Source organism: Nevskia soli DSM 19509 (genome assembly GCF_000711955.1).
Classification (GTDB): Bacteria; Pseudomonadota; Gammaproteobacteria; order Nevskiales; family Nevskiaceae; genus Nevskia; species Nevskia soli.
Window position 1 is genome coordinate 181,938 of sequence record NZ_KL543999.1, and the last position, 107,728, is coordinate 289,665.

Below are 107,728 nucleotides of genomic sequence, written 5' to 3' on the forward strand. Positions count from 1 at the left end.
GGGCGTCCGATTTCGCTCCCGGCGAAATCGTCGAGTCCAATCGCGCCTACCAAAGATCTTCCGGGAGTCCTTCGTGGACTCTCACCAACGACCCTACGGGTCGTGGTTGTGCGGCCCATCCATGGGCCGCACCCCTTCGCTGCGCTACGGGGCCGCCCTGCGGGCGTCCGAGCACTTCTATTGCCATTTCAGGCGAATTCGTAAGCTTTCAATGCGTCTGTCGATCGGCTGAATCCGGCATTTGACGCCAGTTTCCAGGCATTTCTCCTGCGGATTCGTCAAGGCGTTCACTGCCTGACGTTACCTTTCTTTACGGCTTTACATTTATTTACATTTCTCCAAAAGCTCAATGTTTCCAACATTTGTTAAGCGGTTCTTAACGCAGGCCGGACCCCTGCCTTAAATCTTTCACCGATGCGTCATTTTCGGCTCCTAGATTCCGGCCACCGCAGCGCATGGGAAGTTGCGGCTGCTTATTTCATCCAGTAATCGCAGGGGAAATTCATGTTCAAACGTATCGCTTTGAGTCTGGCGATGGCCGTGCTGGTCGGCGCCGCCGGTTGTTCCGGAGACGATGGTGCCACGGGTGCCACCGGCCCTGCGGGTCCGGCCGGTCCGCAGGGTCCCGGCGCACCGGGTCCTGGTGCCTATGATCCGGCGCCGGGCATCACGACCGCCACGCCGATCAAGCATCTGGTGGTGATCTACGGCGAAAACATCTCGTTCGACCACTATTTCGGCACCTACCCGTACAACGTCGATCCGGCTAACCCGACCGATCCTTCCAAGTGGAAGCCGTTCCGCGCCGACGCTGTAGTGCCCGCGGCCGGTTCGGTCAACAACTACATCGCCCACCCGGCGCTGCTGACCGCGAATCCGAATGCCGCCAACACCGCCGGCAACGGCAGCAACGCGATCAACCCGTTCCTGCTCTCGGTGGCCCCGGTCACCGGCGGCAAGCCGCATGGCCGCGCGGTCACCGCCAGCCAGGACCACAGCTATAACGGCGAGCAGATCATGTATGACGCCGGCAAGCTCGACCTGTTCCCCTCGCGCGGCCATGCCGATGACAGCACGTCGGCCGATCCGACCGTGAACAAGGGCCTGATCATGGGCTACTACGACGGCACCGCCGTCACGGCGCTGTGGAACTACGCCCAGCAGTACGCGATGAGCGACAACTCCTACGGACAGTTCGGACCGTCCACCGTCGGCGTGATCAACCTGATCTCCGGCCAGACCAACGGCGTGCAGGCGATCAACTTCGCCGGTGCCGCGCTGAGCGGCGCCGACATCGTCGACGGCAACAACGGCTACTACTCCGTGATCGAGGATCCGTCTCCGCTGGATGACGTCTGCTCCACGCAGACCGATATCAACGGCGGCGTGGTTCGCCTGACCGGCCAGAACATCGGCGACCTGCTGGATGCGAAGAATGTCACCTACGGCGGCTTCGCCGGTGGGTTCGACCTGACCCGCGTCAACGCCGACGGCAACAGCGGCTGCTCGCGTGATACGCAGAACTCACTGCACCCGAACAAGGGCGTGTTCGACTTCGTGCCGCATCACGCCTTCTTCAACTACTGGGCGACCACGGCCAACGACACGCATCGCCGTCCGAGCTGCCTGACCCAGACGACGCCGGATTATTCCTGCATCGGCAAGGCCAGCGACACCGCGGTCCACAACTACGACATCGAGGATTTCTTCAACTCGGTCAACGCCGGTTCGTATCCGGCGGTGAGCTTCCTCAAGTCGATCAAGGTCGAGGACGGCCACGGCGGCAACTCCGATCCGCTCAACGAACAGGCCTTCGTGGTGCGCGTGGTCAACTTCCTGCAGCAGCGCAGCGACTGGAAGGACACCGCCGTGGTCGTGCTGTATGACGATTCCGACGGCTGGTACGACCACCAGGCCGGCCCGTTGCTGGCCGCCTCGCATACCGCCCAGGATTTCCTGAACGGCGCCGGCGCCTGCACCAGCGAGCCGTCGACCCTGTTCCCGAACCCGGCCACGCCCGTCACGACGCCGAACGGCATCAATGACAAGCCGGCCGACGGCCGTTGCGGCCCCGGTCCGCGCCAGCCGCTGCAGGTGATCTCGCCGTGGGCGAAGAAGGGCTTCGTCGACCACAGCGTGACCAACCAGGCCGCGGTGATCCGCTTCGTCGAGGACAACTGGCTCGGAGGTCAGCGCATCGGCCACGGTTCCTGGGATTCGATCTCGCTGGACGGCAAGCCGGTCACGGACAAGACCGAGAACTCGATCTACAACCTGTTCGATTTCTCGGGTGCGACGCCGGGCAATGCCACGCCGTTCCTGCTGAACTGCAACGGCACGCCGGCCACCACGGCCCCGGCCAATTCCGCTGCCGGCAAGAACGACGCCTGCGCGGCCTGGTTCGACAAGACCTGAGACGAGTTTGCTTCGGCACCGGTCGCCGCTCCGCGGCGGCCGGTGTTGCCGCACTCCGCAAGCGGCGGGCACGGGGTTTCCCGTGTCCGCCTTTGCTGTTTAACGACCCGATGATCCCCGAATTCAAATGTCCCTGAATCGCCGCAGATTTCTTCAGCAGGGTGGCGGTCTGGCCGCCGCCCTGATCGCCGGCCAGACCGCCGGCACCGACCTGCTTCCAGGCGCCGCGCTGTGCCGCGCACCGCGCCTGCGCAAGACCAAATTCGTTGCGCCGGCCGGCCCGCAGCGGCAGCAGCTCAGTGCGCTGACGCTGGCCCGTTTTGTCGATGCCCTGCCGCTCCCTGAAATCGCGCGCCCGGAAGGCAAGCGCGCCGATCCCGCGGATGCGCATCGCCAGTTGCCGTATTACCGCATGTCGATGCGCGAGATCGAGCAGACCGTGCATCGCGACGTCAAGCCGACCCGCTTCTGGAGCTATGGCAACACCGTGCCCGGCCCGGTACTGGAGACGCGCAGCGGCGAGGGTGTCTGGGTGGACTGGGGCAATGCCCTGCCGACCCGGCATTTCCTGCCGATCGACCACAATCTGCATGGTGCCGAGGCGGGCAAGCCCGAAGTGCGCACCGTGGTGCATGTGCATGGCGCCAAGGCGCCGCCGGCCAGCGATGGTTACCCGGATGCCTGGTACACGCCGGGGCATTCCCGGCTTTATTGCTATCCCAACCAGCAGGACGCGGCCCTGTTGTGGTACCACGATCACACCATGGGCATCGAACGGCTGAATGTCTATGCCGGCCTGTTCGGCTCTTTTATTGTCCGTGACGCAGCGGAGGAAGCGTTGGGGCTGCCGAAAGGCGAGTATGAAATTCCGCTGACCCTGTTCGACCGCGGTTTCGATCGCGAAGGGCAGCTTTATTACCCGGACACTGGTGATCCAGAGGCTCCGTGGGTCTCGGAGGCGATCGGGGATGCCATTCTCGCCAACGGCAAGATCTACCCTTACCTGGACGTGCAGCCGCGCGCCTATCGTTTCCGTCTGCTCAACGCCTCGAACGGCCGCAGCTTCGATCTGAGCCTGGCCAACGGGCAGGGCTTCCAGCAGATCGGCAGCGATCAGGGCCTGTTGCAGGAGCCTGCGCCCCTGAGCAACCTGTTCCTCGCGCCGGCCGAACGCGCCGACCTGGTGGTCGATTTTTCGCAATACGCCGGGCAGAACGTCGTGCTCAAGGATCATCGCCTCAACGACGTCATGCAGTTCCGCGTTGCCGCCGGCAAGGCCATGCCGCTGGCATTGCCCGCCCGGCTGCGCACCATCGAGCGTATCCCCGAAGCGAGCGCGGTCAGGACGCGCACCATGACGCTGCGGGAGTACGCCGATCCGGTCAGCGGTGAGACCACGCTGCTGCTGCTCAACGGCAAGCACTGGCACGATCCGGTGACCGAGAAGCCCGAACTGAATACCGTGGAGATCTGGGAGCTGGTCAATCTCACCGAGGACACCCATCCGATCCATCTGCACCTGGTGCGCTTCCAGGTGCTCGACCGGCGTTCGTTCTCCGTCCAGGAATACCGCAGCAGCGGAAAGATGGTCTACCTGGGCCAGCCGATTCCGCCGAAAGCCGGGGAGACCGGCTGGAAGGACACGGTGCAGGCATTCCAGCGCTCGGTGACCCGCATCATCGTCCGCTTCGAAGGCTTTACCGGCCGCTACCTGTGGCACTGCCACATCATGGAACACGCCGGCAACGACATGATGCGGCCGCTCGAAGTGCTGCCGCCGCGCAAGGCCTGAACGGACGCTTCATCTCAAACGGCGGGATCGTGCATCGGATGGCCCCGCATTCCGCCCCGGCTCTTGACTGGAAGTTGTGTGTCTTAACATTTCTTAACAGTATGCGGACTTCTCCGATCACGAGCGTTTCATCTTGGCTTCTTAAGCTCCCCTGGCTGTCGCACGCTGGTTCCAGGCTTTCAGAAAACTTTCATTTGCCTGAATAAAGGCAATCAGGAGCTGAGTAAATGTTCAAACGTACAGGACTGAGCGTGGCGGTCGCCACTCTGGTCGGACTCGCCGCATGTTCGTCGAGCGATGGGGTGAACGATCCGGCGGCCAACCTGGCCACCACCACCCCGATCAAGCACCTGGTGGTGATCTTCCAGGAAAACGTTTCATTCGATCATTACTTCGCCACTTATCCGACTGCGACCAACCCGGATAAGGAACCCGCCTTCACCGCGCTGGCGAATACGCCGGCGGTCAACGGCCTCAGCGGCACGCTGTTGACGGGTAACCCGAACAAGACCAACACCGGCAATGGTACCGGCGCCGCCAATCCGTTCCGTATGGATCGGACGCAGGCCGCCACTTCGGATCAGAACCACGCCTACCCGGCGGAGCAGCTCGCCTTCAACAATCTGGCGATGGACCTGTTCCCCAAGAACACCGGCACCTGCGATGTCACCATTACCACCAGCGCCTGCGGCAGCGCCGGCGCCTTCGGCACTTCGGGTCAGGTCATGGGCTACTACGACGGCAATACCGTCACCGCCCTGTGGAACTACGCTCAGCACTATGCGATGAGCGACAACTCCTACAGCACCACCTTTGGTCCCTCCACGGTTGGCGCGGTCAACCTGATCTCGGGCCAGACCAACGGCGCCACCCCGGGTCCGGCCTTCCCGAAGGCGGCCGATGGCACCTATGACGAGTACACCGATTCCAACGGCAACACCGCCGCCACACTTGTGCCAGACGGCAACGGCGGCTATACCGATACCGACGATGACGACCCCACCGGCGATGTGTGCTCCGACACCACCTACAACTTCTCCCTGACCGGCAAGAACATCGGTGATCTGCTGAATACGGCCAAGGTCAGCTGGGGCTTCTTCGCTGGTGGCTTCGATTTGACGCTCACCAACAGCGGCACCAGCACCACGGGTTGCAAGCGCAGCACCAAGTCCACCGTGACCAACGTCACCAAGGTGGACTACATTCCCCATCACCAGCCGTTCCAGTACTACGCCTCCACGGCCAACCCGAAGCATACCCGTCCGACTTCGGCGGCGGTGGTGGGGAGCGCCAACGACGGCGGCGCCAACCATCAGTACGACAGCCACGACTTCCTCGATGCGCTGGCGGCGGGCAACTTCCCGGCGGTGAGCTACGTCAAGGCTCCGGGCTTCCAGGATGGCCATGCCGGCTACTCGGACCCGCTGGACGAGCAGACCTTCATCACGACCATCGTCAATGCCGTGCAGAAGTCGCCGGAATGGCCGAGCACCGCCATCGTCATCCTCTATGACGATTCCGACGGCTGGTACGACCACGCCTCCAGCATCGTCCGCGGTTCCAATATCGCGGTGGCGGGTTTCGACGTGCTGTCGCAGTGCACTTCGGTCAACACCGACGTGCTGCCGGGTGTGGATGGCAAAAAGCCGGCGCAGGGCCGTTGCGGTTACGGCATGCGCCAGCCGCTGCTGGTCATCTCGCCCTATGCCAAGGCCAACTTCGTCGACCACACGCTGACCGACCAGGCCTCGGTGCTACGTTTCATCGAGGACAACTGGCTCGGCGGGCAGCGCATCCTCGGCTCCTACGACGGCATTGCCGGTTCGCTGGAGAACATGTTCGACTTCAACGCCAAGCCGAACACCGCGACGTACCTGCTCGACACCACCACGGGTGAACCGCAGTAAGCAAGCGGCGGTGTAGCGCCTTGCGGTAGACATTCGGCAGCCGCCGGTGGCGGGACGTAAAGTCCCGCCACCGGCGCTGTCATTTTCAGCCTTGGCCTATTGAGGCCGGGCAGCAGAGGTTCAGTCCTGATGTCCAGTTGCCTGTCCCGGATTTGTTCACGTCCCGCGTTCGGCGGCCTGCTGGCGGCGCTGGTCTTCGCCCTTCCGGCCTGTGGACGGCAGGGCGGGGCGGCGACGCCCGCTGCCGCGCCTGCGCCAAAGCCGCTCAGTGTGATGGCGCAAGTCGGCAGGAAACTGTTTTTCGAACCTTCGTTGTCTGCCTCGGGCAAGCAGTCCTGCGCCAGTTGTCACGACCCGGCCCATGCTTTCGCGCCGGCCAACGCGCTCGCGGTGCAGTTCGGAGGGCCGGACCTGAGCCTGCAAGGGGAGCGTGCGGTACCCAAGCTGACCTACCTGATCGAGACACCCGGGTTCTCGGTCGGCCCCGATGACACGGGCGGGCTGGAGCTGCATCCCTCGGGTATCTCACCCCATGCCGGCCCGCAAGCCGGCACCCTTGCGGCGGCCGCAGCGCCGGGGCCCGCAAGGCTGGCGCGTGTCGCTCCCAGCGTGTCCAAGTCGAGTAGTGCAGCCGCGGCGGCTGTGGCAATGGTGCCGCAAGGCGGGCTGTTCTGGGACGGCCGGGTCGACACCCTGCAAGGCCAGGCACTGGCGCCGCTGCTCAATCCGCTGGAGATGGGCAACAAGTCGGCGGCGGAAATCGTGGCCAAGCTGCGCAAGCTGGATGTGGTCGAACAGCTCAAGCTCCTGGCGGGGCCAAATGTCGAAACCGACGACAAGTTGCTGTTGTCGGAGGCCCTATTCGCCATCGGCCGCTATGAAGGCGAGGAAAAAACCTTCGCGCCCTTCGACAGCAAGTACGATCAATACCTGATGGGTACGATCAGCCTGAGTCCGGCGGAACTGCGTGGTCTCAAGCTGTACGAGGATCCCAAGAAGGGCAATTGCGCTACCTGCCACCCGGACCAGCGGCGGCCCGACGGCGGTATGCCCCTGTTCACCGATTTCCAGTACGAGTCGCTGGGCGTGCCGCGCAATGCGGAGATCCGCGCCAACGCCGATCCGCATTTCCATGACCTGGGCATCTGCGGCCCGGACCGCAAGGATCTTTTCGCGAAGCAGCCGGGAAATTGCGGCCTGTTCAAGACGCCGTCGCTGCGCAATGTCGCCACGCGACAGGCTTTCTTCCATAACGGCGTGTACCACAAGCTGGAGGATGTGCTGCGCTTCTACGCCGAGCGCGATATCCACCCGGAGAAGTTCTATCCGCGCAAGGCCGATGGGACGGTGGATGTGTACAACGACCTGCCGCCGCAATACCGCGCCAATCTCGACACCCTCGATGCGCCGTTCGACCGCAAGCCCGGCGAGTCGCCAGCGCTGGACGAGGCCGAGCAGAAGGACATCATCGCTTTCCTGGGCACCCTGAGCGACGGGTACAAGCCTACGCAATGAGTCAGGTTTCGCCTTGATGGGGTTGAACCAGGGCGGGGTGTGGTGCGGCTTGTAGTTGAACGTTGTAGCCCTCCTCACGCACGGCGCTGACAAGCGGTTGTGCGCTGCGTGCAGCGGGACTCACATCCGCTTTTACAATTCTTTACGAATTGCGCAAACGTCAATTCCATCAAGGCTTGCGAGGTCATCGTGTGGGGCTCACCGGTGCCCTCCGTCCATCTTTAACCGGGCCGTCATCTTCGGCTCCTAACTTCGCCGACCGATACGGGCCGGTGGTTGGGGCCGTCTCATTTCCGCCCAAAATTCCTAGGGAACACACTAAATGTTCAATCGCAATGCGCTGAAACTAACGCCGATCGCCGTGGCCTGCTGCATGTTGCTCGCAGCATGCGGCAATGACGATAACGGTGGTTCTTCGAGTTCCTCGAGTTCGTCCAGCTCGTCGGGTTCTTCGAGTTCCTCAAGTTCCTCAAGTTCATCGAGTTCCTCGGGGTCGTCGGGCTCATCGAGTTCGTCGAGCTCGTCGGGTTCGGGGCCGACGGCTTCGACCTACACCGGCGTTGTGGTGTCCAGCGCCTTCGTCGCCGGCAGCAAGACCGGCAATCCGACCCTCAAGGCGGGCGTTTACACCGGCGCCACGGTTTGCGTGGACGCGAACGGCAACGGCAAGTGCGACGGCACGGAAACCACGGCGACGACCGACGGCTCCGGCAAGTTCACCCTGACCACGGCCGACACGGGCCAGATCATCGCCGACATCACCACTGCGGCCAAGAACACCGCGTCCGGCGCGACGGTTCCCAGCCACCTGGTCCTGCGCGCCTCCGCCGCGCAAGTTGCCGACCAGGGTGCGGACAAGATCGTCATCAGCCCGGCCTCGAGCGAAGTGCAGCGCCTGGTCGAGGCCAACGGCTCCTCCTACGCGGTCGAGAAAGCGAATCTTGCCTCCCGCCTGAGTGGTCCGGCTTTCGGCCAGGGCGTCACCTTCAGTGGCGTCGATGCGCTTGCCGACGTCAACACGCTGACCGGTGCCCAGCAGTATGCGATGCTGTATGAATACAACCAGTTGAGCAACCGTTATACCTACGCGACCACCAAGCTCGATCGCGGCGACAAGTACCCGGATGCGCTGGCCGTCGCCGGCGGCGATCCCCGGCTTGCCGGTGTTACGGGCATCACCTCGGGCGAGACGATTCCCGCCGATACGCGTACGACGATCACCTTCGCGCAGGCGCAGCAGGCCGCGTTCAATATCGAAGGCGTGCCGGCCTACGACAACATTTTCATCATCATGCTTGAGAACAAGTCCACCGACGCGATTCTCGGCAATACGACACGTGCGCCGAACATCAACAACCTCCTCGGCAAGTACAACCAGCTGACGACCTACTACTCGACCGGTAACCCGTCCGAGCCGAATTACACCGCGCTCGGCGGTGGCGACGACTGGGGCATCACCGACGACAACTGGTTCGGCTGCGGCGCCTTCGGCCCCAACGCGCCGACGGACGTCGCCTTCGTGGGAGGCACGGCCTCCGACGGTCAACCGCTGCCGGCGCAATCGGCGCTGCCGCCGCTGGACAAAGCTCACCTTGCCGGTTACAGCACCAATGCCGGCGACGCCTGCAGCTCGGCGCCGACCAGCGGCACCAACCACAACGAGCCGGGCGACAACCTGTTCACCCTGCTGTCGAAGAGCGGTCTGACCTGGCGCACCTATAACGAGTCGATGAACCCAGGCCAGGACGTGCGTGCGGACAGCATCGCCGATCCGGCGGTTGCCGACACGTACAACGAGACCAACACCGACGGCACGAATGTGACCGGCTCCCCCAACTTCGCGGTGGTGGGAGGCCTGTACAAGGTCAAGCACGGTCCGTCGATGGCCTATCAGGCAGCGCGCAACCTGCCGGAGTTTGTCGCCGATACCCGCACCATCTTCGGTACGCAGTACACGGCGGCCGACTGGGCCAAGACCTCGGTCTACACCGTTCCGAAGGGCTGGATTTACGACCAGTTCGGTGCCGACCTCGCGGCCGGCGATGTGGGCAACGTCAACTTCATCATGCCCGACCAGTGCGACGACATGCACGGTGTCGGCAGCGATACGAGCTGCAGCAACAACAACAACGGCGAAACGGTAGGCATCACCCGTAGCGACATCTACATCAACAAGGTCGTCGGTGCGATCCAGAGCTCGGCCCTGTGGAAGAATGCGCGGAAGCACGTCGCGATCGTGATCATGTTCGACGAAGGCGAAGGCTCCAGCACCTCGTGCTGCGGCTGGAACGCGGCCGGTAAGGGTTCCGGCGACGCCCCGGTGACGGTGGATGCCAGCGGCAAGGCCACGAAGGGCGCGCAGCCGAGCGGTTACGACAACGGCAACAACGGCCACGGCAACTCGATCTTCGGCATCATCACCAATGCGCAGGATGCGGGCACGGCGCCGCTGGGCGTCAAGGACAGCGACGCCTACAGCCACTTCTCGCTGGTGCGCACGATTCAGGACATGTTCCAGATCGCTGACCCGGCTGCCGATGCTTCGTATCTGAACCGTGCGAAGTACACCGAGTTCTTCATCGCCGAGAATATCCTGGCCTTGCCGGAATTCAACAGCAGCGCGGATACGCACTTCGACTCCGTGCGTCCGATCAATCACGCCTATGTGATTCCGAAGACCTACGTGCAGAAGCTGAACCCGGCCGACATTTCGGGCGTCGGCGTGGGCGGTTCCGCGGTCACGCCGCAGACTGGTCCGGACGCGACCCAGAGCAACGTCTGGTCGTTGACGAAGTAATGTCACGGCATTGGCGTGGGGCGGTTCGCCCGCCCCACGCATTTTTACAGTGACGCAATGTGCCGGGCCGTTTCGACGGCCCGTCTTTGCTTGTGGCGTTCCGTGCCGAGCAGCACCCATTTCGGGGCGGTCGGCTGGAGTGAAGTGGTAACGAGGACCGGGAACCGGCCCGAGAAGGATTCAGATGCGTACGAAATTCCATGTCGTTGCCGTATTCGGCGCGGTTCTGCTCATGCTGACGGCCTGTGGCGGTGGCGGAGTCGATAACAGCAGTAGCAGCAGCGGCAGCGGTGGTAGCAGCGGGAGTGGAAGTGGCAGCAGTAGTGGCGGGAGCAGCAGTGGCGGCAGTAGTTCGACGCTGGGCCTCGCGGCGCAGGTGGGGCAGAAGGCGTTTTTCGACAAGACCCTGTCCAGCGGCAAGAACATGTCGTGCGCGAGCTGCCACTCGCCGCAGTATGCTTACGGTCCGCCGAACAGCCTGGCGGTACAACTTGGCTCCGACCCGGCGCAGTCGGGCGTCCGCGCGGTGCCGACGCTGCGCTACAAGGATGCTACGCCCCCATACGAGGATAATGCGGCGAATCCGGACGGCGTGACCTTGCCCTCGGCGGGCGGCGGCTTCATGTTGGATGGCCGCGCATCAACGCTGGCCGAGCAGCCGGAATTGCCGCTGCTCAATCCGATCGAGATGAACAACCCCTCGAAGAGTGCCGTCGTGCAAGCGGTAAAGGACGGCCAGTATGCCGACCTGTTTGCGCAGGCTTACGGCGCGAACGTGTTCAACGACACCGACTCGGCGTTTGCCGATCTGGGCCAGGCGATCCAGGCCTTCGAGCAGGAAGACCCCAGTTTCCATCCATACAGCAGCAAGTACGATCTCTACGTCCACAACAAGCTTGGCGGCACGCTGACCGCTGCCGAGAATCGCGGCCTCAGGATTTTCAACACCGCCGAAGTCGCCAACTGCTCGGCCTGCCACTACGGCGGAGTCAACTTCAACGGCAACCAGGGACTGATGACGGACTTCACTTACCAGGCGATCGGCGCGCCGCGCAATGACAAGTCGATCCCCGGGAATCCTGATCCGATTCCGGCCAATGATGATCCGACCTATTACGACATGGGTCTGTGCGGTCCGTACCGCAGCGACCATACGCCGGCCAAGCTCGGTACGCCGGATCAATACTGTGGCCAGTTCAAGGTGCCGACGCTGCGCAACGTGGCGACGCGCAACGCGTTCTTCCACAACGGCGTGTTCCACTCGCTGAATCAGGTGGTGAACTTTTACAACACGCGCGACACCAACCCGGAGTATTGGTATCCGAGCACAGGTGGTTCCGGTACGCCGGTTGTCAATCCGACTTACGCGCTGCAGCCGACCTATGTGCCCGGCGCGACAGTGGCGAAGTTCAACGACCTGCCGCCCGAAGAACAGGTCAACGTCGACGAGGAAGTGCCCCTCGGTACCGGCATCACGCCGCCGGACAATGTCAATGCAACCACACTCGGCGACGGCGTACAGCCGCGCGCGGCCGGCTCGACACCGTCGATCACCGATCAGCAGATCACCGATCTGGTTTGCTTCCTCAATATCCTGAGCGACGGTTATCAGGTTCCGGATGTGCAGCCGACCAGTGGCGCCTGTGTGAATTGATGGGCGCACGATACTTGATGGCCAATCCGACGATGAAGCGGTACTGCACTGCGGGGTTCCTGGCAGTCCTCGCCTTGCTCGCTGCCTGCCACAACCCGCAGGCGCAAGTGCCCAATCGCGCCAACTTCACGGCGGCGATCAACGATTACCTCACGCAGCGGGGTCATCTGTGTCTCGCCAAGTACGAATGGCCGATTACCGTGACGGCGGCCGATCGGCAAGCGCGCAGCCTCGACGCGCAGCAAATGCCCGTGCTCGAAGCGCTCGGCCTTGTGACGGGCCACGATGTGGGCGAGGCGCGCGAGGGTGTGGTTGGTGCTGCGACGGCGCAGCCGGCGCGCGAATACGCGTTGACCACGGAAGGGCAGAAGTATTACCTGCACGTGCCGGTGGTGATTGCCACGGCCACGCGTCACGTTACCCACCCGGCCGATTTCTGTGTAGCGACCTTGTCGCTGGATCGTTTGATCGGCTGGGAAAAGCCGCAGCCGCTCGATGGCCGCACCGTGACTTCGGTGCTGTTCACGTACAATATCGCCCCGGCGCCGTGGACGCAGACGCCGGACGCACGCCGTGTATTTCCTGTTGTGACGCATGCGGTCGAGAATGCCGGCACGCAGCAGTTGCGCCTGGGCGTGCATCTGACGAAGCGCGGCTGGATCGTCGACGAGTTGTCGGGATAGACATCGCGATGATTCCTCCGGCTTGTATGCACTCATCCGGGAATGTGCGTCTCGCTGATTACCCGCTAAAACTTGTACTCCTGACGATGGACGAGTGACATGAAGTATCGTTTCCGCAAGATCCTGATGATGGTCGTGGCCTTGTCCATGCTCCCGGCGTGCGGCAGAAACAGCGATCCCGGTGCGCCGACGCGTGAGAACTTCACTTCGGCGCTCAAGGATGTCCTGGCCAAGCGCGGCGATGTGTGCTTGGCGATGTTCGATTGGCCGATGGACCTGACGCCGGCAGAAGCCGGCGCGGGTTCAAACCATGCCGTGCAACTTCCGGTGTTCGAAAAGCTGGGTCTTGCGACCAGCACGGTCATCGAGGTGCCGAAGACTGAGGAAAATCCGCAGGGTGTGATCAAACGCTACGCATTGACCGACGAGGGCCGCAAGTATTACAAGCCACATGCGTACACCAGCCGTAGCGGCGCCGAGCACCCGAACGATTTCTGCGCTGCGCAGATCAAGCTCGACAAGGTCATGAGCTGGGAGCTGGACAAGCACGACGCCCAACATCCCTCAGCGGTGGTCAGCTATACCTATCAGATCGAACCGGCGCCATGGATGCATGATCCCGATGCCCAGCGTGTACTGCCGATGATCACGCGCGTCATCAACGGTGCCGGCGGCCGCCTGCAGCTGCATCAGGGCTTCACGCTCGGCGAGCATGGCTGGGTCGCCACTTCCGGTCCGGTGTGAGGGCATGGCCTCGCTCGTCCGCTTCGCGCCGGAACTGGGCCGCTGGCTGACGCAGAGCCTTGATCGTGGCCAGTCGCCGCAAGCGCTGGTCGGCATCATGAATCAGCGGGGCATGGACGCGCGCGCCGCGCAGGCGATCGTCGATGCCTTCGTCGACGCGCGTCAGCGCCGGCAGCCGGTGCCGGTCGACAGCGTCGAACTGCCGGAGGACGGCGCCTCGAGTGCCGCCGCTCGCCTGGCGCCGGGCACGCGCATCCACGCTGCCGGCCGCGAGATCGTCGTGTACTCGCGCGCCGCCGATCCGGTGTTCGCCGCGCTCGGCAACGTGCTCGATGCCGAGGAGTGCCGCATCCTGATCGAAATGGCGCGGCCGCGGCTGAAGCTGTCCACGCTGGTCGATCCGTTGACGGGCCAAGACATCGTCAGCGACAAGCGTACTAGCTACGGTATGTTCTTCCGGCTCGCCGAAAACGACTTCATCGCCCGCATCGATCGCCGCCTGTCGGCGCTGACGAACCTGCCGATCGAGAACGGCGAGGGCCTCCAGGTGCTGCATTACCCGCTCGGCGCCAGCAGCGAGCCGCATTTCGATTACCTGCTGCCGACGAATGCGGCGAACCGCGAGTCGATCGCGCGCAGCGGCCAGCGCGTCAGCACGCTCGTTGCCTACCTCAACGACGTGCCGGCCGGCGGGCAGACTGTATTCCCGACCTTGGGCTGGGCGGTATCGCCGCTGCGTGGCAACGCTGTCTATTTCGAGTATTGCGACGACGCGGGTCGCGTTGATCCGCGCTCGCTGCACGCCAGCGCGCCGGTGACGCAAGGCGAGAAATGGGTCGTGACGAAGTGGATGCGGCAGCGGCGGTTTGTCTCGGCCGGAAGCTGAAGCCGGCATCCGGGGAGTCAGCGGCGCGTAATGAGACCTGGTCCCCCGGCTTTCGCCGGTGTGACGATCTGGTCGAGGAGTGTCAAGGATTGCGGGCGCCGAACGCCTGCTCGCGCAGCTTGCGCAACTCGTCGCGCTTCTTTGCCGCCAGTTCGAACTCCAGGTTCTGCGCCGCCTGATGCATTTCCTTTTCCAGCTTGCCGATCAGCTTGGCCAGCTTCTCCGGCGCCATGTTGCCGTAGGCGGCCTCGCGCTCCGCCACCTTCAGCGCCACGGCACTGTCCAGCGCCTCGTAGCCGAAACGCATGACGTCGGCGACGCGCTTTTGCACGCCCTTTGGGGTGATGCCGTGCTTCTTGTTGTACTCGACCTGCTTGGCACGGCGGCGGTCGGTTTCGTCCAGGGCGCGGCGCATCGAGCCGGTGATCTCGTCGGCATAGAGAATGGCCTTGCCTTCGAGATGGCGCGCGGCGCGGCCGATGGTCTGGATCAGCGAGCGCTCCGAACGCAGGAAGCCCTCCTTGTCGGCATCGAGAATCGCCACCAGCGAGACTTCAGGCAGGTCCAGGCCTTCGCGCAGCAGGTTGATGCCGACCAGCACGTCGAAGACGCCCAGGCGCAGGTCGCGGATGATCTCGGCGCGCTCCACCGTGTCGATGTCGGAGTGCAGGTAGCGCACCTTGACGCCATGTTCATGCAGGTAGTCGGTCAGGTCCTCCGACATGCGCTTGGTCAGGGTGGTGATCAGCACGCGTTCCTGCTTGGCGGCGCGGATGCGGATTTCACCCAGCACGTCGTCCACCTGGGTCGAGGCCGGGCGGATTTCCACCACCGGATCGACCAAGCCGGTGGGACGCACCACCTGCTCGACCACGCTGCCCCGCGATTTCTCGATCTCATAAGGGCCGGGCGTGGCGGAGACGTAGATGGTCTGTGGCACCAGGCGTTCGAATTCGTCGAACTTGAGCGGCCGGTTGTCGAGCGCGGAAGGCAGGCGGAAGCCGTATTCCACCAGCACTTCCTTGCGCGAACGGTCGCCCTTGTACATGGCGCCGATCTGCGGCACGGTGACGTGGGACTCGTCGATGATCACCAGCGCGTCCGGCGGCAGGTAGTCGAACAGGCAGGGCGGCGGCTCGCCCGGCTGGCGCCCGGTAAGCCAGCGCGAGTAGTTCTCGATGCCGTTGCAATAGCCGATCTCCTGGATCATCTCCAGGTCGAACACGGTGCGCTGTTCCAGACGCTGCGCCTCCAGCAGCTTGTTGTGGGCGCGCAGGTATTCCAGCCGGTGGCGCAATTCGTCCTGGATGCCTTCGCGCATCGACAGGATGCGCTCGCGCGGCGTGACGTAATGGCTCTTGGCGTAGATGGTGTAGCGCGGCAGCTTTTCGCGCAGCTCGCCGGTGAGCGGGTCAAAGGTGCTGATGTTCTCGACTTCGTCGTCGAACAGCTCGATGCGCACCGCCTCGTCGTCCGATTCGGCCGGATGCACGTCGATGATGTCGCCGCGCACGCGGTAGGTGGCGCGGGACAACTCGACGTCGTTACGCGTGTACTGCATCTCGGTCAGGCGGCGGATGATCTCGCGCTGGCCCATGCGGTCGCCGCGCACCAGGTGCAGCACCATCTGAAAATACGATTCCGGGTCGCCCAGGCCGTAAATGGCGGAAACCGAAGCGACGATGATGGCGTCCTTGCGCTCCATCAGCGCCTTGGTGGCCGACAGGCGCATCTGCTCGATGTGCTCGTTGATCGAGGAATCCTTCTCGATGAAGGTGTCGGTCGAGGGGACGTAGGCTTCCGGCTGGTAGTAGTCGTAGTAGGAGACGAAATATTCCACCGCGTTGTTGGGAAAGAATTCCTTGAACTCTCCATAGAGCTGGGCGGCCAGGGTCTTGTTCGGCGCCATCACCAGGGCAGGGCGCTGTTCGCGCTGGATCACATTGGCGATGCTGTAGGTCTTGCCGGAGCCGGTGACGCCGAGCAGGGTCTGGTGCGCCAGCCCGTCCTCCAGATTGGCGCACATCTGTTCGATCGCCCGCGGCTGGTCGCCGGCAGGCTTCCAGTCCGCCTTGAGCTGAAAACCGCTCTCGGCGCGGCGCCGCAGCCGTACAACCTTGTCGGAAGTGGGTTCGGTGGCTGGTTGGGATTTGGCCATGGCTCTGGAAATGGGGCGAAAAGGGGGAATTCAGGGGAGAATTTGCGTATCATTCTGCGCCCTTCAAGTGTGCGGCGGCCAATCGGCCGCCTGCCGACTCCCCTCTACCTCCGGGAGAGGGGAGGGCCGATCGCGGAGCGATTGGCGGGGTGAGGGAAGTCCGGGAACCGGGCTTCGAGACCGCTAAAATTTTTACGAGGAATCTATTGTGGAACTCGCCGAACGCGTCCGCCGCATCAAGCCTTCGCCCACTCTCGCCGTGACCGCCAAGGCGGCCGAGCTGAAAGCGCAGGGCAAGGATGTGCTCTCGCTGGGCGCCGGCGAGCCCGATTTCGATACCCCCGCGCACGTCAAGGCCGCGGCCGAGAAGGCCATCCGCGACGGGTTTACCAAGTACACCGCAGTCGGCGGCACGCCTAGCCTCAAGAAGGCCATCGCCGCCAAGCACGCCCGCGATAACGGCCTGGAATACAGCGCCGCGCAGATCCTGGTGTCCTGCGGTGGCAAGCAGTCCTGCTACAACCTGTGCCAGGCCTTGCTCAACCACGGCGATGAGGTGATCATCCCGGCCCCGTACTGGGTCAGCTATCCGGACATGGTGCTGCTGGCCGACGGCAAGCCGGTGATCATCGAAACCACCCCGGAAACGCGCCTGAAGATCACCCCGGCCCAGCTGGAGGCCGCGATCACCCCGCGCACCCGCCTGATCTTCCTCAACAGCCCCTCGAACCCCTCCGGCATGGCCTACAGCAAGGCCGAGCTGACGGCGCTGGGCGAGGTGCTGCGCAAGCATCCGCGCATCATCATCGCCACCGATGACATGTACGAGAAGATCCTGTGGACGGCGGAGCCTTTCGCCAACATCGTCAACGCCTGCCCGGACCTGTACGAGCGCACGGTGGTGATCCATGCAGTGTCCAAGACCTACGCCATGACCGGCTGGCGCATCGGCTGGGCCTGCGGGCCCAAGGCCCTGATCACGCCCATGGCCGACATCCAGAGCCAGAGCACGTCCAACCCTTGCTCGATCTCCCAGGTGGCGGCCGAAGCCGCGCTCAACGGCGACCAGTCCTGCGTGGCGGAAATGACGGTGGCGTTCAAGCGCCGCCATGACCTTCTGGTGGCTGGTCTGAACACCATTCCCGGCATCAGCTGCCAGCCGGGCGACGGCACCTTCTATGCCTTCCCCAACGCCCAGGGCCTGATCGACAAGCTCGGCGTGAAGGACGACCTGGCGTTGTCCGACCTGCTGCTGCAGCAGGCCCTGGTGGCCCTGGTGCCGGGCTCGGCCTTCGGCACGCCGGGACACCTGCGCCTGTCCTTCGCCACCAGCGACGAAGTGCTGAAGAAGTGCCTGGAACGCATCGCTGCAATTGCCAAATAACAGAATAAAAGTCTGAAAAGGATTGCGTTGTGACGCATGTTGGCTAAAATATGCGTCCTGTCGTATTCCTCGATAGCTCAGTCGGTAGAGCAGTTGACTGTTAATCAGCGGGTCGTTGGTTCGAGTCCAACTCGAGGAGCCACGACAGGTAATTGATTTAGAAAACAAAAATGGCGATCTTCGGATCGCCATTTTTTTGTTTCGCGGATGGCCCGGGCCTTGCGGGCTCTTGATTGAGTACTCAAGCATCCCAATCAAGTTCGCATGCCTCTGAAAATGCTGTTACGTATCGTTGGCCTCAGCGCCCTCCTGCACGCCTATATCGGATTCCGTCTGTTGCCGGATCTTCCCGTAGGTCCCGTGGGCGTTGCCGCCGCCATCGCCGCCCTGGCCCTGTCCTGCCTCGTCATGCCGGCGCCGTTGCTGGCCAGGTCGGTGGCGCCAAAGCCCTGGTCGGATCTGCTGGCCTGGATCGGCTACCTGGCCATGGGCCTGTTTTCCTCGCTGTTCGTCCTGACCCTGCTGCGCGATATCCTGCTGCTGGGCGCCGTCGTCGTAGGCTTCCTTGCTCGTGATGCGCTGCCGATCGACGGCTTCCGCGAGGCTTCGGCCATCGCCGTGCCGGGCCTGGCGCTGGTCCTTACCTTGATGGGCGTCTTCAACGCACGCCGGCTGGCCAGGGTGGTGCGGGTCGATATTCCCATCGTCGGGTTGCCCGCGGCCCTGAGCGGCTTCGTCATCGTCCAGATCAGCGACATCCACGTCGGCTCGACCATCAAGCGGGGCTATCTGAATGCCATCGTGGGCGCCGTCAATGCCCTGAAGCCCGACCTGGTGGCCGTGACCGGCGACCTGGTCGACGGCAGCGTGGAGCGCCTGGGGCCGCATGTGGCGCCGCTGGCAAGCCTGTCGGCACGGCACGGCGTCTACTTCGTCACCGGCAACCACGAGTACTACTCCGGCGCGGATGCCTGGGTGGCCGAACTGCGCCGGCTCGGCCTCAATGTGCTGCTGAACCAGAATGCCGTGCTGGAGCACGACGGCGTCCGCCTGCTGGTCGGCGGCGTCACCGACTACTCGGCGCATCACTTCGACCCGGCACAGCGCAGCGATCCGCATGCCGCCCTGTCCGGCGCGCCCGCGGACGTCGCCGTCCGGGTGTTGCTGGCGCATCAGCCGCGCAGCGCGCCGGCCGCGGAAGAGGCCGGGTTCGATGTACAGCTTTCGGGCCACACCCACGGCGGGCAGTTCCTGCCCTGGAATTTCTTCGTGCGCTTCCAGCAGCCGTTCACGGCCGGCCTGAACCGCCTGAAGAAGCTCTGGGTCTATACCAGTCGTGGCACCGGCTACTGGGGCCCTCCGGTCCGCTTTGGCGCACCTTCCGAGATCACCCGGCTGCGCCTGGTCGCGGCCTGAACTGAAACGGCCATCTGCCGACCGGGTGCTTTCCCAGGCCCTCGCATAAAGAAAAACCCCGCTGGTCGATGACCAGCGGGGTTCAGTTTGCTGCCAGGTGTCTACTTCGGCGCGTCGGGAGCCGGCGCGTCGCCCGCTGCCGGTGTGGCGGCATCGGCAGCCGGGGCCGCCGAAGTGTCCGCAGGCGGCGTGGCATCGGCCGCCGGAGCAGCGCTGTCGGCGGCAGGCGCCGGAGCGTCCGGAGCCGGAGCTGCTGCATCGGCGGCCGGAGCCGCCGGGGCGGCTTCGGTGCTCGCCGGGGTGGCGTTTTCGCTGGTGACGCCGCCGTTGGAGTCCGTCACCTTCAACTCGACGCGACGGTTCAGCTCACGGCCTTCGTCGGTGTTGTTGTCGGCGATCGGCATGGACTCCCCGAAGCCCTTGGAACTCATGCGGTCCGCTTCTACGCCGCGGCCGACCAGGTACTGCTTGACCGAGGCGGCACGCTTGTCGGAGAGCTTCAGGTTGTAAGCGTCCGAACCCTTGCTGTCGGTGTGGCCGTCGATCTCGACCTTGATGTCCTTGCGTGCCAGCAGCGCGTCGGCCACCTGGTCGAGCAGGGTCTTGGCGTTGACCGTCAGCGTGGCCTTGTTGAACTCGAAGTTCACGCCGTGCAGCACGATGGTATCGCCGGTCTTGCAGCCTTCCAGGCTGATCGGCTGGCCCGGGGCGGGCGGCTGGCAGGGTGGCGGCGGGGGCGGAGGCGGCGGGGGAGGCGGAGCCTCCTCGGTCGGCACCACCGCGGGCGGCGGTTCCGGCGGGGCTTCCGCGGCGGGCTTGAGGCGGCCGCCCAGCGGGATGCGCAGGCCGATATTGAACTGCGCCTCGGTAAAGCTCTTCTGGCCGCCGGTATCGTTGGTGCCGATCACGTCGCGGTTGTGCGAATCTAGCTGGTACAACGCCTCGGTGCGCAGCGTCATGCCGGGGGCGATGAGGCCGCCCAGGGTGATGTTCAGCGGGAAATCCCAGCCCAGGCCGGGATGGAAGATGGTGCTGGTGTACTCGCGCACCGGGCCGGGCTGGTTGTTGGCCTGACCGCGCATCACGTCCACATGCAGGAACAGGCCGTGGACAAAGGATTCGGCCGAGGGGAACAGGTAGACATTGGCGCCGCCGCCCGCGCCGAACACCCGCATGGAATTGGGCTGGGCGGTGCTGAAATCGCCCTGCTTGGTGTCGTATTGGGTAAAGCTGCCCAGGATTTCCAGCTCCAGGCCGCGGGTAAAGCGTTTGCCGATCGCGACCACGCCGCCATAGCCGCCATCGGTGCCGCGGGCGTCGTCGGCGAGGGTGTAGCTGCCCATCGGCGCAACGTAAACGCGGCGGTCGTCGGCGGTATCGTCGGCCCGTACGGCGGTGGCGCCGAAAGTGGCCGCGACCATCAGCGGGATCAATCCATAGCGGAATCTATTCATGCTGCTCCCCTTGCGCTCCTCTGGTCCAGTCGGAGAATCGTTCTAATCTTCGTTTTACGTCAGAACTTACGGCGAAGCCGTCCCTGACGGCCTTTTTTAACATGCACTTGCGTCATCACACAACTTCGGTGACCGGATCGCCGCGGGCGACTATACTTCGCCTCCTTCCAATACCTCCAGATCATGGAACTCAACCCGATCAGAAGCGAGATTACAGCCCTGCAGGCGCGTTTCCACGCGCTGCGGGGCTATCTTTGACTACGATGTCAAGCGCGACCGCCTGGTCGAGGTAAGCGCCGAGCTGGAAGACAACAAGGTCTGGGACAACCCGGAACGCGCGCAGAGCCTGGGCCGCGAGCGGGCCAAGCTGGAGCAGGTGCTGGAGCCGATCGCCCGTGCCGAGGCCGGCCTCAAGGACGCCTCCGATCTGCTGGAAATGGCGGCCGAAGAGAACGACGAGTCCACCGTTGCCGCCGTCGCCAAGGACGTGGCCTATTACGCCCGCCTGGCCGACGACATGGAATTCAAGCGCATGTTCTCCGGCGAGATGGACGCCAACAACGCCTATCTCGACGTCCAGTCCGGCTCCGGCGGCACCGAGGCCCAGGACTGGGCGCAGATGCTGCTGCGCATGTACCTGCACTGGGCCGAGTCCAAGGGCTTCAAGTCCGAGCTGCTGGAACAGTCCGACGGCGAAGTGGCCGGCATCAAGAGTGCTTCCGTATTCGTCGAAGGGCCCTATGCCTACGGCTGGCTGCGCACCGAGATCGGCGTGCACCGCCTGGTGCGCAAGTCGCCGTTCGACTCCGGCAACCGCCGCCACACCTCGTTCGCCGGTGTGTTCGTTTCGCCGGAAATCGACGACAACATCGAGATCGACATCAACCCCGCCGACCTCAAGATCGATACCTACCGCTCCAGCGGCGCCGGCGGCCAGCACGTCAACAAGACCGAATCGGCCATCCGCATCACCCACGTGCCGACCAATACGGTCGTCGCCTGCCAGACCGAGCGCTCGCAGCACAAGAACCGCGACCGCGCCATGAAGATGCTGCGCGCCAAGATGTACGAGCAGGAACTGCTCAAGCGCAATGCCGAAAAGCAGAAGCTGGAAGACTCCAAGAGCGACATCGCCTGGGGCCACCAGATCCGCTCCTACGTGCTCGACCAGTCGCGCATCAAGGACCTGCGGACCGGCGTGGAAATCGCGGACACGCAGAAGGTGTTGAACGGCAACCTCGATCCGTTTATCGAGGCCAGTTTGAAGCAGGGGTTATAACGCTCTTTGTCATTCTGAGCGCAGCGAAGGATCTGGCCAGATTCTTCGCTGCGCTCAGAATGACAGGCCCCTTTACTTAGTTGCCAGTGTTGACCAATGACCAATCAAAAGCTGCCGCCGGATAGCCCCGAAGACAAGGCCTTGTTCGACAAGATCGACAAAGCCGTCGACGAGAACTACGTCATTGCGCACCGCCGCGAGAAGCTGGAAAAGCTGCGCGGGGCGGGGCAGGCTTTCCCCAACACCTTCCGCCGCGACACCCTGGCCGAATTCCTCAACGGCAGCTACGGCGCGCGCGACGCGGCCTCGCTGGAAGGCGAGACCCAACAGTTCAAGCTCGGCGGCCGCCTGGTGGCCAAGCGCGTCATGGGCAAGGCCAGCTTCGTGCAGCTGCAGGACATGTCCGGCACCCTCCAGCTGTTCGTGCAGCAGGGTGCGCTGGGCGAGGAGAAGTATGCCGAGTTCAAGACCTGGGACGTCGGCGACATCGTCGGCGCCACCGGCACCGTGTTCAAGACCAGGACCGGCGAGCTGTCGCTGAAGGTGTCGCAGATCGAGCTGCTGGTGAAGACGGTGCGTCCGCTGCCGGAGAAGTGGGCCGGCCTCACCGACACCGAGACACGCTACCGCCAGCGCTATGTCGACCTGATCATGAACCCCGACGTGCGCCGCACCTTCGAGGTCCGGGCCGGCACGGTTCGCTTCATCCGTCAGTTCCTCGACAGCGTGGGCTTCGTCGAGGTGGAAACGCCGATGCTGCAGCCCATCGCCGGCGGCGCCACGGCGCGGCCCTTCGTTACCCACCACAACGCCCTGGATCGCGATCTGTACCTGCGCATCGCGCCGGAGTTGTACCTGAAGCGGCTGGTGGTGGGCGGCTTCGAGCGGGTCTACGAGATCAACCGCAATTTCCGCAACGAGGGCCTGTCCACCCGGCACAACCCCGAGTTCACCATGCTCGAGTTCTACCAGGCCTACGCGGACTACCGCGACGCCATGGACCTGGTCGAGAACCTGATCCGCGACTGCGCCCTGGCGGTGCTGGGCACGGCCCAGCTCAAGTACCAGGCGCAGGATTTCGACCTGTCCCAGCCCTTCGTCCGGATCAGCATGGCCGAGGCGGTGGCGCGGGAAAACCCGGACCTGGATCGCGGCCGCCTGCGCGACCGCGATTACCTGGCTGCCTATGCCAGGGGCAAGGGCGTGCAGATCGGCAAGGACATGGGCACCGGCAAGCTGCTCACCGAGCTGTTCGAGAAGACGGTGGAAGCCAAGCTGTCGCAGCCGACCTTCATCACTGAATACCCCACCGAAGTGTCCCCCCTGGCGCGCCGCAACGACGCCGACCCGGAGGTGACCGACCGCTTCGAGTTCTTCGTCGGCGGCCGCGAAGTCGCCAACGGCTTCTCCGAGCTGAACGATCCGGACGACCAGGCGGCGCGCTTCAAGGCCCAGGTCGCGGCCAAGGAAGCCGGCGACGACGAGGCCATGCTCTACGACGCGGACTACATCCGCGCCCTGGAATACGGCCTGCCGCCGACCGCCGGCGTCGGCATCGGCATCGACCGGCTGGTGATGTTCTTCACCGACTCGGCCTCGATCAGGGACGTGCTGCTGTTCCCGCAGATGCGGCCTGAAGCCTGAGGCCGAAGCTCAAGGTGAAAATGCGGGGCACAAGCCCGGAGCAAGCGGTTCGCGGCGGCTGTTAGCAGTCCCTCGATGTGACTGCTAATTTTTTGCTGGTTTTTTCGCCAAACCCAAGCCCTGGTGGCCTTTACACGTTAGGCCACATTATCTAGTTGACGTAGGGCTCGCAAAGTGGGAACTTTGTAATGCAGTCGCTTGCCCAAAGGCCAAGAAGACCAACAACGAAAGAAGGCCCTCAAGCTTGCCTTCGACTGCCATGTTCTTTGTTAAATCCGCTACGAGTCCAGGCTGATCCGGGAACATCCGGTACCGGTTTGTCGTGCTCGCGTTCTTTAGGAGTGGTTGCTGTATTGCGGTGTGACGGTTTGCCGTCACTGCTTGAATTCCTTCGCCCTGTCGAGGCGAAGGCGATAGAGTCCGCGGCTCTTTAAGAAGCAAGGCTGGACCTGCGGATAGCGGCAAACAGCGGCGTCGCTTCACTCCCGCTCTCTCACCCTACCGTTCGGCGGGTGATGTAAACCCCCTTCGATCCGTCTGCGGCCGTGCGCGTATACGCACGTCGGAAATCCGTCGCCGCCTCCGATGCTGCGCGCAGCATGGTTTCGCATCGCGATGACGGAGCCTGTGCAAATGATCTTTCCTAATGGCCGCAACGATGACCGATGCTGGCATTCAGCCGGCAGCAAGCTCGGTTATGCGAACACTGGGGCCAACGGTTTCCGGAACGAGAGCAGTGTGGAAGCTCGATGGAGCTTGTTGCCGGCGACGCGGTCAAAAGCCTTGTGGATGGCGCTTTGCCGGAAGTTGGTCCAGTAGTTGCATTTTGCTCGGTAGGTTGAATTCGTCGAAGAGGACGGGCTCGACAAACTGCATGAAGACAGGTGCCGGTTCTTGACGACTGCGTTTCGTACATTGGCTTTGCCGGAGAACGAGATGACAGGCATTTTTGAAAGCTTCAAGCAGCAATTCCTGCAATCGCGGGATGAAGAGATGTCGCTGGAGGAATACCTCGCGCTGTGCAAGCGCGATCCCCTGGCCTACGCTTCCGCCGCGGAGCGCATGCTCGCCGCGATCGGCGAAGCCGAGATGGTGGATACGCGCAACGATTCGCGCCTGTCCAGGATCTTTTCCAATCGCATGATCCGGCGTTATCCGGCCTTCCGCGAGTTCTACGGCATGGAAGACGTGGTGGCGCAGATCGTCGCCTTCTTCCGCCACGCCGCGCAGGGACTGGAGGAGCGCAAGCAGGTGCTGTACCTGCTCGGCCCGGTCGGCGGCGGCAAATCGTCCATCGCCGAGCGGCTGAAGTCGCTGATGGAGCAGTTCCCGATCTACGCGCTGAAAGGCTCGCCGATCAACGAATCCCCGCTGGGCCTGTTCTCGCCCGAGCGCGATGGCGCCACGCTCGAAGCCGAATTCGGCATTCCGCGCCGCTACCTGTCCGGGATTGCTTCACCCTGGGCCCTGAAGCGCCTCAACGAATTCGGCGGCGACCTGACCCAGTTCCGCGTGGTGCGGATCCAGCCCTCGGTGCTGCGCCAGACCGCCATCGCCAAGACCGAGCCGGGCGACGAAAACAACCAGGACATCTCCACTCTGGTCGGCAAGGTCGACATCCGCAAGCTGGAAGCCTTCTCCCAGGACGATCCTGACGCCTACTCCTACTCGGGCGGCCTGTGCCTGGCCAACCAGGGCCTGCTCGAGTTCGTCGAGATGTTCAAGGCGCCGATCAAGATGCTGCATCCCCTGCTGACCGCCACGCAGGAGTGCAACTTCAAGGGCACCGAAGGGTTCTCGGCCATCCCGTTCCACGGCATCATCCTGGCCCACTCCAACGAAAGCGAGTGGCAGAGTTTCCGCAACAACAAGCACAACGAGGCCTTCCTCGACCGCGTCTACATCGTCAAGGTGCCGTATTGCCTGCAGGTATCGGAAGAGCTGCAGATCTATCGCAAGCTGCTCAAGCACAGCTCGCTGGTGGATGCCCGCTGCGCTCCCGGCACGCTGGAGATGATGGCCCAGTTCTCGGTACTGACCCGCCTGAAGGAACCGGAGAATTCCAGCATCTATTCCAAGATGCGCGTCTACGACGGTGAAACCCTCAAGGACACCGATCCCGGCGCCAAGTCCTTCCAGGAGTACCGCGACTTCGCCGGCATCGACGAGGGCATGACCGGCAGTTCCACCCGTTTCGCCTACAAGGTGCTGTCCGCCGTCTTCAACTACGACCAGACGGAAGTCGCCGCCAACCCGGTGCACCTGATGTACGTGCTGGAGCAGCGCATCCTGCGCGAACAGCTGCCGGAGGAGACGCAGCGCCGCTACCTGGAATTCATCAAGGCCTGGCTGTCGCCGCGCTATGCCGAGTTCATCGGCAAGGAAATCCAGACCGCTTACCTGGAGTCCTATTCGGAATACGGCCAGAACATTTTCGACCGCTACGTCACCTTTGCCGACTACTGGATCCAGGACGAGGATTACCGCGATCCCGAAACCGGCGCCAGCTTCGACCGCTCCGCGCTCAACAGCGAGCTGGAGAAGATCGAAAAGCCGGCCGGCATCGCCAACCCCAAGGACTTCCGCAACGAGATCGTCAACTTCGTGCTGCGCGCCCGCGCCCAGCACGGCGGCAAGAATCCGAAGTGGACCAGCTACGAGAAGCTGCGCGAGGTGATCGAGAAGAAGATGTTCTCCAGCACCGAGGAACTGCTGCCGGTGATCTCCTTCAATGCCAAGGCTTCGGTCGAGGACAAGAAGAAGCACGAGAACTTCGTCGGCCGCATGGTCGAGAAGGGCTACACCGAAAAACAGGTGCGCTTGCTGTCCGAGTGGTACCTGCGGGTTCGCAAGTCGTCCTGATGCCACGGAGCCTTCATGTCGATCATCATTGACCGCCGCCTCAACGACCGCAACAAGAATGCGGTCAACCGGCAGCGCTTCCTGCGCCGTTACAAGGAGCAGATCCGCAAGTCGGTGACGGACGTCGTCGCGCGCCGTTCCATCACCGACATGGAGCAGAGCGGCGTGGTCAATATCCCGATCAAGGATATCTCCGAGCCCAGCTTCCATCACGGCGGCAGCGGCGGCGACCGCGAGTACGTCAACGCCGGCAACCGCGAGTTCAACACCGGCGACAAGATCCCGCGGCCCACCGGCGGTTCCGGCAAGGGCAGCGGCGAAGGCGAGGGTGGCGACAGCGAGGACAATTTCTCCTTCGCCCTGTCGCGGGAAGAGTTCATGAGCCTGTTCTTCGACGACCTGGAGCTGCCGCATCTGGTGCGCAACGCGCTGGGCGAGACACGGGATTTCAAGTGGCGCCGCGCCGGCTATACGCCCAGCGGCGTGCCCGCCAACCTGTCGGTGTCGCGCTCGCTGCGCAATTCCATGGCGCGGCGCATCGCCATCGGCGCGCCGCTGCGGCGGCAGCTGCTGGAACTGGAGGCGGCACAGGCGGCGGAAGAAGAGATCGAAGCCATGCGCGCCCGCATCGAGCGCATTCCCTTCGTGGAGGAGGTGGACCTGCGGTACCGCCATCGGGTCAAGGAGCCGCAGCCCATCTCCCGGGCGGTGATGTTCTGCCTGATGGATGTCTCCGCCTCGATGACCGAGGACAAGAAGGATCTGGCCAAGCGCTTCTTCACCCTGCTGTACCTGTTCCTCTCACGCAAGTACGAGAAGGTCGAGCTGATCTTCATCCGCCACACCGATGACGCGCAGGAAGTGGACGAAGACACCTTCTTCCACGACACCAAGTCCGGCGGCACCGTGGTGCTGTCGGCCCTCAAGCTGATGCAGGAAATCGCCGTGGCGCGCTATCCCTCCGACAGTTGGAACATCTACGGCGCCCAGGTTTCCGACGGCGATGCCTTCGGCGCCGATCCGGAGAAGAGCCGCGCCTGCCTGGTCGAGCAGCTGCTGCCCCTGTCGCGCTACTTCGCCTACATCGAGGTGCCGGACCAGGCGGACCGTCCCAGCCCGCTGACCCATGCCTACCAGCGCATCGACAGCGACCGCTTTGCCATGAAAAGCGTGATGGCGCGCAACGAGGTCTACCCGGTCTTGCGGGAACTGTTCAAGCGGGAGGCCACGGTATGAGCATCGCGAAGCTGGACGGCGGCCTGATCTCGACCGGCGCCGAATGGACTTTCGAGCTGCTCGAGCGTTACGATCACGCCATTCACGACATCGCCGCCAACGAGTTCGGTCTCGACACCTATCCCAACCAGATCGAGATCATCGCCTCCGAGCAGATGCTGGACGCCTACGCTTCGGCCGGCCTGCCCATCGGCTATCCGCACTGGAGCTATGGCAAGGAATTCATCCGCAACGAGCAGGCCTACCGCAAGGGTGCCCGCGGCCTGGCCTACGAGATCGTGATCAATTCCGATCCCTGCATCTCCTACCTGATGGAAGAAAACACCATGGCCATGCAGGCTCTGGTCATCGCCCATGCCTGCTACGGCCACAACTCCTTCTTCAAGGGCAACTATTTGTTCCGCCAGTGGACCAGCGCCGATGCCATCATCGACTACATGGTCTTTGCACGGAAGTACGTCATGCACTGCGAGGAGACCTATGGCTCCGAGCGCGTCGAGGAGGTCCTCGACTCCTGCCACGCCCTGATGAGCCACGGCGTCGACCGCTACCGCCATCCAACGCCGCTGTCGGTGGCGGAGGAGCGCGATCGCCAGCGCGAACGTGAGGAATACGCCTGGCGCCAGTACGACGAGATCTGGCGCACCCTGCCGACGCGCACCGGCGCGGCCGCTTCGCAGAAAGCCGCGGCCGGGCGTTTCCCGGCCGAACCGCAGGAGAATCTGCTGTACTTCATCGAGAAGTACGCGCCGAAACTGGAGCCCTGGCAGCGCGAGCTGGTGCGCATCGTGCGCAAGACCGCGCAGTATTTCTATCCGCAAAGCCAGACCAAGGTGATGAACGAGGGCTGGGCCACCTTCTGGCACTACACCCTGCTGCAGCGCATGTTCGACAAGTCGCAGGTGGACAGCGGTTTCATGATCGAGGCCCTGGCCTCGCATACCAACGTCACCATGCAGCGCGGCTTCGACCAGCGCGGCTACGGCGGCCTGAATCCCTATGCCCTGGGCTTCGCCATGATGTGCGACATCCGCCGCATCTGCGAGGCCCCGACGCAGGAAGACCGCGAGTGGTTCCCGGAAATCGCCGGCGGCGACTGGCAGAAGGTGCTGGACTTCGCCATGCGCAACTACAAGGACGAGTCCTTCATCGGCCAGTTCCTGTCGCCGCGCCTGATGCGCGAATTCCACCTGTTTGCCGTGGCCGACCACGAGGACGAGGACGATCTGGTGGTGGACTCCATCCACAACGAGCATGGCTTCCGCCGCTTGCGGCGTCTGCTGGCGACGCAATACAACCGCGACCAGCTGCTGCCGGACATCCAGGTGACGCAGTACGAGCGCAGCGGCGACCGCTCGCTGACCCTGCGGCACCAGCGCAGCCGCAAGCGCCCGCTGGCGGAAGAGGCCAACGAAGTATTGCGGCACCTGGCGCGCCTGTGGGGTTTCACCGTACGGCTCGAAACCAGCGACGAGAACGGCCGGCTGGAGAGCGTCTGCGAGGTGCGGAGCTAGAGCCGGACTCGAAACAAAGAACCTGTCATACCGGCGAAAGCCGGTATCCAGGGCCGGTAGCGCCACAGTCAAATTTCCTGGCTTCCGGCTTTCGCCGGAATGACGTCTAGGGTTGTTTCAGTCCGCGGCCCTGATGCGAATTCAAACGCTGGCCCGCGGCTTTTCCTGCGCCGGCCTGGCAGCCGTCTTTTCGTCGGAAGCGCATAGCAGCAACAGCCGCCGCGCCAAGGCCTGTGCCTGGATGCGGATTTCCGGCACCGCGGTCGTCTCCCACAGCAGCCCCTTGCGGGCGGGGCCGAGCGTATGCAGCCGCTCCGAGGCCAGGCCGTCGCGGTCGAGCAGGGCGCCGTGCGCATCGGTCTGCAGGCCCAGGCCCAGGCTGTCCGGCTGGATCAGGCCGCGTTCACGCAGGCTGACGATCAGCGGATGGTTGAGGCGCCGGTAGTTGCTTTCCGGCCCGGTGCAATTGACCACGCGCTGCACCTGCAGCTTCTGCATGCCCTTGCCCAGGCGCGGCCGGATGCTGACTTCCACTTCGCCTTCGCGCTCCTCGAAGCCTTGCAGGCGGCCGGCCAGCACCTGCAGCTGGCCGCTGCGCAGCAGCTCGTACACGCTTTCGACGATGCGCGGCGCCGCCCGGTGGCGATGGATTTCCCAGTAAGGCCGCAAATGGCGCAGGAAACGCTGCTGTTCCGAAGCAGGCAGGCGTTGCCACAGCTTCTGCGTAAAGGGACGCAGGGCATCGACCACGGCGCGCCAGTCGCCGCCGCGCGCTTCCGCCGCGGCCACCTCGGCCCGCATGCGCCGCAGCAGGGGCAGCACCCGCGCCGGCAGTTCCAGCGGATTGAAAGACAGCGTGTGCGGTGCGGCAGCCCGGTGCAGCTGCGGCAGCAGGCCGCGGCGCGACACCACGTGGATGCGGCCGTGGTGGCCCAGGGTCTGCAGGGCGGCGAGCCAGTCCAGCGTGGTCAGGCCGGAGCCGATCAGCAACAGATTTTCATCGCGCTGGATGGAATACAGACCCGGGGTGGACCAGGCATGCCCGAGATAGCGTGGGCTGCCGAAGAACTTCTGGTCCGCCAACGGCGGATCGGCCGGCCCGGGGTTGCCCAGCGCCAGTACCAGGCGGTCGGCGCGCAGCTGGCCACCGCTGCCCAGGCGCAGGCTGACGCCGTCCTCGGCCGGGCGCAGACCCAGCACCTCGTCGTTGCGTACTTCCAGGCTGACGCCGCGCCGAGCGCCCTGCTGCGCCGCGGCGAGCAGGGATTCGAGGTAGAAGCCGTAGATACGACGCGGCAGGAACTCGGTGGTGCCCACCGGGTGGCAGGGGCTGTAGGAATTGTTGAGCCAGTCCAGGAAATGATCCGGCCGGTCGGGAAAGGCGCTCATCGCCTCGGCGCGGACATTGAGCAGGTGGCATTCGGGCTGGTCGCGGTAGGCGACGCCACGGCCGGGCGAGTCGGCGCGGTCGATCAATACCACCCGCAGGGGCTGCTGCGCCTGTTGCAGCAGGTGCACGGCGACCATGCAGCCGCTGAACCCTCCGCCCACGATGGCGACCGTCGGCTTCCTGTTGGCCATGTTTCTCCCTGATGTGCTGCCCGGTTACGCTTGGCTTCCGGGTCCGCTGATATCATCGGCGGACGCGCGGCAACAGGCAACCTCGGCCCGATGGGGCCCTACTGTCCGCGCACCCGGCTGTCCGGCGCGGCGTGGCTGGCGGAGCGATCCTCGACGATATTCGGCTGCTGCGCCGGACGGTCCCGGTACAGGCTGAAATGCGCCGGCCGCAGGCGGATATGGTCGCCCGGCAGCCACACCTTCATCTCCGGATCCGGATTCGGCACCTCGATTTCCAGCACCTGCTGGTTGGCCGAGAGCTTCACCGACAGGCGCATCAGCACGCCGGTGCGCTGGGTTTCCAGCACCAGGCCTTCGATGGCGGCGGCATCGTCGCCGACCACGCGGAAATCCGAAGGACGGGCATAGACGTCCACCGGTCCGGGCTGCAGGCCGTTCGGCCCTTCGATCGGCGCGGTCGCGCCGAGCAGGTAGATGCCGTCCGCGCGCACCTCGCCCGGCAATACGTTGGGCGAGCCTAGGAAGTCGAACACGAAGGGTGTGCCGGGCGAGTCATAGACCTCGTCGGTGCTGCCGATCTGCTCGATATGGCCGCGGTTCATCACCACGATGCGGTCGGCCAGCTCCAGCGCCTCCTCCTGGTCGTGGGTGACGAAGATGGTGGTGTAGCCGGTCTCGCGGTGCAGCTGGCGCAGCCAGCGGCGCAGATCCTTGCGCACCTTGGCGTCCAGCGCGCCGAAGGGTTCGTCCAGCAGCAGCACGCGCGGCTGGATCGCCAGCGCGCGCGCCAGGGCCACGCGCTGGCGCTGGCCGCCGGAGAGCTGGGTGGGGTAGCGCCCTTCCAGGCCGCCGAGCTGGACCAGGTCCAGCAGCTCCAGGCCGCGCCGGCGGATCTCGGCGCCGGCGGGTCGCTGCGCGCGCGGACGCATGCGCAGGCCGAAGGTGATGTTGTCCAGCACCGTCATGTGCTTGAACAGGGCGTAGTGCTGGAACACGAAGCCGACGCGGCGCTCCTGCACGCTCAGGCGCGTGGCATCGGTGTCGCCGAACAGGATGCGGCCGTCGTCGATCGGCTCCAGGCCGGCGATGGCGCGCAGCAGGGTGGTCTTGCCCGAGCCGGAGGGGCCGAGCAGGGCCAGCAGCTCGCCCGAGGCGATGTCCAGGTCCAGGCCGTGCAGGGCGGTGAAGTCGCCGAAGCGCTTGCTGATGCCGCGGATGGTGATGTTCATTTCTTGCGTCTCAGTTCTCAGTGCCCGCGTACCGCGGCCAGTTCGCTGCCGTGGCGCCATTCCAGGAAGCTCTTCAGCCCCAGGGTGACGAAGGCCAGCAGGGCCAGCAACGAAGCCACCGCGAAGGCGGCGGCGAACTGGTAATCGTTGTAGAGGATTTCCACCTGCAGCGGCATGGTGTTGGTCTGGCCGCGCACATGGCCGCTGACCACCGACACCGCCCCGAACTCGCCCATGGCGCGTGCGTTGCACAGCAGCACGCCGTAGAGGAGGCCCCAGCGGATGTTGGGCAGGGTTACATGCCAGAAGGTGCTCCAGCCGCGGGCGCCCAGCGTCAGGGCGGCGTATTCCTCGTCGGTGCCCAGCGCCTGCATCAGCGGGATCAGCTCGCGCGCGACGAAGGGGAAGGTGACGAATACCGTCGCCAGGATGATGCCCGGCGCGGCGAAGATGATCTTCAGCCCGTGTTCGGAGGCCCAGGGCCCGAGCCAGCCGCGCGAGCCGAAGATCAGGATGAAGACCAGGCCTGCGATCACCGGCGACACCGAGAAGGGCAGGTCGATCAGGGTGATGAGCAGGCCCTTGCCGCGGAACTGGAACTTGGTGATGGCCCAGGCCGCGGCAACGCCGAACACCGTATTCAGCGGCACCGCGATGGCCGCGGTGAGCAGGGTCAGCTTGATCGAGGACAGCGCGTCCGGGTCGACCATGGCGGCGAAGTACGCGCCCACGCCGCTGGCCAGCGCCTGGGTGAACACCGCCAGCAGCGGCAGCAGCAGGAACACGCCGAGGAACACCAGGGTGACGCCGATCAGCAGCCAGCGCACCAGCCGCGGCTCGCCGATCGCCGCATTGGTCTGCACCAGGGGCGCGAACGGCGTGTCCGCGACGGCGGTTTCAACATCGATCTGCGGTGTCGCGGGCGAAGTCATTTTGAGGTGCGGGAGATGATCTGGTCGAAAATGCCGCCGTCGGAGAAATGCAATTTCTGTGCGTGCGGCCAGCCGCCGAAGTCCTTGGCCACGGTGAAGGTATGCAGCGGCGGGAATTCCGCCACGTGCTTCTGCACCACCGCCGGGTCGGCAGGACGCAGGCCGTTGCGGATCAGGATCTCCTGCGCCGCCGGCGTGTAGTGGAACTTGAGGTAGGCCTTCGCCAGCTCGGTGTTGCCCTTCTTGGCGGCGACCTTGTCGATCAGTGCCACCGGGTTGTCGGCGCGCACCGTGATCGACGGGTTGACGATTTCATACTTGTCCGCGCCGAAGTTGGCCAGGATCAGCCTGGCCTCGCTCTCGAAGGTCAGCAGCACATTGCCGATGCCGCGCTGCACGAAGGTGGTGGTGGCGTCGCGGCCGCCGACGTCCAGCACCGGCACGTTGGCGAACAGCTTCTTCTCGAACTCGATCGAGTCGGTGTCGCTGGCGCCGGGGCGGGTGCGCGCGTACTGCCAGGCGGCGAGATAGCTGTAGCGGCCGTTGCCCGAGGTCTTCGGGTTCGGCACCACGATCTGGATGCCGCTGCGCACCAGGTCGGACCAGTCGTGGATGTTCGAGGGATTGCCCTTGCGCACCACGAACACGATCGGCGACCAGGACGGGCTGCTGTCGTCGGGATACTGCTGCGCCCAGTTCTTCGGCAGCAGGCCGGCGTCGGCGATGGCGTCGATGTCGAGCGGATTGTTCATCGTCACCACGTCGGCCTCGAGGCCGTCGATGACGGCGCGCGCCTGCTTGCTGGAGCCGCCGTGCGACTGGTCGATGGTGATGGTCTGGCCGGTCTGCTGCTTCCATTGCGCCACGAACGCCGGGTTCAGATCCTTGTAGAACGAGCGCGACACGTCGTAGGAGACATTGAGCAGGCCGGCGGCCGCGGCGTTGCCGGCGACCAGGGTCGATGCCGCGGCCAGTGCGGCGCCGGTGATGAGGCTGTAGATTTTTTTCATGGTTAAATTTTGTGCAGCGGTTCAGGAAAACCTGTCAGGTGCCGCGCCGTTGCCTCCAGGCTTGCAGGAGATTGATGGCCAGCAGCAGCGCGAATGAGATCACCAGCATCGCCGAAGCCACGGCGGTAGCGCCGGCGTAGTCGAATTCCTCCAGGCGGATCATGATCAGCAGCGGCGCGATCTCCGACACATTGGGAATGTTGCCGGCGATGAAGATGATCGAGCCGTATTCGCCCACCGCGCGGGCGAAGGCCAGGGCCAGGCCGGTAAGCAGGGCCGGCAGCACCGTCGGCAGGATGATGCGGGTCACCGTCTGCCAGCGCGTCGCGCCAAGGGTGGCGGCGGCTTCTTCCAGCTGCTTCTCGGCTTCCTCCAATACCGGCTCCAGCGTACGCACCACGAAGGGCAGGCCGATGAAGGTCATCGCCAGCACGATGCCGGTGGGGTTGTAGGCGGCCTTGATGCCGAGCTTGGCCAGCGGCATGCCGAGCCAGCCGTTGGGCGAGTAGATCGCGGTGAGGGCGATGCCGGCCACCGCGGTGGGCAGGGCGAAGGGCAGGTCGACCATGGCCTGGAACAGGCGCTTGCCGGGGAAGCTGTAGCGCACGAAGGTCCAGGCCACCAGGGTGCCGAACACGGCGTTGATCGCGGCCGAGATGAGGGCGCCGCCGAAGCTCAGGCGCAGCGCGGCCAGCACGCGCGGCGAACCGAGGATATGCACCAGGCCGTCGAAACCCAGCCCGGCGGTCTTGACGAACAGTCCGGCCAGCGGGATCAGCACCAGCAGGGACAGGTAGGTGATGGTGAAGCCCATCGCCAGGCCGAAGCCTGGAAGGACCGAGCGTGAGCGGCGTGCCGTCAGGTTTGCGGCGGCGGCAAGCGGTGCTGCGCTCATAAAAAGTCGAGTTCCCCGGCGGTATAGGTTTTCTGCTGCGGTTGCGGGGCGTGGGTCAGCGCCAGCCGCCGCCGGTCGATCCAGCGCGTGCTGCTCAGCCACAGACCTTCGAATTCGACCCCGTGATGACGATTGAAAAATACCAGCTGACGCGCCTGCGTATCCAGCAGCACCACCTTGTTCTCGGGCGTAAGGCCAGCCTCGACCAGGGCCACGAAGCTGGGATGGCTGAGCGATTCCGGCCAGTTTACCGCCAGCGGCCGCAGCAGGTCGACCGCGAAGTGCCAACTGTCGGAGCGCCCGGGGACACGCGCCTTGAGCCGCAGGGTGCCGTTGTGCATCAGGTGGAAGCGGTCGCTGACCTTGATCGGATGGCTATTGTCGGCGGCGTCCGAGCCACGTGTGCGCAGGCGCAGGTGCAGGCACAGTTCGACGTCGCGCAAACTGCGCAGACGCTGCTCGATGCGGTCCGCATCCACCTGCTGGTGGCGTTCGACCAGCTCGCTGCCGTCCGGGCGAAAGCCCATCAGGCCCCAGCCGTCGCGGTTGAAGGCGACGGCGGCGTCGATCAGTTCGCGCGGTACGCGCGCCCCGGCGGGTTTGTGCAGGATCAGGCACATCGAGCCGCTCCGGTTACGGGGAAATCAGTCGAGACGCGCCACCAGCACGTCGGTGGCCTTGAACAAGGCGAGGGCGGGATCGCCTTCGCGCAGCGGCAGGCGATCCACCGAACTGGTGGTGACGACCGCCGAGACGATGCCGACGGCGGTTTCGATCTCGACTTCGGATACGACCGAACCGCGGCGGATGTTGACCACGGTGCCGCGCAACTGGTTACGGGTGTTGACTCCGGTAATGGACATGATGGCTTTTGCTTTCCGTATTGTGGTGCGATGTCGTGTATTGAAAAAACCGCCGGTCGCCGGCTCCAGTCCCTGGAAGTTCCGGAGCGGCCGGCGGTCAGGGGAGGCCGCTTATTGCACTGGGCTTACTGCGCCGGCTTGTACAACTCGTCGAAGATGCCGCCGTCATTGAAGAACTTGGGCTGCGCCACGCGCCAGCCGCCGAACTGCTGGATGGTGGTCAACTCGATCTTGGGGAAGTCCTTGGCGTGGGCCGCGGCGACTTTCGGATCCAGCGGGCGGTAGTGGTTCTTGGCGATGATTTCCTGCGCTTCGGGCGTATACAGGTAGCGTAGATAGGCTTCGGCCACTTTCTCGGTGCCGTGCTTCTTGGCGTATTTGTCCACCACCGCCACCGGTGGCTGCGCCAGGATCGAAAGGGAAGGCGCCACGATGTCGAACTTGTCGGCACCGAATTCGTCCTGCGCGAGGTAGGCCTCGTTTTCCCAGGCGATCAGCACGTCGCCGAGGCCGCGCTGGGCGAAGGTGGTGGTGGAGCCGCGGGCGCCGGAATCCAGCACCGGCACGTTCTTGAACACCGCGGTGATGAACTCGCGCGCCTTGGCGTCGTCGTTCTTGTTCGCCTTCAGGGCATAGGCATAGGCGGCGAGGAAGTTCCAGCGGCCGCCGCTGGAGGTCTTCGGGTTGGGCGTGATTACCGAGACGCCGGGCTTGGCCAGGTCGTTCCAGTCCTTGATGCCCTTGGGGTTGCCCTTGCGCACCAGCAGCACGATGGTCGAGGTGTAGGGCGTGCTGTCGCCCGGCAGACGGGTCTGCCAGTTGTCCGGCAGGAGGTCGCCGTTTTGATGGAGGGCGTCGATGTCGGAGGCGATGCCGAGCGTGGCCACGTCCGCTTCCAGGCCGTCGATGATGGCGCGGGCCTGCTTGGACGAGCCGCCATGCGACTGCTTGATGGTCAGATCCTGCCCGGTCTTGGCTTTCCAGTCCGCCGCGAACTTGGCATTGATCTGCTGGTACAGCTCACGGGTCGGGTCGTACGACACGTTGAGCAGTTCGATGGCCTGCGCATGGGCCGGCAACAGCGCGGCGGCGGCGAACAGGGCCGGTGCAACAGCCTTCTTCAACAGCGCGGGCAGGAATGCCCGGTTCTTGGACAGGATGTCCATATTGTGCGACTCCCAGGGTGTTTGTCAGGAGCCGCTATCTTGATGGCGTGTCTATATTTTTAAAAAGAATATAAAGTGCCAATCATGTGTATAAATGGAATAAGAGGTCAGGCCGCTTCCGGGGTGATTTTGACCGGCAATACCGCCCCATCCGCCGTTCCCAGCCGGATTTGCGTATCCGTGGCATGACTGAGCTGCAGTACCGCCAGCAGGGCCAAGCCCCCATCCGGATGGGGCGCCGACGTCACCACCTCGCCGATCGCCTGGGCGTCGCCGTCCGCCGCATGGACCGGGGTCCCCGGTGCAGCTTCCCCGCCTTCGACCCGGCACAGGAACATGCGCCGCTTCAGATTGCCCAGGTAGTGCATGCGGGCGACGATTTCCTGTCCCGGGTAGCAGCCCTTGGTGAAGCTGATCGCGCCGAGCCGGTCGAGGTTGAGCATCTGCGCCACGAAATGGTCGGCGGTCTGCGGGTGGATCGCCGGCAGGCCGGTGAGCACGTCGAGCAGTTCCCAGGCCGCGCTGCCCACCGGGCGCGCCCGGGTCGAAAAACGCTTCCACAATGCTTTGAGCCGTTCCGCCGGGGCTTGAACGCTGTAGCGCGCTGCAATGCCGGGACGGCGCAACACGATGATGTCATCGGCGCTGAGCCAGTCCCAGTCCTGCGCGGGCAGCGGCAGATTTGCCTGGGCCAGGAGCGTTTCGGCTTCCGCGCCGGCAAGACCGAACACGCAATAGCCATCGCCCAGATCCTCCAGCATCACTTTCGAACGCAGCACGAACATGCGCAAGCGCTTGAGCGTGGCGGGCAGGGTGTCGCGGCGTGTTTCCAGCAGGATCGCATCGCCTTCGCGCCGCAGCGCGAACAGGTCGAGCACGCGCCCCTTGGCACTGTTGTAGCTGGCCAGCTGCACGCGCGCGGCGGACAATTCGCGCACATCGTTGCTCAACTGGTTCTGCAGGAACGATTCGGCTTCCGCGCCGCCGACGCGGATCGCGCCGAGATGGGCGAGGGGACTGATCACCGTTGCCGTGAGCGCGGCGGCCGCCTCTTCGTGGATTGGCCCGAACGCCATCTCGCCGTCGGCATATCCGACCGGAACTTCATCTGCAAGCCAAGCGAGCGCACTCATGAAATTAAATTAATTTTCTCGGGATATCGTTGCCATGCTGCTGTGAATTTTGTCACACTATCAAGGATAAACACGGCCATGACCTCCATTTCCTCCAACCCTCCTCCTGCTCCGGTCCCGGTTTCCACCGGCGTGGCGCAGGAATCGGCGGAGCCGGCAGCGGCCGCAACGCCGTCAGCCGCGCCGATGCGCGAGTTCGGTGGGCGCAAGGACGGAACCGAACCGACCCGCTTCGGCGATTGGGAAAAGAATGGCCGCTGTATCGACTTCTGAGCCCGGTTCGCGCGTTTCCGCGACTCCGTTCTCCGGAAGGTAGCGGACTCAAGAAACGCCAAGAATCAAGGGCAGGATCAAAGGCCCGGACCAAAAGGATATAGCCATGTCAGCCAAGCCATCCGCAAAACCCGTCGTTTCCCGTCCACTGTCTCCCTTCATGCTGGGACAGTATTACCGCTTCCAGATCAGCTCCCTGCTGTCCATCACCCACCGCATCACCGGCGTGGGCCTGGCGCTCGGCACGCTGTTCATCGCCATCTGGGTGATGTCCGCCGTGGCCGGGCCGGAAAGCTATGCGCATTTCGCCTGGTTCGCGCGCACACCCATCGGCCTGCTCCTGCTGCTGGGCTGGAGCTGGGCGCTGATGTTTCATCTTTGCAATGGTATCCGCCACCTCGTGTGGGACGTCGGCTACGCCTTCGAGAAGAAGAGCGTCGATGCCGGCGGCATCATCGTCTGCGTCGCCTCGGTGGTGCTGACCGCCGCGATCTGGATCGTCGCCTACCTGCTTCCGTCCGCCTAAATTCAGGAGATCGTCATGAGTCTGCGTTCCCCGTTGTCACAGGCTCGCGGCCTGGGTTCCGCCAAGGACGGTGTTCATCACTGGTGGATGCAGCGCCTCACCGCGCTGGCCCTGATTCCGCTGTCGCTGTGGTTCGTCTTCAGCATCGCCCGTTATCACCTCGCCGATTATTCGACGATGATCCTGTGGCTGCACAACCCTTATGTGGCCATCGCCCTGGTGCTGTACTTCACGGCGCTGTTCTACCACTCCGCGCTCGGCGTGCAGGTGGTGATCGAGGACTACGTCGCCGGCGAAGCGCTCAAGCTCGGCTCCATCGTGCTGATGAAGCTCGCCCATTTCGCACTTGCCGCGGCCAGCATCTTCGCCGTGTTGAAAATCGCCTTCGGAGCCTAGGAGAGTTTACCTATGGCTGAATCGCACACGCGTTGCAGTCCAAAATCGCGCCAGGCAAGGCGCGAGGAGCGAAGTTTAGTCTCGCTAAATGAGCGACGAGCAACGCAGCCTGGCGCGATTTTGGGCGCAACCCGAAGGGACGGCATCAGATTTCGCGCATCGCGGCGTCGATCGTCGTTCATGTACTTTCAGTACACGTCACTCCTCTCTCCTTGCGCTGCGCGAAATCTGATGCCGTCGCGTGCGCGATTCAGCCATAGGTAAACTCTCTATGTCCGCTGCTTATCCCATCGTTCATCATGAATACGACGTGGTCGTCGTCGGCGCCGGCGGCGCCGGTTTGCGCGCCACCGTCGGCCTGGCCCAGGCCGGCCTGAAGACCGCGAACCTGACCAAGGTGTTCCCCACGCGCAGCCACACCGTGGCGGCGCAGGGCGGCATCTCCGCCGCGCTCGGCAACATGGGCCAGGACGACTGGCGCTGGCACATGTACGACACCGTCAAGGGTTCCGACTGGCTCGGCGACCAGGACGCCATCCAGTACATGTGCCGCGAAGCGCCGGCCGCGGTGATCGAGCTGGAGCACTGGGGCGTGCCGTTCTCGCGCACCGGCGAAGGCAAGATCTACCAGCGTCCGTTCGGCGGCATGACCACCAACTACGGCCAGGGCACCGCGCAGCGCACCTGCGCCGCGGCCGACCGCACCGGGCACGCCATGCTGCACTCGATGTACCAGCAGTCGCTGAAGAACCACGCCGAGTTCTTCATCGAATACTTCGCGCTGGACCTGCTCACCGACGCCGATGGTTCGATCCACGGCGTGCTGGCCTGGGACCTGTCCACCGGCGAGCTGCACCGCTTCCGCGCCAAGATGGTGATCCTGGCCACCGGCGGCTACGGCCGCGCCTACTTCTCCGCCACCTCCGCCCATACCTGCACCGGTGACGGCGGCGGCATGGCCCTGCGCGCCGGCATCGCGCTGCAGGACATGGAGTTCGTGCAGTTCCATCCCACCGGCATCTACGGCTCCGGCTGCCTGATCACCGAGGGCGCGCGCGGCGAGGGTGGTTACCTCACCAACTCCAAGGGCGAGCGCTACATGGAGCGCTATGCGCCGAACGCCAAGGACCTCGCCTCGCGCGACGTCGTCAGCCGCGCCAGCACCATCGAGATCCGCGAAGGCCGCGGCGTCGGCGAGCATGCCGACCACGTCCACCTGCACCTCGAACACCTTGGCCCGGAAGTGCTGCACAAGCGCCTGCCCGGCATCTCCGAGACGGCCAAGATCTTCGCCGGCGTCGACGTCACCAAGGAGCCGATCCCGGTGCTGCCGACGGTGCACTACAACATGGGCGGCATCCCCTGCAATTTCCACGGCGAGACCGTCAGCTGCACCGACGGCAAGACCGACGTCGTCATTCCCGGCCTGATGGCGGTGGGCGAAGCGGCCTGCGTCTCGGTGCACGGCGCCAACCGCCTCGGCTCCAACTCGCTGCTCGACCTGGTGGTGTTCGGCCGCGCCGCCGCGCACCGCTGTGCCGAGCTGATCAAGCCGGGCGACCGTCACAAGACCATCTCCAACGAGTCCGAGGAGAAGGCGCTGGCCCGCTTCGACAAGCTGCGCCACGCCAAGAACGGCACCCTGACCACCGCCAAGGTGCGCCTGGACATGCAGCGCACCATGCAGAACCACGCCGCCGTGTTCCGCACCAGCAAGTCGCTGGACGAGGGCGTGATCAAACTGAAGAAAGACGTCGAGTCGTTCCGCGACGTCAAGGTCGCCGATTCCTCCCTGGTGTGGAACTCGGACCTGATGGAGACGCTGGAACTGGACAACCTGCTCGGCCAGGCACTGGTCACCATCACCTCCGCGCAGAACCGCAAGGAATCGCGCGGCGCCCATGCCCACGAGGATTTCCCCGAGCGCGACGACCACGAATGGATGAAGCACTCCATCGCCTGGCGCACCGGCGAGACCGACGTGAAGCTCGGTTACCGCCCGGTGCACACCTGGACGCTCGACGACGAAATGAAGTATGTCGAGCCCAAGAAGCGGACTTACTGACATCCTGTCAAGCACCCGGCCATCCATGGCCGGGACTGTTGAAACAAGCGTCGCACTATCAAAGTTAGCTAAACGAGATCTCACATGGCCCAGTTAACGCTGCCGAAGAACTCCAAGATCGACAAAGCCGCCGGCAAGACCTTCAAGGCGCCGGCCGGCGCGAAGAACGTGCGGGCGTTCAAGATCTACCGCTACGATCCGGACACCCAGGCCAATCCGCGCGTCGACACCTATGAGGTCGACATGGATGCCTGCGGCCCGATGGTCCTGGACGCGCTGATCAAGATCAAGAACGAGATCGACAGCACGCTGACCTTCCGCCGCTCCTGCCGCGAAGGCATCTGCGGCTCCTGCGCCATGAACATCGACGGCACCAACACCCTGGCCTGCCTGCACGCCTGCGGCGACGTCAAGGGCGACGTCAAGATCTACCCGCTGCCGCACATGCCGGTGGTGAAGGACCTGGTGCCGGACCTGACCCACTTCTACGCCCAGTACGCCTCGATCGAGCCCTGGCTGAAGACCGACACCCCCCCGCCGACGCGCGAGCGCCTGCAGTCGGAAGAAGACCGCGCCAAGCTCGACGGCCTCTACGAGTGCATCCTCTGCGCCTGCTGCTCGACCAGCTGCCCGAGCTACTGGTGGAACGGCGACCGCTACCTCGGCCCGGCGATCCTGATGGCCGCCTACCGCTGGCTGGTCGATTCGCGCGACGAAGCCACCGGCGAGCGCCTCGACCAGCTGGAAGATCCGTTCAAGCTGTACCGCTGCCACACCATCCTCAACTGCTCGCGCACCTGCCCCAAGGGCCTGAACCCGGCCAAGGCGATTGCGGAGACCAAGAAGATGCTGGTGGAGCGCAGAGGTTAAAACCTCTCCAGCCCTGCGGCGGCGTTGTATGCAACGCCGCCGCAGCTTGTTCCCATGAGCGAATATTCAGCCACCGCGGGATCCATCGACCGGGGCCGCATCCGCTGGCGTTGCCGCCGCGGCATGCGCGAACTGGACATGCTGCTCGAAGGCTATTTCGACCGCGACTTCGACCGGGAGCCACAGCGGCAGCAGGCCTTCCTGGCCCTGCTGGATTGCGAGGATCCGGATATCTGGGCCTGGCTGATCGGCCACGCACAGCCGCCGGCGGAGCTTGCCGATGTCATCTTCCGGCTTCAGCACCAGTCTTGACCTGAGTCCGCGCCCCTCGGTGCGGGCGGTGGCCTGGCTGTCAGCGCTGCACATGGCGGCCATCGTGCTGGTGGTGCTGTCCGCGCCGCCCAAATGGGTCGGCCTGGGTCTTTCCCTGCTGTTCCTGGTGTCCTGGTTCAGCCTGCGCCGCCATCCGGTTCTCGGCTATGGGCCGCGTGCGCTGACCCACCTGATCTGGCATGCCGAAGGCGGCTGGACCGTGGAAAGCGCCCGGGGGCGCGACGACGCCGAACTTCTCAACGGGAGCGTGGTGCAATCCTGGATCATGGTGCTGAACTTCCGCCTCAAGCAGGGCGGCAAGTGCACCCGCGTGCTGGTCGGCGACGAACTGAATGCGGACCAGATGCGGCGCCTGCGCGCGCGGTTGCTCAATACCCAGGCGACGGTTTAAAAGCCGGAAGCAGTCCATTTGTCATCCCGAGTGGAGTGAAGGATCTGGCCGCGCGGCTTGATGGAATGCGCCGGCTACATGTCCGGAACCGCCCGTCACATGTCCGAAAACGGCGAGACCTGCTTCCCCGACGGGCATAGACTGCCGCCCATGCATCTCGACTCCGACCTCTGCTACCACAGCCTCAACGCGCGCGATTCGCGCTTCGACGGCCAGTTCTACGTCGGCGTGACCAGCACCGGCATCTACTGCCGCCCGATCTGCCCGACGCGGGTGCCCCGACGCGACAACTGCCGCTTCTTCGCCAATGCCGCCTCGGCGGAGCAGCAAGGCTTCCGGCCCTGCCTGCGTTGCCGCCCCGAACTCGCACCGGGCAAGGCGCCGATGGACAACGTCGGCCGGGTCGCCGCGGCGGCGGTGGCGCGCATCGAGGCCGGGGCGTTGAACGATGCCGGCTTCGACGCACTGGCGGCGGAGATGGGCTTGAGCGGGCGCCAGTTGCGCCGCTCGATCGAGCGCGAATACGGCGTGACGCCAGTGGAGCTGGCGCAGACCCGCCGCCTGCTGCTGGCCAAGCAATTGCTGACCGAAACGCAGATCCGCATCACCGACGTGGCCTTCGCCAGCGGCTTCTCCAGCCTGCGCCGCTTCAACCACCTGTTCCGCACCCGCTACCGGCTCAGCCCCACGGACTTGCGCCGCGGCAAGCCGGTCGTCGCCGGCGGCGATACGGTGACCCTGCGCCTGGCCTACCGGCCGCCGCTGGACTGGGAGGCCTTGATGGGCTTCCTGGTCGGTCGCGGTGCTGCCGGCGTCGAAGCCATCGATGGCGAGCGTTACCTTCGGGCGGTGCGCATCGGCACATGCGCCGGCTGGATCGCCGTGGCGCCGCTCAAGAGCGAGGCCGCCCTGCGCGTCGATGTTGCGGTGAGCCTGCTGCCGGTGCTGACCCCGCTGCTGGCGCGGCTGCGCCGCCTGTTTGACCTCGATGCAAACCCGCAGGCCATCCACGAGCATCTAAGCCGGGATGTCCGCCTGCGCCCCTCGTTATCACGCCGGCCGGGCCTGCGTGTGCCGGGTGCATTCGATGGCTTCGAACTGGCGCTGCGGGCGGTCCTGGGGCAGCAGATCAGCGTCAAGGCGGCGACTACGGTGTTCGGGCGTTTCGCCAAGGCCTACGGCGAAACGGTGCAGACGCCGTTCCCGGCCTTGCTGCATACCGGACCCCGTGCGGCTTTGATCGCCGATGCCAGCCTGGAGGAGCTTGCGGCGTTGGGCCTGATGCGGGCCCGTGCCGTCACGGTCAGTGCGTTGTCGCGGGCGGTATGCGACGGTACGGTACGGCTGGAGCCTGGCGTGGCCCCGGAGCAGGCCGCGGCGGCATTGAAGGAACTGCCGGGTATCGGCGACTGGACGGCGCAGTACGTGGCGATGCGCGCCCTGCGTGATCCGGATGCCTTTCCGGCGTCGGATCTGGGAATTTACCGCTCGCTCGGCGTGTCCAAGCCGCGCGACGCGCTGGCGGCGGCGGAGTCATGGCGGCCCTGGCGCGCTTATGCGGTGCTGCACTTGTGGCTGGGATACGGAGGAGGGTGAGCCGGGCAAGGCGAATGTACGGTGGACATTCGCCCCGGCGAACGCCCGGCCAGGGATGGCCGGGCCGGGATCTCAGGTAATGACGAGGTCTCGCCATGGATGGCCTTGATGCTGGTATTCAAAAAAGGAGTTTGGCCAAACGATGACTGCGACTCAGTACTTCAGCAGCATGGCCAGCCCGGTAGGCGAATTGCTGCTGCTTTCCGATGGCGACGGCATCACCGGCCTGTACATGCAGAAGCACGCACACTGGGACGGCATGCAGCCGCACTGGCGCCGCAACGATGCCTGCCTGCGCCATGCGCGGACGCAGCTGCGTTCCTATTTCGCCGATGAACTGAAGCGATTCGACTTGGAACTGAACCTGCAAGGTACCGAGTTCCAGGTCCGCGTGTGGAACGAATTGCTGAACATTCCGTTCGGCGAAACCATCAGCTACGGCGAACTGGCGCGGCGCATCGGCCAGCCCAGCGCCTCGCGGGCGGTGGGCCTGGCCAACGGCCGCAACCCGGTTTCCATCATCGTGCCCTGCCATCGCGTGCTGGGCAGCAACGGCAAGCTCACCGGCTACGGCGGCGGCCTGCCGCGCAAGCGCTGGCTGCTCGACCATGAACGCGGCGTGCCGCGCACCTGGCTGGCCCTGGGTTCGATGGAAGCCCTTGAGGGCGAAATTCCGTAGCAAGGCGGCGAGCGGCGCCTTGGCGGGGAACGCAGACTCAGTAAGTCTTGTACGACAGGAATTTCCCGCTCATCACGATATTGACCCGATCACCCTTCGGATCGGTTTCGCGGGTCAGGTCCATCTTGAAGTCGATGGCGCTCATGATGCCGTCGCCGAATTCTTCGTGGATCAACTCCTTGAAGGTGGTGCCGTAGACGCTGACCAGTTCGTAGAAGCGGTAGATCAATGGGTCGGTCGGCACCGCCGTGGGCAGCGAACCCTTGTACGGCACCACCTGCAGCCAGGCGATCTCATTCTCGTCCAGCCCAAAGATCTTGCCGACGACCTTGGCCTGCTTCGCATCGAGCGTCATCTGGCCGAGGCAAGCGGCCGTGACCCACTCCTTGCTCAGGCCCACCTTCTTCGCGACCTCGGCCCATTTGATGCCCTTGCTGACCTTGGCATTGATGATCTTGCGGGTGACGTCGTTGCGATCCATGCGGGTGCTCCGTCAGATGAGATTGGGAAGGAATTGGCAATAGTCTTGGGCAGAGGGATTGGCGAGGTTGATGTCATGCCTTGATCGCAAAGTGGTCCAGATACGTTTCCGGCTTCGTCGGATCCCAGACCACCCCGTCGAACAGCGTTTCGGTCTTCAGGGGGCTGGCCGGCACCGCGATCCCCATGGAGCGGGCCACGTCGCTGTACAGCTCGATCTGGTTCACCTGCTTCGCCACCGCCAGGTAATCCACATCGTGTCCCAGCAGGCCCCAGCGCCGCTGCTGCGTCAGGAACCACATGCCGTGGGACAGATAGGGGTAATTGACCTCGCCGCCGTTGAAGAACTTCATATGGTCGGCTTCCTGCCATTTGCGGCCCAGGCCGTTCTCGTATTCGCCGCGCAGGCGGCCGGCGATGACCTCCGTCGGCGCATCGACGTAGGCGGCGGCGCTGATGACGCGGGCGACATGATCGCGGTTGGCCATGGTGTCGATATAGCGTGATGCCTCGAGTACGGCACGGATCATGGCCCGTGCGGTATTCGGATACTTCTCGACGAATTCCCGCGTCGTGCCCAGCACCTTTTCCGGATGGTTGCGCCAGATCGCCTGGGTCGTCGTCGCGGCGAAGCCGATGCCTTCCTGGATGGCGCGGGCGCCGCCCCAGGGTTCGCCGACGCAATAGCCGTCCATATTGCCGGCGCGCATGTTCGCCACCATCTGCGGCGGCGGCACGGTGATGATCTTCACGTCGCGCAACGGGTCGATGCCGGCGGCGGCGAGCCAGTAGAACAGCCACATGGCGTGGGTGCCGGTCGGGAAGGTCTGGGCGAAGGTGTAGCTGCGTTCCTTGCGGTCGAGCAGTTTCTTCAGGGATGGGCCGTCGACTGCGCCCTGCTCGCGCAACTGGTTGGAGAGGACGATGGCCTGGCCGTTGTGGTTGAGTCCCATCAGCGCCGCCATGTTCTGCCGCGGGCCGCCGATGCCGAGGTGCACGCCGTAGACCAGGCCGTAGAGCATGTGGGCGGCGTCGAGCTCGCCCAGGGTGACGCGGTCGCGGATCGCCGCCCAGCTCGGCTGTTTCGACAGGGTCACGTCCAGGCCGTACTTGCTGAACAGGCCCAGTTCCTGCGCCATCACCACGCTGGCGCAGTCGGTGAGGGCGATGAAGCCGATCGTCACCTTGCTCTTTTCCGGCGCCTCTCCGGTCCCGGCCCTGGTTGGCTGATGCGGATTCATCGCTGGTTCCTTGTTGTTCATGTCAGCCCGCCGTTCCGCGCTCGGCCAGCAGCCTGGCCAGTTCCGCGATCTTCATGCCGCGTTCCATCGCCATGCGGCGCAGCTGGTGATAGGCCTCTTCTTCCGTCATGTGCATCTCCTGCACCAGCCGGTACTTCGCCTTGTCGATGAGGCGGCGGTCCTGCAGCGCCTGTTGCGCCTCCTGTAGTTCGCTGGCCAGGCTGCGCTGATTCTGGAAGTGGGCCATGGTGACTTCGACCAGGGAGCGCAGCAGCACCGGCGAGATGCCGTCCACGGCATAGGTGCTGATGCCCAGCCTTGCAGCATCGCGCACCAAATCGGTGTCCGTGGACTCGCTGAGCATCAAGATGGGGCGCGGGAAGCGCTTGCCGAGGATCGCCAAGCCTTCCAGGGTATCGCGGGAAGGAGAGTCGGCGTCGATCAGGATGGCATCCGGCTTGAGGGCTTTCACAGCCCCATGCACATCGTCGGATTCCGCCACGATACCCGCCACCTCAAAGCCCGCGGCCGCCAGCGCCTGCGCCAGTTGTTCCGTGCGCTCGGATTGCGCGTCGATGATCAGGACTCTGGCGGCCATGCACTAACCTGGCGCCGGGGGAGGGAAGCGCCGCAATGGTGCAGCAAGGAATGTGCCCCGGCCGGATCAAAGTGGCACGCTGCTTGCTCAATAACTCCCGTGTTCCATTTCCGCGCAAAGGCGCGGGAGCCCAACGGCGGGTTCGGGACGCGAAATTCTAGAGAGTCTTGGACAAAGGCGTCCGTCTGCGCGCAAGCGCGGCGAGACGTCTTTTTTTTTGGCCGCTCGGCCGGCACGCCTCACCGGTCCTCGGCAAACACAAGGCAGTTCGCTGCTGCGTGTCGGGTGGATGGTCAACAACTAGGAGTACAGATGAAACAGGTCATAGCCTCATTGAAAAGCGGCAACTGGAAAGCACTCCTGGCGTGCTTCCTCTACTTCGACACCGGCTTCACCGTGTGGGTGATGCTGGGTCCCCTGGCGCCCTTCATCGGCAAGGACATCACCATGACGCCGGCCGCACAGGGCTTCCTGGTGGCGGTACCGGTGCTGTCGGCGGCGATCCTGCGCGTGACGCTGGGCAATCTGTTCCAGTCGCAGGACGGCAAGCGTCTGGCCCTGATGGGTATCCTGCTGTCGGCGATCCCCTCGGTGTTCCTGCTGTTCCCCGGCGCGCCGTCCTACACCACGCTGCTGGTGCTGGGCGTGTTCCTGGGCGTCGGCGGCGCCAGCTTCGCCGTGGCCCTGCCGATGGCGGGCAGCAACTACCCGCCGAAGGTGCAGGGCCTGGTGCTCGGCCTCGCCGCCGCCGGCAACATCGGCGCGGTACTCGATGGCTTCATGTTCCCGGGCCTGGCACAGGCTTACGGCTGGCAGCATGCCACCGCCGCGGCGCTGCCGCTGCTGGCACTGACCGCCGCTGCGGTGATCTTCTGGGCCAGTGACCTGAGTGCGAAGAGCGGCAAGGGGGCACAGGCCTTCGCCGGATTTGCCGTGACCCTGGTTGGCTTGATCGGGCTGGTGCTGCTGGTGAATGGCGGCTACCTGGGCCAGGGCAAGACGGGCCTGCTGCTGCTGCCGCCGATCGGCGCGGCCCTGGCCATCGCGGTGCTGCCGCAGCGTTACCGTGCGGTGCTGGCGGAGCGCGACACCTGGGTGATCATGCTGGTCTACAGCATCACCTTCGGCGGCTTCGTCGGCATGTCCTCCTATGTCAGCACGCTGGTGACCAGCCTGTGGGGCATGTCCAAGGTCGATGCCGGCCTGATGATGGCGGGCTTCGCCTTCACCGGCGCCATCGTGCGCCCGTTCGGCGGCTGGCTCGCCGATCGCGTGACCGGCGTGCGTGCGCTGCTGGTGCTGCTCACCGGCATCTCCCTGCTCGACTTCACTTTTGCCGTGGTGATGCCGCCGCTGGCCGGCGGCGTGGTGCTGCTGTTCTGCCTGTATCTGTGCTTCGGCCTCGGCAACGGCAGCACCTTCCAGCTGGTGCCGCATCGCTGGAAAGGCAAGACCGGCGTGATGACCGGCATCATCGGCGCCGCAGGCGGCATCGGCGGCTTCTACCTGCCGGTGATCATGGGCATCGCCAAGGAAAGCACCGGCAGCTACCAGATGGGCTTCGCCACCTTCGGTGGAATCTCCGCTGCGGCGCTGGTGCTGGTAGTGGTGCTGCGCCAGGAATGGCTGACCTGGGCGGTGGTGGATCACAGCGCCGGGCCGAGCGATGACGGCATGCAGGGCGCGGTTCACGCCGAGTAAGCCTGCCGTCGAACTCTTCAATTCAAATCGCCGGATGGAAATGGAACGGAAAAAGATAGTTGTCGTCGGTAATGGAATGGTCGGCCACAAGCTGCTGGAGCAGCTGGTGGCACAGACCGATGCCGCCGTCGAAGTCACGGTGTTGTGCGAGGAGCCGCGGCCGGCTTACGACCGCGTGCACCTGTCGGAATTCTTCGCTGGCAAGAGCGCCGATGAGCTGTCGCTGGTAACACCGGGCTTCTTCGAGGAGCACGGCAACCTGCTGCTCAAGCTCAACGCCAAGGCGGTGCAGATCGATCGCGCCGCCAGGACTGTGACGACGAGTGCCAGTGAAATCCTGGCCTACGACAAGCTGGTGCTGGCCACCGGCTCCTATCCCTTCGTTCCTCCGCTGCCGGGCAAGGACCGGCCGGCTTGTCTGGTCTACCGCACGATCGAGGATCTGGAGGCGATCGCCGCCGCCGGCCGCGAGTCCAAAGTGGGTGTCGTGGTCGGCGGCGGATTACTCGGGCTGGAAGCGGCAAAGGCGTTGAAGGACATGAACCTGACCACGCACGTGGTCGAGTTCGCGCCGCGCCTGATGGCGGTGCAGGTGGACGACGGCGGCGGGCGCATCCTGCGCCGCAAGATCGAACAGCTCGGCGTCACCGTGCATACCGGCAAGAACACGCAGGAGATCGTGGATGGCGAGAACTGCCGTCACCGCATGAAGTTCGCCGATGGCAGCTTCCTGGAAACCGATCTGATCCTGTTCTCCGCCGGCATCCGTCCGCGCGACGAGCTGGCGAAGCAGGCCGGGCTGGCAATGGGCGAGCGCGGCGGCATCGTCGTCGACGAGGCCTGCCGCACCAGCGATCCGGATATCTACGCCATCGGCGAGTGCGCCTTGTACCAGGGCCGCATCTACGGCTTGGTGGCGCCGGGCTACCAGATGGCGCAAGTTGTTGCCGATCAGTTGCTCGGCAAGGAAAGCGCGGGCTTCACCGGTGCCGACATGAGCACCAAGCTCAAGCTGATGGGCGTGGACGTGGCCAGCCTTGGTGACGCCCACGGCGCCACCAAGGGCTCGCTGGCCTACAGCTTCATCGACGAACGCCAGCAGATTTACAAGAAGCTGGTGGTGAGCGACTGCGGCAAGTTCCTGCTCGGCGGCGTGTTGGTGGGCGAGGCCGAGGACTACGGAACGTTGCTGCAATACATGCTCAACCGCATGCCGCTGCCGGAGCGGCCGGAGTCGCTGATCCTGCCGGCGCTGGACGGCGCGGCCAAGCCTGGCCTGGGCGTGGGCGCGTTACCGGCGGCTGCGCAGATCTGCTCCTGCAACAATGTCAGCAAGGCGGCGATCTGCGCCGCCATCGACGAGGGCGCCACCACGCTGGGCGCACTGAAGAAGTGCACCAAGGCGGCTACGTCCTGCGGTGGCTGCGGGCCATTGGTGACGCAGATCCTCAAGTATGAATTGACGGCTCGCGGCGTCACCGTCAGCAACCATCTGTGCGAGCACTTCCCGCATTCGCGCCAGGAGCTGTATCACCTGGTGCGGGTGGAGAAGATCCGCACCTTCGACGACTTGCTGAGCAAGCACGGCAAGGGCCGTGGCTGCGACATCTGCAAGCCGACAGTGGGCTCGATCCTGGCTTCGTGCTGGAACGAGCACGTGCTGCAGCCGCGCCACGCCAAGCTGCAGGACAGCAACGACTACTACCTCGCCAACATCCAGAAGGATGGTACTTACTCGGTGGTGCCGCGCGTGCCCGGCGGCGAGATCACCCCGGACAAGCTGATCGCCATTGGCGCAGTGGCGAAGAAGTACGGCCTTTACACCAAGATCACCGGCGGCCAGCGCATCGACCTGTTCGGAGCGCAGGTGCATCAGTTGCCGGCGATCTGGCGGGAACTGATCGCCGCCGGCTTCGAGTCCGGCCACGCCTACGGCAAGGCGGTACGCACGGTGAAGTCCTGCGTCGGCAGTACCTGGTGCCGCTTCGGCGTGCAGGACAGCGTCGGCTTTTCGATCGAGATCGAAAACCGCTATCGCGGCATGCGCTCGCCGCACAAGCTCAAGTTCGCCGTGTCCGGCTGCACCCGCGAGTGCGCCGAGGCGCAGAGCAAGGATGTCGGCATCATCGCCACGGAAAAGGGCTGGAACCTCTATGTCTGCGGCAACGGCGGCATGAAGCCGCGCCATGCGGAGTTGCTGGCGTCCGACCTCGACAAGGAAACCCTGGTCCGTTACGTCGACCGTTTCCTGATGTTCTACGTGCGTACCGCCGACCGCCTGCAGCGCACCTCGGTATGGATGGAAAACCTGGAAGGCGGTCTGGATTACCTGAAGCAGGTCGTATGTGAGGACAAGCTCGGCATCGCCGCGGAACTGGAAGCGGAGATGCAGCACCTGGTCGATACCTACGAGTGCGAGTGGAAGAAGGCGGTGAACGACCCGGCGACGCTGCGGCGCTTCCGCACCTTCGTCAACAGCGACGCCGGCGACAACAACGTGGTGTTCGTCGAGGAACGCGGGCAGATCCGCCCGGCCACCGAGGACGAGCGCAGCCTCGCCCGCAATGCACTAGAAAAGGAAGCGGCATGACTGGCGGTCGCATCTTATGGCGCACGATCTGTGCGCTGGAAGAGATTTGGCCGGACTCCGGCGTGGCCGCGCTGGTTGGCACCGAGCAGGTGGCGATCTTCCGCCTCGGTGAATCCGAGGATGTGTACGCGCTCGGCAATCACGATCCGTTCAGCGAGGCCAATGTGCTGGCGCGCGGCATCACCGGCGACCTCGGCGGCGAACCGGTGGTGGCCTCGCCGGTGTACAAGCAGCATTTCCGCCTGCGCGACGGCGTCTGCGTCGAGGACGCAGCGGTGTCGGTGCCGATCTATCCGGTGCGGGTCTACAACGGCGCGGTGCAGCTGGGCGTGACCGTGGCGGCCGCGCCGAGCGAGAAGCGGCAAAGGCTGGTGATGATCGGCAACGGCATGGCCGGCATGCGGGTGATCGAGGACCTGCTGCGCATTGCGCCGGATCTGTACGACATCACCATCTTCGGCGCCGAGCCGCACGGCAATTACAACCGCATCCTGTTGTCGCCGGTGCTGGCGGGCGAGAAGCGTTTCGAGGATATCGTGCTGCACGACCTGGCCTGGTATGCCAGGCAGGGCATCACCCTGCATACCGGCGATCCCGTGGTCTCGATCAATCGCACCAAGCGGGTGGTGCGCACGCGCAGCGGCATCGAGGCCGGATACGACCGCCTGCTGATGGCGACCGGCTCCACGCCGAACCGCCTGCCGATTCCGGGCAAGGACCTGCCGGGAGTGATCACATTCCGCGATGTGGCGGACGTAGGCTTGATGATGGATGCCTCGCGCGCGCAGCGTCATGCGGTGGTGATCGGCGGCGGATTGCTCGGGCTGGAAGCGGCCAACGGCCTGCTGCTGCAAGGCATGGATGTCACCGTGGTGCACGGGCTCGAGATCCTGATGGAACGGCAGCTCGATGCCTATGCCGCCTCCCTGTTGCGGCGCTCGCTGGAGAGCCGCGGCATCAAGTTCGTGCTGGGCGCCAAGACCGTTGCGGTGGAAGGCGAGGAGCGGGCCACGGCGCTGCGCTTTGCCGACGGCAGCAGCATTCCGGCCGACCTGGTGGTGATGACCGCCGGTGTGACGCCGAATGCGGCCCTGGCCAAGGAGGCTGGGCTGCAATGCGGGCGCGGCATCCTGGTCGACGATACGCTGCAAACCTACGATCCGCGCGTCTATGCGGTGGGCGAGTGCGTGCAGCATCGCAACGCGACGTATGGGCTGGTGGCGCCGCTTTGGGAGCAGGCACGGGTCTGTGCGGCCCACCTGGCCGGCTTCGGCCATCTGCGCTACGGCGGCTCGGTGGTTTCGACCTCGCTCAAGGTCACCGGCATCGAGTTGTTCTCGGGCGGCAACTTCGCCGGCGGCGAGGGCTGCGAGGTGCTGATCCTGCGCGATCCGGAAGCCGGCATCTACAAGCGCGTGGTGCTGAAGGACAACCGGGTCTGCGGTGCGCTGCTCTACGGCGACGCCCGTGACGGTTCCTGGTACCTGGAACTGATGAACGAGAAGCGCGATGTCGGTCCGCTGCGTGATCGGCTGCTGTTCGGCCGCGCGTATGCCGACGTGCAGGTTGCGGCCTAGTCCGCCGCGTTCATGACCATGACCGAGCCGGTGCCGGCAATCCGCACCACCTGTCCCTACTGCGGAGTCGGCTGCGGCGTGCTGGCCACGTCGCGCGCAGACGGCAGCGCCACCATCGCCGGCGATCCCGCGCACCCGGCCAACTTCGGCCGGCTCTGCTCCAAGGGTTCGGCGCTGGGTGAAACGGTATCCTTGCATGGGCGGCTGCTGCATCCGCATATCCGCAGCCGTATCGGCGGCCGCGACGCCGCCTTCCGCGACGAGCAGGTGAGCTGGGACGAGGCGCTGGATTACGTGGCCGAGAAGTTCGGGCGCATCATCGAGCGGCATGGCCCGGACAGCGTGGCGCTTTACGTCTCGGGCCAGTTGCTGACCGAGGATTACTACGTCGCCAACAAGCTGGTGAAGGGCTGGTGGGGTACCGCCAACATCGACACCAATTCGCGGCTGTGCATGTCATCGGCGGTGGCGGGGTACAAGCGCGCCTTCGGCGAGGATGTGGTGCCGTGCAGCTACGAGGACCTGGAAACGGCCGACCTGATCGTGCTGGTGGGTTCCAATACCGCCTGGTGCCATCCGGTGGTGTATCAGCGCATCGTCGCCGCGCGCGAGCGCCGGCCGGATCTGAAACTGGTGGTGATCGATCCCCGGCGCACCCCGACCTGCGACATCGCCGACCTGCACCTGCCGCTGCGTTCCGGCTCCGACGTTGCATTGTTCAATGGCCTGCTGGCCTATTTGAGTGCGCAAGGGAAGGCCGACCAGGACTTCATCGCGGCGCATACGCAGGGCCTGGACGCGGCGCTACGCGCCGCCATCGACGGCGGCGATGTTGCCGCGGTGGCGCTGGCCTGCGGCATCGAAGCCGGGCTGCTGGGTGAATTCTATGCGCTGTTCGCCGCCACGGCGCGGACGGTGACGATGTTCTCGATGGGCGTGAACCAGTCGGGCAGCGGCACCGACAAGGTCAACAGCATCATCAACTGTCACCTCTACACCGGGCGTGTCGGCAAGCCCGGCGCCGGACCGTTTTCCATCACCGGCCAGCCCAATGCCATGGGCGGGCGCGAGGTCGGCGGCCTGGCCAATATGCTGGCCGCACATATGGACCTGGACAACGCGCAACATCGCGACCGGGTGCGCGCCTTCTGGAACAGCCCGCGCATCGCCGACAAGCCGGGATTGAAAGCGGTCGACCTGTTCGAGGCGATCGGCCAGGGCAAGGTCAAGGCGGTCTGGATCATGGCCACCAATCCGCTGGTGAGCCTGCCCGATGCCGACCGCGTACGCGAGGCGCTGCAGCGTTGCGAACTGGTGGTGGTGTCCGACTGCGTGGCCGATACCGATACCGCCAAGCTGGCGCATGTGCTGCTGCCGGCGGCGGCCTGGGGTGAAAAGACCGGCACGGTCACCAATTCCGAGCGCTGCGTTTCCCGCCAGCGCGCCTTCCTGCCGCTGCCTGGCGAAGCCCGGCCCGACTGGTGGGCGATCTGCGAGATGGCGAAGCGGCTGGGCTATGCCGAGGGTTTCAACTTCCGTTCGGCGCACGAGATCTTCCTCGAGCATGCGCGCCTGTCGGCGTACGAGAATGATGCAACGCAGGGCGATGCGCGCGTGTTCAACCTGTCCGGGCTGGAAAATCTCAGCGATCTCGAATACGACGAACTGAAGCCGGTGCGCTGGCCGCTGGCGCCGGAGCGGCAGGTTTCGGGCGAACTGTTTCCGAAGATGCGTTTCACCACGCCGGATGGCCGCGCGCGCTTCGTGCCGACCGTGCCGCGCCTGCCGGCACATGCGCCGGACGAGAAGTATCCCCTCGTGCTCAACACCGGCCGCATCCGCGACCAGTGGCACACCATGACGCGCACCGGCCGGGCGCCGCGGCTGACTGCGCATCGTCCGGAGCCGTTCGTCGAGGTCCATCCACAGGACTTGCTGACGTATGGCCTGCGCGACGGCGAACTGGCGCGCATCTCGACGCATTGGGGCGCGGCGGTAGCGCGGGTCAACAGCAGCCGCGAGCAGCGGCGCGGTAATCTATTCCTGCCGATCCACTGGAGCGACGCCTTCGCCGCCGATGCGCGCACCGGCGCGCTGGTCAATCCGGTGGTGGACCCGGTTTCCGGCGAGCCGGAATTCAAACACACGCCGGCGCAGATCGAGCCCTTCAGCGTCGACTGGTACGGCTTCCTGCTGGTGCGCCGCCCGGTGGAAATCACGGACCTTGCGTATTGGGCGCGCTCTTCCGGCACGCAATTCCAGCGTTACGAATTCGCCGGTCGCGGCCGCGACCGTGACTGGTCCGCCTGGGTGCGGGCGCGGCTGGCCGGGGCGGGCGAATGGCTCGACTATGCCGATGCCTCGGCCGGTGCCTACCGCGCGGCGCGCATCGACAACGGGCGGCTGGAAGCCTGTGTCTTCGTATCACCGCGTCCGGATCTGCCTGAGCGCGAGTGGTTGGGAGCCTTGTTCGCCAAGGAATGTCTGGGTGCAGGGGAGCGCGGCAGTCTTCTGGCCGGGCGGCCTTCGCTCGATGGTGATACCGGGCCGACGGTTTGCGCCTGCTTCGGCGTCGGCCGGCGCACCTTGCAGAGGGCTATTCGCGAACATGGCTGCACCACGCCCAAGCAGCTTGGGCAACGGCTCAAGGCAGGGACCAATTGCGGGTCCTGCGTGCCTGAGTTGCGGCGGCTGATCGAGGAGTCGCTGGTTCCGGCGGAGTAGGGTTGCTTCCGTAGTCTGCCGACCTCGGGGAACAGAACGCGACAAAACCTCCATGCGTGCCATGCGTGCCATGCGTGCCAAGGTTTTTTGTTGGCACGCATGCGACCGGTGGGGGGGCGTTTACGGGGCGGTCATTTCCCGGTTTCAATGCTCTGAAGTCTCCTCGCGGGTGCCATTCCTGTGGGGCGCCGGTGATCGCTTCCGGATGCCGGAAATTGATCGAAGCGGAGCTCGGCCTCAGCTTCCGCTGCCCGGCCAGTAATGCCTCCCGCTCCTCTGGCAACGAACAAAGACCTCGACAGGGTCACACAGGCGAGGGGCAGGTGCGGATCCGGAGACAAAGCAGGCTGAACACGAGCGATGGATTTTTCGAGCCTGGCCGGATCAGGAATAAAAAAAGGGGCGGACCGTGCGGGTCCGCCCCCATAGGCCTGCAGATGCAGGGAGGAGTGATTCGGTTTCGCCAGCCCGTTTCAGCGCCGGGCCGGTTGGTGCAGACGGGATTGTCCTTGGCGGATATAGATCGCCGCCGGCACCGCTTTCCGCTGGCGCCGCCAAGCAAGGGCATAAACGCATTCCGAGGCGATCACCGCCAGCGCGGTCGCCACGAGAAATCCTGAAAAAGCATCGATGTAGTGGAGCATGTCTGATCCTCAGAAGCTTTGGCCCATGCGATCCATCGGCTATGTCGCGGTCGAATTCCGATGATCCCGGCACAAAGTTTCCAGCAAACGCCGCTGCGGCGGTATCGGTACTTTCCGAAATACAGCTGCGGGAAGTACATAGTTGTTCAGATCCACGACTCCAGCGACGACAATCGGCGTAGTCCGCTTTGCGAGGCTGCAAGTCGGGGCAGGTCAATGCGCGGATCGCCGGGTTGTTGAAGGCGCACGGGCCGAGCGGACGCCGATCGCAGTCCCGCGAGTCAGTCGGGCAGTGCGGTCCAGCGCAGCACGGTTCCCGCGGCGCAGTCGCCGTCACCGAGCGGCACCCAGGCCAGCACCTGGGCCGAGGCCAGGTTGCTGAGCATGTGCGAGTCCTGCTTGGGCAGGGGGTGCAGCAGGGCGGTGCCGTCTTCCGCATGGTCCAGGCGCATGCGCAGCAGGCGCACGCGCTGCGCATCACGCTCGACGGTTTCCGCCAGGCGGGCGTGGTTCCAGGCCGGGCCGGGCTGGGCGAGGCCTTCGAGGCAGTCCAGCGCGCGGCGTACGTGCAGCGCCAGGCTGATCAGCACGGCGCCGGGATTGCCGGGCAGGGCGAGGTGGACGCGGTTCCTGTGCACGCCGAAGAAGAGGGGCTTGGCCGGCTTCTGCGCCACTTTCCAGAAGACGCGGCGCATGCCCAGGGCTTCGGCGGTGGCGGGCAGGAAGTCGTGGTCGCCGACGGAGGCGCCGCCAGCGCTGATGACCAGATCGGCTTCGGCGTAGGCGCGTTCCAGCACGGTCTTCACCACGGCGGCATCGTCGAGGACATGTTCGACCACCGGCGGCGGATAGCCCCAGTGCTGGAGCACGGCGCCGATCATGGGGCCGTTGCTGTCGTGGATCTCGCCGGGCCGGAGGGTGGCGCCGACCGGGCGGATCTCGTCGCCGGTGATCAGTACGTGGATGCGCGGCAGGCGCGTGACGCGCACATGGTGCAGGCCGGCGTTGATCAGGGAGGCGAGCAGGCCCGGGGTGACGCGCTGGCCGGCAGCGGCGATGAAGGCGCCCTGCTTCAGCTCCTCGCCGCGATAGCGCACGTTCTTGCGCGCGGCGAAGGGCTCGGTGAAGACCAGGGTGTCGCCGTCGAGGGTGACGCGTTCCTGCGGGATCATGGTGTCGGCGCCGGGCGGCATGGGCGCGCCGGTGAGGATGCGGGCGGCCGTGTGCGCGGACAGCGCCGCCAGGTGTTCATGGGTGCCGGCCGGGAGATGCACGGCGACGGGCAGGCGTACCGGCGCGGCCGTGCCGGCGGCGGCGATGTCGGCGGCGCGGAAGGCGTAACCGTCCATGGCGCTCTGGTCGAAGCGCGGCAGGTCGGTGGTGGAGTTTTGTGCTTCAGCCAGCACGCGGTTCAGCGCCTGCGTCACCGGTACCGTTTCGGCGGGCAGGGCGCGCAGGTTCTGCGCGTAGCTGGCCAGTGCGTCTTCGAGTGAAATCATGTGAGGTCTTTCCTTTGACGCAGTTGCTGTTCGGCCGCGGCCCATTCTTCCGGCGTGTTGAGGCTCCAGGCCCAGTGCGGCCAGTCGGAGCAGTCAGCTTCCGCGACGCGATAGCGGGCCTGCCAGCGGCGGGGGGCATCGCCGCCGTTGTCCAGATAGTCTTGTAAATCAGGCAGCAGGCGGCGCGGCAGCAGGCAGCATAGCGGCTGGCGGCCGGTGCCGTCGTTGACCACGGCCAGGTCGGCGCTGTCGCGTTGCAGGGCGTGTTGCAGGCGTTGCAGCAGGTCGGGCGGCAGCAGCGGGGCATCGCCCGGAGTGCACAGGGCCCAGTCGGTGTTGCTTGCCGCCAGGCCGGCGGCGATGCCTGCGAGGGGGCCGCGGCCCTTGTAGATCCCGTCGTCGACGACGGGCAGGCCGTAGGTGGCGTAGGTTTCGTGTTGACGATTGGCGACGATGACTACCGCTTCGATCTGGGGCTGTAACTGTTTGAGGACGTGTTCAAGCAGGGGCTGGCCGAGCAGGGGGTGCAATGGCTTGTCGAGGCCCTGCATGCGTTCGCCGGCGCCGCCGCAGAGGATGATGGCGGTGGTGGGCATCTATTGCGCTTCCTGACTCGTTTTCTGGAAGGGCATCGCGAATTGGCTTGTCGCCGGGGATAGCGAAGCACCGGCCCCTCCCTCGATACAAATCGCTTCGCGATTCACTCGGGACATTCGGAAAAGCAGCACCCGCTGCGCGGGCACTCGGGGCGAACGGGTTGTATCAAAAGGCTGGTAAGGCGCGCTCACGGGCTTATTGCGCGGCCTATGGTCCGTGACGTCAAGCGGCAAGTCGTGCAAGCAGCGCGGATAGCCCCGGCTGGCGGGCCTTGGGGTCTTCGAATTCCTTGGCGATGATGTTGAGGCGCTTCTGGCCTTCGAGTTTGTAGACCTTGGGCTGGGTCTGGATCAGTTTGATCAGTTTGATCGGTTCGAGTTTGGGCTGCGGGCCGAAATCCAGGGTGGCGGACTTGGCGCCGACGCGGATCTTGACCACGCCGAGTTGTTCGCCCTGCTGGCGCAGGCGCGCGGTTTCGAACAGGTACTCGGCTTGCGGCGGCAGCAGGCCGAAGCGGTCGATCATCTCGACCTTGAGTTCGTCCAGGGCGTGCTCCTCGCGGGTTTCGGCGATGCGCTTGTACAGCACCAGGCGGGTGTGCACATCGGGCACATAGCTTTCCGGAATGAGGGCGGAGACGCCGAGGTCGACTTCGCAGGCGGCGTGGCCGAAGGGAGCGTCCTCGATGCGGCCGGAGCGCAGCGCCTTGACGGCATCCGCCAGCAGTTCCGCATACATGGTGAAGCCGACTTCCTCGATCTGGCCGGACTGGTTCTCGCCCAGCAGTTCGCCGGCACCGCGGATTTCCAGGTCGTGGGTGGCGAGGACGAAGCCGGAGCCGAGTTCGCCGAGCTGTTCGATCGCTTCCAGGCGCCGTTCGGCATCGGGCGAAAGGGCGCGCTTGCTCGGTACCAGCAGGTAGGCGTAGGCGCGGTGGTGGCTGCGGCCGACGCGGCCGCGCAGCTGGTGGAGCTGGGCCAGGCCGAGGTGGTCGGCGCGGTCGATGAGGATGGTGTTGGCGGTCGGCACGTCGATGCCGGACTCGATGATGGTGGTGCAGACCAGGATGTTGAAGCGGCCGTGGTAGAAGTCGAGCATCACCTGCTCGAGTTCACGCTCGCGCATCTGGCCGTGGGCGAAGCGCACGCGGCCCTCCGGCACCAGTTTCTGCAGGTCGGCGGAGAAGCGCTCGATGGTGCGCACTTCGTTGTGCAGCACGTAGATCTGGCCGCCGCGGCGCAGTTCGCGCAGGCAGGCTTCGTAGACCAGGGCGTTGTCCCATTCGGCGACGAAGGTGCGGATGGCCAGGCGCGAGGTCGGCGGGGTGGCGATGATCGACATGTCGCGCAGGCCGGCCAGGCTCATGTTGAGGGTACGCGGAATCGGCGTGGCGGTGAGGGTGAGCAGGTGCACCTCGGCGCGCAGGTTCTTCAGGCGCTCCTTGTGGCGCACGCCGAAGCGGTGCTCCTCGTCGACCACCACCAGACCGAGGTCCTTGAAGCGCACGTCGTCCTGCAACAGGCGGTGGGTGCCGATGACGATGTCGACCTTGCCCTCGCGCAGGTCGTCGAGCAGGGCGGCCTGTTCCTTGGCGGTGCGCAGGCGGGACAGGCCGGCGATGCGCAGCGGCCAGTCGGCGAAGCGGTCGCGGAAATTCTTCTCGTGCTGCTGCACCAACAGGGTGGTGGGCGCCAGCACGCAAACCTGCTTGCCGGCGCGCGCGGCGGTGAAGCAGGCGCGCAGGGCCACCTCGGTCTTGCCGAAGCCGACGTCGCCGCAGACCACGCGGTCCATCGGCTTGGTGCCGGCGAGATCGGCCAGCACGGCGTCGATGGCTTTCTGCTGGTCGATGGTGGGCTGGAACGGGAAGCCTTCGCAGAAGCGGGCATAGTCGGCCTGGTCGAAGCTCATCGGCGTGCCGGGCTTGGCGGCGCGGCGGGCCTGCACCTGCAGCAGTTCGGCGGCGACGTCGGCGGCGCGTTCGCGCGCCTTGGCGGTGGCCTTGGACCAGCGTTCGGAGCCGAGGTTGTGCAGCGGCGCGGCTTCGGTTTCGGCGCCGGTGTAGCGGTGGATCAGATTGAGCGAGGCGACGGGGACGTAGAGCTTGTCGCCGTCGGCGTAGCCCAGCACCAGGTATTCGGCCTCGACGCCGCCGGCGTCGAGTTTCTGCAAGCCGAGGTAGCGGCCGACGCCGTGCTCGATGTGGACCACCGGGGCGCCCGGTTTGAGGTCGTTGAGATCGCGCAGGATGGTTTCGGGATCGCGGATCTTGCCGCGCTTGCGCACCGAGACCGGCGCGCGCTGGCCGAACACCTGGGCCTCGGCGATGAGGGCGATGCCGGCGGCGGCGACGCGGAAGCTGTCCTGCAGCGGGCCGAGGGTGATGCCGTAGCGGTTGCGGTCGGCGACGAAGGCGGACCAGCTGTCATGCACGCGGCTTTGCAGGCCGAGCGGTTTGAGCCAGTCGAGCAGGGCCTCGCGGCGGCCGGCAGATTCGGCCACGAACAGCACGCGGTCGGCGCTGGAAGCGAGGAAGCTGCGCACCGGCTCGGCGCCGGCGGCGAGGATCTCGATGCCGGCATCGGCTTCCAGGCTGATGCCGACTGAGGCGTAGAAGGACAGGCGCTTCTGCGCCAGCCACGGTTCCAGGAACAGGTCGGCGGGCTTCATCAGCGGCCGCTCGATGTTGCCGGAGTAGCGCTCGTGGCGTTCCTCGATCTGCTTCCACTCGGTGGCGAGGGCGGCGGCGATGTCGTCGGCCTCGACCATCAGGCTGCCGGCGGGCAGGTAGTCGAACAGGGTGGCGGTGCCGCCCCCGTCCATGCCCGGGGCGGGGTTGAAGAACAGCGGCAGGTAGGCTTCGATGCCGCCCGGCATCAGCTTCTTGCTTACCTCGGCGTAGACGCGCGAGCGCGCCGGGTCGCCGGGGAAGTACTCGCGGTAACGGCGGCGGAAGGTGTCGATGCCTTCCTTGTCGGTGGGGAATTCGCGCGCCGGCAGCAGGCGGATCTCGTCCACTTTCTCGGTGGAGCGCTGCGTCTCGGGATCGAACTGGCGGATGCTCTCGACTTCGTCGTCGAACAGGTCGAGGCGGTAGGCCACGGCCGAGCCCATCGGGAAGACGTCGATCAGCGCGCCGCGCACGGCGAACTCGCCCTGGGTCTGCACCTCGGACACGCTCTGGTAGCCGGCGGCGACGAGGCGTTCGCGGAAGGCCAGCGGCGGCAGCTTGTCGCCGGCCTGGAGCAGCAGCATGCGGCCGTCGAGCCAGGTGCGCGGCGGCAGGCGTTCGAGCAGGGTGCCGGCGGTGACGATCAGCACGCCGCGGGTCAGTTCGGGCAGGCGGTAGAGGGCGGCGAGGCGGTCGGAGAGGATTTCCTGGTGCGGCGAGAACGGGTCGTAGGGAAGCGTCTCGGTATCCGGGAAATGCGTGACGATCTGCTGCTTGTCGAGGAAGAAGCGCAGTTCCTCTTCCAGGCGGTAGGCGTGCTGCTCGCCGGCGGTGATCGCCACCACCAGGCCGTCGTGGCGCGCGGCCGCCTCGGCGATGGCCAGGGCCATGGCGGGGCCGGGCAGGCCGGACCAATGCGTGCGCGCGCCGGCCGCCGCGGGCAGGGGCAGGGTGCTGAGGACGGGGGCGGTGTCGGACACGGAGGGGGAAACCATGGGGTCGCGGATTATCGCTCCATCGACCGGAGGCTGCCATCCCGGTTCCTTGTACGGGGCTTCATTCCCAGGGATTGACCACCTGGATTGCCAGATCGGCGAAGTGCCGCACGTTGCGGGTGACCAGCATGGCTCGGCGCGCCAGTGCGATTCCGGCGATCTGGGTATCGCGGAAGTCCACCGGGCGGCCGGCAATTTGACGTCGTGCCGCCAGGGCGGCGGCTTCGGCGGCAGCCGCATCGTCGAACGGCAGCACGCGATTTTCCAGATCTTCCTCCAGCAATTGCATGAAGGCGGCCTCCAGGGCCTGGCGTCGCCGTCCAGCGGGCAGCAGGCTCAGGCCGAACCGCGCCTCGAAGACGGTGATGCTGGTGATCCAGACCGATTCGGAGGGTTGCCGGTCCAGCCAGGCGACGACCTTCGGTTCCGGCACAGCCTGCATCAGTGCGGAAAGGACGTTGGTGTCGAGGATGATCAAGCGTTGAAATCCGCCGGCTTCGCGCCCTCGCCATGCAGTTCGGGCAGTTCCGAAGTGAGGCTATCGACGGCAAAGCGGGCGCTGATGCGGCTGCCGAGGCCCGCCTTGGCGCGGACTTCGTCCTTCACCGCGTTGCGCAGGATTTGGCGCACCTCATCCTCCAGGCTGGTGCCGTGGCGGATGGCGCGCTTCTTCAGGCGCTGCTTGACGTCTTCTTCGAGGTTGCGGACGGTGAACTGGGCCATGGACAAACTCCATCACGTTTGTGATATCAAGATATCAAAACGCGGGTGGATTGGGAATGCGGTGACTTGACTTAAACAATGAACAGGAGTTCAATCCTTTAAGAAATGAATTTGGATTCAATCCATGGCCTACCGTGAAACAGCGCAGGTGCGGGCGCGCAAGGATGGGGTGAGGGTGGCCATCCTGGAGGCGGCGCGTGCGCTGGTCGGGCAAGGCGGTTTCCGCGCGGCACAGATGACTGCGGTGGCGGCCGGGGCGGGGGTGGCCACCGGTACCATTTATCGTTATTTCCCGACGCAGATCGAGCTGTTCGCCGAGGTGTTTCGCGACAACTCGCAGCGCGAAGTCGAGGCGATGCTGGCGGCGACCGTGGGGGATGGGAACTGCACGCAGCGCCTGAACCGCGCCCTGGCCATGTTCATCAGCCGCGCGTTGCGCAATCGCCGGCTGGCCTATGCGCTGATCGCCGAGCCGGTGGATCCGCAGGTGGAGGCCGAGCGCCTGCGCTATCGCCAGGCCTATGCGATGGTGCTGGAGAAGCTGGTGCAGGAAGGCATCGTCTCCGGCGAGTTCGCCCCGCAGGACGCCCATGTCACCGCCACCGCCCTGGTGGGCGTGCTGGGCGAGGCCCTGCTTGGGCCTTTGCTGCATTCCGTACCGACGGCGCGCGAGTCCGTCGCCGATTCGATCATTGCACTGTGCCTGCGCGCAGTAGGAGCCAAAGCATGAACCAGCCGCTAAGCAGCAGCTTCATCACCCATGAAGTCAGCAACCAGGCGCCGCCGTTGGCGCCTTACGATGCCTATGCCACCGACCTGCCACTGCGCGAGGCGTTGCTGCGGGAAGGCGGCGGCTGGGCGGAGCCGTCGGTCGCGGCGTTCGGGCCGGTGGCCGGCGGCGAACTGATGCAGCTGGGCTTCCTCGCCAACGAGAACAAGCCGAAGTTCAAGCCTTTCGACCGCTACGGCAACCGCATCGACGAAGTGGAGTTTCACCCGGCGTATCACCGCATCATGGAACTGGGCATTGCCCACGGCATTCCGAGCTTTGCCTGGCGCAATGCGGACAAGGTGGGGGCGCACGTGGCGCGCGCGGCGCTGGCCTATCTGCACGCGGAGCCGGAGCAGGGCAATGGCTGTCCGCTGACCATGACCTATGCCTGCGTGCCGGCGCTGCGCCATGCGCCGGAGCTGGCCAGGGCCTGGCTGCCGCGCATCACTTCGACCGAGTACGACCAGCGTTTCATCCCGGCCTGGGACAAGCGCGGCAACACCATCGGCATGGGCATGACGGAGAAGCAGGGCGGTTCCGACGTGCGTTCCAATACGACCAAGGCTTATCCGGTCGGCAGCCGCGGCACCGGACAGTTATATGAACTGGTCGGGCACAAGTGGTTCTTCTCGGCGCCGATGTGCGATGCCTTCCTGGTGCTGGCGCAGGCCGACGCGGGCATTTCCTGCTTCCTGCTGCCGCGCTTCCGCCTGGACGGCACGCGCAACGCGATCCGCATCCAGCGCCTGAAGGAGAAGCTGGGCGACTGGTCCAACGCCAGTTCGGAGGTGGAGTTCCAGGGCGCGCTGGCCTGGATGGTGGGCGAGGAAGGGCGCGGCGTGGCGACGATCCTGGAGATGGTGGCGCTGACCCGGCAGGACTGCCTGATCGGCTCCAGCGGCATCATGCGCCAGGCGCTGGTGCAGGCGGTGCACCATGCACGCCACCGCAAGGCCTTCGGCAAGTTTCTGGTGGAGCAGCCGCTGATGCAGAACGTGCTGGCCGACCTGGCGCTGGAATCCGAGGCGGCGGTGGCGCTGACCCTGCGCGTGGCGCGGGCGGTGGATGCCACCGGGCGCGATCCGCAAGAGGCGGCGTTCGCGCGCATCGCCACGGCGATCGGCAAATACTGGGTGTGCAAGCGCTGCCCGCCCTTCGTCAACGAGGCGCAGGAGTGCCTGGGCGGGGCGGGTTACGTGGAGGAATCGATCCTGCCGCGACTGTACCGGCAGGCGCCGCTGAATTCGATCTGGGAGGGCAGCGGCAACATCCAGTGCCTGGACGTGCTGCGCGCGCTGGCGCGCGAGCCGGCGACGCGGGAGGCGCTGTTCGCGGAATTCGCCCTGGCCAGGGGCGGGCATCCGGCGCTGGATGCGGAAGTCGTGCGGCTGGCGCGGGACCTGGGGGATACCGATACGCTGGAGCTGCGTTCGCGGTTTCTGGTGGAGCGGATGGCCTTGGCGCTGCAGGCGGCATTGCTGGTGCGCGCGGGGAACCGGCAGGTTGCGGATGCGTTCTGTGAGTCGCGGCTCGGTGGGAGCCATGGGCTGGCGTTCGGGACGCTGCCGGCGCATGCGCCGTTGAAGGCATTGATCGATCGGGCGTTTTAGAAGGCTGGTTGTGAATACTGCGAATGCAGGTCGGATCAAGCGAAGCGGATCCGACAGCGCACTATCCGGCGGCGCATGTCGGTTCCGGGCGCGATGCGCCCTTGAACCGACCTACAGGTGGGCGCCCTCGGCGCGGGGCCGGATCCTTCGCTGCGCAGGATGACCATTGGGTCAGGGCGGCGCTGGCTGGCGGCTCAGCCCTGTCTTGCCTGCCGCGCTTCGTAGGCCTTGACGTGGCAGTAGGCGATTTCCAGCAGGGACGTGAAAACGCCGGCACGTTGGCCGCGGGCGATGAGGTCGCCCAGGATGTGGTCGGCTTCGACGCGGTGGCCGCCTTCGATGTCGCGCAGCATGGAGGCGGTGAAGGTGGAGCCGGCCTTGGTCAGCAGGGTGCGGGTGTCTTCCAGCACGGCGGGTCGCGGGGCGCGGCCGTAAGCGTTGGCGACGGCGGCGCATTCGTCCAGCAATTGCAGCATCAGCTTCTTGCCGATGGGCGCGGCGGCGACGATGTCGCCGATGGCGGCGCGCATCAGGCAGGTCATGCCGGCGAGGCTGGCGAGCATGACCCACTTTTCCCACAGGGCCTGCATCACGTCGCGGCTGGACTTGGCGTCCATGTTGGCGCCCTTGACCAGTTCCTCCAGCTTTTCGATCCGTTCGCTGCGTTCGCCCGAGCGTTCGCCGAAGCGCAGGACGTGCATCGGGCCGAGGTGCTGGATGGCGCCTTTTTCACCCAGGGTGACGGCGATGGAGCAGAGGCCGCCGAGGACGCGCTCGGCGCCGAAGCGGGCGTCGAGGGCGTCGTAGTGCTTGAGGCCGTTGAGCAGGGGCAGGATGGCGGTCTTGCGGCCGACAGCGGGGGCGATGGCCTCGATGGCGCTGTCGAGGTCATAAGCCTTGCAGGCGAGGATGACGAGGTCGAAGGTTTCGAGGAACTCGCCCGGGGCGATGACGCGCGGCTTGAGCCGGGCGTTGCCGACCGGGCTGTGGATCACCAGGCCGGTTTCGGCCAGCTCCGCGGCGCGGCGGCTGCGCACCAGGAAGCTGACGTCGCGGTTGGCTTCGAGCAGCCGGCCGCCGAAGTAGCCGCCGGTGCCGCCGGCGCCCAGGACGAGGGTTCGCATCGGTTCTGTTTCCCTGGCTTGCGCCTGTTGAACGGATCGGCGTTCATTGTAGGGGCAGCGGCTTACGTGGTGGTTCCGGCTCGCGTATTTGACCGTGCCGGGCAGGGTCCGCGGACCACCGGCGCTTCACTGCGCAGGAGTCATGGGGGACTTCAGCTTCAAGTGCCTGATATGTAAAAATATGCGCCCGGTGGCGAATGCCGCCGGTGCGTTGACCGGAGGGTCGGAAGCCGCTAAAATCGCGGATTCACTGACTTAAATTCACTTTTTCTACTTTTTTGGGCGCCCGGTTTCATCCAAAGGCGCATTCGGAGCCGAACAACGATGTACGCCGTTATCAAGACCGGTGGCAAACAGTACCGGGTTGCCCCGGGCGAATCCCTGCAGGTGGAAAGCCTCACCGCGGACGTCGGCTCCGCCTTCACCTTTGAAGAAGTGCTGATGGTCGCCGACGGCGACAGCATCAAGGTCGGGGCCCCGCTGGTGGCTGGCGCGACGGTCAAGGCGGAAATCACCGCCCACGGCCGCGGCGACAAGATCCGCATCATCAAGCACCGTCGCCGCAAGCACTACCACAAAGAGCAGGGCCACCGTCAGAATTTCACGGCGGTCAAGATCACCGAGATCGTCGGCGCCTAAGCCGCGTCGCAGCAGGAGCATTCAGAAATGGCACATAAGAAGGCAGGCGGCAGTACCCGTAACGGCCGCGATTCACAGTCCAAGCGTCTCGGCCTGAAGCATTTCGGCGGCGAGCAGGTCATTGCCGGCAACATCATCGTGCGCCAGCGCGGTACGCGCGTGCACGCCGGCGTCAACGCCGGCCTGGGCAAGGATCACACGATCTACGCCAAGGTCGACGGCAAGGTGGAGTTCCGCGTGCGCGGGCCGAAGAGCCGCACGTTCGTCGACATTGTCACGGCCTAGGCAATCCGGTTTCAAAACAAAGGCCCCTAACGGGGCCTTTGTTTTTGCTTTTGTGTTTATTTGTCCGGGCAGTCCCGACATCGATGTCGGGTAGCCTGGACAGGGACGTTCCATAGTGAAATTCGTTGACGAAGCCACCATCCGTGTCGAAGCCGGCGACGGCGGCAACGGCTGCGTCAGCTTCCGCCGCGAGCGCGCCATCCCCTTCGGTGGCCCGGACGGCGGCGACGGCGGCGACGGTGGCAGCATCTATGCCGTAGCCGACGTCAATCTCAATACCCTGGCGGATTTCCGCTTCAACCGGGTGTTCCGCGCCAAGCGCGGCGAGAACGGCAGCGGTGCCAACTGCCGCGGCGTCAGCGCCGACGAGATGCTGGTGGCGATGCCCCTCGGCACCCTGATCTACGACGTCGAGACCGAAGAGCTGATCGGCGAGCTGACGCATCCCGATCATCGCATCAAGCTGGCCTCGGGCGGCTTCCACGGCCTCGGCAATGCCCGTTTCAAGAGCAGCATCAATCGTTCGCCGCGCAAGGCCACGGCGGGTTCGCTCGGCGAGCAGCGCGACTTGCGGCTGGAGCTGAGCCTGATGGCCGACGTGGGCCTGTTGGGCATGCCCAACGCCGGCAAGTCGACCCTGCTCAGCGCCGTTTCCGCGGCGCGGCCGAAGATCGCCGACTATCCCTTCACCACCCTGTACCCGCAGCCGGGCGTGGTCTCGGTGGGGCTGGCGAAGAGCTTCGTCATGGTCGACATTCCCGGGCTGATCGAAGGTGCCGCCAGCGGCGCCGGTCTGGGCATCCGTTTCCTCAAGCATCTGCAGCGCACGCGCCTGCTGCTGCACCTGGTGGACATCCTGCCGCCCGAGGGCGGCGATATCGTCGAGCGGGTGCGCACCATCAATGCGGAGCTGGCCGAGTTCAGCCCGGAAATGGCGCACAAGGAACAGTGGCTGCTGTTCAACAAGACCGACGTGATGCCCGCGGACGAGGCCAGGGCCCTGTGCGACAAGGCGCTGAAGAAGCTGAAGTGGAAGGGCCGCAGCTACCGCATTTCGGCGGTGGCGCATACCGGCCTGGAGCAGCTGTGCCGCGACGCCATGGACTGGGTGGAGGCGCATGCGCCGCCGCGCGAGGAAGTCAGCAACTTTTCGCCGGATATGTCGGACTCACCAGATTCCTCCGAATCACCGAATAGCCATGCCACCGACACCGATGGATCGGCAGAAACTGAAGAATAGCCGCCGCTGGGTGGTGAAAGTGGGCAGCTCGCTGGTCACGGCGCGCGGCCAGGGGCTGGATCGCGCCGCGATCGCCGACTGGTGCTCGCAGATCGCGACGCTGCGCCAGCAGGGTTACCAGATCGTGCTGGTGTCGTCCGGAGCGGTGGCGGAAGGCATGGCCCGGCTGGGCATGTCCAAGCGCCCGGCGACCCTGCACGGCTTGCAGGCGGCGGCTGCGGTGGGCCAGATGGGCCTGGTGCGGGCCTATGAAACCGCCTTCGGGGAGCACGGCCTGCGCGCGGCGCAGATCCTGTTGACCCACGAAGACGTGTCCGACCGCGGCCGCTACCTGAATGCGCGCGGCACGCTGAATACGCTGCTCGAGCTGGGCGTGGTGCCGGTGGTGAACGAGAACGACACCGTCGCCACCGACGAAATCCGGCTCGGCGACAACGATACGCTGGGCGCGCTGACGGTGAACCTGGTGGAGGCCGAGCTGCTGGTCCTGCTGACCGACCAGGAAGGGCTTTACGATGCAGATCCGCGCGCCAATCCCTCCGCCTTGCTGGTGTCCGAAGCCGAGCTGTCCGATACACGCCTGGCCGGCATGGCCGGGGACAGCAAGGGTGTATTGGGGCGCGGCGGCATGCGGACCAAGCTGACCGCGGCCCACTGGGCGGCGCGTTCCGGGGCGGCCACGGTGATCGCCCATGGACGCACGCCCGATGCCCTGCTGAAAATCGCCCGCGGTGAGGCCATCGGCAGCCTGCTCAAGCCGGCGCAGTCGGTGATGGCGGCGCGCAAGCGCTGGATCGCCGGCCAGTTGCAGGCGCGCGGGCGGCTGAGCCTGGATCCCGGTGCGGTGAAGGTATTGCGGGAGCAGGGACGCAGCCTGCTGCCGGTGGGAGTGACCCGGGTGGAGGGGGATTTCGAGCGCGGCGACCTGGTCATCTGCCTGGATCCGGAGGGACGGGAAGTGGCGCGGGGCCTGGCCAACTACAACACGGCCGAGGCGACGCGCATCCAGGGCGCGCCCAGCGCGGAGATCGGCAAGCGCCTGGGCTACCCCGGCGAACCGGAGCTGATCCACCGCGATAATCTGGTCATTGCCGCGTAACCGCCGGGTAGCTCGACTTAATTCTGAAGATTTAATTCGGGCTTGATTGCGGGGAATCCCGAGGTTTAATCCGGGATGGGGCCGGAGCCTTCCAAGGCTCGTCGGACAGGGGGTTTTTTCCATCGAAATCATGTGCCGGGTGTAAACCCGGCGTTGGTCTGTGCCGTCTAACGACCATGTCGCCATGGCTTTCCGGCGCGTGTGCAAATCCAGATCGACGGGTTGCCGCATCCAAGGAGTAATCAGCTACCTCGGGCGGTCACTTCGGGTGGCCATTTTGAGCGGTCAATCCGGGCGATAGGGCACACGGTACCGGCGCCACTTGGCGTAGGATCTTAGGGGGCAAGGAAACGAATGAGTGCAATGCAGAATGGTCTGGAGCGGCAGGGGCGTTTCAGGCTGTCGGGCAAGCTCGCCGCAATCGCGGTGGTGGTGCTCGCCGGCTGCCTGTGGATTGCGACTTCACGCCATGGGGGCAAGCCGGCTGAGCTGGCCCCGGACGTGCCGGCGCCGATCGAGTTGGCCGCGGCCGATGTCGCCACCGTCAACCTGATGACGCTGAGCCGTTCGCTGCCGGTGTCCGGCTCGCTGTCGCCGCTGGTGCAGACCACGGTCAAGTCCAAGGTGGCCGGCGAAGTGCTGTCGCTGACCGTGCGCGAGGGCCAGGAGGTCAAGCAGGGCGACGTGCTGGCGCGCATCGAGACGCGTTACATCAAGGCCACGCTCGACACCCAGGTGGCGACGCTGCAGAAGGCGCGCGCCGACCTGGCGCTGGCCAAGCTCAACCGCGACAACAGCGATGCGATGCTGAAGGAGCATTTCATTTCGCAGAATGCCTATGACTCGGCGGCCAGCACCTACGAGGCCGACCTCGCCACCATGAAGGCGGCCGAGGCGCAGGTAGCCCTGGCCCAGTTGTCCCTGGACGACGCGGTGGTGCGTGCGCCGATCAGCGGCACGGTGGTCAGCCGCCTGGTGCAGCCGGGCGAGCGCGTCGAGATCGACGGCAGCATCGTGGGCCTGGTCGACCTGTCGCAGATGGAGTTCCAGGCGCTGGCGCCAGCCTCGGAAATCCCCGGGGTGAAGGTGGGGCAGATCGCGCATTTCAAGGTCAGCGGTTTCGGCGACCGCATCTTCGACGGGCGCGTCGAGCGCATCAACCCGATGACTGAACAGGGTTCGCGTTCGATCACGGTCTATCTGTCAGTGCCGAATCCGGACGGCGCGCTCAAAGGCGGCATGTTCGGTCAAGGCATGCTGGTGCTGGACAAGAATGCGCCGGCGCCGACCATTCCCGCCGCCGCGGTGCGCAGCGAGGCCGGCCTGCCGTACGTGCTGGTGTTCGCCGAGGGCAAGCTGTACAAGCGGTCGATCACGCCGGGCCTGACTTCGGAGGATGGCGGCTCGGTGGAAGTGCGTGATGGCCTCAAGCCGGGCGAGCAGGTGCTGCTGGCCAAGCTCGACGACTTCAAGGACGGCGCGCCCGCGGTGTTGAAGAGCGCAGCGGAGGCGCCGAAAGACGCCGCTGCCACCCCCGCGGCAAAGAACTAGGCCGGCCGGGGAACGATCATGTGGATCACCAAGACCAGCATCAACCAGCCGGTATTCGCCACCATGGTGATGGTGGCCCTGCTGGTGCTCGGCGTATCGTCCTACCTGCGCCTGCCGGTGGAGCAGATGCCGGATGTGGCCAATCCGACGGTCAGCCTGCAAGTGGAATATCCGGGCGCCTCGCCGGAGGCCCTGGAAAACGACGTCATCAAGCCGATCGAGACCCAGATCAATTCGGTCGACGGCGTCCATCGCATCTACGCCACCATGCGCGAAGGCACCGCCTTCATGCAGATCGAGTTCCGCCTCGACACCAATGTCGACGTTGCGACCCAAGAGGTGCGCGACAAGATCGCGCAGATCCGCTCGACCTTCCCGCGCGACGTGAAGGACCCGCAGGTGTCGCGGGCCAACAATGACCAGAACCAGCAGCCGATCATCAATATCGACGTCTACTCCGATACGCGCAGCCTGCGCGAGGTGTCGACGCTGACCGATCAGATCATCGTCAAGCGGCTGCAGAACGCGCCGGGTGTCGGCAACATCCAGACCACCGGTGAAACGGTGCGCCAGGTGCAGATCTATCTGAAGCCGGAGCAGTTGAACAGCTACCGCATCAGCGTCAACCAGGTGACGCAGGCGATCATCGACGCCAACCAGGATCTGCCGGCCGGCAGCATCATCCGCGGCCCCAAGGAAACCCAGGTGCGGGTGGACGGGCGCATGAAGAACCCGGCGGACTTCGGACGCATCATCGTCGCCATGCAGGGCGGCGCGGTATACCTGCAGCAGGCGGGCATTCCGATCTACCTGGATCAGGTCGCCGACGTGGTGGATGGCGACGCCGAGGAAACCTCGCTGGCCCGCGTCAACGGCAAGCGCGCGGTTTCGCTGCAAATCTTCAAGGTGCAGAACTCCAACATCGTCATGGTCGGCGACGGTGTGCAGGCGGCGATCGAGGATCTGCGCAAACGGCTGCCGTCGGACGTGCACCTGGAGGTCATGTATTCAAATGCGGAGGGTCTCAAGGCGCAGCTGTCGGGGGTGAAGCAAACCATCCTCGAGGGTGCGCTGCTGACCGTGGTGATCGTGTTCGTGTTCCTGCACTCTTGGCGCTCGACCGTCATTACCGGTCTGACCCTGCCGATCTCGGTGATCACCACCTTCATCGTGCTGCATGCCTTCGGCTTCACGCTGAATTTCATCACCTTGATGGCGCTGTCCTTGTGCATAGGCTTGCTTATCGATGATGCCATCGTGGTGCGCGAGAACATCGTGCGGCATCTGCACATGGGCAAGAGCCACTTGCAGGCCGCGCGCGACGGCACCGAGGAAATCGGCCTGGCGGTGATGGCCACGACCTTCGCCATCCTGGCGGTGTTTGTGCCGGTGGCCTTCATGAACGGCATCATCGGCCGTTATTTCTACCAGTTCGGCATCACGGTAGCGGTGGCTGTGCTGGTGTCGCTGTTCGTCAGCTTCACGCTCGATCCGATGCTGTCCTCGCTGTGGCGCGACCCGGTGCAGGGACGCTTCAAGTGGATGCCGTGGCTGGGCCGGGCGCTGGATCGCGTCGAGCTGGGCGTGGACTGGCTGCATCGCGTTTATGGGCGGCTGATGGCCTGGAGCCTGGATGCGCGGCGGCGGCGGGTCTGGCTGCCGATATTCGGCATCGTTCATGCGGTGCGCACCCTGAACTGGCGCCAGCTCGGCACGATCAGCAATCGCGGTATCGTGCTGTGGATTGCGGGTGCGACCTTCTTCGGCAGCTTTTTCCTGGCCGGCATGGTGGGCACCGAGTTCATTCCGAACACCGACGACAGCTATATCACCCTGCGCCTGAACACGGCGATCGGTTCCAGCCTGGAGTACACCGACGCCAAGGCGCACCAGGTGGAGGACGCGCTCAAAGCCTTCCCTGAAATCACTGCGATGGAAGCCAACGTCGGCACCGACGAGGGCAAGAACTACGCGCGCATCAACCTGCGCCTCAGCGATCCGGTGAAGACGCATCGCCGCTCGCAGAAAGAGGTGGAAAAGGCCATTCGCGCACGCATCGCGACCATGGCGGGGATCAGCCTGTCGGTGGGCTTCAACAAGCCGATCTTCGTCTCCATCCTCGGGCCGGACGCGAGCAAGCTGACCGAGATTTCGCAAAACCTGTTGAAGCAGATGGCGAAGATCCCGGGCATCGCCGACCTGGAAAGCAGCGAGCAGGGCAACAATCCGACCATCTCGGTGCGCATCAACCGCGAGCTGGCCAGCGACCTGGGACTGACCAATGCCTTGATCGGCAACGCGCTTCGGCCGCTGATCGCCGGCAGCCAGATCAGCCACTGGCTGGGGCCGGACGGGCAGGACTACGACGTGATCGTGCAATTGCCCAAGGGTGACCGGCAGATTACCTCGGACCTGGGCGGCCTCTACATGACCGGTACACGCCTGAATGCCGACGGTACGCAGATGCTGGTGCCGCTGCGGCAGGTGGCGACTTTTGTCGAGACCACGGCGCCGCAGCAGCTCAAGCGCCTGAATCTGCAGCGCCGCGTCTCGTTGTATGCAAATGCCGAAGGCCGACCGTCGGGCGACGTGGGCTCCGACGTCGAGAAGCTGATGGCCAAGATGAAGCTGCCGCCGGGCTACCGCTTCGACAATGGCGGCCAGCAGCAGGACATGAACGACGCGATGCAGGCGGCGCTGGCGGCGCTGGGGCTGGCGGTGGTTTTCATCTACCTGATCCTGGCTTCGCAGTTCGGCAGCTTCCTGCAGCCGCTGGCGATCATGGCCTCGCTGCCGTTGTCGCTCTCCGGTGTGATCATTGCCCTGCTGATCACCCATACCACGCTGAACCTGTTCTCGATGATCGGCTTCATCATGCTGATGGGCCTGGTGACCAAGAACGCGATCCTGCTGGTGGATTTCGCCAACCAGGGCATCCGCGCCGGCAAGCCGCCGCGCGAGGCGCTGCTGGAAGCCGGGCAGGTGCGTTTGCGGCCGATCCTGATGACGACCATGGCGATGATCTTCGGCATGCTGCCGATGGCCATCGGCGCCGGCAACGGCGGCGAACTGCTGTCGCCGATGGGGCGGGCGGTGATCGGCGGCATTGTCACGTCCACGCTGCTGACGCTGGTGGTGGTGCCGGTGCTTTACACCTTCGTCTTCGCGCTGGCGGAGAAGGTCAAGGGCTGGTTCGGCACGCCGGCGGATGATGGGCACGGTGGCGACCGGGATGTCCTGGCGGCCAAGTAGCCTCGCCGGAGCGGGTGACAGTATCGTCCCGGATACAATAAAGCTGCGGCCTAAGGCCGCGGTTTTATTTGGGAATATTCACTCGGATCGCTCGAATTGCGGGCCCGGATCATGGGCAATAAAAAAGGGGCCATAGGCCCCTTTTTTCACAGCTGCAAGCAGATCAGGCCAGGGCCTTGATGTGCGCAACCAGGCGGCTCTTGTGGCGAGCGGCCTTGTTCTTGTGGATCATGCCGCGGTTGGCATAACGATCCAGCACCGGCACCATTTCCTTGTAGGCGGTCTCGGCGGCGGCCTTGTCCTTGGACTCGACGGCCTTCACCACCTTCTTGATCGTGCTGCGCAGCATGGACCGCTGGCTGGCATTGCGCTCACGGTGCTTATCGGACTGACGAGCGCGCTTGCGCGCCTGAAGGGTATTGGCCAAAGGAAAACTCCAAGAAAATTCAATTAACGGGGTGGATCAAAGTCGCGTAGTATCTGCGCTATACCGATTTCTGTCAATTGCCGGGCCTATCCGCGGCCAGCGTAAACGCCAACAAAATCAAGGCGAATGTCCAAAGGTCTGTTTAGATCCACCAGCGTCGTCAGCGCGCTGACCCTGCTCTCCCGCATTCTTGGCCTGGTCCGCGACGTGACCCTCGCGGCGGCCTTCGGCGGCGCCCGGCTGGATGCCTTCTTCTTCGCCCAGATGATTCCCAACCTGGGTCGGCGCATGTTCGCCGAGGGGGCATTTTCGCAGGCCTTCATTCCCGTTTTCACCGAAACCAAGACACACCAGCCGCACGAGGATGTGCGCGACCTGACGGCGGTGGTGATGGGCACGCTGGGCGGGGTGCTGGCGATCATCACGGTGATCGGCTGCGTGGCGGCGCCGCTGCTGGTGTGGCTGCTGGCGCCGGGCTTCAAGCACGATGCGGTGCAATCGGCGCTGGGCACCGACCTGTTGCGCTGGACTTTTCCCTACCTGATGTTCATCTCGCTGACCTCGATGGTGGGCAGCGTGCTGAACATGTACGGGCAGTTCGCGGTGCCGGCATTCACGCCGGTGATTCTCAACCTGTGCATCATCGGCGCGGCGTTCATGGTGCCGGACTCCGACCCGCGCGCGGTGTACATGCTGGCCTACGCGGTGTTCGCGGCCGGCATCCTGCAGTTCCTGTTCCAGTTGCCCTGGCTGGCGCGCCTGCGCCTGATGGGGTGGCCGCGCTGGGGCTGGAACGAGCCGCAGGTGCGGCGCATCGTCAAGCTGATGCTGCCGGTGATGGTCGGGTCCTCGGTGGCGCAGGTCAGCCTGTTGCTCAATACCAGCCTGGCTACCCTGGTCGGCACCGGGGCGGTGAGCTGGCTCAATTTCGGCAGCCGGCTGATGGAGTTCCCCAACGGCATTTTCAGCATCGCGGTGGGAACGGTGATCCTGCCATCACTGTCGGCCCACCATACGCAGCGTTCGCCGCAGCAGTTCTCGGAGATCCTCGACTGGGGTTTGCGGGTCATGCTGCTGCTGGGCGTGCCCTCGGCGGTCGGGCTGGTGGTGCTGGGCGGCCCGTTGGTGGCGACGATTTTCGGTCACGGCCAGTTCAACGCCGAAGATGTGCGCATGACCACCTACGTGGTCTGGGCTTACGGGCTTGGCTTCATGGGGTTCGCCCTGGTCAAGGTGCTGCTGCCGGGTTTCTATGCGCGGCAGGAAACCCGCCTGCCGGTACGCTACGCCATGATCGGCCTGTTCGTCGGCATGGCCGCCAGTCTGTCGTTGTTCGTGCTGGCGCGCTGGTTGCACTTCGGCGCGGCGCACGTGGTGCTGGCCTTCTCCACTTCGCTGACGGCCTGGATCAATTCGATGCTGCTGCTGCGCCGCCTGCGCCGGGACGGCATCTACCTGCCGGCGGCCGGCTGGGCGGCGTTTTCCCTGCGCTTGCTGCTGGCCAGCCTGGCGATGGCTGCCCTGCTGCTCTACATGCAGGGCAGCCTGGACAGCTGGATGGCCCTGGACAAGTGGGCGCGGGCGCTGCGCATCACGGTGATCGTGCTGGCGGCGGCGGCGGTGTATTTCGCCGTGCTGGGGCTGTGCGGGCTGCGGCCGCGGCATTTCCGGCCGGCGCGGGGCTGAAATCAGCCTCGGCCGTGCGTAAAGCTTTATAATTTCGCTCTTTTTCCAAACCGACTCCGCTGAAAATGGAGCTGATCCGCGGCCTGCACAATCTGGCGCCTCGCCATCGCGGCTGCGTGGTTTCGATCGGCAATTTCGACGGCCTGCACCTGGGCCACCAGGCCTTGATCGGGCGTCTGCTGGCCTTATCGAAGGAGCATGGCTTGCCGTCGACGGTAATGGTGTTCGAGCCGACACCGCGTGAGTTCTTCTCGCCGGATACGGCGCCGCCGCGCATTACCGGGTTTCGCGGCAAGCTGCGCCTGCTGCAGCGGGCTGGCATCGACCGGGTGCTGTTGCTGCGCTTCGATCGCCGCTTGGCCAATCTGGAAGCGGCGGATTTCGTGCAGCGGATCCTGGTGGACGGACTCGGCGCGCGGGCGGTGGTGGTCGGCGACGATTTCCGCTTCGGGCACAAGCGCGGCGGCGATGTGGCGCTGCTGGAGCGGATGGGTGCCGCCGCTGGATTCAGTGTGGACGGGCTGGGCTGCGTGAAGGCGGGTGAATTGCGTTACAGCTCCACCGCGGTGCGCAACGCGTTGGCCCTGCCGGACCTGGCCCAGGCGGAGCATCTGTTGGGGCGGCGTTACCGGGTGATCGGGCGGGTACGCCGCGGCCTGCAGCTGGGCCGCAAGCTGGGCATGCCGACGGCGAATCTGATGATGCGGCACAAGCCGGCGCTGGCCCACGGCGTCTACGCGGTGAAGGCCTACTGGCCGGGCTGCCCCGAAGGCGCGCCCGGCGTGGCGAGCCTGGGGGTGCGGCCGACGCTGGGCATGACGGCCTGCCTGCTGGAAACGCATGTATTCGGCGGCCCGCTGGAGCTGTACGGTGTGGAGATGGAAATCGAGCTGTGGGCGTATCTGCGCCCGCAGCTGCGCTTCGACTCGCTCGACGCGCTGGCGGCGCAGATGCAGGCCGACGGCGAGGAAGCGCGCAAATTTTTGGCTGTTCATAACGGATCGTGATGTGAACGACGAAGCGAAGACCAAGGACGAGGCGGTCGACTACAAGAAGACCCTCAACCTGCCGCAGACGGCATTCCCGATGCAGGCCAACCTGGCGCAGCGCGAGCCGCAGATGCTGGCGCGCTGGGAGTCCGAGAAGCTGTACGAGCAGGTGCAGGCGGCCAGCCGCGGGCGCAAGCTGTACTGGTTCGTCGACGGGCCGCCGTATGCCAATGGCGACATTCACCTGGGCCATGCGGTCAATAAGACGCTGAAGGACATGGTGGTGAAGGCGGCGCGCCTGGATGGCCACGATGCGGCCTTCGTGCCCGGCTGGGACTGCCACGGCCTGCCGATCGAGCTGCAGGTGGAAAAGAAATTCGGCAAGGTGGGGCAGAAGCTCGACGCCGCCGCGTTCCGCGCCAAATGCCGTGAATACGCGCTGGAGCAGATCGATCGCCAGCGCAAGGATTTCAAGCGCCTGGGCGTGCTGGCCGACTGGGACAAGCCGTACCTGACGATGCAGCCGGCCTACGAGGCCGAGCAGCTGCGGGTGCTGGCGCGCATCGTCGAGAACGGGCATGTGGTGCGCGGCTTCAAGCCGGTGCACTGGTGCCTGGATTGCGGCTCCTCGCTGGCCGAGGCCGAGGTGGAGTACCAGGACAAGCAGTCGCTGGCGATCGACGTGCGCTTCATGGCGGTCGATCCCGCGGAGCTTTCAAAGCGCTTTGGTTTGAGTGACGCGGTGCCCGCGGGCCTGGTGATCTGGACCACCACGCCGTGGACGCTGCCGGCGAACCAGGCGATCAGTGCGAATCCCGAGCTGGACTACGTTCTGGCGGAGATGGGGGAATTCGGGCGCCTGGTTTTGGCCGAAGGGCTGCTGGAAGCGGCCGCGCAGCGTTATGGCGTGAGCCCGAAAATCCTCGGCCGGGCCAAGGGCGCGGCGCTGGAGGGATTGAAGGCGCAGCATCCGTTTGCCGGGCGGCAGGTGCCGGTGATCCTGGGCGATCATGTGACGCTCGATGCCGGTACCGGACTGGTACACACTGCGCCGGCGCACGGCGTGGACGACTACGTGGTGGGCAAGAAGTACGGCCTGCCGGTGGACAATCCCGTCGCCTCCGACGGCAAGTTCGTCGACGGCACGCCGGTGGTGGCGGGCCTGCACGTGCGCAAGGCCGAGGAGCCGATCATCGAGGCCCTGCGCGGCAGCGGCGCGCTGGTGCATCTGGCGAAGATCACGCACAGCTACCCGCATTGCTGGCGCCACAAGACGCCGCTGATCTTCCGCGCCACGCCGCAGTGGTTCGTGTCGATGGACGAGAAGGGCTTGCGCGCGCGGACGGTGGAAGAGATCGGCCGTACCCGCTGGATTCCCGGCTGGGGCGAGGAGCGCATCCGCGAGATGGTGGCGGGGCGCCCGGACTGGTGCATCTCGCGCCAGCGTTTCTGGGGCGTGCCGCTGGCCGTGTTCGTGCACCGGCAGACGCAGACCCTGCATCCGCAGACGCCGGCGCTGCTGCAGCGCGTGGCCGCCAAGGTGGAGCAGGAAGGCCTGGAAGCCTGGTTCGGTTCCAGCGTGAGCGACTGGCTGGACGCGGACGCGGGCGAGTACGACAAGTGCCCGGATACGCTGGACGTGTGGTTCGATTCCGGCTCGGCGCACCAGTGCGCCTTCGTGTCGACCAATCCACAGGCCCTGGGCCCGGATGGCCTGGCGCCGCAGGCGGACATGTACCTGGAGGGCTCGGACCAGCATCGCGGCTGGTTCCAGTCGAGCCTGCTGACCTCGGTGGCGATGCGCGGGCGGGCGCCTTACAAGGCGGTGCTGACCCACGGCTTCACCGTGGACGAGCAGGGCCGCAAGATGTCGAAGTCGATGGGCAACGGCATCGAACCGCAACAGATCTCCAAGACGCTGGGCGCGGACGTGCTGCGGCTGTGGGTCTCGGCCAGCGACTACAGCGGCGAGATCACGCTGTCCGACAACCTGCTCAAGCGTATCGCCGATGCCTACCGGCGCATCCGCAATACGGCGCGTTTCCTGTTGAGCAACCTCGACGGTTTCGAGCCGGCGCGCGATGCGGTGCCGGTGGAGCAGATGGTGGCGCTCGATGTGTGGGCGCTGGACAGTGCGCGCAAGCTGCAGGACGAGATCGCGGTGGCGTATCGCGATGCGCAGTTCCATCAGGTTTACCAGAAGCTGCACAACTACTGCGTGGTCGACCTGGGCGGCCTGTACCTGGATGTGCTGAAGGACCGCCTGTACACCATGCCGGCGCGGAGCCTGGCGCGACGTTCCGCGCAGACGGCGATGTATCACATCGTCGAGGCGCTGGTGCGCTGGATCGCGCCGATCCTGTCGTTCACCGCGGACGAGATCTGGCGGCTGCTGCCCGGCGAGCGCGCGGCGGCCGGCGCGTCGGTGTTCGCGCAGACCTGGCATGTGTTCCCGGAGATGGCTGCGGCGCCGGCGGTGGCGGACGCACACTGGCCGCAGCTGCTGGCGGTGCGCGAGGCGGTGAAGAAGGTGCTGGAGGATTTGCGCGGGCGGGAATTGATCGGCTCGGCGCTGGATGCCGAACTGACCCTGTACGCTGACGGGCAGGTCTACGAGGCGCTGGCGGCGGTCGGATCGGAATTGCGCTTCTGGTTCATCACCTCGGATGCCCGGGTGGCGCCGCTGGCGCAGAAGGCCGCGGATGCCGTGGAAGTGCAGCTGGATACGGCGGGTTCCGCCGGCGAGGTGGTATGGATCGCGGCGCAGGCGACCACGGCGGAGAAGTGCGGCCGTTGCTGGCAGCGGCGGCCGGACGTCGGCCAGCATGCCGGGCACGCCCAGCTGTGCGGGCGTTGTGTCGAAAACATCTCGGGCGCCGGTGAGCGGCGCCTGTACATCTAGGAACGATCGAAATGCGTTCGAACAATATTCACTGGCTGTGGCTGTCCGCCGGGGTGATTCTGGCCGATCAGTTGAGCAAGCTGGTGGTGGTGCGCAAGCTGGCCTATCTGCAGGAGGTGCCGCTGTTGCCGCACCTCAATTTCAAGCATATGCAGAATACCGGTGCGGCGTTTTCGATGTTCAACACCGCCCCCGCAGCCGTGTTCATCCTGCTTTGCGCGGTGGTCAGCGTGGCGATCCTGATCTGGCTGCGGCGGCATCCGCACGACCAGACGCTGGTGGCGGCGGCTTTCACCCTGATCCTGGGCGGGGCGCTGGGCAATGCGACCGACCGGGCCATGCGCGGTTCGGTGGTCGACTTCATCGACTTCTATGTGGGTAACTGGCACTTCGCCGCGTTCAACCTGGCGGATAGCGCTATTACGCTGGGGGCCGGCTTGCTGATTCTGGATATGTTGCTGGAGCAGTTCCGCGGCCGTAAGGCGGCGCCTGGACCCGGTAACGCGGGGTAGGAAGCAGGTTGGCCGGGAAAATGGTGGGCGACCGTTACTTTTTTTCCCAACAGGCCGCTTCGCCCTGCAGGCCGGTGGCGCCAACCTGGCCGGTGGAAGCGAGGCTGAGGGTACCGCAGCCCGCTTCCTTGACCTGTTCGTTCACGGGTTCGGCGGTGATCAGGTAGTAGGCGCCGGTATCGCTCGGGCCGCCAGCGGCTGAGGACGGTGCGCCCAGGGGGGCGCCCAGCTTGACGCTGACGCGGTAAATCGAATCCCGGGTGGCGCTTGCGGCGATGGCGCCATCCTTGGTCAGGTAGATTGCCGAGAGGGCCGAGTCCACCGGATAGCCGAGCTGGCTCAGTGTGGCGTAGGTCTTGTGTTCCGCGAACCACTGCGATTCCTGGTGCGCAATCTGCTTCAGGGAGGCCTGCGCGATCGTCAGCTTGCCCTGCCTGCCGTATTTGAGGAAAGCCGGTAGCCCGAAGGCAGCGAGCAGGGCGAGAATCACCAGCACGATGAGTATTTCGGTCAAGGTGAAGCCGCGCAGCCGGGAATACCGTCTAGCCTGGTGCAAATTCATTGTGAAATCCCTGAGAGCCTACTTTGTGGAGCATAGGCTATACCAGCCGCAGCCGGAAAGCGCGGGTCAGGGACGGCGGTGCACCTTTGGCGCGGGTCCCCAGCATTTTTCAACGCTGGCGCTCCCGCTTACGCCTTTTTGTCCCGACGAACTCAGGCACAGCCGCGCGCACTGGATGTCGATGCGCTGGGTCTGGATCGGCTCGGCCACCAGGATGAAGCCAGTCTGTGCATCGTCGGCGACCAGGCCGCAGCTCTGCGCGGATGGTTCAGTCGGATAGGACAGGCTGATGCGATAGATGGAGTTGATGTTGGCGCTGCCGCCGACATTGCCGTCGGAGGAGACATAGACGGCCGGTGTCTCATAGCCCAGGCTTTCCAGCGTCAGCAGGCGTACCGCGGGATGGAGTGCCTGCCACTCGCCGTAATGCAGGGATGCCTCCATCAGCACGTTTTTGGCGAGCTTGCTGTGCTCGCGGATGGTGTAGTCGCGGTACGCCGGCAGCAGGGTGGCCGTCAGGATTCCGGCGAGCAGGAACAGGATGAGCAGGGTCAGCGGGGCGGATTCGCCGGCGAAGCGGCGGCGAAAGCGTCCGTGGAATATGGGGGGGCGCTGAGCCATGCTATGGATCGCTTGGTTCCATATTGATCGGTTTCTTGGCCCTTGCAATCGATGTTGAGCGGCGATCCCTGGGGCTGGTAGCCCGCTGCTCCGACCCCGAATCCCACGCGCTTCGATACGAACTGATTATACGTGGTTGCCCGCGGGCCGCGTCGAACAGGTGCCGGGGACCGTGAGGAGGTTCGCGGAGGTCGCCGAGTTGCCTGATTGCTGTTCTGGTCGCGTTATTTATCCCAGCAACTACTGGGATCCACCGTGGTGCCGCTGGAATTCTGGGCCTGTTTGAGGCCGGTGGCGTTGAGAATCAGGGTCTTGCAGGCTGCATCCCGCGTTGCCTGGACTCCCTGTGCGACCGCCTGGAACGCGTACGCAGTGGCGCTGGCCGTCGGCGTCGAAGCAAAGGAAATCTGGTAAATGCTGCCCGATGCGCTGGTGGAGGCGGTCCCGCCTTGATCGATATAGAACGATGGCGGCGTCGTCGTGCTGGTAATGCCATTGAGCGCGACGAAATCGACCGCATAGCCTGTGGCCGGGTTCTGCAGCGCCTGCAATTCCTGTTTGGCCGCGAGGCTCATCAACGCTGTTTTGGCCACACTACGGTTGGCGCGTGTGATGTACTTTCTATAAACGTCGAAGCCAATGCGCGCCAGAATGGCGGCGATGAGCACGGCGACCAGCAGTTCGATCAGGGTGAAGCCCGAAGATTTATTTCTCATTACTGCCCCGGCTGGAAAATCCAGCCCTCCAGCGTTACGCCGCCCGGAGTGACGTGCTGTTTATGGTAGATGTCGGTGCTGGCCGCGGTGCTGCGCGGGTCCACGCTGAGCAGCAGTGCGCCGTCCCTGGCCTGGGCTCCTACACCCGTTGCGGTCAATTTATAGCAATTGGGGCAATTGGCGATCGCGGTATTGGGCAGCACAAGCGCGACGGTATAGAGCGTGCTGTTGCCTTCCGCCACCGGACAGTTGCCTGAGTCGTAGCCGATCTGGGAGAGCTGCGGATAGCCGGTACTGCCGCTGGCAGTGGTTCCGGCATTGCGGGAGTAGTAGTCCTCCATCCGTTTTTGCAATTCGATCAGACAGGCGACGCCGTTCTGCCGGTTGTTCTTGAGGGTGTATTTGCGAAAACTGCGCACCGCGATGGCCGAAAGTATGGAGATGATCAGCACCACAATCACCAATTCTTTGAAGGTGTATCCCTTCTGCGCAGAGACGGAGTTCATCATGGCCCCGTATTCGGGTGCGTTTGACGCCAGTCGACTTCTCCCGGGCTGATCGACGTGGCGACAGACGCATTGGTGGTGACGATCGAGCCGGTAGAGGTCTGAGTCACCACCGTGACCTGGCCGCTGGCGTTGCCGTTGACGTGAAGCGCAGGTTCGGCACCCAGCCCGACGCCCAAGGACATGAAGTTGACGTAGTAGGTTGAAGTCGAGTTTTTCCCCAGGGCCGGATTGGTTGGATTGGCGAGGCCGGTAAGGTAATTGCCGGCGAATAGCGATGCCAGTCCTGTACCCAGGCACAAGCTGGTATTTGGCGTAAATGCCGAAGCGAATAAGCTGCCGCCGAGCACCGACGTGGAGCTCAGCACACGTTGCGCACCGTCTACCGTGTCGGTGGATGGGAAGGTGGTCAACAGTATCTTCCAGCCGTGTGCCGTTTGCACTGCCGATTCGAGCTGGGACTCGTTGGTGATGGAGCTGGCAAGCCCACTTATGGTCCCGGTGCCGACGGCTACCTGGCCGCTGGTCACATCGAGCAGTCCGGTCGTGGTGGAATTGCCGAAGGTGGATGCCGTGGTGCCGCCTTGATCGATCACGCCGAACAGATACTGCTGGGCGCTGGAGCCGAGGTCGGGAGAGACATAGAGTCGTCCGGTACCGTCATAGACCCATTTGTTGCCCTTGAGGTCGGTGGTGACCGAAGGCGGCTGCAATACCGGAGCAACTGGATTGGTCAGGCTGGAGATGAGCCAATTGCTCGGCGTCGCCGATTGCAGGGTGTCGATCTTGAGAAGCTGACCGGTCGGACTCGCTGCGGTGCCGCCGGCGATGCCCACATAGGCGGCATCGGCGATGAAATCCAGATTCCAATCGACCGAAACCGGGTCGCCGGTGAAGGCGCTTGCGGCGGCGGTTCCCACGCCGCCATTGGTCGAGCTGGCGGCGCTGCCGAAATCGAACACCTGGCTCGACGTCACCGATGCCGTGGTGCCGCTTTGCGCCAGGTTATAGACGAACAACTTGGCGTTCTGTGAACTGGTTGCGTTTACCAGCACCGGCGTACTGGACTCCGGTGTAGGTCCGCTGCCCACAAGGAAATACCACTTATCGGTGGTCGGGACCGAAGTGGTGGAATTATTGAGCGCGCTGAACGATATCGCGGTGGGGCCGGAGGTGGTGTAGCCCATGGTATTGGCACCGAGCGGCGTGGTGCCCGTCACCTCGCCCAGTACGGTAGGCGGCGCTTCCGGATTGGTCACATCGAGGACCACGTAGGCCGAGTGCGTCTTGATCGTGGTGGCCGCCCCGGTCTTCGAGCAGGTAATGCCGGTGAAGCTGGTGAACTGGGATTGCAGGGCTGCGGACGTGCCGGAGGTGCAGGCGGGCAAACTCAGGTCGCCCCCGCCGAAGCGCATGCCCACCACCAGGATCGTGCCCCAGCCATAAGGGTGGCAGTTCTGCGAGGTTGCGGTGACCGAGGGGGTGCAGTCTGCAGTACCAGCGAAGACGTGCGCATCGAAGGCCCGCGGCGTGCCATCGAAGTAGAACACGTGCTTGTTGTTGGTGTAGGTGGCGTCGGCCAGCCAGGTCAGATGCGGCAGCAGGTTGAACGGCACGTAAGCCCACAGTTCGCTGCCCAGGGCGTGGGTGGTTTCGCTGTGAATGCCGGTGGTTTCGAATTTCTTCAGGCTGGAGTTGTAGAAGCCGGCGTTGAACGCATGCAACATGCCGTCATTGGCGCCGACGTAGACCACATTGCGCCGCCTCTGGAAATCGGAGCGGAATGCGCCGTAGGTCGCATCGTTGTAGAGCAGATCGAAGGCTTCCGCGGGCGTGCCGACCACGGTCGGCGTCGAGTTGACGATGTCGCCCAGGGGATAAGTGTACTGGGTGTTGCTGCGGTTCTTGGCGCTGGCGTAAATGATGGTGCGGCTGCGCAGCCCAGCCTGGTCCTTGCCCCGGATGTAGTTCACCAGGCTTGTGGTGGACGCGGTATCGGGGACGTTCAGAATGCCGTAGTAGACATTGCTCGATCCGGTGAAAGAACCCGGCACGAAATCCACCTGCTCACCCGTGCCGACCAAGCCATCCAGGTTCTTGTCGATATAAGTGAAAATATAGCGGCCGCTTCCGGGACCGGCGGCGGTGCTATAGGTGCGCTGAGTGGTTTCCGCGCCGTTATTTTGCGCCGCCAGCACGTCGCGGGCATTCCACAGGCTGTTCAGGTTGTCGAGCGTATCGACCGCGGTGAGTGTGCAGGTGCCGCTGCCGCTGGGGTCGCAGTTGTAGCGCTGAATCTTGGTGGTATTGCTGACCGTATCGAACACCAGTTTGACCGCGGGATTGGTGGTGAAGTCGGACTCAGTCAGGGTTGCCGTGTTGGTGCTGGTGTCCTCGCGCAGATTGCCCGCGCTATCGACAAACATGGCCTGCAGTTCGCCCAGCCAGTAGGCGGTGTTGTTGCTGGTGTCGGTCTTGGTCGGGATGTACAGCGCCTGGTAGGTGGCGCCGTCGCCCTGACGCTGATTCGCCACCACGGCTGCCGCGGTGCCTGAGCCGGTGCTGGCGGAAAGTGCGTCGAACACTTTCTTCAGCTGCGTCAGCAGCAGACCCGGGTTGTGCACCGGGAAATAGTTGTCGGGCAACCCGGGCCCGGACACGCCGGTGCTCCAGTCGGTGGCCACGCCACTCGACGGCATGGGGTTGGTAGCCGTCCTGAGATAGGAGAAGCCGCCGTACTTCGCGGCGTAGAACAGCGGGTTCTGCAATGTATTGACGGCATTGGTGCCGTTACCGCTGATCTTCATGATTTGCGGCTTTGACCAGCCGGTGGGGCGGGCCACGGCGAGGAGGTTCGCATTGCCGGCGCTGCCGGGCCGCAGGAACAGACGTTGCGCGCCCTCGGTGCTGCTGCTGTTGCTGCCGCTGACGGTGAAGCCGGCGATGAGGGAGTTGCCAGCGAAGCAATAAATGCATTCGACCCGCACCAGCATGTCGCTGCTGGTCAGCGTGGGCTTGCCGCCGGTGCCGCATACCGAAGTGGTATCGGTGCCGTTGCAAATCAGATACTTGCTGCTCGAGTCCAGGAAATTGCCGCAGGCCGAGCCAACGCACCAGGAAATCATCGCCTTCATGTCGAGATCGTGGTCATTGCCCCAGGTGGAGTCGTCCCAGGTTACCGCGATGCTGCCGGAAGAATTGTTCGGGCCGATAGGGGAGCCGCTGACGTTGGGCAGGCCAAAGGTTCCCGGTGTATTGGTGGTGGTGGCGACGCCGGTAAGTTGGCCGACCTGGACATTGCTGGAGCCGCAGGAGCGCCAGCCCGCATCGGTAATCGCCGCGCTGCCGCTGTTGTTGGACTGGCACAGCGGGGACAGAACAATGTTGCCGCCGCCGACCGGTATGGTCAGGCTGGGCAGGCTTTCGGCGAGCGAAACCGCGAAGGTCTGAACCCGCTGCGTGCCGGCGATGCCGGTAGTCGGAATCAGGTCGTTGGTCCAGGCATCGAAGGCCAGGCCGGCCAGTTGGTAGCCGCCTTCGAGGGTCGGAACTTCGGGACAGATGCCGCGCACCTGATCCAGGTCGGTGACCGAAGTCTTGGCGGTGCAGAGCGCCTGGTAGATATTGACCAGATTGGACGGAGCAGTGCTGCTGCCGGAGTTGGTCGAGGTCTGGGTCGGAGTGGAGCCGTAATAACCGATGACGTAGGTGCTGTTGGTGCTGGAAATCCCCTCGTTCGCGCCGACCCGCGTGGTGGCGCCACTGATACCTTCCGAAGGAAAGTTCGTGATGCTGGGCAGTTCGTCGGTGTCGAAGGACGTCTGACCGGTGGAGAGTATGACGATGCTGCAGGAAGCGCAGGTATTGGCGGTGGTATAGGGCGGCGTCCAGGTCAGGCCGTAGGGCAGGCCCAGCGTATTGTCCATGCCGCTGGTGCTGGGCTGGAATCCCGTGGTGCGTGCGGTGGACGAGGATGTCTGATTGACGATGTAGCGCAGGGCCTCCGCATACATTTCCGCCAGCGGGTTGCCCCAGTCGGAACAGTTTTGTGCCGACCCCCCGGAGAAGCTCGAGACGTCGACTCCGGGATTATTCAAAAAGCCATTGGCACCCGGTGTATCGCGGTTGACGATGTCGTAGTTGTTGCAGTCGTTGTAGCTGGCGCTGCTGGTTCCCGGTGCGCCGCTCCATTGCGTGATTTGAAAGCGGTTCAGGGTATTGATGATGCCTTCGGTTTTCGAGGTCTGGTTGCAGAATGTGCCAAATCGCAGGTCGATCTCGTCGCCGGTGGTGCAGGCGGTTCCCTGGCCGCCATTGCCTGCGATCTGGCCGATATTACGTCGCAGGACGCCGCCGCTGCGCGGTTGGTCGTAGCTGCCGGTGAGTAGTCCGAAGCGCAGTTGTCCGGACTCGCCGTATTGCTGGAGCAGCCCGGCGGGCTTGTAGAAGGTGTCCGTCCCGGTCGTGTATTTCTCGCAGAACGACTCGCGCAAAGTGGAGGAAGTGTTGTCGCAAACATCGACGAAGACCTGGTAGGTGGTGGTGTTGGCTGAAGTGGGGTCGTCGGAATCGCCGCCGGTCTTGTCGGAATTCTGACACTGGCTGCTTTCGGTCGAAGCCCAGTTGGGCCAGGAGCCCGCAGCTTCAAGCAGGTAGGGTTTGTAACCGGTGCTGCTGTAGGCGGTCGCACTGCTGGCGCTGGACGTGTTGCAGAAGGTGATGGCGCCGCTGCTGCTGCTGAAAGGCGTGTATTTGTTGGCGTCGGTGCCGGTGTAAACCTTGGCGAAGGAATGAATATCGTTGGGAATGAAGGCACGCTTCAGCACGGTCTTCTGCGTCGCCGCCGTGGAACCCGAGGTCGCGGAGGCTGTATCGGTCGAGCGCAAGCCGCCGTACAGGACCCAGCGGACCATGTCCAGGCGAGTCATGGTCAGCCAGTTGAGAAAGTTGCCGCTCCAGGGGTTTCCGCTGGTGCCGCATTGATGCGTGCCGGCTGCGACGTTGGCACCGGCGATGAAATAGTTGTTGGCCGAGGAATAGTTGTAGCACAAGGCGGTATCGAAGTAGCCGCTGTAATTGGTCGCGTCGTTGTAGGTGGTCTCGATGGTGCCGTCACCGTTGAGATCGGTATAGTCGGTATAAGCCTTGAAAGACAGCTGCTCGTCGCGGGACAGCAGCAGCATGACCAGCGGCGGCGAGGTGACCGAGTTCAATACCGGCAGCAGGTTGTAGGTGGTTTCACTCTGGCTGATCGGAGCGGCCGAAGACAGGGCGGTGCCGATCGGGGAGGCGGTAACCGCCAGGGCCATGCGGTTGGTGAACAATACGGCTGCAGCGGCGATTGCGGCGATCACGGCGGCGACCGTGTAACGCAGCCAGAATCCGTTGAGTCGGTTCAACATCGCCATTCCCCTAGTTCCTGATGTTGTCGCGGAAGATCGTCGAGGTGTCCGCGCCCGCCTGTGGCGTGGCGCCCTGGTCGACTCCGTGGCCGTTGATGAAGAAATACAGATAGCTGCCGTTGCTGGCGGTGCCGTGTCCGGCGCCGAGGTAGCCTGCGTTCATCTGTGCGCCGGAACCGGGGGCGAGGGCTGCATTGAGCTTGTAGACCGAGAGGCTGCCGGAAATCATTGGCGGGGTCCCGCCGCTGCTACTGCTGCTTCCGCCGCTGCTGCTGCCACCACTGCTGCTGCCGAATGTCAGTGGAACCTTGTACTGCGCGTCGACGTCGAGGTTGCCGGGGAATTTGGAACAGGGGAATGCGCCGCTGCATTCGGTGTTCTGGAAATACCAGTCGATCGGCGTGCCGCCCAGCGGATACAGGCACACGCCATAGGTGGTAGGTGCTGTGGAGGTGCCGCATGAAGTGTGGGGCGCCGTCAGCAGCCCCAACGACACCGAATCGAATTCGCTGTCGTTGACCGGGCCGCCGGCCGCCGAGGCGGGCCAGCCGCGATTGAAGACGTTGGTATCGACCAGGATGTTCACCAGCCTACGGCTGGCTTCGGACGCTTCGAAGGCCTGCGTGTGCAGGGCGTTGTTGGCGCCCATTCGCGCTTCCATCCCGCTGTTTTTCAAGGCGACGAGCGCCACCATGGTCAGCAGCACCATGAAAATGATGGAGGTGATCAGCACGTAGCCCCGCTGGCGCCGCACATTTGGAATCGAGTTCATGGTCCACGCACCTTGTTGCGCAGCAGGAAATCCTTGACGATCAGCCTGCGCTGATATTTTTCCGAGCCGGCATAGCTGGCCGAACCGGAGCTGGACCCCGCGGTGGCGCCGTAGGTGAAGGCGTTCGTCATCTGGTAGCTCTGGCTGTCCTGGAAGTTGTCCAGGGTATCGCCGCGCACGATCATGCTGGCGCGCACGCTCAACACCTGCGCCCAGTTGGTGACCGAGCCTGCCGGCAGGTACTTGGAGACCGACAGGTTGTCGTTGGCCTGGCCGTAGGTCGGATCGATGCCGTATTCGAACTTGAGCATTTCGACGCCGTCGATCAGCGGCTGCAGATAGAGCTGCACGCTGGTTTGTGCGGTGCCGGCGGGATTCTGCAGGGTGGCCATATATAGGGTCGGGGTCTGGCCTTGTCCATTGTCGACGTTGGCCAGGAAGAAGATGTTGGCTTGGTACTGGTAGTTGAGCACGCCGTTCGGCGCGTCGCCGCCGATGGAATTCTTGGCGGCGGTTACGTCGGTGGCGCTGTTGATGTTGAACAGCACGCCGTTGACGCCGATCTGCGTACGCAGCCAGTAGATCCCCGACGCGGTCGAACAGGCGGCGGGCGCAGCTGGAGGTGCGGAGATGGTGGCGATCGCAGAGCCGGAGGACGAGCCGCCGGAAGAACTGCCGGAAGAACCGCCGGAACTGGAGGAGCTGCCGGAGGTGGTGGGCAAATAGCAGTCGGGGTTGACGTAGCGGATCACCAGCACATCGCTGTTCGGGACGTAGGCCTCGGAGCCGGCGGAATTGGTCAGGCTGCCGATACAGCTTCCCAGCGCCGTGTCGGAAAAGCCGCTGCTCGCGGACTGGCCGTCATAGCCCTTGATGCCCGTTGCCGGGTCGACGATCCAGTTTGCCACCTTGCAGGCGCCGCTGCCCGTGGGGGCGGTGTTGAAGGTGATCGAGCCGGTATTGACCGAAGGTTTCAACGTGCTCCAGAAGTCGGCAAGCGTGATGTAGCGATTGAGATATTCGACAGCGAAGCGCGTGTTTTCCTGCGCGCGTCCGGTGCTCTGCTGGACTTGGTACCCTTGCTTGCTGTTGACGAATATCTGGACGATACCCGCGAGGAGGACCAGGCCCAGGGTGATGGCGACCATCAATTCGATCAGCGAGTAGCCTCGATTGCGGTTCATGGAAGGATGGTTGCGAGGCGGAAGCATTTCAGGGCGGTGGGGTCGCTGGCAACGCAGCTGGTGCCGGAGGCGCCGCTGCGGCCCGGATCCCAGTAGACGGTAACCAGGCATTTCCCCGGTGTGTTGATGGGGAAAGGGGTGTCGCAAGCGATCGAAACCTGGCCACCCGGCAGGGCGCCGATATAGTTGCCGTTCGAATCTTTCGCGGTCAGGGTTTTAACCCCGGTGAGGGTGTTGGCCCCCGTGACTTGCGCGTAGAAGATGCCCATATCCCACAGGGCCTGTTGCTGCGGCGAGCAAGCTGTGTTGTAGCAGGTTCCCGCAACAGCGGGAGCCGTGCCGGCCGCAAGGTTGTAGTAGCTGTTGCCGCTGGTGTAGGCACTACGGTTGGCGCGTATCCGCTCCAGCATGCTCTGCGCCAGGAATGCGGCCTGCGTGTATTGGTAGGACGTGTAGTTGCCCGTCATCGCCGTGGTTTGCAGGGCGGCGGTGCCGAGCAGGCCGATCGCCAGAACCAGGACGGTGATCAGCACTTCGATCAACGTGATGCCCGATTGTCGTTTCATTGTCCGCATAGGGAATTGGTTGGGTCGCAGACGTTGGCGCGGCCGATCTGCCGTACCACCACATAGCGCTCGCCTTTTACCTTGGCGGTTGCCGAGGATGGACAGGCGGTGCCCGACTTGGTGGTTGGATTGACGTCGAAATAGGCCTGCGAGGTGAGTTGTCCGCTGCCGCTGAACGACAAGGTCCTGATCACGGTATTGGTGGTGGTCGGGGTGCCCTTGCACAGGCTGATGGTACTGGCGCTGCTCAGCGGTACTTCGGTGCGAATCAAGGTGTCGCCGGTGCTGAAGCTGGCGTCGCCGTTGACGTCGACGAACACCAAGTAGCCCACGTCCCAGGTGCCGCTGCTGGCGCAGCTCGAACCGTCGCTGGATATGCACATGGAAATGGTGGCGTCCCGCCGGATGGCTTCGTTGCGGGCGAGTGTCACCACGCTCAATATCCCGTTGGCGTCCGAAACGCCGCGGTTGAGGCGTATGCTTTTAAGGAATGAGGGAACCGTCAAGGCCGCCAGGATCGCGGCGATGGTGATCGCGACGATCAGTTCGAGCAGCGTGAATCCCGCATCCTTCTTCATGATGCCGGAGCTTAGCCGGACCCGCGGCAATCCGGCATTCCGGCACGATGGAAGGAAAACTGCGCTCGACAGACGCGCACAACCGCCCGCCGGACGGCATGATTTCCCCGACGTGCGAAAAAAAACACGGCAACCCGGCATTGCTTCCCCCGGTACTCCCAGTCCCTTGTTGGTACATCCTTGCGCCCCTTCGAGGTCGAACGAGGGGCTTTTTTCCAGCAGTTGTTCTTTTACTGTCTAACGTTAGCAATAACAGTTCACGTAAACAACCTGTTCACCTTGTGCAGTGCCGCCTCGAGCTGGGCCAGGTCGTCCGAACCGTTGTAGATCCCCAGCGAAGCCCTCACCGTCGCCGGAATTCCGAAGCGCTGCATCAAGGGCATGGTGCAGTGATGCCCGGTTCGTACGGCGACACCGGACTGGTCCAGGATGGTGCCGATGTCCTGGGGGTGGGCGCAATCCATGACGAAGGACAGGATGCCCCCTTTGCGCCGGGCGGTGCCGATCAGGCGCAGGCCCGGGATCGCGGTCAGGCGGGCGGTGCCTTCTTCCAGCAAGGCATGCTCGTGGGCTGCGATGGCGTCCAGGCCCTGGGCTTCGATGTAGTCCAGGGCGGCGGCGAAGCCGATGGCGCCGGCCATGTCGGGGGTGCCGGCTTCGAACTTGTAGGGGATGTCGTTCCAGGTGCTGCCCTCGAACGACACGGTGCGGATCATGTCGCCGCCGCCGTGCCAGGGCTGCATCGCTTCCAGGTGCCCGCGCTTGGCGTAGAGGGTCCCAAAGCCGGTGGGGCCATAGGCTTTGTGGGCCGAACTGGCGTAGAAGTCGACGTCCAGCGCCCTCACGTCCACCGCCAGGTGGGCGATGGCCTGGGCGCCGTCCACCAGGACCGGGATGCCGAGGGCGTGGGCCTCGCGGATCATGTCCTCGACCGGGTTGATGGTGCCGAGGGTATTGGAGACGTGCCCGACGGCAACCAGGCGGGTGCGGTCGTTCAGCATGCCGCGCCAGGCATCGAAATCCAGTTCGCCGCTGTCGGTGACCGGCGCCGCCACCACCCTGGCGCCGATCTGGGCCGCAACCAGCTGCCAGGGCACGATATTGGAGTGGTGCTCCATGCCGGTGACCAGGATCTCGTCACCGGCCTTGAGGCGGGGCAGCAGGTAGCTGTAGGCGACGAGGTTGATGGCTTCGGTGGTGCCGCGGGTAAAGACGATTTCCTCGCGCGCGGCGCCGAAGAAACGGGCGATGCGATCGCGGGCGGCTTCGTAGGCGGTGGTGGCACGCTCGGCCAGATCGTGCACCGCGCGGTGCACATTGGAATTCTGGTGACGGTAGTAGTGGTCCATCGCCCGCAGGACCGATTCGGGCTTCTGCGTGGTGGCGCCGTTGTCCAGGTAGGCGAGGCGGCCGCCGCGGACCGGCTCGGCCAGGATCGGGAAATCGGCGCGGATGCGTTCCAGGTCGAACGGCAAGGGAATCACGGGGCGCGGCACGGCAGCATTCATTCCGCGGTCTCCCCGACGGTCTCTTCGAAAATATCCTCCACGGCCAGGCCCATACGGACGGCCAGGCGGTCGCGCAAGGCCGGGATGGCGAGCTGATCCAGCACTTCCGCGCCGAAGGCGCGCAGCAGCAGGGCACGGGCGGCGTCGGCGGCGATGCCGCGGCTGCGCAGGTATTCCAGGGCCTTGTCGTCGAGCTGGCCGACGGTGGCGCCATGGGCGCACTTGACGTCGTCGGCGTAGATTTCCAGCTCCGGCTTGGCGTTGACCTCGGCCTTGCGCGACAGCAGCAGGTTGGCGACGCGCTGCTCGGAATCGGTTTTCTGCGCGCCGGGCTGCACGATGACCTTGCCGACGAAGATCGCCTTGGCCTTGGCGTCGATGATGCCCTTGAACTGCTCGCGGCTGCGGCAGTGCGGGGCGGCGTGGACGATGCGCGTCTGGTTGTCGACATGACCGCCCGGGGCCGGCTGGTACAGGCCGGCCAGCGCGACTTCGGCGCCGGGCTCGGCCAGCGCGACGTTGAAGTCGTGGCGCACCAGGCCGGCACCGCAATCGACGGCCACGGTTTCGAGCCGGCTGTCGCGGCGCAGGGTGGCGTCGATGCGGGTCAGCAGGGTGGCGTCGGCGTGCTCGTCCTGGACGCGGTACAGGGTCAGGCGGGCGCCAGGCGCCAGCTCGACTTCGACGACATGGGAGGTGAGGCGTTCCGCGCCCTGGCCCAGGAACTGGAACAGCACCGTTGCCTCGGCGTTCTCTCCCAGCTCGATGCGATGGCGCTGGTGGACCATGGCCGGCGCATTGCCCGCCACGCCAACTGTGAGCACCTGGAGCGGGCGGGGCAGGCGCTCATTGCGGGACAAGCGCAGGGACAGGCCGCCGGTGGCAAAGGCGGCGTTCAGCGCGGTGACGCTGTCGCCATCGGTGAGCAGGGGATTTTCACCATGCCGCGCGGCGGCCGTGCTATGCGCCTGATCAAGTTTGCCGTTGACGTAAACCAGGCGGTCGGCACCGGCGAGCAGCGCGGCCGTGGGAACCGCTCCGCCTTCGGCTGCGGGCGAGAACCGGCGTTCGCCCAGCGGAGCCAGGTCGGTGTAGTGCCATTCCTCGATCTTCGGCGTGGGGAAGCCGGCCTTGAGGAAGCGCTCATAGTGCTCACGGCGTGCGCTCCGCTGCCCGGCGGGCAGGCCGGCGGCGAACTGCTCGAAGCCTTCGGTGTAGGCAGCGAGTGACATCAAGCCGCCTCCAGCCAGCCGTAGCCCTTTTCTTCCAGCTCGCGGGCCAGCTCGGGGCCGCCGCTGCGGACCATGCGGCCGCCGGCCAGCACGTGCACGTAGTCCGGTTGCACATAATCCAGCAGGCGCTGGTAGTGGGTCACCAGGATGGTGGCCCGCTCCGGGGAACGCAGGGCGTTGATGCCGTCGGCGACGATCTTCAGCGCGTCGATGTCCAGGCCGGAATCGGTCTCGTCCAGGATCATCAGGCGCGGTTCGAGGATCAGCATCTGCAGGATCTCGTTGCGCTTCTTCTCGCCGCCGGAGAAGCCTTCGTTGACGCCGCGCGACAGCATCTTCGGGTCGATCTTCACCAGCTTGGCGCGGTCGCGCACCCAGGCGAGAAAGTCCGTCGCCTCGATCTCCGGCTGGCCGCGATACTTGCGGCGGGCATTGAGCGCGGCCTTGAGCAGGGTCAGGTTGCTGACGCCGGGAATTTCCACCGGGTACTGGAAGCCGAGGAAGATGCCCTCGCAGGCGCGTTTTTCCGGCTCCAGCTCGAGCAGGTTCTTGCCGTCGAACAGCACCGAGCCGGCGGTGACTTCATACCCTTCGCGGCCGGCCAGGACGTGGGCGGTAGTGGACTTGCCGGAGCCGTTCGGCCCCATGATGGCGTGCACTTCGCCGGCGCGGACGGTGAGGTCCAGCCCCTTGAGGATGTCCTTGCCTTCGACCCTGGCGTGCAGACCTTTGACTTCGAGCATCGTGTATTCCTGTAAATCCTGTTGAATGACGGTCGGGGGCTTCAGCCCACGGACCCTTCCAGAGAAACCGCCAGCAGCTTGCCGGCTTCCACCGCGAACTCCATCGGCAGTTCCTTGAACACTTCCTTGCAGAAGCCGTTGACGATCATCGACACGGCCTCTTCCTCGCTGATGCCGCGGGCCCGGCAGTAATACAGCTGGTCCTCCGCGATCTTCGAGGTAGTCGCTTCATGCTCCAGCCGCGCGCTGGGATTGCGCACTTCCGTATAAGGAAAGGTGTGTGCGCCGCACTGGTCGCCGATCAGCAGCGAGTCGCACTGCGTGTGGTTGCGCGCGTTCTCGGCGCTTTCCAGCACGCGCACCAGGCCGCGGTAGGACTGCTGGCCGTGGCCAGCGGAGATGCCCTTGGAGACGATGGTCGAGCGCGTGTTCTTGCCGACGTGGATCATCTTGGTGCCGGTGTCGGCCTGCTGGCGGTGATGGGTCAGCGCCACCGAGTAGAACTCGCCCACCGAATCGTCGCCGCGCAGGATGCAGCTCGGATACTTCCAGGTGATGGCCGAGCCGGTCTCCACCTGGGTCCAGGACACCTTGCTGCGCCGCCCGCGGCAATCCGCCCGCTTGGTGACGAAGTTGTAGATGCCGCCGCGGCCTTCCTCGTCGCCCGGGTACCAGTTCTGCACGGTCGAATATTTGATCTGGGCGTCGTCCAGCGCCACCAGTTCCACCACCGCGGCGTGCAACTGGTTCTCGTCGCGCTGCGGCGCGGTGCAGCCTTCGAGATAGCTGACGTAGGCGCCTTCCTCGGCGACGATCAGGGTGCGCTCGAACTGGCCGGTGTTGCGCTCGTTGATGCGGAAATAGGTGGACAGCTCCATCGGGCAGCGCACGCCCTTCGGGATGAAAACAAAGGAGCCGTCGGTGAACACCGCCGAATTCAGCGCGGCGTAGAAGTTGTCGCCGAAGGGCACCACGCTGCCCATGTACTTGCGCACCAGCTCGGGGTACTCGCGCACCGCCTCTGAAATGGAGCAGAAGATCACGCCAGCCTCACCCAGCTTCTTGCGGAAGGTGGTGGCCACCGAGACGCTGTCGAACACCACATCCATCGCCACGCCGGCCAGCATCTCCTGTTCCTTCAGGGGAATGCCCAGCTTCTTGTAGGTCTCCAGCAGCTTGGGATCGACCTCGTCCAGCGACTTCGGGCCGTCCTTGTGGGATTTCGGCTGCGAGTAATAGGAAATCGCCTGGTAGTCGATCTGCGGGTAGTGGACATGCGCCCACTTGGGCTGCTCCATCTTCAGCCAGCGGCGGTAGGCCTTGAGGCGGAAGTCCAGCAGCCATTCCGGCTCCTGCTTGCGCGCCGAGATCATGCGCACCACGTCTTCCGACAGGCCCGGCGCGATGGTTTCGGATTCGATCGAGGTGATGAACCCGGCGCTGTACTCGCGCCGCCGCATCAGTTCCTGGATGTCCTGGGGTTGGGTTGCCATATCGTTCATCCTGCTCTTGTTCTACTCCTGCGCCTGGGGCAGGGACTGCCCGAGCTTGCGCAGGAAATTCATCGGGCTGTCCTTGCCCGTCGGGCGCCGGCCGCGCATCGGCTCGGCCATCTGGGCCAGGGTCACGGACTCCAGCGCCTGGCGGATCGCGGTGTTGATCAGCCGCCAGTTGCCGCGCACCCCGCAATGCGATTCGATGCTGCAGCCGCCGTCATGCACCGAGCACTGGGTCAGGGCGATGGGCCCCTCCAGGGCGCTGACCACGTCGGCTACCGTGATCCGTTCCGGACTGCGGGCCAGGCGGTAGCCGCCATGGGCGCCGCGGATCGATTCGACCAGTCCACTCTTCTGTAGCTGTTTCAATAACTTGGAAACAGTCGGCGCGGCCACATGGGTTTCCGCGGCCAGATCGTGCGCGTTGCGCAGGGCATCGGGCCTGGCGGCCAGGGCCGTCATCACCACGGTGCCATAATCTGTGAGCTTGCCGAGCTTGAACATGGGGTGCCGGAAAAACCTCTGCGGGCGGGCTTGCGCAATCAAGACCAAATCGGTACGGATTGCTAGTTTACTCCATCGGGCGCACAGCTCAAAGGGCGACCGGCACGGGGCTTCAGCCGGGCTGAGTCTTGGAGACGTCACAGGGTCTGGGGTATAAGCTCCCGGCGTCCGCCGGTATTGCGCAGACCCTCAAAGGCCATCGAGAAGGGCCATCACAAAGGATTGTCATGAGCGTTTCTTCCGTGAGTGTTTCGTCGATGCCGCCCTCGCGCCTGTATGCCTTCATTGCGGTGGTTCTGATCACCGTGGTGGCGGGTGCCGCCAGCCTGGTCAATCCCTATTGGCTGATCCTGGCGGTGATTACCGCCGGGTTGAGCGCGGTCGGCATCTACGACCTGCTCCAGACGCATCACTCCCTGCGCCGCAATTACCCGATCCTGGCCCACTTCCGCGCCTTTTTCGAAATGATCCGGCCGGAAATCCGCCAGTACCTGCTGGAATCGGACTCGGACGCCATCCCGTTCTCCCGCGCCCAGCGCTCCCTGGTCTACCAGCGCGCCAAGAACGTGGAAGACAAGCGCCCCTTCGGCACCGAACTGGATGTATACGGCTCCGGCTACGAGTGGATCAACCACTCGATGCGCCCGGTCAAGCTGGCCGATACCGATTTCCGCATCCGCATCGGCGGCAAGGACTGCACGCAGCCCTACGAATCCTCGGTGCTGAACATTTCCGCCATGAGCTTCGGCGCGCTGTCGGCCAACGCCATCCGCGCCCTCAACACCGGCGCCAAGCTGGGCGGCTTCGCCCACGATACCGGCGAGGGCTCGATCAGCCGCTACCACCGTGAAAACGGCGGCGACCTGATCTGGGAACTGGGCAGCGGCTATTTCGGCTGCCGCACCGACGACGGCCATTTCGATCCGGACAAGTTCGCCGCCCAGGCCCGGTCGCCGCAGATCAAGATGGTGGAGCTGAAGCTGTCGCAAGGCGCCAAGCCCGGCCACGGCGGCGTGCTGCCGGGCGCCAAGGTGACGCCGGAGATCGCCGAGGCGCGCGGCGTGCCGCTGGGCGTGGACTGCGTCTCGCCGGCGCAGCACTCGGCCTTTTCCACGCCGCTGGAAATGATGCAGTTCATCGCCCGCATGCGCGAACTGTCCGGCGGCAAGCCGGCGGGGTTCAAGTTCGCCCTCGGCCATCCCTGGGAATTCTTCGGCATCTGCAAGGCCATGCTGGAGAGCGGCATCCTGCCGGACTTCATCGTGGTCGATGGCGGCGAGGGCGGCACCGGCGCGGCGCCGCTGGAATTCACCGACCACATCGGCACGCCCTTGCAGGAGGCCTTGCTGCTGGTACACAACACGCTGGTGGGCCTGAACCTGCGCGACAAGATCCGCCTCGGCGCCAGCGGCAAGGTCATCTCCGCCTTCGATCTGGCCCGCACCCTGGCCATGGGCGCGGACTGGTGCAACGCCGCGCGCGGCTTCATGTTCGCCCTGGGCTGCGTGCAATCGCAGTCCTGCCATACCGACCGCTGCCCCACCGGCGTGGCGACCCAGGACCCGCGCCGCCAGCGCTCCCTGGTGGTGGAAGACAAGTCGCAGCGCGTCTTCCATTTCCACCGCAATACCCTGCATGCCCTGGGCGAGCTGGTCGGCGCCGCCGGCTTGCAGCATCCCGCCGATCTGAAGCCACGGCACATCGTGCGGCGCGTGTCCGGCAGCGAGATCCGCCTGCTGTCCAACCTGTACAAATTCCTCAAGCCGGGCGAACTGCTGACCAATCCGGCGGCGCACGTGGTGTACGAGACCTACTGGGCGCAGTCTTCGAGCCGCAGCTTCGACATGCAGTGAGGATTCCCCACTTCGCGCCGGCCATTCCATGTCCGGCCGGCTGAAACAGGCGGGTCAAACAGGCTAGGATTCGCGAATGGATCCAAGCGAATACAAGTGGGATGTGGTCGAGCCGTTCATCGAGCGCGTCACCGTGCAGGCGGGCGATATCGACCGCTTCGGCCACACCAATAACGTGGTGTACCTGAGCTGGCTGGAGCGCGTCGCCTGGTCGCATTCGCGGACACTGGGGCTGGATTTCAGCGACTACGAGCGGTTCGGCTGCGGCTGCGTGGTGCGGCGGCACGAGCTGGATTACCTGGCGCCGACCTTCGCCGGCGACGAATTGCTGCTGGCCACCTTCATCCACGAAAACGACGGCCGCCTGACCATGTGGCGCGGCTACCAGATCATTCGCGCCGGCGACGGCAAGACCGTGTTGCGCGGACGCACCCAGTGGGTTTGCGTGGACATGAAAACCGGCAAGCCGCGCCGGCAGCCGCCGGAATTCCTGGAGGCCTACAAGCCGGCGACGCCGGTGGTGTAAGCGGTTCTGCTTGCCGAGCGAATCGGCGACATCGATTCAGAGACGGCGCTATTCCAGCCAGAGCAACCGCGGCGCCTCACCCAGCGTGCCGACCAGGATGGCGTTCTGGCGGAAATGCCGGCCCAGCTCTTCGGCGAAGCCGGGCGGGGGATCGCACAACAGGAAGCCCGGTTCATCCGGCCATTGCGCCTGCGGATCGCGATTGATGCTGCTGGCGCAGTGCAGATCGAGGTGCTGCACGATTTCGTTCAATTCTTCCAGCAGGCGCGTGTTTTCCGCCTCGCCGCAGGGCTGCGAGCCGGGATTGCACGGCGTGACGATGGCCCAGTCCGTCTGCACGCCACTCTCGCGGCGCAGCCGCTCGTCGTCGGCGGCCTGGTGTGAATCCACGCGCAGAACCAGATCGCCGGCCTGCAGTTCCACCCGATATTCGGTGCGCCGGTAGGCGGCTTCCCAGTTTGCGCGGATTTCTGCCGGGATCATGGGACCGCCTCCAGGGTGCGCCGCAGCAGGTCGTCGAACAACAAATCCAGTGCTGGCAATTGATCGTTCAGCGTATGCCCGCTGTTCAGCACGTGCAATGCCGCATTGTGGGTGCGGGCGAAGCGGATGGCGCGCTCCACCGGCACGATGTCGTCGCTCCAGCCGTGCACCACGCTGCACAGGGCGGGGATGCCGGCGGGTTCCGCGTCGAAGCCGGGAAAGTACAGCGCCGGGGCCATCAGCAGCAGGGCCTGCGGCTTGAGGGCGGCGCAGGCCATGGCGGAGACGTAACCGCCCATGCTGGAGCCCACCAGCACCAGGGCGCGCCCGGCTTTCGGCGCCAGTTCCAGCAATTGCGCCACCCGGGCGTGCGGATCATGCGAATGGCTATAATCGGGGCTGATGACCTCGTAGCCCCGGCGCTTGGCCGTGTCGGCGAGGTGCGTGATCTTGGTCCCCCAGGGGCCGCTTTCTTTACCGTGTGCGAAGCACACCAGGGCATCCGGAATGGTCATGGAGAGGGCAATTTGAAGGCGGGAAAGAAACCTGCCGGCATCTTAGCCAAAGCCCGCGAACGGCGCCGCCGCGCGCAGGAGCCGCTGGAAGTGCGCATGACCATGCGCTTCAATTTCGGCGACACGCCGGAAGAGGCGGTGACCGTGATGAACGATCGCCGCGTGCCGATGGTCGGCAGCGTGTTCGAAAGCCGCGACCGCATCCTGCGCGCCTTCACGGTGCTGCTGATGCGCACCGGCATGGCCCAGCCCAAGGTGGCGAAAGAGTTGATCCCCCTGTTACGCCTGTTGCCCGGAGTGGGACGCAAGAAGTGAAATACCTGCTTTATGTGGACGCCGCGCTGGCCGCGCTGGGCGTGGCAATGACGGTGTCGATCAGCTATGTCTGCCTGGTCTACGGCATCTTCCAGAATTCCGAGCCGGGCATGCGGGCGGGTTTTCCCAGCCTGCTGGTGGTTTCCGCCTGCTTCCTGGCCCTGGCCGTTGCCGGCTGCTTGGCCACCTATGGCTTGTGGAAACGGCGCAGCTGGAACTGGAAGGCGCAGGCCCTGCTCGGCGCCTTGCTGCCTGCGCTATACCTGATCGTCTACGCCAATCTGAAGGGCGCCTGAGGCAGGGCTTCGCCAGGCGCCGCGGTGCCGGCCCGCTGTCCGTTTTCGCAAAAAAAGACCCGATCCAATGGAAACACGCGCCCCCCGACATTACGACCTGGCGAGCCTGATTCCCATCGCAGCCGGCCTGTGGTGGCTGCTGGCCGCCCATGGCGGCGGCTGGCTGCTGTGGGGCCTGATTCCGGGCGTGCTCCTGCTGGCCAGCGGCATGTCGATGCTGCTGTGGCACGAGGTCGGCAAGCAGACCCAGTACATGGCCCTGGGCGCCTTGGTCGGCGCCTTGTTCTGGCTGCCCGCGGCCTGGACCGGCAGCGCCGGCGGTGCGTTCATCGCGCTGCTGCTGTCGGCGGCCTCGTTCTTCGTCGCCGGCCGTACCGCCCTGCGCTATGCCGACCGTGCCGAAGGCGCGCCGCCGCCGCCGATGGAAGCCCGGGTCTTCGCCAAGGCCGCCCTCGACGAAGCGCTCACCGGTTATTTCGTCGCCATGGCCAAGTCGCCCAGCGGCGATCTGGCCGAGCGCATGTGCGACGAAGCGGCGAAGCTGGAAGAGGTGCTGCGCAGCCGCGGCTGGCTCGATGATCCGGCCAGCTTCCACAAGGCGCCGCCGGCACCGGAAAGCGTGCGGCAGACCGCCGCCCGCGCCGTCGGCGTCGACTACCAGCGCCTGCGCTACCCCAGCGGCTTCATCCCCGAGCCGACACTGCCCGGCGCCGACCGCTGGGTCAGCCACGAGCGCAACCGCGACTGTGCCGCCTGGATGTTGCGCCACGATGCGCCGGGCCGGCCCTGGCTGCTGTGCATCCACGGCTACCGCATGGGCTTTCCACTGGCCGACTTCCGCCTGTTCGAGCCCAGGCACCTGCACCAGAAGTTGGGCCTGAACCTGCTGATGCCGATCCTGCCCCTGCATGGGCCGCGTCGGCTGGGCTGGCAGAGCGGCGACTATTACCTCGACGGCGATCTGCTCGACCTGCTGCACGCCGAGACCCAGGCCCTGTGGGACCTGCGCCGCGCCATCGCCTGGATTCGCGCGCAGGACCCGACGGCGCGCATCGGCGTGCTCGGCTACAGCCTCGGCGGCTACAACGCCAGCCTGCTGGCGACGCATGAGCCGGGGCTGGATTTCGTCGTCGCCGGCATCGCCGTCGCCGACTTCGTGCCTTTGCTGTGGGGCCACCTGCCGGTGCCGCATCGCACCTATTTCGAAGCGCACGGCCTCAGTGCGGATCGTCTGCGTACGCTGCTCCACGTGGTGTCGCCCCTGGCTTGCGCGCCGAAGCTGCCGCCGGAGCGGCTGCACCTGTTCGCCGGCAGCGCCGATCGCGTGGTGACGCCGGACCAACCACTGCGCCTGGCGAAGCACTGGGGGCGGCCGATCGAGTGGTACCAGGGTGGGCACCTGACCTTCCGTGGCGAGCGCGGGGTGCTGCGCTGTATCGAGGGGGCCATTGCGGGCGCGGGCTGGGAAAGGCCCGCACCCTGATTTATCGGCGCCCTCGATCATCTGCTCGGCGGGCCAATGATGAATTGCCGCCATCGCGCTAAACTCAACCACAGAAATATTCCGAGTCCAGCACAATGAAACGAGTCTGCATCAGCGGCAGTGGCCTGTTCACGCCGGCTGAATCCATCTCCAACGACGAACTCGTTGCCGCCTTCAACGCCTACGTCGAGAACCACAACGCCGAGAACGCGACCGCCATTGCGGCCGGCGCGGTGGAGCCGCTGCAGCCTTCGAGCAGCGAGTTCATCGTCAAGGCCTCGGGCATCAAGGCGCGCTACACGGTCAACAAGGCCGGCGTGCTCGATCCCAAGGTGATGCGCCCGCTGATCCGCAACCGCGGCGACGACGAGCCCTCGCTGCTGGCGGAGATGGCAGTGGCCGCGGCGCAGCAGGCCTTGCAGAACGCCGGTCGCGAAGCCAAGGACGTCGACATGGTGCTGGTGGCCTGCTCCAACCTGCAGCGGCCGTACCCGGCCATCGCGGTGGAAGTGCAGCACTACCTCGGCATCCAGGGCTACGGCTACGACATGAACGTGGCCTGCGCCTCGGCGGCGTTCGGCGTGCAGGCGGCGGTCGATGCGGTGGCGGGCGGCTCGGCGCGCGCGGTGCTGGTGATCAGCCCGGAGATCTGCACCGGTCACCTGAATTTCCGTAATCGCGATTGTCACTTCATCTTCGGCGACGCCGCCACGGCGTTGCTGGTCGAGCCGCTCGATACGGCGGTGAGCAAGGACCGTTTCGAAGTGCTGGGAACGCGCCTGCAAACCCAGTTCTCCAATAACATCCGCAACAATTTCGGCTTCCTCAACGCTTCCGAGCAGCCGCCACGCCCCTGGAACGACGTGTTGTTCCACCAGGAAGGCCGCAAGGTGTTCAAGGAAGTGGTGCCGATGGTGGCGGAGCTGCTGAACAGCCACCTGGGCGACCTCGGCATCGTGCCCTCCACCGTCCGCCGCTTCTGGCTGCACCAGGCCAACCTGGGCATGAACCAGCTGATCGCCAAGCGGGTGCTGGGCCACGAGCCGGGCACCGACGATGCACCGGTGATCCTCGACGAGTACGCCAACACCAGTTCGGCCGGTTCGGTGATCGCGTTCCACAAGTACCACCAGGACCTGAAGGCGGGTGATGTAGGGGTGCTGTGCGCTTTCGGCGCCGGCTATTCGGCCGGCAGCGTGGTTTTGCGGCGCCTGTAACCGGATTGACACATTCGGGCGGCGCCCTTGCCAGCGGCCACCCCGGCCGCTACGGTGATGGCCGTGGCAGGGCGGGGTTGGCGGGGACTGTCAAAAATCCGCAACATCTTGCTTATAGCCTGATTAGTGACGTTTAATCGGCTATGGGCATGCAAAACAAGAAAATTCTGGTCGTAGAGGACGAGGCACCGATCCGCGACATGCTGCGCTTCGCGCTGGAGCGTGCCGAGTTTCATATCAGCCTCGCTGCGGACGTGCCGGAGGCACGGCTGCGTATCGCCGAGTCGCGGCCCGACCTGATCCTGCTCGACTGGATGATGCCCGGTGTGTCCGGCATCGAGTTCACCCGCGAGCTGAAGGCGGCTCCGATGACCAAGGACATTCCGATCATCATGGTCACGGCGCGGGCCGAGGAAGAAGATACCGTGCGCGGGCTCAATGTCGGCTGCGACGACTACATCTCCAAGCCCTTCTCCTTCCCCGAGCTGAGCGCGCGCATCCAGGCGGTGCTGCGCCGCACCCTGCCGGGCGGCGAGGAAGAGCAACTGGCCGTGGCCGGCTTGCAGGTCGACGCGGCCAGCCAGCGCGTCACCGCCAAGGGCGAGCCGGTGCGGCTCGGACCGACCGAATACCGCCTGCTGCATTTCTTTGTCAGCCACCCCGAGCGCGTCTATACCCGCGAGCAGGTGCTCGACCGGGTGTGGGGTCAGAACGTCTACGTCGAAGAACGGACCGTCGACGTGCACATCCGTCGTCTGCGCAAGGCGCTGGCGCCGCATGGCTACGACGCCATGATCCAGACCGTGCGCGGCACCGGTTACCGCTTCTCGGAAAAGGTCTAGCGGAAAGTGCCAAGCCAGGCCCTGAGCCGGGAACTGATCAGGGCGACACTGTGGGCGCTGCTCGGCGGCCTTGTCGGCAGCCGTTTCGGTTTTGCCTGGCTGGGCGTGTCGGTGGTGCTGGCGTTCCGCCTGATATTGCATCTGCGTAATCTTTCCGCGTTGCGCGCCTGGCTGAGCAGTCCCAAGCAGGTGGCGCTGCCCATCGTCGGCGGCACCTGGGGCGAAGCCTTCGACGGCCTGCTGACCCTGCAGAAGCGCAACCGCAAGCGCAAGAAGAAGCTGGCCGCGATCCTGGCCGAGTTCCAGGCTTCCACCGAGGCCCTGCCGGATGGCGCCGTGGTGCTGGGGCCGAACGGCGAAATCGTCTGGTTCAACGCCGCGGCGCAGGCGCTACTGGGATTGCGCCTGCCGCAGGATCTGGGGCTGCGGGTGCCGAACCTGGTGCGCGCGCCGTCCTTCACCGAGTACTTCGGCAAGGGCGATTATTCCAGCGACGTCGAAGCGGTATCGGCGATCAATCCGCAGATCATCCTGGCCTTCCGCATCATTCCCTACGGCAACGGCCAGCGCCTGATGATCGTGCGCGACATCTCCGAGCTGAAGCGCATGGAAATGGCGCGCCGCGACTTCGTCGCCAACGCCTCGCATGAGCTGCGCACGCCGCTGACTGTGCTGCGCGGTTATCTCGACGTGATGGAGGCGGATGCGCGCGGCGAGGGTGCGCTCAAGGCCTGGCATACGCCGCTGGCGGAAATGCGCAGCCAGGCGACGCGGATGGAAATGCTCATCGCCGACATGCTCAAGCTGGCGCGGCTGGAGTCCGATGTGGTGCTGAGCCGGCAGGACCTGCTCGACGTGCCGCGCATGCTGGCGCAGTCGCTGGAAGAAGCCAAGGCGGTATCGAAGAACGCGCACCGCTTCGAGTTCGAGGTGCAGTCTGACCTGCGCCTGTTCGGCCGCGATACCGAGGTGCAGAGCATCTTCACCAACCTGATCGGCAACGCCATCCAGTACACCCCGGCGGGCGGCATCATCCGGGTGCGCTGGTGGGGCGACGACAAGGGCGCGCATTTCTCGGTGGCGGACACCGGCATCGGCATCGCCGAGAAGGACATCCCGCGCATTACCGAGCGTTTCTACCGGGTCGACGTGGGCCGTTCACGGGCCAGCGGCGGCACCGGCCTGGGGCTGTCCATCGTCAAGCACGCGCTGGAGCACCATGAAGGCAGGCTGACGGTGGAGAGCGAGCCCGGCGTGGGCAGCACCTTCGCCTGCCACTTCCCGCCGCACCGCGCCCATCGTGGTGCGCTGCGCAACGAACTGCGGGCGCAAGCGCACTAGAAAGGGCCATTTCCACTCCCCGCGAGTGGTGAAAACATCCTGCTGCGCCCCGGAAACAGTGAATGTCACAAAAGCTTCACTGCCGCTTCCTAAACTTATAACGCGTTGCGCAGAACATCACTATATAAGCATCTGGAACTAAGTAAGACCTTAGTCGAAGAGCCGCTTTGGACCGACGTTTTTTGGCATAACGCGGGGTAACATTCAGACGCTTCGGTGAGCTTTCAGGGCCGTGCTGGCGGCCTTGACATCTACCCGGCAGGATCGCTCGGGGGCGTTCATCAGAAGCTCTGAAGAGCTGTAACTAGGCTGCCGGCAATCCGTCGGCGGTTCACGTTTTCAATGATTGTCCTTTAACCACTGGGATGGGAGATGCAAGTGAATAAACTGCTTCGGTACAGCGCTCTTGCCGTGTTCGTCGGCACGGGCATCGGTGTTGCGCACGCGGATGACGCCTCCACCACGGGCGGCATCAAGATCAAGTCCAGCGATGGCAATTTCGATGCCAGCCTGGGCGGCCGCATCCACTTCGACGCCCTGCTCAACATGCCGGACAGCAACACCCACAAGATCGGCAGCGGCGCCGCCGACGACACCAACAGCGACTTCGAATTCCGCCGCGTGTTCATCTCGCTGGCTGGCCACCTCTACGGCTACGAATACCATATCGATTACGATCTGGCGGCGTCCAACTTCCAGGACGTGTGGGTTGCCCACAGCCTGCTGCCCGGCGGCACCATCTACTTCGGCCAGCACAAGCCCTGGCGCAGCATGGACGAAATCGCCAGCAACAACAGCACGGTGTTCCTGGAGCGCAACATCGTCTCCGCCACCGGCGTCTACGGCGGCGTGGATTACACCAACGGCGTGTACTACAGCTGGAACAAGGGCGCCTTCACCAGCAGCGACAACCTGTGGGCCGGTGCCTCGGTCTACTCCCTGCACAAGCAGACCGGCGGCGCCGAAAACCGCACCCAGGGCCTGGGCTACAACGCCCGCCTGGCTTATGCGCCGTTTGTTTCCCCGACGGCCTGGGCGCATGTCGGCGTGAACTTCAGCAA

The 107,728-nt window shown here is 64.9% G+C and carries 88 protein-coding genes and 1 tRNA gene; 51 read left to right on the forward strand and 38 right to left on the reverse strand.

Annotated features, from left to right (window positions below):
• Positions 1 to 504: 504 nt before the first annotated feature.
• The 9 genes from BP26_RS0125050 to BP26_RS0125090 all read left to right on the forward strand — a co-directional run bounded on the left by BP26_RS0125050 (position 505) and on the right by BP26_RS0125090 (position 14,393).
• Entirely contained in the window at positions 505 to 2,415 is a 1,911-nt protein-coding gene (locus tag BP26_RS0125050; RefSeq protein ID WP_157572763.1) for an alkaline phosphatase family protein, read from the forward strand.
• A 127-nt stretch (positions 2,416 to 2,542) separates the two neighbouring features.
• The gene (locus BP26_RS0125055; protein WP_029923286.1) at positions 2,543 to 4,207 is read left to right on the forward strand and encodes a multicopper oxidase family protein; all 1,665 of its coding nucleotides are present in this window, start codon (positions 2,543 to 2,545) and stop codon (positions 4,205 to 4,207) included.
• A 227-nt stretch (positions 4,208 to 4,434) separates the two neighbouring features.
• Complete coding sequence (locus tag BP26_RS0125060) at positions 4,435 to 6,114, forward strand: phospholipase C (RefSeq protein ID WP_029923287.1); 1,680 nt, start codon at positions 4,435 to 4,437, stop codon at positions 6,112 to 6,114.
• A 129-nt stretch (positions 6,115 to 6,243) separates the two neighbouring features.
• A complete protein-coding gene (locus BP26_RS0125065) occupies positions 6,244 to 7,629 on the forward strand; it encodes a cytochrome-c peroxidase (protein ID WP_084183440.1) in 1,386 nt (461 codons plus the stop codon).
• A gap of 322 nt (positions 7,630 to 7,951) precedes the next feature.
• Positions 7,952 to 10,426, forward strand: a complete 2,475-nt coding sequence (locus BP26_RS0125070) for an alkaline phosphatase family protein (RefSeq protein WP_029923289.1) — start codon at positions 7,952 to 7,954, stop codon at positions 10,424 to 10,426.
• Between the two features lie 184 nt (positions 10,427 to 10,610).
• On the forward strand, positions 10,611 to 12,080 hold the full coding sequence (locus BP26_RS0125075; RefSeq protein WP_029923290.1) for a cytochrome-c peroxidase: 1,470 nt from the start codon (positions 10,611 to 10,613) through the stop codon (positions 12,078 to 12,080).
• Positions 12,081 to 12,097: 17 nt separating this feature from the next.
• On the forward strand, positions 12,098 to 12,763 hold the full coding sequence (locus tag BP26_RS0125080; protein WP_211255048.1) for a hypothetical protein: 666 nt from the start codon (positions 12,098 to 12,100) through the stop codon (positions 12,761 to 12,763).
• A 99-nt stretch (positions 12,764 to 12,862) separates the two neighbouring features.
• Positions 12,863 to 13,507: a hypothetical protein gene (locus BP26_RS0125085; protein ID WP_029923292.1), complete on the forward strand. Its 645-nt coding sequence runs from the start codon at positions 12,863 to 12,865 to the stop codon at positions 13,505 to 13,507.
• A gap of 4 nt (positions 13,508 to 13,511) precedes the next feature.
• Positions 13,512 to 14,393: a 2OG-Fe(II) oxygenase gene (locus tag BP26_RS0125090; protein ID WP_029923293.1), complete on the forward strand. Its 882-nt coding sequence runs from the start codon at positions 13,512 to 13,514 to the stop codon at positions 14,391 to 14,393.
• A gap of 82 nt (positions 14,394 to 14,475) precedes the next feature.
• Here BP26_RS0125090 and uvrB read toward each other — a convergent pair whose 3' ends face one another.
• Positions 14,476 to 16,551, reverse strand: coding sequence for an excinuclease ABC subunit UvrB (uvrB, locus tag BP26_RS0125095; protein ID WP_084183441.1), 2,076 nt, complete (start codon positions 16,549 to 16,551; stop codon positions 14,476 to 14,478).
• A gap of 208 nt (positions 16,552 to 16,759) precedes the next feature.
• On the opposite strand from uvrB, the gene BP26_RS0125100 reads away from it, so the two are divergent.
• From BP26_RS0125100 to BP26_RS0125110, 3 genes are all read left to right on the forward strand, one after another.
• On the forward strand, positions 16,760 to 17,935 hold the full coding sequence (locus BP26_RS0125100) for a pyridoxal phosphate-dependent aminotransferase (RefSeq protein ID WP_245611891.1): 1,176 nt from the start codon (positions 16,760 to 16,762) through the stop codon (positions 17,933 to 17,935).
• Positions 17,936 to 18,001: 66 nt separating this feature from the next.
• Positions 18,002 to 18,077, forward strand: a tRNA-Asn gene (locus tag BP26_RS0125105).
• Positions 18,078 to 18,199: 122 nt separating this feature from the next.
• Positions 18,200 to 19,351 (forward strand): metallophosphoesterase, encoded by a 1,152-nt coding sequence (locus BP26_RS0125110; protein ID WP_036517996.1) that lies wholly within the window; start codon positions 18,200 to 18,202, stop codon positions 19,349 to 19,351.
• A 101-nt stretch (positions 19,352 to 19,452) separates the two neighbouring features.
• On the opposite strand, the gene BP26_RS28100 is transcribed toward BP26_RS0125110, so the two are convergent.
• Positions 19,453 to 20,805 (reverse strand): OmpA family protein, encoded by a 1,353-nt coding sequence (locus BP26_RS28100; protein ID WP_157572764.1) that lies wholly within the window; start codon positions 20,803 to 20,805, stop codon positions 19,453 to 19,455.
• A gap of 183 nt (positions 20,806 to 20,988) precedes the next feature.
• Here BP26_RS28100 and prfB point away from each other — a divergent pair.
• The 5 genes from prfB to BP26_RS0125140 all read left to right on the forward strand — a co-directional run bounded on the left by prfB (position 20,989) and on the right by BP26_RS0125140 (position 29,340).
• Positions 20,989 to 22,084, forward strand: a protein-coding gene (gene prfB / locus BP26_RS0125120; RefSeq protein ID WP_157572765.1) for a peptide chain release factor 2 whose coding sequence is annotated in 2 segments (ribosomal slippage) — positions 20,989 to 21,060 and positions 21,062 to 22,084 — 1,095 coding nt in all. Because the reading frame shifts where the segments join, the coding sequence is not laid out codon by codon here.
• A 96-nt stretch (positions 22,085 to 22,180) separates the two neighbouring features.
• Positions 22,181 to 23,728 carry a lysine--tRNA ligase gene (lysS, locus tag BP26_RS0125125; protein ID WP_169740783.1) on the forward strand — a complete coding sequence of 516 codons (1,548 nt, stop codon included), beginning with the start codon at positions 22,181 to 22,183 and terminating at the stop codon, positions 23,726 to 23,728.
• 936 nt (positions 23,729 to 24,664) lie between these two features.
• Complete coding sequence (locus BP26_RS0125130; protein WP_029923300.1) at positions 24,665 to 26,590, forward strand: PrkA family serine protein kinase; 1,926 nt, start codon at positions 24,665 to 24,667, stop codon at positions 26,588 to 26,590.
• Between the two features lie 15 nt (positions 26,591 to 26,605).
• Positions 26,606 to 27,826, forward strand: coding sequence for a YeaH/YhbH family protein (locus BP26_RS0125135; protein WP_029923301.1), 1,221 nt, complete (start codon positions 26,606 to 26,608; stop codon positions 27,824 to 27,826).
• Entirely contained in the window at positions 27,823 to 29,340 is a 1,518-nt protein-coding gene (locus tag BP26_RS0125140) for a SpoVR family protein (RefSeq protein ID WP_029923302.1), read from the forward strand. Before BP26_RS0125135 ends, BP26_RS0125140 begins: the two co-directional genes overlap by 4 nt.
• Before the next feature lie 141 nt (positions 29,341 to 29,481).
• Here the strand turns inward: BP26_RS0125140 and BP26_RS0125145 are convergent, their stop codons facing one another.
• The 9 genes from BP26_RS0125145 to ygfZ form a co-directional block, all read right to left on the reverse strand.
• Positions 29,482 to 30,921 (reverse strand): FAD/NAD(P)-binding protein, encoded by a 1,440-nt coding sequence (locus tag BP26_RS0125145; RefSeq protein WP_051749474.1) that lies wholly within the window; start codon positions 30,919 to 30,921, stop codon positions 29,482 to 29,484.
• Positions 30,922 to 31,019: 98 nt separating this feature from the next.
• On the reverse strand, positions 31,020 to 32,150 hold the full coding sequence (locus tag BP26_RS0125150) for a sulfate/molybdate ABC transporter ATP-binding protein (protein WP_084183443.1): 1,131 nt from the start codon (positions 32,148 to 32,150) through the stop codon (positions 31,020 to 31,022).
• A gap of 17 nt (positions 32,151 to 32,167) precedes the next feature.
• Positions 32,168 to 33,082, reverse strand: coding sequence for a sulfate ABC transporter permease subunit CysW (cysW, locus tag BP26_RS0125155; protein WP_084183444.1), 915 nt, complete (start codon positions 33,080 to 33,082; stop codon positions 32,168 to 32,170).
• On the reverse strand, positions 33,079 to 34,092 hold the full coding sequence (locus tag BP26_RS0125160) for a sulfate ABC transporter substrate-binding protein (protein WP_029923306.1): 1,014 nt from the start codon (positions 34,090 to 34,092) through the stop codon (positions 33,079 to 33,081). Before BP26_RS0125160 ends, cysW begins: the two co-directional genes overlap by 4 nt.
• Before the next feature lie 34 nt (positions 34,093 to 34,126).
• Positions 34,127 to 34,987 (reverse strand): sulfate ABC transporter permease subunit CysT, encoded by an 861-nt coding sequence (gene cysT, locus BP26_RS0125165; protein ID WP_029923307.1) that lies wholly within the window; start codon positions 34,985 to 34,987, stop codon positions 34,127 to 34,129.
• Positions 34,984 to 35,607 (reverse strand): class II glutamine amidotransferase domain-containing protein, encoded by a 624-nt coding sequence (locus BP26_RS0125170; protein ID WP_029923308.1) that lies wholly within the window; start codon positions 35,605 to 35,607, stop codon positions 34,984 to 34,986. Before BP26_RS0125170 ends, cysT begins: the two co-directional genes overlap by 4 nt.
• A 24-nt stretch (positions 35,608 to 35,631) precedes the next feature.
• Entirely contained in the window at positions 35,632 to 35,850 is a 219-nt protein-coding gene (locus tag BP26_RS0125175) for a TOBE domain-containing protein (RefSeq protein ID WP_029923309.1), read from the reverse strand.
• Positions 35,851 to 35,975: 125 nt separating this feature from the next.
• Positions 35,976 to 37,016 carry a sulfate ABC transporter substrate-binding protein gene (locus tag BP26_RS0125180; protein WP_157572766.1) on the reverse strand — a complete coding sequence of 347 codons (1,041 nt, stop codon included), beginning with the start codon at positions 37,014 to 37,016 and terminating at the stop codon, positions 35,976 to 35,978.
• 107 nt (positions 37,017 to 37,123) lie between these two features.
• The gene (gene ygfZ, locus BP26_RS0125185) at positions 37,124 to 38,092 is read right to left on the reverse strand and encodes a CAF17-like 4Fe-4S cluster assembly/insertion protein YgfZ (RefSeq protein ID WP_169740784.1); all 969 of its coding nucleotides are present in this window, start codon (positions 38,090 to 38,092) and stop codon (positions 37,124 to 37,126) included.
• Between ygfZ and BP26_RS31260 the strand changes: the two genes are divergently transcribed.
• The 9 genes from BP26_RS31260 to BP26_RS0125230 all read left to right on the forward strand — a co-directional run bounded on the left by BP26_RS31260 (position 38,021) and on the right by BP26_RS0125230 (position 45,278).
• The gene (locus tag BP26_RS31260) at positions 38,021 to 38,422 is read left to right on the forward strand and encodes a DUF1674 domain-containing protein (protein ID WP_245611892.1); all 402 of its coding nucleotides are present in this window, start codon (positions 38,021 to 38,023) and stop codon (positions 38,420 to 38,422) included. The two genes, ygfZ and BP26_RS31260, sit on opposite strands and share 72 nt — an antisense overlap.
• A gap of 106 nt (positions 38,423 to 38,528) precedes the next feature.
• On the forward strand, positions 38,529 to 38,948 hold the full coding sequence (sdhC, locus tag BP26_RS0125195; protein WP_029923313.1) for a succinate dehydrogenase, cytochrome b556 subunit: 420 nt from the start codon (positions 38,529 to 38,531) through the stop codon (positions 38,946 to 38,948).
• Between the two features lie 15 nt (positions 38,949 to 38,963).
• Complete coding sequence (gene sdhD, locus BP26_RS0125200) at positions 38,964 to 39,344, forward strand: succinate dehydrogenase, hydrophobic membrane anchor protein (RefSeq protein WP_029923314.1); 381 nt, start codon at positions 38,964 to 38,966, stop codon at positions 39,342 to 39,344.
• 271 nt (positions 39,345 to 39,615) lie between these two features.
• Positions 39,616 to 41,409, forward strand: a complete 1,794-nt coding sequence (sdhA, locus tag BP26_RS0125205; RefSeq protein ID WP_029923315.1) for a succinate dehydrogenase flavoprotein subunit — start codon at positions 39,616 to 39,618, stop codon at positions 41,407 to 41,409.
• A gap of 84 nt (positions 41,410 to 41,493) precedes the next feature.
• Positions 41,494 to 42,279: a succinate dehydrogenase iron-sulfur subunit gene (locus BP26_RS0125210; RefSeq protein WP_029923316.1), complete on the forward strand. Its 786-nt coding sequence runs from the start codon at positions 41,494 to 41,496 to the stop codon at positions 42,277 to 42,279.
• Between the two features lie 54 nt (positions 42,280 to 42,333).
• On the forward strand, positions 42,334 to 42,591 hold the full coding sequence (locus tag BP26_RS0125215; RefSeq protein WP_029923317.1) for an FAD assembly factor SdhE: 258 nt from the start codon (positions 42,334 to 42,336) through the stop codon (positions 42,589 to 42,591).
• Positions 42,560 to 43,003 carry a protein YgfX gene (locus BP26_RS0125220; protein WP_157572767.1) on the forward strand — a complete coding sequence of 148 codons (444 nt, stop codon included), beginning with the start codon at positions 42,560 to 42,562 and terminating at the stop codon, positions 43,001 to 43,003. Before BP26_RS0125215 ends, BP26_RS0125220 begins: the two co-directional genes overlap by 32 nt.
• A gap of 99 nt (positions 43,004 to 43,102) precedes the next feature.
• Positions 43,103 to 44,599 carry a DNA-3-methyladenine glycosylase 2 gene (locus tag BP26_RS0125225; protein WP_211255049.1) on the forward strand — a complete coding sequence of 499 codons (1,497 nt, stop codon included), beginning with the start codon at positions 43,103 to 43,105 and terminating at the stop codon, positions 44,597 to 44,599.
• Positions 44,600 to 44,741: 142 nt separating this feature from the next.
• On the forward strand, positions 44,742 to 45,278 hold the full coding sequence (locus tag BP26_RS0125230; protein ID WP_051749476.1) for a methylated-DNA--[protein]-cysteine S-methyltransferase: 537 nt from the start codon (positions 44,742 to 44,744) through the stop codon (positions 45,276 to 45,278).
• Between the two features lie 37 nt (positions 45,279 to 45,315).
• Here BP26_RS0125230 and cynS read toward each other — a convergent pair whose 3' ends face one another.
• From cynS to BP26_RS0125245, 3 genes are all read right to left on the reverse strand, one after another.
• The gene (gene cynS, locus BP26_RS0125235; RefSeq protein ID WP_029923321.1) at positions 45,316 to 45,759 is read right to left on the reverse strand and encodes a cyanase; all 444 of its coding nucleotides are present in this window, start codon (positions 45,757 to 45,759) and stop codon (positions 45,316 to 45,318) included.
• Positions 45,760 to 45,832: 73 nt separating this feature from the next.
• Positions 45,833 to 46,999, reverse strand: a complete 1,167-nt coding sequence (locus tag BP26_RS0125240; RefSeq protein ID WP_211255050.1) for a CmpA/NrtA family ABC transporter substrate-binding protein — start codon at positions 46,997 to 46,999, stop codon at positions 45,833 to 45,835.
• Between the two features lie 22 nt (positions 47,000 to 47,021).
• Positions 47,022 to 47,597 carry an ANTAR domain-containing response regulator gene (locus tag BP26_RS0125245; protein WP_029923323.1) on the reverse strand — a complete coding sequence of 192 codons (576 nt, stop codon included), beginning with the start codon at positions 47,595 to 47,597 and terminating at the stop codon, positions 47,022 to 47,024.
• Between the two features lie 312 nt (positions 47,598 to 47,909).
• Between BP26_RS0125245 and BP26_RS0125250 the strand changes: the two genes are divergently transcribed.
• Genes BP26_RS0125250 through BP26_RS0125265 form a run of 4 tightly spaced genes read left to right on the forward strand, consistent with a single transcriptional unit; the run spans position 47,910 to position 56,189 of the window.
• The gene (locus BP26_RS0125250) at positions 47,910 to 49,298 is read left to right on the forward strand and encodes an MFS transporter (RefSeq protein ID WP_029923324.1); all 1,389 of its coding nucleotides are present in this window, start codon (positions 47,910 to 47,912) and stop codon (positions 49,296 to 49,298) included.
• A gap of 40 nt (positions 49,299 to 49,338) precedes the next feature.
• Positions 49,339 to 51,888, forward strand: coding sequence for a nitrite reductase large subunit NirB (gene nirB, locus BP26_RS0125255; protein ID WP_029923325.1), 2,550 nt, complete (start codon positions 49,339 to 49,341; stop codon positions 51,886 to 51,888).
• Entirely contained in the window at positions 51,885 to 53,465 is a 1,581-nt protein-coding gene (gene nirD, locus BP26_RS0125260; protein WP_029923326.1) for a nitrite reductase small subunit NirD, read from the forward strand. Before nirB ends, nirD begins: the two co-directional genes overlap by 4 nt.
• A 12-nt stretch (positions 53,466 to 53,477) precedes the next feature.
• Complete coding sequence (locus BP26_RS0125265; protein ID WP_029923327.1) at positions 53,478 to 56,189, forward strand: nitrate reductase; 2,712 nt, start codon at positions 53,478 to 53,480, stop codon at positions 56,187 to 56,189.
• 473 nt (positions 56,190 to 56,662) lie between these two features.
• On the opposite strand, the gene BP26_RS29960 is transcribed toward BP26_RS0125265, so the two are convergent.
• The 6 genes from BP26_RS29960 to BP26_RS0125290 form a co-directional block, all read right to left on the reverse strand.
• Entirely contained in the window at positions 56,663 to 56,833 is a 171-nt protein-coding gene (locus tag BP26_RS29960) for a hypothetical protein (protein WP_157572768.1), read from the reverse strand.
• A 281-nt stretch (positions 56,834 to 57,114) separates the two neighbouring features.
• A complete protein-coding gene (locus tag BP26_RS0125270) occupies positions 57,115 to 58,332 on the reverse strand; it encodes a molybdopterin molybdotransferase MoeA (RefSeq protein ID WP_051749479.1) in 1,218 nt (405 codons plus the stop codon).
• The gene (gene mobA / locus BP26_RS0125275) at positions 58,329 to 58,928 is read right to left on the reverse strand and encodes a molybdenum cofactor guanylyltransferase MobA (RefSeq protein WP_029923329.1); all 600 of its coding nucleotides are present in this window, start codon (positions 58,926 to 58,928) and stop codon (positions 58,329 to 58,331) included. The genes BP26_RS0125270 and mobA overlap by 4 nt, the downstream gene beginning before the upstream one ends.
• A gap of 223 nt (positions 58,929 to 59,151) precedes the next feature.
• The gene (gene mfd / locus BP26_RS0125280) at positions 59,152 to 62,595 is read right to left on the reverse strand and encodes a transcription-repair coupling factor (protein ID WP_029923330.1); all 3,444 of its coding nucleotides are present in this window, start codon (positions 62,593 to 62,595) and stop codon (positions 59,152 to 59,154) included.
• Positions 62,596 to 62,656: 61 nt separating this feature from the next.
• A complete protein-coding gene (locus BP26_RS0125285; protein WP_029923331.1) occupies positions 62,657 to 63,073 on the reverse strand; it encodes a type II toxin-antitoxin system VapC family toxin in 417 nt (138 codons plus the stop codon).
• Positions 63,070 to 63,318, reverse strand: a complete 249-nt coding sequence (locus tag BP26_RS0125290; RefSeq protein ID WP_029923332.1) for a FitA-like ribbon-helix-helix domain-containing protein — start codon at positions 63,316 to 63,318, stop codon at positions 63,070 to 63,072. Before BP26_RS0125290 ends, BP26_RS0125285 begins: the two co-directional genes overlap by 4 nt.
• Positions 63,319 to 63,442: 124 nt before the next feature.
• Between BP26_RS0125290 and BP26_RS0125295 the strand changes: the two genes are divergently transcribed.
• Positions 63,443 to 64,048 carry a TetR/AcrR family transcriptional regulator gene (locus tag BP26_RS0125295; RefSeq protein WP_029923333.1) on the forward strand — a complete coding sequence of 202 codons (606 nt, stop codon included), beginning with the start codon at positions 63,443 to 63,445 and terminating at the stop codon, positions 64,046 to 64,048.
• Positions 64,045 to 65,700 carry an isovaleryl-CoA dehydrogenase gene (locus BP26_RS0125300; protein WP_029923334.1) on the forward strand — a complete coding sequence of 552 codons (1,656 nt, stop codon included), beginning with the start codon at positions 64,045 to 64,047 and terminating at the stop codon, positions 65,698 to 65,700. Before BP26_RS0125295 ends, BP26_RS0125300 begins: the two co-directional genes overlap by 4 nt.
• A gap of 194 nt (positions 65,701 to 65,894) precedes the next feature.
• Here BP26_RS0125300 and panE read toward each other — a convergent pair whose 3' ends face one another.
• Positions 65,895 to 66,824, reverse strand: coding sequence for a 2-dehydropantoate 2-reductase (panE, locus tag BP26_RS0125305; RefSeq protein ID WP_029923335.1), 930 nt, complete (start codon positions 66,822 to 66,824; stop codon positions 65,895 to 65,897).
• 324 nt (positions 66,825 to 67,148) lie between these two features.
• Here panE and rplU point away from each other — a divergent pair, with 324 nt between their 5' ends.
• The 6 genes from rplU to BP26_RS0125335 all read left to right on the forward strand — a co-directional run bounded on the left by rplU (position 67,149) and on the right by BP26_RS0125335 (position 74,890).
• Positions 67,149 to 67,463, forward strand: a complete 315-nt coding sequence (rplU, locus tag BP26_RS0125310; protein WP_029923336.1) for a 50S ribosomal protein L21 — start codon at positions 67,149 to 67,151, stop codon at positions 67,461 to 67,463.
• Positions 67,464 to 67,490: 27 nt separating this feature from the next.
• Positions 67,491 to 67,748, forward strand: coding sequence for a 50S ribosomal protein L27 (gene rpmA / locus BP26_RS0125315; protein WP_029923337.1), 258 nt, complete (start codon positions 67,491 to 67,493; stop codon positions 67,746 to 67,748).
• Positions 67,749 to 67,863: 115 nt separating this feature from the next.
• Positions 67,864 to 68,988 carry an Obg family GTPase CgtA gene (cgtA, locus tag BP26_RS0125320; RefSeq protein ID WP_084183446.1) on the forward strand — a complete coding sequence of 375 codons (1,125 nt, stop codon included), beginning with the start codon at positions 67,864 to 67,866 and terminating at the stop codon, positions 68,986 to 68,988.
• Positions 68,948 to 70,087, forward strand: coding sequence for a glutamate 5-kinase (gene proB / locus BP26_RS0125325; RefSeq protein ID WP_245611893.1), 1,140 nt, complete (start codon positions 68,948 to 68,950; stop codon positions 70,085 to 70,087). Before cgtA ends, proB begins: the two co-directional genes overlap by 41 nt.
• Positions 70,088 to 70,441: 354 nt before the next feature.
• Positions 70,442 to 71,638, forward strand: coding sequence for an efflux RND transporter periplasmic adaptor subunit (locus BP26_RS0125330; protein ID WP_157572769.1), 1,197 nt, complete (start codon positions 70,442 to 70,444; stop codon positions 71,636 to 71,638).
• 18 nt (positions 71,639 to 71,656) lie between these two features.
• Entirely contained in the window at positions 71,657 to 74,890 is a 3,234-nt protein-coding gene (locus BP26_RS0125335) for an efflux RND transporter permease subunit (protein ID WP_029923341.1), read from the forward strand.
• Between the two features lie 163 nt (positions 74,891 to 75,053).
• Here BP26_RS0125335 and rpsT read toward each other — a convergent pair whose 3' ends face one another.
• The gene (gene rpsT, locus BP26_RS0125340) at positions 75,054 to 75,317 is read right to left on the reverse strand and encodes a 30S ribosomal protein S20 (RefSeq protein WP_029923342.1); all 264 of its coding nucleotides are present in this window, start codon (positions 75,315 to 75,317) and stop codon (positions 75,054 to 75,056) included.
• Positions 75,318 to 75,443: 126 nt separating this feature from the next.
• On the opposite strand from rpsT, the gene murJ reads away from it, so the two are divergent.
• From murJ to lspA, 4 genes are all read left to right on the forward strand, one after another.
• Complete coding sequence (gene murJ / locus BP26_RS0125345; RefSeq protein WP_029923343.1) at positions 75,444 to 77,003, forward strand: murein biosynthesis integral membrane protein MurJ; 1,560 nt, start codon at positions 75,444 to 75,446, stop codon at positions 77,001 to 77,003.
• A 65-nt stretch (positions 77,004 to 77,068) separates the two neighbouring features.
• Positions 77,069 to 78,010, forward strand: a complete 942-nt coding sequence (locus BP26_RS0125350) for a bifunctional riboflavin kinase/FAD synthetase (protein ID WP_029923344.1) — start codon at positions 77,069 to 77,071, stop codon at positions 78,008 to 78,010.
• Between the two features lie 79 nt (positions 78,011 to 78,089).
• Entirely contained in the window at positions 78,090 to 80,894 is a 2,805-nt protein-coding gene (gene ileS, locus BP26_RS0125355) for an isoleucine--tRNA ligase (RefSeq protein ID WP_051749512.1), read from the forward strand.
• A gap of 11 nt (positions 80,895 to 80,905) precedes the next feature.
• Positions 80,906 to 81,406: a signal peptidase II gene (gene lspA, locus BP26_RS0125360; RefSeq protein ID WP_036518003.1), complete on the forward strand. Its 501-nt coding sequence runs from the start codon at positions 80,906 to 80,908 to the stop codon at positions 81,404 to 81,406.
• A 34-nt stretch (positions 81,407 to 81,440) separates the two neighbouring features.
• On the opposite strand, the gene BP26_RS0125365 is transcribed toward lspA, so the two are convergent.
• The 14 genes from BP26_RS0125365 to BP26_RS0125430 all read right to left on the reverse strand — a co-directional run bounded on the left by BP26_RS0125365 (position 81,441) and on the right by BP26_RS0125430 (position 97,796).
• Positions 81,441 to 81,968: a type IV pilin protein gene (locus BP26_RS0125365; RefSeq protein WP_084183448.1), complete on the reverse strand. Its 528-nt coding sequence runs from the start codon at positions 81,966 to 81,968 to the stop codon at positions 81,441 to 81,443.
• 66 nt (positions 81,969 to 82,034) lie between these two features.
• Complete coding sequence (locus BP26_RS0125370; RefSeq protein ID WP_029923348.1) at positions 82,035 to 82,589, reverse strand: hypothetical protein; 555 nt, start codon at positions 82,587 to 82,589, stop codon at positions 82,035 to 82,037.
• A 224-nt stretch (positions 82,590 to 82,813) separates the two neighbouring features.
• On the reverse strand, positions 82,814 to 83,305 hold the full coding sequence (locus BP26_RS0125375) for a type IV pilin protein (RefSeq protein WP_029923349.1): 492 nt from the start codon (positions 83,303 to 83,305) through the stop codon (positions 82,814 to 82,816).
• On the reverse strand, positions 83,305 to 83,814 hold the full coding sequence (locus tag BP26_RS28105) for a type IV pilin protein (protein ID WP_084183449.1): 510 nt from the start codon (positions 83,812 to 83,814) through the stop codon (positions 83,305 to 83,307). Before BP26_RS28105 ends, BP26_RS0125375 begins: the two co-directional genes overlap by 1 nt.
• Positions 83,811 to 89,219, reverse strand: coding sequence for a pilus assembly protein (locus tag BP26_RS28110; protein WP_051749486.1), 5,409 nt, complete (start codon positions 89,217 to 89,219; stop codon positions 83,811 to 83,813). The genes BP26_RS28105 and BP26_RS28110 overlap by 4 nt, the downstream gene beginning before the upstream one ends.
• Before the next feature lie 4 nt (positions 89,220 to 89,223).
• Complete coding sequence (locus BP26_RS28115) at positions 89,224 to 89,985, reverse strand: pilus assembly PilX family protein (protein WP_029923352.1); 762 nt, start codon at positions 89,983 to 89,985, stop codon at positions 89,224 to 89,226.
• On the reverse strand, positions 89,982 to 91,169 hold the full coding sequence (locus BP26_RS0125395; protein ID WP_029923353.1) for a PilW family protein: 1,188 nt from the start codon (positions 91,167 to 91,169) through the stop codon (positions 89,982 to 89,984). Before BP26_RS0125395 ends, BP26_RS28115 begins: the two co-directional genes overlap by 4 nt.
• Positions 91,166 to 91,735 carry a type IV pilus modification protein PilV gene (pilV, locus tag BP26_RS28120; protein WP_169740785.1) on the reverse strand — a complete coding sequence of 190 codons (570 nt, stop codon included), beginning with the start codon at positions 91,733 to 91,735 and terminating at the stop codon, positions 91,166 to 91,168. Before pilV ends, BP26_RS0125395 begins: the two co-directional genes overlap by 4 nt.
• Positions 91,732 to 92,313 (reverse strand): GspH/FimT family pseudopilin, encoded by a 582-nt coding sequence (locus BP26_RS28125; RefSeq protein WP_051749491.1) that lies wholly within the window; start codon positions 92,311 to 92,313, stop codon positions 91,732 to 91,734. Before BP26_RS28125 ends, pilV begins: the two co-directional genes overlap by 4 nt.
• Positions 92,314 to 92,570: 257 nt before the next feature.
• Positions 92,571 to 93,821: a SufS family cysteine desulfurase gene (locus BP26_RS0125410; RefSeq protein WP_029923356.1), complete on the reverse strand. Its 1,251-nt coding sequence runs from the start codon at positions 93,819 to 93,821 to the stop codon at positions 92,571 to 92,573.
• Positions 93,818 to 95,053 (reverse strand): Fe-S cluster assembly protein SufD, encoded by a 1,236-nt coding sequence (sufD, locus tag BP26_RS0125415; protein ID WP_051749493.1) that lies wholly within the window; start codon positions 95,051 to 95,053, stop codon positions 93,818 to 93,820. The genes BP26_RS0125410 and sufD overlap by 4 nt, the downstream gene beginning before the upstream one ends.
• On the reverse strand, positions 95,053 to 95,796 hold the full coding sequence (gene sufC, locus BP26_RS0125420) for a Fe-S cluster assembly ATPase SufC (protein WP_029923358.1): 744 nt from the start codon (positions 95,794 to 95,796) through the stop codon (positions 95,053 to 95,055). The genes sufD and sufC overlap by 1 nt, the downstream gene beginning before the upstream one ends.
• Before the next feature lie 41 nt (positions 95,797 to 95,837).
• Positions 95,838 to 97,289, reverse strand: coding sequence for a Fe-S cluster assembly protein SufB (gene sufB, locus BP26_RS0125425; RefSeq protein ID WP_029923359.1), 1,452 nt, complete (start codon positions 97,287 to 97,289; stop codon positions 95,838 to 95,840).
• A gap of 21 nt (positions 97,290 to 97,310) precedes the next feature.
• Positions 97,311 to 97,796: an SUF system Fe-S cluster assembly regulator gene (locus BP26_RS0125430; protein WP_029923360.1), complete on the reverse strand. Its 486-nt coding sequence runs from the start codon at positions 97,794 to 97,796 to the stop codon at positions 97,311 to 97,313.
• A gap of 257 nt (positions 97,797 to 98,053) precedes the next feature.
• On the opposite strand from BP26_RS0125430, the gene BP26_RS0125435 reads away from it, so the two are divergent.
• Both BP26_RS0125435 and BP26_RS0125440 read left to right on the forward strand, forming a co-directional pair.
• Positions 98,054 to 99,649: an FMN-binding glutamate synthase family protein gene (locus BP26_RS0125435; protein WP_157572772.1), complete on the forward strand. Its 1,596-nt coding sequence runs from the start codon at positions 98,054 to 98,056 to the stop codon at positions 99,647 to 99,649.
• Positions 99,650 to 99,725: 76 nt separating this feature from the next.
• Positions 99,726 to 100,175 (forward strand): acyl-CoA thioesterase, encoded by a 450-nt coding sequence (locus BP26_RS0125440; protein WP_029923362.1) that lies wholly within the window; start codon positions 99,726 to 99,728, stop codon positions 100,173 to 100,175.
• A gap of 48 nt (positions 100,176 to 100,223) precedes the next feature.
• Here BP26_RS0125440 and BP26_RS0125445 read toward each other — a convergent pair whose 3' ends face one another.
• Both BP26_RS0125445 and BP26_RS0125450 read right to left on the reverse strand, forming a co-directional pair.
• A complete protein-coding gene (locus BP26_RS0125445) occupies positions 100,224 to 100,658 on the reverse strand; it encodes a DUF3293 domain-containing protein (RefSeq protein WP_029923363.1) in 435 nt (144 codons plus the stop codon).
• On the reverse strand, positions 100,655 to 101,173 hold the full coding sequence (locus BP26_RS0125450) for an alpha/beta fold hydrolase (RefSeq protein ID WP_036518005.1): 519 nt from the start codon (positions 101,171 to 101,173) through the stop codon (positions 100,655 to 100,657). The genes BP26_RS0125445 and BP26_RS0125450 overlap by 4 nt, the downstream gene beginning before the upstream one ends.
• A 96-nt stretch (positions 101,174 to 101,269) precedes the next feature.
• Here BP26_RS0125450 and BP26_RS0125455 point away from each other — a divergent pair, with 96 nt between their 5' ends.
• From BP26_RS0125455 to BP26_RS0125485, 7 genes are all read left to right on the forward strand, one after another.
• Positions 101,270 to 101,488: a hypothetical protein gene (locus BP26_RS0125455; protein ID WP_245611894.1), complete on the forward strand. Its 219-nt coding sequence runs from the start codon at positions 101,270 to 101,272 to the stop codon at positions 101,486 to 101,488.
• Positions 101,485 to 101,784 carry a hypothetical protein gene (locus tag BP26_RS27165; protein WP_036518015.1) on the forward strand — a complete coding sequence of 100 codons (300 nt, stop codon included), beginning with the start codon at positions 101,485 to 101,487 and terminating at the stop codon, positions 101,782 to 101,784. Before BP26_RS0125455 ends, BP26_RS27165 begins: the two co-directional genes overlap by 4 nt.
• A gap of 67 nt (positions 101,785 to 101,851) precedes the next feature.
• The gene (locus tag BP26_RS0125465; protein WP_029923366.1) at positions 101,852 to 103,267 is read left to right on the forward strand and encodes an alpha/beta hydrolase family protein; all 1,416 of its coding nucleotides are present in this window, start codon (positions 101,852 to 101,854) and stop codon (positions 103,265 to 103,267) included.
• A gap of 95 nt (positions 103,268 to 103,362) precedes the next feature.
• Positions 103,363 to 104,484 (forward strand): beta-ketoacyl-ACP synthase III, encoded by a 1,122-nt coding sequence (locus BP26_RS0125470; protein WP_029923367.1) that lies wholly within the window; start codon positions 103,363 to 103,365, stop codon positions 104,482 to 104,484.
• A gap of 149 nt (positions 104,485 to 104,633) precedes the next feature.
• Complete coding sequence (phoB, locus tag BP26_RS0125475; RefSeq protein ID WP_029923368.1) at positions 104,634 to 105,326, forward strand: phosphate regulon transcriptional regulator PhoB; 693 nt, start codon at positions 104,634 to 104,636, stop codon at positions 105,324 to 105,326.
• 6 nt (positions 105,327 to 105,332) lie between these two features.
• Positions 105,333 to 106,667 (forward strand): phosphate regulon sensor histidine kinase PhoR, encoded by a 1,335-nt coding sequence (gene phoR / locus BP26_RS0125480; protein ID WP_051749497.1) that lies wholly within the window; start codon positions 105,333 to 105,335, stop codon positions 106,665 to 106,667.
• A gap of 378 nt (positions 106,668 to 107,045) precedes the next feature.
• Positions 107,046 to 107,728: porin (locus BP26_RS0125485; protein WP_211255051.1), on the forward strand; the 683-nt coding region annotated here is incomplete at its 3' end.

Bases quoted from the DNA above. Each gene is read 5' to 3' on its own strand.
- BP26_RS0125050 (WP_157572763.1), top strand. From the start codon at position 505: ATGTTCAAACGTATCGCTTTGAGTCTGGCGATGGCCGTGCTGGTCGGC.
- BP26_RS0125055 (WP_029923286.1), top strand. From the start codon at position 2,543: ATGTCCCTGAATCGCCGCAGATTTCTTCAGCAGGGTGGCGGTCTGGCC.
- BP26_RS0125060 (WP_029923287.1), top strand. From the start codon at position 4,435: ATGTTCAAACGTACAGGACTGAGCGTGGCGGTCGCCACTCTGGTCGGA.
- BP26_RS0125065 (WP_084183440.1), top strand. From the start codon at position 6,244: ATGTCCAGTTGCCTGTCCCGGATTTGTTCACGTCCCGCGTTCGGCGGC.
- BP26_RS0125070 (WP_029923289.1), top strand. From the start codon at position 7,952: ATGTTCAATCGCAATGCGCTGAAACTAACGCCGATCGCCGTGGCCTGC.
- BP26_RS0125075 (WP_029923290.1), top strand. From the start codon at position 10,611: ATGCGTACGAAATTCCATGTCGTTGCCGTATTCGGCGCGGTTCTGCTC.
- BP26_RS0125080 (WP_211255048.1), top strand. From the start codon at position 12,098: ATGGCCAATCCGACGATGAAGCGGTACTGCACTGCGGGGTTCCTGGCA.
- BP26_RS0125085 (WP_029923292.1), top strand. From the start codon at position 12,863: ATGAAGTATCGTTTCCGCAAGATCCTGATGATGGTCGTGGCCTTGTCC.
- BP26_RS0125090 (WP_029923293.1), top strand. From the start codon at position 13,512: ATGGCCTCGCTCGTCCGCTTCGCGCCGGAACTGGGCCGCTGGCTGACG.
- uvrB (WP_084183441.1), bottom strand. From the start codon at position 16,551: ATGGCCAAATCCCAACCAGCCACCGAACCCACTTCCGACAAGGTTGTA.
- BP26_RS0125110 (WP_036517996.1), top strand. From the start codon at position 18,200: ATGCCTCTGAAAATGCTGTTACGTATCGTTGGCCTCAGCGCCCTCCTG.
- BP26_RS28100 (WP_157572764.1), bottom strand. From the start codon at position 20,805: ATGAATAGATTCCGCTATGGATTGATCCCGCTGATGGTCGCGGCCACT.
- lysS (WP_169740783.1), top strand. From the start codon at position 22,181: ATGACCAATCAAAAGCTGCCGCCGGATAGCCCCGAAGACAAGGCCTTG.
- BP26_RS0125130 (WP_029923300.1), top strand. From the start codon at position 24,665: ATGACAGGCATTTTTGAAAGCTTCAAGCAGCAATTCCTGCAATCGCGG.
- BP26_RS0125135 (WP_029923301.1), top strand. From the start codon at position 26,606: ATGTCGATCATCATTGACCGCCGCCTCAACGACCGCAACAAGAATGCG.
- BP26_RS0125140 (WP_029923302.1), top strand. From the start codon at position 27,823: ATGAGCATCGCGAAGCTGGACGGCGGCCTGATCTCGACCGGCGCCGAA.
- BP26_RS0125145 (WP_051749474.1), bottom strand. From the start codon at position 30,921: ATGGCCAACAGGAAGCCGACGGTCGCCATCGTGGGCGGAGGGTTCAGC.
- BP26_RS0125150 (WP_084183443.1), bottom strand. From the start codon at position 32,150: ATGAACATCACCATCCGCGGCATCAGCAAGCGCTTCGGCGACTTCACC.
- cysW (WP_084183444.1), bottom strand. From the start codon at position 33,082: ATGACTTCGCCCGCGACACCGCAGATCGATGTTGAAACCGCCGTCGCG.
- BP26_RS0125160 (WP_029923306.1), bottom strand. From the start codon at position 34,092: ATGAAAAAAATCTACAGCCTCATCACCGGCGCCGCACTGGCCGCGGCA.
- cysT (WP_029923307.1), bottom strand. From the start codon at position 34,987: ATGAGCGCAGCACCGCTTGCCGCCGCCGCAAACCTGACGGCACGCCGC.
- BP26_RS0125170 (WP_029923308.1), bottom strand. From the start codon at position 35,607: ATGTGCCTGATCCTGCACAAACCCGCCGGGGCGCGCGTACCGCGCGAA.
- BP26_RS0125175 (WP_029923309.1), bottom strand. From the start codon at position 35,850: ATGTCCATTACCGGAGTCAACACCCGTAACCAGTTGCGCGGCACCGTG.
- BP26_RS0125180 (WP_157572766.1), bottom strand. From the start codon at position 37,016: ATGGACATCCTGTCCAAGAACCGGGCATTCCTGCCCGCGCTGTTGAAG.
- BP26_RS31260 (WP_245611892.1), top strand. From the start codon at position 38,021: ATGGGCGAGGGGACTGATCACCGTTGCCGTGAGCGCGGCGGCCGCCTC.
- ygfZ (WP_169740784.1), bottom strand. From the start codon at position 38,092: ATGGCGTTCGGGCCAATCCACGAAGAGGCGGCCGCCGCGCTCACGGCA.
- sdhC (WP_029923313.1), top strand. From the start codon at position 38,529: ATGTCAGCCAAGCCATCCGCAAAACCCGTCGTTTCCCGTCCACTGTCT.
- sdhD (WP_029923314.1), top strand. From the start codon at position 38,964: ATGAGTCTGCGTTCCCCGTTGTCACAGGCTCGCGGCCTGGGTTCCGCC.
- sdhA (WP_029923315.1), top strand. From the start codon at position 39,616: ATGTCCGCTGCTTATCCCATCGTTCATCATGAATACGACGTGGTCGTC.
- BP26_RS0125210 (WP_029923316.1), top strand. From the start codon at position 41,494: ATGGCCCAGTTAACGCTGCCGAAGAACTCCAAGATCGACAAAGCCGCC.
- BP26_RS0125215 (WP_029923317.1), top strand. From the start codon at position 42,334: ATGAGCGAATATTCAGCCACCGCGGGATCCATCGACCGGGGCCGCATC.
- BP26_RS0125220 (WP_157572767.1), top strand. From the start codon at position 42,560: ATGTCATCTTCCGGCTTCAGCACCAGTCTTGACCTGAGTCCGCGCCCC.
- BP26_RS0125225 (WP_211255049.1), top strand. From the start codon at position 43,103: ATGTCCGAAAACGGCGAGACCTGCTTCCCCGACGGGCATAGACTGCCG.
- BP26_RS0125230 (WP_051749476.1), top strand. From the start codon at position 44,742: ATGACTGCGACTCAGTACTTCAGCAGCATGGCCAGCCCGGTAGGCGAA.
- cynS (WP_029923321.1), bottom strand. From the start codon at position 45,759: ATGGATCGCAACGACGTCACCCGCAAGATCATCAATGCCAAGGTCAGC.
- BP26_RS0125240 (WP_211255050.1), bottom strand. From the start codon at position 46,999: ATGAATCCGCATCAGCCAACCAGGGCCGGGACCGGAGAGGCGCCGGAA.
- BP26_RS0125245 (WP_029923323.1), bottom strand. From the start codon at position 47,597: ATGGCCGCCAGAGTCCTGATCATCGACGCGCAATCCGAGCGCACGGAA.
- BP26_RS0125250 (WP_029923324.1), top strand. From the start codon at position 47,910: ATGAAACAGGTCATAGCCTCATTGAAAAGCGGCAACTGGAAAGCACTC.
- nirB (WP_029923325.1), top strand. From the start codon at position 49,339: ATGGAACGGAAAAAGATAGTTGTCGTCGGTAATGGAATGGTCGGCCAC.
- nirD (WP_029923326.1), top strand. From the start codon at position 51,885: ATGACTGGCGGTCGCATCTTATGGCGCACGATCTGTGCGCTGGAAGAG.
- BP26_RS0125265 (WP_029923327.1), top strand. From the start codon at position 53,478: ATGACCATGACCGAGCCGGTGCCGGCAATCCGCACCACCTGTCCCTAC.
- BP26_RS29960 (WP_157572768.1), bottom strand. From the start codon at position 56,833: ATGCTCCACTACATCGATGCTTTTTCAGGATTTCTCGTGGCGACCGCG.
- BP26_RS0125270 (WP_051749479.1), bottom strand. From the start codon at position 58,332: ATGATTTCACTCGAAGACGCACTGGCCAGCTACGCGCAGAACCTGCGC.
- mobA (WP_029923329.1), bottom strand. From the start codon at position 58,928: ATGCCCACCACCGCCATCATCCTCTGCGGCGGCGCCGGCGAACGCATG.
- mfd (WP_029923330.1), bottom strand. From the start codon at position 62,595: ATGGTTTCCCCCTCCGTGTCCGACACCGCCCCCGTCCTCAGCACCCTG.
- BP26_RS0125290 (WP_029923332.1), bottom strand. From the start codon at position 63,318: ATGGCCCAGTTCACCGTCCGCAACCTCGAAGAAGACGTCAAGCAGCGC.
- BP26_RS0125295 (WP_029923333.1), top strand. From the start codon at position 63,443: ATGGCCTACCGTGAAACAGCGCAGGTGCGGGCGCGCAAGGATGGGGTG.
- BP26_RS0125300 (WP_029923334.1), top strand. From the start codon at position 64,045: ATGAACCAGCCGCTAAGCAGCAGCTTCATCACCCATGAAGTCAGCAAC.
- panE (WP_029923335.1), bottom strand. From the start codon at position 66,824: ATGCGAACCCTCGTCCTGGGCGCCGGCGGCACCGGCGGCTACTTCGGC.
- rplU (WP_029923336.1), top strand. From the start codon at position 67,149: ATGTACGCCGTTATCAAGACCGGTGGCAAACAGTACCGGGTTGCCCCG.
- rpmA (WP_029923337.1), top strand. From the start codon at position 67,491: ATGGCACATAAGAAGGCAGGCGGCAGTACCCGTAACGGCCGCGATTCA.
- proB (WP_245611893.1), top strand. From the start codon at position 68,948: ATGCCACCGACACCGATGGATCGGCAGAAACTGAAGAATAGCCGCCGC.
- BP26_RS0125330 (WP_157572769.1), top strand. From the start codon at position 70,442: ATGAGTGCAATGCAGAATGGTCTGGAGCGGCAGGGGCGTTTCAGGCTG.
- BP26_RS0125335 (WP_029923341.1), top strand. From the start codon at position 71,657: ATGTGGATCACCAAGACCAGCATCAACCAGCCGGTATTCGCCACCATG.
- murJ (WP_029923343.1), top strand. From the start codon at position 75,444: ATGTCCAAAGGTCTGTTTAGATCCACCAGCGTCGTCAGCGCGCTGACC.
- BP26_RS0125350 (WP_029923344.1), top strand. From the start codon at position 77,069: ATGGAGCTGATCCGCGGCCTGCACAATCTGGCGCCTCGCCATCGCGGC.
- ileS (WP_051749512.1), top strand. From the start codon at position 78,090: ATGCAGGCCAACCTGGCGCAGCGCGAGCCGCAGATGCTGGCGCGCTGG.
- lspA (WP_036518003.1), top strand. From the start codon at position 80,906: ATGCGTTCGAACAATATTCACTGGCTGTGGCTGTCCGCCGGGGTGATT.
- BP26_RS0125365 (WP_084183448.1), bottom strand. From the start codon at position 81,968: ATGAATTTGCACCAGGCTAGACGGTATTCCCGGCTGCGCGGCTTCACC.
- BP26_RS0125370 (WP_029923348.1), bottom strand. From the start codon at position 82,589: ATGGCTCAGCGCCCCCCCATATTCCACGGACGCTTTCGCCGCCGCTTC.
- BP26_RS0125375 (WP_029923349.1), bottom strand. From the start codon at position 83,305: ATGAGAAATAAATCTTCGGGCTTCACCCTGATCGAACTGCTGGTCGCC.
- BP26_RS28105 (WP_084183449.1), bottom strand. From the start codon at position 83,814: ATGATGAACTCCGTCTCTGCGCAGAAGGGATACACCTTCAAAGAATTG.
- BP26_RS28110 (WP_051749486.1), bottom strand. From the start codon at position 89,219: ATGGCGATGTTGAACCGACTCAACGGATTCTGGCTGCGTTACACGGTC.
- BP26_RS28115 (WP_029923352.1), bottom strand. From the start codon at position 89,985: ATGAACTCGATTCCAAATGTGCGGCGCCAGCGGGGCTACGTGCTGATC.
- BP26_RS0125395 (WP_029923353.1), bottom strand. From the start codon at position 91,169: ATGAACCGCAATCGAGGCTACTCGCTGATCGAATTGATGGTCGCCATC.
- pilV (WP_169740785.1), bottom strand. From the start codon at position 91,735: ATGAAACGACAATCGGGCATCACGTTGATCGAAGTGCTGATCACCGTC.
- BP26_RS28125 (WP_051749491.1), bottom strand. From the start codon at position 92,313: ATGAAGAAGGATGCGGGATTCACGCTGCTCGAACTGATCGTCGCGATC.
- BP26_RS0125410 (WP_029923356.1), bottom strand. From the start codon at position 93,821: ATGAATGCTGCCGTGCCGCGCCCCGTGATTCCCTTGCCGTTCGACCTG.
- sufD (WP_051749493.1), bottom strand. From the start codon at position 95,053: ATGTCACTCGCTGCCTACACCGAAGGCTTCGAGCAGTTCGCCGCCGGC.
- sufC (WP_029923358.1), bottom strand. From the start codon at position 95,796: ATGCTCGAAGTCAAAGGTCTGCACGCCAGGGTCGAAGGCAAGGACATC.
- sufB (WP_029923359.1), bottom strand. From the start codon at position 97,289: ATGGCAACCCAACCCCAGGACATCCAGGAACTGATGCGGCGGCGCGAG.
- BP26_RS0125430 (WP_029923360.1), bottom strand. From the start codon at position 97,796: ATGTTCAAGCTCGGCAAGCTCACAGATTATGGCACCGTGGTGATGACG.
- BP26_RS0125435 (WP_157572772.1), top strand. From the start codon at position 98,054: ATGCCGCCCTCGCGCCTGTATGCCTTCATTGCGGTGGTTCTGATCACC.
- BP26_RS0125440 (WP_029923362.1), top strand. From the start codon at position 99,726: ATGGATCCAAGCGAATACAAGTGGGATGTGGTCGAGCCGTTCATCGAG.
- BP26_RS0125445 (WP_029923363.1), bottom strand. From the start codon at position 100,658: ATGATCCCGGCAGAAATCCGCGCAAACTGGGAAGCCGCCTACCGGCGC.
- BP26_RS0125450 (WP_036518005.1), bottom strand. From the start codon at position 101,173: ATGACCATTCCGGATGCCCTGGTGTGCTTCGCACACGGTAAAGAAAGC.
- BP26_RS0125455 (WP_245611894.1), top strand. From the start codon at position 101,270: ATGACCATGCGCTTCAATTTCGGCGACACGCCGGAAGAGGCGGTGACC.
- BP26_RS0125465 (WP_029923366.1), top strand. From the start codon at position 101,852: ATGGAAACACGCGCCCCCCGACATTACGACCTGGCGAGCCTGATTCCC.
- BP26_RS0125470 (WP_029923367.1), top strand. From the start codon at position 103,363: ATGAAACGAGTCTGCATCAGCGGCAGTGGCCTGTTCACGCCGGCTGAA.
- phoB (WP_029923368.1), top strand. From the start codon at position 104,634: ATGCAAAACAAGAAAATTCTGGTCGTAGAGGACGAGGCACCGATCCGC.